At 62.8% G+C, this 111894-nt stretch carries 110 protein-coding genes and 1 other RNA gene (2 of these 111 cut by a window edge); 70 read left to right on the top strand and 41 right to left on the bottom strand.

Annotated features, from left to right (window positions below; genetic code table 11):
• Both IFU31_RS18295 and IFU31_RS18290 read left to right on the top strand, forming a co-directional pair.
• Nucleotides 1-295 carry the end of a superoxide dismutase gene (locus tag IFU31_RS18295; RefSeq protein WP_192053586.1) on the top strand. Its footprint begins 317 nt before the window's first position, so 295 of the gene's 612 nt are visible here — the last part of the coding sequence; its start codon lies beyond the left edge, outside the window; it ends in the stop codon at nt 293-295.
• Nucleotides 296-305: 10 nt separating this feature from the next.
• Nucleotides 306-1199 (top strand): ZIP family metal transporter, encoded by an 894-nt coding sequence (locus IFU31_RS18290; RefSeq protein ID WP_122479505.1) that lies wholly within the window; start codon nt 306-308, stop codon nt 1197-1199.
• Nucleotides 1200-1276: 77 nt separating this feature from the next.
• On the opposite strand, the gene IFU31_RS18285 is transcribed toward IFU31_RS18290, so the two are convergent.
• The 10 genes from IFU31_RS18285 to IFU31_RS18240 all read right to left on the bottom strand — a co-directional run bounded on the left by IFU31_RS18285 (nt 1277) and on the right by IFU31_RS18240 (nt 8331).
• The gene (locus IFU31_RS18285) at nt 1277-1549 is read right to left on the bottom strand and encodes an HPr family phosphocarrier protein (protein WP_122479504.1); all 273 of its coding nucleotides are present in this window, start codon (nt 1547-1549) and stop codon (nt 1277-1279) included.
• Nucleotides 1550-1565: 16 nt separating this feature from the next.
• Nucleotides 1566-2423 carry an RNase adapter RapZ gene (gene rapZ, locus IFU31_RS18280; RefSeq protein WP_122479503.1) on the bottom strand — a complete coding sequence of 286 codons (858 nt, stop codon included), beginning with the start codon at nt 2421-2423 and terminating at the stop codon, nt 1566-1568.
• 2 nt (nt 2424-2425) lie between these two features.
• Nucleotides 2426-2890, bottom strand: a complete 465-nt coding sequence (gene ptsN / locus IFU31_RS18275) for a PTS IIA-like nitrogen regulatory protein PtsN (RefSeq protein WP_122479502.1) — start codon at nt 2888-2890, stop codon at nt 2426-2428.
• 12 nt (nt 2891-2902) lie between these two features.
• Nucleotides 2903-3211, bottom strand: coding sequence for a ribosome hibernation-promoting factor, HPF/YfiA family (hpf, locus tag IFU31_RS18270; RefSeq protein WP_049860579.1), 309 nt, complete (start codon nt 3209-3211; stop codon nt 2903-2905).
• A gap of 78 nt (nt 3212-3289) precedes the next feature.
• Nucleotides 3290-4783, bottom strand: a complete 1494-nt coding sequence (locus IFU31_RS18265) for an RNA polymerase factor sigma-54 (protein WP_192053588.1) — start codon at nt 4781-4783, stop codon at nt 3290-3292.
• A gap of 163 nt (nt 4784-4946) precedes the next feature.
• Nucleotides 4947-5672: an LPS export ABC transporter ATP-binding protein gene (gene lptB / locus IFU31_RS18260; RefSeq protein ID WP_192104046.1), complete on the bottom strand. Its 726-nt coding sequence runs from the start codon at nt 5670-5672 to the stop codon at nt 4947-4949.
• Nucleotides 5672-6217 carry a lipopolysaccharide transport periplasmic protein LptA gene (lptA, locus tag IFU31_RS18255; RefSeq protein WP_043186718.1) on the bottom strand — a complete coding sequence of 182 codons (546 nt, stop codon included), beginning with the start codon at nt 6215-6217 and terminating at the stop codon, nt 5672-5674. Before lptA ends, lptB begins: the two co-directional genes overlap by 1 nt.
• Nucleotides 6204-6776, bottom strand: a complete 573-nt coding sequence (gene lptC, locus IFU31_RS18250) for an LPS export ABC transporter periplasmic protein LptC (RefSeq protein ID WP_122479500.1) — start codon at nt 6774-6776, stop codon at nt 6204-6206. Before lptC ends, lptA begins: the two co-directional genes overlap by 14 nt.
• Nucleotides 6777-6784: 8 nt before the next feature.
• On the bottom strand, nt 6785-7321 hold the full coding sequence (locus IFU31_RS18245; RefSeq protein WP_122479735.1) for a KdsC family phosphatase: 537 nt from the start codon (nt 7319-7321) through the stop codon (nt 6785-6787).
• A 35-nt stretch (nt 7322-7356) separates the two neighbouring features.
• The gene (locus IFU31_RS18240) at nt 7357-8331 is read right to left on the bottom strand and encodes a KpsF/GutQ family sugar-phosphate isomerase (protein WP_122479499.1); all 975 of its coding nucleotides are present in this window, start codon (nt 8329-8331) and stop codon (nt 7357-7359) included.
• 234 nt (nt 8332-8565) lie between these two features.
• Here IFU31_RS18240 and IFU31_RS18235 point away from each other — a divergent pair, with 234 nt between their 5' ends.
• From IFU31_RS18235 to hisC, 10 genes are all read left to right on the top strand, one after another.
• The gene (locus IFU31_RS18235) at nt 8566-9375 is read left to right on the top strand and encodes an ATP-binding cassette domain-containing protein (protein ID WP_122479498.1); all 810 of its coding nucleotides are present in this window, start codon (nt 8566-8568) and stop codon (nt 9373-9375) included.
• The gene (mlaE, locus tag IFU31_RS18230; RefSeq protein WP_043186730.1) at nt 9375-10172 is read left to right on the top strand and encodes a lipid asymmetry maintenance ABC transporter permease subunit MlaE; all 798 of its coding nucleotides are present in this window, start codon (nt 9375-9377) and stop codon (nt 10170-10172) included. Before IFU31_RS18235 ends, mlaE begins: the two co-directional genes overlap by 1 nt.
• The gene (mlaD, locus tag IFU31_RS18225) at nt 10172-10639 is read left to right on the top strand and encodes an outer membrane lipid asymmetry maintenance protein MlaD (RefSeq protein ID WP_043186734.1); all 468 of its coding nucleotides are present in this window, start codon (nt 10172-10174) and stop codon (nt 10637-10639) included. The genes mlaE and mlaD overlap by 1 nt, the downstream gene beginning before the upstream one ends.
• A 10-nt stretch (nt 10640-10649) precedes the next feature.
• Nucleotides 10650-11303 (top strand): MlaC/ttg2D family ABC transporter substrate-binding protein, encoded by a 654-nt coding sequence (locus IFU31_RS18220; RefSeq protein ID WP_122479497.1) that lies wholly within the window; start codon nt 10650-10652, stop codon nt 11301-11303.
• On the top strand, nt 11303-11605 hold the full coding sequence (locus tag IFU31_RS18215) for an STAS domain-containing protein (RefSeq protein WP_122713625.1): 303 nt from the start codon (nt 11303-11305) through the stop codon (nt 11603-11605). The genes IFU31_RS18220 and IFU31_RS18215 overlap by 1 nt, the downstream gene beginning before the upstream one ends.
• 113 nt (nt 11606-11718) lie before the next feature.
• Complete coding sequence (locus IFU31_RS18210) at nt 11719-11958, top strand: BolA family protein (protein ID WP_043186744.1); 240 nt, start codon at nt 11719-11721, stop codon at nt 11956-11958.
• A 22-nt stretch (nt 11959-11980) separates the two neighbouring features.
• Nucleotides 11981-13246, top strand: coding sequence for a UDP-N-acetylglucosamine 1-carboxyvinyltransferase (gene murA / locus IFU31_RS18205; RefSeq protein ID WP_122479496.1), 1266 nt, complete (start codon nt 11981-11983; stop codon nt 13244-13246).
• 69 nt (nt 13247-13315) lie between these two features.
• Nucleotides 13316-13951 (top strand): ATP phosphoribosyltransferase, encoded by a 636-nt coding sequence (gene hisG / locus IFU31_RS18200; RefSeq protein WP_185794044.1) that lies wholly within the window; start codon nt 13316-13318, stop codon nt 13949-13951.
• Between the two features lie 125 nt (nt 13952-14076).
• On the top strand, nt 14077-15405 hold the full coding sequence (hisD, locus tag IFU31_RS18195; protein WP_122479494.1) for a histidinol dehydrogenase: 1329 nt from the start codon (nt 14077-14079) through the stop codon (nt 15403-15405).
• Nucleotides 15406-15407: 2 nt separating this feature from the next.
• Nucleotides 15408-16451: a histidinol-phosphate transaminase gene (gene hisC / locus IFU31_RS18190; protein ID WP_192057677.1), complete on the top strand. Its 1044-nt coding sequence runs from the start codon at nt 15408-15410 to the stop codon at nt 16449-16451.
• 158 nt (nt 16452-16609) lie between these two features.
• Here hisC and IFU31_RS18185 read toward each other — a convergent pair whose 3' ends face one another.
• Together IFU31_RS18185 and algW are read right to left on the bottom strand one after the other, a co-directional pair.
• Nucleotides 16610-17434 carry a hypothetical protein gene (locus tag IFU31_RS18185; RefSeq protein WP_192057676.1) on the bottom strand — a complete coding sequence of 275 codons (825 nt, stop codon included), beginning with the start codon at nt 17432-17434 and terminating at the stop codon, nt 16610-16612.
• 301 nt (nt 17435-17735) lie between these two features.
• On the bottom strand, nt 17736-18899 hold the full coding sequence (algW, locus tag IFU31_RS18180) for a Do family serine endopeptidase AlgW (protein ID WP_122479491.1): 1164 nt from the start codon (nt 18897-18899) through the stop codon (nt 17736-17738).
• A 114-nt stretch (nt 18900-19013) separates the two neighbouring features.
• Here algW and IFU31_RS18175 point away from each other — a divergent pair, with 114 nt between their 5' ends.
• The 4 genes from IFU31_RS18175 (at nt 19014) to IFU31_RS18160 (ending at nt 27633) form a co-directional block, all read left to right on the top strand.
• Nucleotides 19014-19772, top strand: coding sequence for a Nif3-like dinuclear metal center hexameric protein (locus IFU31_RS18175; protein ID WP_192104044.1), 759 nt, complete (start codon nt 19014-19016; stop codon nt 19770-19772).
• Nucleotides 19773-20032: 260 nt separating this feature from the next.
• Nucleotides 20033-20950, top strand: coding sequence for a sulfate adenylyltransferase subunit CysD (gene cysD / locus IFU31_RS18170; protein WP_122479489.1), 918 nt, complete (start codon nt 20033-20035; stop codon nt 20948-20950).
• A 14-nt stretch (nt 20951-20964) separates the two neighbouring features.
• Complete coding sequence (cysN, locus tag IFU31_RS18165) at nt 20965-22863, top strand: sulfate adenylyltransferase subunit CysN (protein WP_192104042.1); 1899 nt, start codon at nt 20965-20967, stop codon at nt 22861-22863.
• A 147-nt stretch (nt 22864-23010) separates the two neighbouring features.
• Entirely contained in the window at nt 23011-27633 is a 4623-nt protein-coding gene (locus IFU31_RS18160) for a hypothetical protein (protein ID WP_192104040.1), read from the top strand.
• A 79-nt stretch (nt 27634-27712) separates the two neighbouring features.
• Here IFU31_RS18160 and IFU31_RS18155 read toward each other — a convergent pair whose 3' ends face one another.
• Complete coding sequence (locus IFU31_RS18155) at nt 27713-28150, bottom strand: YhcB family protein (RefSeq protein WP_049860598.1); 438 nt, start codon at nt 28148-28150, stop codon at nt 27713-27715.
• A 140-nt stretch (nt 28151-28290) separates the two neighbouring features.
• Here IFU31_RS18155 and IFU31_RS18150 point away from each other — a divergent pair, with 140 nt between their 5' ends.
• The 3 genes from IFU31_RS18150 (at nt 28291) to zapE (ending at nt 31484) form a co-directional block, all read left to right on the top strand.
• Nucleotides 28291-28920 carry an alpha/beta hydrolase gene (locus IFU31_RS18150; protein ID WP_122479486.1) on the top strand — a complete coding sequence of 210 codons (630 nt, stop codon included), beginning with the start codon at nt 28291-28293 and terminating at the stop codon, nt 28918-28920.
• A 34-nt stretch (nt 28921-28954) separates the two neighbouring features.
• Nucleotides 28955-30304: a tryptophan--tRNA ligase gene (locus tag IFU31_RS18145; RefSeq protein WP_192057673.1), complete on the top strand. Its 1350-nt coding sequence runs from the start codon at nt 28955-28957 to the stop codon at nt 30302-30304.
• 85 nt (nt 30305-30389) lie between these two features.
• Nucleotides 30390-31484, top strand: coding sequence for a cell division protein ZapE (zapE, locus tag IFU31_RS18140; protein WP_122479484.1), 1095 nt, complete (start codon nt 30390-30392; stop codon nt 31482-31484).
• A 165-nt stretch (nt 31485-31649) separates the two neighbouring features.
• On the opposite strand, the gene IFU31_RS18135 is transcribed toward zapE, so the two are convergent.
• Both IFU31_RS18135 and IFU31_RS18130 read right to left on the bottom strand, forming a co-directional pair.
• Nucleotides 31650-32546 (bottom strand): helix-turn-helix domain-containing protein, encoded by an 897-nt coding sequence (locus IFU31_RS18135; RefSeq protein ID WP_185794209.1) that lies wholly within the window; start codon nt 32544-32546, stop codon nt 31650-31652.
• Nucleotides 32547-32833: 287 nt separating this feature from the next.
• A complete protein-coding gene (locus tag IFU31_RS18130) occupies nt 32834-33874 on the bottom strand; it encodes an NADP(H)-dependent aldo-keto reductase (RefSeq protein WP_192053598.1) in 1041 nt (346 codons plus the stop codon).
• A 251-nt stretch (nt 33875-34125) separates the two neighbouring features.
• Between IFU31_RS18130 and rplM the strand changes: the two genes are divergently transcribed.
• From rplM to IFU31_RS18095, 7 genes are all read left to right on the top strand, one after another.
• A complete protein-coding gene (gene rplM, locus IFU31_RS18125; RefSeq protein WP_043186791.1) occupies nt 34126-34554 on the top strand; it encodes a 50S ribosomal protein L13 in 429 nt (142 codons plus the stop codon).
• A gap of 14 nt (nt 34555-34568) precedes the next feature.
• Nucleotides 34569-34961 carry a 30S ribosomal protein S9 gene (rpsI, locus tag IFU31_RS18120; protein WP_122479481.1) on the top strand — a complete coding sequence of 131 codons (393 nt, stop codon included), beginning with the start codon at nt 34569-34571 and terminating at the stop codon, nt 34959-34961.
• Between the two features lie 132 nt (nt 34962-35093).
• On the top strand, nt 35094-35702 hold the full coding sequence (gene petA / locus IFU31_RS18115) for a ubiquinol-cytochrome c reductase iron-sulfur subunit (protein ID WP_185794208.1): 609 nt from the start codon (nt 35094-35096) through the stop codon (nt 35700-35702).
• Nucleotides 35702-36916 carry a cytochrome b gene (locus tag IFU31_RS18110; RefSeq protein WP_240998813.1) on the top strand — a complete coding sequence of 405 codons (1215 nt, stop codon included), beginning with the start codon at nt 35702-35704 and terminating at the stop codon, nt 36914-36916. Before petA ends, IFU31_RS18110 begins: the two co-directional genes overlap by 1 nt.
• Nucleotides 36913-37635 carry a cytochrome c1 gene (locus tag IFU31_RS18105; protein ID WP_122479480.1) on the top strand — a complete coding sequence of 241 codons (723 nt, stop codon included), beginning with the start codon at nt 36913-36915 and terminating at the stop codon, nt 37633-37635. The genes IFU31_RS18110 and IFU31_RS18105 overlap by 4 nt, the downstream gene beginning before the upstream one ends.
• A gap of 84 nt (nt 37636-37719) precedes the next feature.
• A complete protein-coding gene (locus tag IFU31_RS18100; RefSeq protein WP_049860608.1) occupies nt 37720-38337 on the top strand; it encodes a glutathione S-transferase N-terminal domain-containing protein in 618 nt (205 codons plus the stop codon).
• A gap of 17 nt (nt 38338-38354) precedes the next feature.
• Nucleotides 38355-38786 (top strand): ClpXP protease specificity-enhancing factor, encoded by a 432-nt coding sequence (locus IFU31_RS18095; RefSeq protein ID WP_122479479.1) that lies wholly within the window; start codon nt 38355-38357, stop codon nt 38784-38786.
• Between the two features lie 52 nt (nt 38787-38838).
• Here the strand turns inward: IFU31_RS18095 and IFU31_RS18090 are convergent, their stop codons facing one another.
• From IFU31_RS18090 to IFU31_RS18075, 4 genes are all read right to left on the bottom strand, one after another.
• Nucleotides 38839-39417, bottom strand: coding sequence for a BON domain-containing protein (locus tag IFU31_RS18090; protein WP_122479478.1), 579 nt, complete (start codon nt 39415-39417; stop codon nt 38839-38841).
• Nucleotides 39414-40007, bottom strand: a complete 594-nt coding sequence (locus IFU31_RS18085) for a phosphoheptose isomerase (protein ID WP_122479477.1) — start codon at nt 40005-40007, stop codon at nt 39414-39416. The genes IFU31_RS18090 and IFU31_RS18085 overlap by 4 nt, the downstream gene beginning before the upstream one ends.
• Before the next feature lie 120 nt (nt 40008-40127).
• Entirely contained in the window at nt 40128-40499 is a 372-nt protein-coding gene (locus IFU31_RS18080) for a YraN family protein (protein WP_122479476.1), read from the bottom strand.
• The gene (locus IFU31_RS18075; protein WP_122479475.1) at nt 40499-42292 is read right to left on the bottom strand and encodes a penicillin-binding protein activator; all 1794 of its coding nucleotides are present in this window, start codon (nt 42290-42292) and stop codon (nt 40499-40501) included. Before IFU31_RS18075 ends, IFU31_RS18080 begins: the two co-directional genes overlap by 1 nt.
• A gap of 164 nt (nt 42293-42456) precedes the next feature.
• On the opposite strand from IFU31_RS18075, the gene rsmI reads away from it, so the two are divergent.
• The 18 genes from rsmI (at nt 42457) to lpxC (ending at nt 61929) form a co-directional block, all read left to right on the top strand.
• Entirely contained in the window at nt 42457-43359 is a 903-nt protein-coding gene (rsmI, locus tag IFU31_RS18070; protein WP_192104038.1) for a 16S rRNA (cytidine(1402)-2'-O)-methyltransferase, read from the top strand.
• 76 nt (nt 43360-43435) lie between these two features.
• Nucleotides 43436-43811: RNase P RNA component class A (rnpB, locus tag IFU31_RS18065), an RNA gene on the top strand.
• Nucleotides 43812-44151: 340 nt separating this feature from the next.
• Complete coding sequence (gene mraZ, locus IFU31_RS18060; RefSeq protein WP_192104036.1) at nt 44152-44607, top strand: division/cell wall cluster transcriptional repressor MraZ; 456 nt, start codon at nt 44152-44154, stop codon at nt 44605-44607.
• Nucleotides 44604-45551, top strand: a complete 948-nt coding sequence (rsmH, locus tag IFU31_RS18055) for a 16S rRNA (cytosine(1402)-N(4))-methyltransferase RsmH (protein ID WP_163007610.1) — start codon at nt 44604-44606, stop codon at nt 45549-45551. Before mraZ ends, rsmH begins: the two co-directional genes overlap by 4 nt.
• Entirely contained in the window at nt 45548-45841 is a 294-nt protein-coding gene (gene ftsL / locus IFU31_RS18050; RefSeq protein WP_122479472.1) for a cell division protein FtsL, read from the top strand. Before rsmH ends, ftsL begins: the two co-directional genes overlap by 4 nt.
• Complete coding sequence (locus IFU31_RS18045) at nt 45841-47586, top strand: peptidoglycan D,D-transpeptidase FtsI family protein (protein WP_163007622.1); 1746 nt, start codon at nt 45841-45843, stop codon at nt 47584-47586. Before ftsL ends, IFU31_RS18045 begins: the two co-directional genes overlap by 1 nt.
• The gene (locus IFU31_RS18040) at nt 47586-49049 is read left to right on the top strand and encodes a UDP-N-acetylmuramoyl-L-alanyl-D-glutamate--2,6-diaminopimelate ligase (RefSeq protein WP_192104034.1); all 1464 of its coding nucleotides are present in this window, start codon (nt 47586-47588) and stop codon (nt 49047-49049) included. The genes IFU31_RS18045 and IFU31_RS18040 overlap by 1 nt, the downstream gene beginning before the upstream one ends.
• Nucleotides 49042-50409, top strand: a complete 1368-nt coding sequence (locus IFU31_RS18035; RefSeq protein ID WP_192104032.1) for a UDP-N-acetylmuramoyl-tripeptide--D-alanyl-D-alanine ligase — start codon at nt 49042-49044, stop codon at nt 50407-50409. The genes IFU31_RS18040 and IFU31_RS18035 overlap by 8 nt, the downstream gene beginning before the upstream one ends.
• Nucleotides 50409-51491 carry a phospho-N-acetylmuramoyl-pentapeptide-transferase gene (gene mraY / locus IFU31_RS18030; protein WP_122479468.1) on the top strand — a complete coding sequence of 361 codons (1083 nt, stop codon included), beginning with the start codon at nt 50409-50411 and terminating at the stop codon, nt 51489-51491. The genes IFU31_RS18035 and mraY overlap by 1 nt, the downstream gene beginning before the upstream one ends.
• Before the next feature lie 5 nt (nt 51492-51496).
• Nucleotides 51497-52843 carry a UDP-N-acetylmuramoyl-L-alanine--D-glutamate ligase gene (gene murD, locus IFU31_RS18025; RefSeq protein WP_192104030.1) on the top strand — a complete coding sequence of 449 codons (1347 nt, stop codon included), beginning with the start codon at nt 51497-51499 and terminating at the stop codon, nt 52841-52843.
• A complete protein-coding gene (gene ftsW, locus IFU31_RS18020) occupies nt 52840-54054 on the top strand; it encodes a putative lipid II flippase FtsW (protein WP_122479466.1) in 1215 nt (404 codons plus the stop codon). Before murD ends, ftsW begins: the two co-directional genes overlap by 4 nt.
• Nucleotides 54044-55120 carry an undecaprenyldiphospho-muramoylpentapeptide beta-N-acetylglucosaminyltransferase gene (gene murG / locus IFU31_RS18015; protein ID WP_192104028.1) on the top strand — a complete coding sequence of 359 codons (1077 nt, stop codon included), beginning with the start codon at nt 54044-54046 and terminating at the stop codon, nt 55118-55120. The genes ftsW and murG overlap by 11 nt, the downstream gene beginning before the upstream one ends.
• On the top strand, nt 55113-56558 hold the full coding sequence (gene murC / locus IFU31_RS18010) for a UDP-N-acetylmuramate--L-alanine ligase (protein WP_122713415.1): 1446 nt from the start codon (nt 55113-55115) through the stop codon (nt 56556-56558). The genes murG and murC overlap by 8 nt, the downstream gene beginning before the upstream one ends.
• Nucleotides 56555-57514 carry a D-alanine--D-alanine ligase gene (locus IFU31_RS18005; RefSeq protein WP_192053610.1) on the top strand — a complete coding sequence of 320 codons (960 nt, stop codon included), beginning with the start codon at nt 56555-56557 and terminating at the stop codon, nt 57512-57514. Before murC ends, IFU31_RS18005 begins: the two co-directional genes overlap by 4 nt.
• A 4-nt stretch (nt 57515-57518) precedes the next feature.
• A complete protein-coding gene (locus tag IFU31_RS18000) occupies nt 57519-58388 on the top strand; it encodes a cell division protein FtsQ/DivIB (RefSeq protein ID WP_122479462.1) in 870 nt (289 codons plus the stop codon).
• A gap of 14 nt (nt 58389-58402) precedes the next feature.
• On the top strand, nt 58403-59659 hold the full coding sequence (gene ftsA / locus IFU31_RS17995; RefSeq protein WP_122479461.1) for a cell division protein FtsA: 1257 nt from the start codon (nt 58403-58405) through the stop codon (nt 59657-59659).
• A 52-nt stretch (nt 59660-59711) separates the two neighbouring features.
• Nucleotides 59712-60905 carry a cell division protein FtsZ gene (gene ftsZ / locus IFU31_RS17990; protein ID WP_049860625.1) on the top strand — a complete coding sequence of 398 codons (1194 nt, stop codon included), beginning with the start codon at nt 59712-59714 and terminating at the stop codon, nt 60903-60905.
• 112 nt (nt 60906-61017) lie between these two features.
• Nucleotides 61018-61929, top strand: coding sequence for a UDP-3-O-acyl-N-acetylglucosamine deacetylase (lpxC, locus tag IFU31_RS17985; protein WP_043186858.1), 912 nt, complete (start codon nt 61018-61020; stop codon nt 61927-61929).
• A 96-nt stretch (nt 61930-62025) separates the two neighbouring features.
• On the opposite strand, the gene IFU31_RS17980 is transcribed toward lpxC, so the two are convergent.
• Complete coding sequence (locus IFU31_RS17980; protein ID WP_122479460.1) at nt 62026-62481, bottom strand: DUF721 domain-containing protein; 456 nt, start codon at nt 62479-62481, stop codon at nt 62026-62028.
• Between the two features lie 308 nt (nt 62482-62789).
• On the opposite strand from IFU31_RS17980, the gene secA reads away from it, so the two are divergent.
• From secA to IFU31_RS17965, 3 genes are all read left to right on the top strand, one after another.
• On the top strand, nt 62790-65531 hold the full coding sequence (gene secA / locus IFU31_RS17975) for a preprotein translocase subunit SecA (RefSeq protein ID WP_192104027.1): 2742 nt from the start codon (nt 62790-62792) through the stop codon (nt 65529-65531).
• A 226-nt stretch (nt 65532-65757) separates the two neighbouring features.
• Nucleotides 65758-66975, top strand: coding sequence for a bifunctional glutamate N-acetyltransferase/amino-acid acetyltransferase ArgJ (gene argJ, locus IFU31_RS17970; protein WP_185794028.1), 1218 nt, complete (start codon nt 65758-65760; stop codon nt 66973-66975).
• Between the two features lie 67 nt (nt 66976-67042).
• On the top strand, nt 67043-67987 hold the full coding sequence (locus IFU31_RS17965) for a Nudix family hydrolase (RefSeq protein WP_192104025.1): 945 nt from the start codon (nt 67043-67045) through the stop codon (nt 67985-67987).
• Nucleotides 67988-68084: 97 nt separating this feature from the next.
• Here the strand turns inward: IFU31_RS17965 and IFU31_RS17960 are convergent, their stop codons facing one another.
• From IFU31_RS17960 to IFU31_RS17950, 3 genes are all read right to left on the bottom strand, one after another.
• Nucleotides 68085-68645 carry a cob(I)yrinic acid a,c-diamide adenosyltransferase gene (locus IFU31_RS17960; protein WP_192104022.1) on the bottom strand — a complete coding sequence of 187 codons (561 nt, stop codon included), beginning with the start codon at nt 68643-68645 and terminating at the stop codon, nt 68085-68087.
• Nucleotides 68646-68647: 2 nt separating this feature from the next.
• Complete coding sequence (locus IFU31_RS17955) at nt 68648-70663, bottom strand: ATP-binding protein (RefSeq protein WP_192104020.1); 2016 nt, start codon at nt 70661-70663, stop codon at nt 68648-68650.
• A gap of 278 nt (nt 70664-70941) precedes the next feature.
• Nucleotides 70942-71919 (bottom strand): putative 2-dehydropantoate 2-reductase, encoded by a 978-nt coding sequence (locus tag IFU31_RS17950; RefSeq protein ID WP_192104018.1) that lies wholly within the window; start codon nt 71917-71919, stop codon nt 70942-70944.
• 157 nt (nt 71920-72076) lie between these two features.
• Between IFU31_RS17950 and IFU31_RS17945 the strand changes: the two genes are divergently transcribed.
• Both IFU31_RS17945 and IFU31_RS17940 read left to right on the top strand, forming a co-directional pair.
• A complete protein-coding gene (locus tag IFU31_RS17945; protein WP_192057661.1) occupies nt 72077-72556 on the top strand; it encodes a YajQ family cyclic di-GMP-binding protein in 480 nt (159 codons plus the stop codon).
• 199 nt (nt 72557-72755) lie between these two features.
• Nucleotides 72756-73598, top strand: a complete 843-nt coding sequence (locus IFU31_RS17940) for a mechanosensitive ion channel family protein (RefSeq protein WP_122479452.1) — start codon at nt 72756-72758, stop codon at nt 73596-73598.
• Between the two features lie 54 nt (nt 73599-73652).
• Here IFU31_RS17940 and IFU31_RS17935 read toward each other — a convergent pair whose 3' ends face one another.
• Both IFU31_RS17935 and IFU31_RS17930 read right to left on the bottom strand, forming a co-directional pair.
• On the bottom strand, nt 73653-75191 hold the full coding sequence (locus tag IFU31_RS17935; protein WP_122479451.1) for an AmpG family muropeptide MFS transporter: 1539 nt from the start codon (nt 75189-75191) through the stop codon (nt 73653-73655).
• 41 nt (nt 75192-75232) lie between these two features.
• Nucleotides 75233-75601 (bottom strand): MGMT family protein, encoded by a 369-nt coding sequence (locus IFU31_RS17930; protein WP_122479450.1) that lies wholly within the window; start codon nt 75599-75601, stop codon nt 75233-75235.
• An 81-nt stretch (nt 75602-75682) separates the two neighbouring features.
• Here IFU31_RS17930 and IFU31_RS17925 point away from each other — a divergent pair, with 81 nt between their 5' ends.
• The 9 genes from IFU31_RS17925 (at nt 75683) to IFU31_RS17885 (ending at nt 83441) form a co-directional block, all read left to right on the top strand.
• Nucleotides 75683-76690, top strand: coding sequence for a DUF481 domain-containing protein (locus IFU31_RS17925; RefSeq protein WP_185794023.1), 1008 nt, complete (start codon nt 75683-75685; stop codon nt 76688-76690).
• 155 nt (nt 76691-76845) lie between these two features.
• Nucleotides 76846-77337 (top strand): FxsA family protein, encoded by a 492-nt coding sequence (locus IFU31_RS17920; protein WP_122479448.1) that lies wholly within the window; start codon nt 76846-76848, stop codon nt 77335-77337.
• 248 nt (nt 77338-77585) lie between these two features.
• Entirely contained in the window at nt 77586-77879 is a 294-nt protein-coding gene (locus tag IFU31_RS17915; RefSeq protein WP_122479447.1) for a co-chaperone GroES, read from the top strand.
• Nucleotides 77880-77924: 45 nt separating this feature from the next.
• A complete protein-coding gene (gene groL, locus IFU31_RS17910) occupies nt 77925-79571 on the top strand; it encodes a chaperonin GroEL (protein ID WP_122479446.1) in 1647 nt (548 codons plus the stop codon).
• A gap of 133 nt (nt 79572-79704) precedes the next feature.
• The gene (gene colR, locus IFU31_RS17905) at nt 79705-80388 is read left to right on the top strand and encodes a two-component system response regulator ColR (protein ID WP_122479445.1); all 684 of its coding nucleotides are present in this window, start codon (nt 79705-79707) and stop codon (nt 80386-80388) included.
• Complete coding sequence (locus tag IFU31_RS17900; protein ID WP_192104016.1) at nt 80378-81667, top strand: sensor histidine kinase; 1290 nt, start codon at nt 80378-80380, stop codon at nt 81665-81667. Before colR ends, IFU31_RS17900 begins: the two co-directional genes overlap by 11 nt.
• Nucleotides 81668-81811: 144 nt before the next feature.
• Nucleotides 81812-82492, top strand: coding sequence for a class I SAM-dependent methyltransferase (locus IFU31_RS17895; protein ID WP_122479443.1), 681 nt, complete (start codon nt 81812-81814; stop codon nt 82490-82492).
• A gap of 5 nt (nt 82493-82497) precedes the next feature.
• A complete protein-coding gene (locus IFU31_RS17890; protein ID WP_192104014.1) occupies nt 82498-83214 on the top strand; it encodes a lipopolysaccharide kinase InaA family protein in 717 nt (238 codons plus the stop codon).
• Complete coding sequence (locus IFU31_RS17885; RefSeq protein WP_122479441.1) at nt 83214-83441, top strand: hypothetical protein; 228 nt, start codon at nt 83214-83216, stop codon at nt 83439-83441. The genes IFU31_RS17890 and IFU31_RS17885 overlap by 1 nt, the downstream gene beginning before the upstream one ends.
• A 37-nt stretch (nt 83442-83478) precedes the next feature.
• Here IFU31_RS17885 and IFU31_RS17880 read toward each other — a convergent pair whose 3' ends face one another.
• From IFU31_RS17880 to IFU31_RS17850, 7 genes are all read right to left on the bottom strand, one after another.
• On the bottom strand, nt 83479-84576 hold the full coding sequence (locus tag IFU31_RS17880; RefSeq protein WP_192104012.1) for a DUF1513 domain-containing protein: 1098 nt from the start codon (nt 84574-84576) through the stop codon (nt 83479-83481).
• 2 nt (nt 84577-84578) lie between these two features.
• Nucleotides 84579-85643: an imelysin family protein gene (locus tag IFU31_RS17875; RefSeq protein WP_122479439.1), complete on the bottom strand. Its 1065-nt coding sequence runs from the start codon at nt 85641-85643 to the stop codon at nt 84579-84581.
• 25 nt (nt 85644-85668) lie between these two features.
• On the bottom strand, nt 85669-87096 hold the full coding sequence (locus tag IFU31_RS17870; protein WP_192104010.1) for a di-heme oxidoreductase family protein: 1428 nt from the start codon (nt 87094-87096) through the stop codon (nt 85669-85671).
• A 98-nt stretch (nt 87097-87194) separates the two neighbouring features.
• Nucleotides 87195-88547, bottom strand: coding sequence for an imelysin family protein (locus IFU31_RS17865; RefSeq protein WP_192104008.1), 1353 nt, complete (start codon nt 88545-88547; stop codon nt 87195-87197).
• 129 nt (nt 88548-88676) lie between these two features.
• A complete protein-coding gene (locus IFU31_RS17860) occupies nt 88677-90746 on the bottom strand; it encodes a putative bifunctional diguanylate cyclase/phosphodiesterase (RefSeq protein WP_122479437.1) in 2070 nt (689 codons plus the stop codon).
• A 257-nt stretch (nt 90747-91003) separates the two neighbouring features.
• On the bottom strand, nt 91004-91600 hold the full coding sequence (locus IFU31_RS17855) for a superoxide dismutase (RefSeq protein WP_122479436.1): 597 nt from the start codon (nt 91598-91600) through the stop codon (nt 91004-91006).
• 186 nt (nt 91601-91786) lie between these two features.
• Nucleotides 91787-92386, bottom strand: a complete 600-nt coding sequence (locus tag IFU31_RS17850; protein ID WP_122479435.1) for a LysE/ArgO family amino acid transporter — start codon at nt 92384-92386, stop codon at nt 91787-91789.
• Nucleotides 92387-92475: 89 nt separating this feature from the next.
• Between IFU31_RS17850 and IFU31_RS17845 the strand changes: the two genes are divergently transcribed.
• From IFU31_RS17845 to IFU31_RS17835, 3 genes are all read left to right on the top strand, one after another.
• A complete protein-coding gene (locus IFU31_RS17845; protein WP_192104006.1) occupies nt 92476-93366 on the top strand; it encodes a LysR family transcriptional regulator ArgP in 891 nt (296 codons plus the stop codon).
• A 139-nt stretch (nt 93367-93505) separates the two neighbouring features.
• Nucleotides 93506-94504: an NAD-dependent epimerase/dehydratase family protein gene (locus IFU31_RS17840; protein ID WP_122479433.1), complete on the top strand. Its 999-nt coding sequence runs from the start codon at nt 93506-93508 to the stop codon at nt 94502-94504.
• Between the two features lie 90 nt (nt 94505-94594).
• Entirely contained in the window at nt 94595-95434 is an 840-nt protein-coding gene (locus IFU31_RS17835) for an ATPase (RefSeq protein ID WP_185794013.1), read from the top strand.
• A 37-nt stretch (nt 95435-95471) separates the two neighbouring features.
• Here the strand turns inward: IFU31_RS17835 and IFU31_RS17830 are convergent, their stop codons facing one another.
• The 3 genes from IFU31_RS17830 to IFU31_RS17820 are packed head-to-tail and all read right to left on the bottom strand — an operon-like array spanning nt 95472 to nt 98019.
• Nucleotides 95472-96521 carry an alkene reductase gene (locus tag IFU31_RS17830; RefSeq protein ID WP_122479431.1) on the bottom strand — a complete coding sequence of 350 codons (1050 nt, stop codon included), beginning with the start codon at nt 96519-96521 and terminating at the stop codon, nt 95472-95474.
• Between the two features lie 15 nt (nt 96522-96536).
• Nucleotides 96537-97703 carry an MFS transporter gene (locus IFU31_RS17825; RefSeq protein ID WP_122479430.1) on the bottom strand — a complete coding sequence of 389 codons (1167 nt, stop codon included), beginning with the start codon at nt 97701-97703 and terminating at the stop codon, nt 96537-96539.
• A gap of 13 nt (nt 97704-97716) precedes the next feature.
• Nucleotides 97717-98019 carry an ArsR/SmtB family transcription factor gene (locus IFU31_RS17820; protein WP_043186925.1) on the bottom strand — a complete coding sequence of 101 codons (303 nt, stop codon included), beginning with the start codon at nt 98017-98019 and terminating at the stop codon, nt 97717-97719.
• A gap of 141 nt (nt 98020-98160) precedes the next feature.
• On the opposite strand from IFU31_RS17820, the gene IFU31_RS17815 reads away from it, so the two are divergent.
• A complete protein-coding gene (locus IFU31_RS17815; protein WP_192053630.1) occupies nt 98161-98733 on the top strand; it encodes an acyl carrier protein phosphodiesterase in 573 nt (190 codons plus the stop codon).
• A gap of 66 nt (nt 98734-98799) precedes the next feature.
• On the opposite strand, the gene IFU31_RS17810 is transcribed toward IFU31_RS17815, so the two are convergent.
• The gene (locus IFU31_RS17810; protein ID WP_192104005.1) at nt 98800-99570 is read right to left on the bottom strand and encodes a lysophospholipid acyltransferase family protein; all 771 of its coding nucleotides are present in this window, start codon (nt 99568-99570) and stop codon (nt 98800-98802) included.
• On the bottom strand, nt 99570-100325 hold the full coding sequence (gene olsB, locus IFU31_RS17805) for an L-ornithine N(alpha)-acyltransferase (RefSeq protein ID WP_192104004.1): 756 nt from the start codon (nt 100323-100325) through the stop codon (nt 99570-99572). Before olsB ends, IFU31_RS17810 begins: the two co-directional genes overlap by 1 nt.
• A gap of 209 nt (nt 100326-100534) precedes the next feature.
• On the opposite strand from olsB, the gene IFU31_RS17800 reads away from it, so the two are divergent.
• The 4 genes from IFU31_RS17800 (at nt 100535) to sbcB (ending at nt 104734) form a co-directional block, all read left to right on the top strand.
• Nucleotides 100535-101614, top strand: a complete 1080-nt coding sequence (locus IFU31_RS17800) for a serine hydrolase domain-containing protein (RefSeq protein WP_192104002.1) — start codon at nt 100535-100537, stop codon at nt 101612-101614.
• Complete coding sequence (locus IFU31_RS17795) at nt 101611-101940, top strand: amidase (RefSeq protein ID WP_122479425.1); 330 nt, start codon at nt 101611-101613, stop codon at nt 101938-101940. The genes IFU31_RS17800 and IFU31_RS17795 overlap by 4 nt, the downstream gene beginning before the upstream one ends.
• A gap of 123 nt (nt 101941-102063) precedes the next feature.
• On the top strand, nt 102064-103221 hold the full coding sequence (locus IFU31_RS17790; RefSeq protein ID WP_192104000.1) for a phospholipase D-like domain-containing protein: 1158 nt from the start codon (nt 102064-102066) through the stop codon (nt 103219-103221).
• A gap of 73 nt (nt 103222-103294) precedes the next feature.
• Nucleotides 103295-104734: an exodeoxyribonuclease I gene (gene sbcB / locus IFU31_RS17785; RefSeq protein ID WP_192103998.1), complete on the top strand. Its 1440-nt coding sequence runs from the start codon at nt 103295-103297 to the stop codon at nt 104732-104734.
• A 96-nt stretch (nt 104735-104830) separates the two neighbouring features.
• Here the strand turns inward: sbcB and mvaT are convergent, their stop codons facing one another.
• A complete protein-coding gene (gene mvaT / locus IFU31_RS17780; protein WP_122713621.1) occupies nt 104831-105211 on the bottom strand; it encodes a histone-like nucleoid-structuring protein MvaT in 381 nt (126 codons plus the stop codon).
• A 314-nt stretch (nt 105212-105525) separates the two neighbouring features.
• Between mvaT and purU the strand changes: the two genes are divergently transcribed.
• Nucleotides 105526-106377: a formyltetrahydrofolate deformylase gene (gene purU, locus IFU31_RS17775; RefSeq protein WP_192103996.1), complete on the top strand. Its 852-nt coding sequence runs from the start codon at nt 105526-105528 to the stop codon at nt 106375-106377.
• A gap of 2 nt (nt 106378-106379) precedes the next feature.
• Nucleotides 106380-106607 carry a hypothetical protein gene (locus IFU31_RS17770; RefSeq protein WP_192103994.1) on the top strand — a complete coding sequence of 76 codons (228 nt, stop codon included), beginning with the start codon at nt 106380-106382 and terminating at the stop codon, nt 106605-106607.
• Here IFU31_RS17770 and IFU31_RS17765 read toward each other — a convergent pair.
• Nucleotides 106576-107571, bottom strand: coding sequence for a lysylphosphatidylglycerol synthase transmembrane domain-containing protein (locus IFU31_RS17765; protein WP_192057645.1), 996 nt, complete (start codon nt 107569-107571; stop codon nt 106576-106578). The two genes, IFU31_RS17770 and IFU31_RS17765, sit on opposite strands and share 32 nt — an antisense overlap.
• Nucleotides 107572-107787: 216 nt before the next feature.
• Here IFU31_RS17765 and IFU31_RS17760 point away from each other — a divergent pair, with 216 nt between their 5' ends.
• Nucleotides 107788-109260, top strand: coding sequence for a helicase HerA-like domain-containing protein (locus IFU31_RS17760; protein ID WP_192057644.1), 1473 nt, complete (start codon nt 107788-107790; stop codon nt 109258-109260).
• 69 nt (nt 109261-109329) lie between these two features.
• Here the strand turns inward: IFU31_RS17760 and IFU31_RS17755 are convergent, their stop codons facing one another.
• On the bottom strand, nt 109330-110802 hold the full coding sequence (locus tag IFU31_RS17755) for an inorganic phosphate transporter (protein ID WP_122479418.1): 1473 nt from the start codon (nt 110800-110802) through the stop codon (nt 109330-109332).
• 297 nt (nt 110803-111099) lie between these two features.
• The gene (locus IFU31_RS17750; RefSeq protein ID WP_122479727.1) at nt 111100-111300 is read right to left on the bottom strand and encodes a hypothetical protein; all 201 of its coding nucleotides are present in this window, start codon (nt 111298-111300) and stop codon (nt 111100-111102) included.
• Nucleotides 111301-111575: 275 nt separating this feature from the next.
• On the opposite strand from IFU31_RS17750, the gene pcaR reads away from it, so the two are divergent.
• A protein-coding gene (gene pcaR / locus IFU31_RS17745; protein ID WP_185794003.1) for a pca regulon transcriptional regulator PcaR crosses the window boundary here: on the top strand, nt 111576-111894 show its beginning. Its footprint extends 551 nt past the window's final position; the window shows 319 of its 870 coding nt (coding positions 1-319); it begins with the start codon at nt 111576-111578; the stop codon falls past the right edge of the window.

Here is a 111894-nt window from a genome sequence, read left to right as displayed (position 1 = left end):
CGAGCTGGGTGGGTTCGATGCCTTCAAGGAAGCGTTCACCAAAGCCGCGCTGAGCCGCTTCGGCAGTGGCTGGGCCTGGCTCAGCGTCACCCCGGAAAAGAAGCTGGTGGTGGAGAGCAGCGGCAACCAGGACAGCCCATTGATGAATGGCAACACGCCGATTCTGGGCCTGGACGTCTGGGAGCACGCCTACTACCTCAAGTACCAGAACCGTCGGCCTGAATACATCAACGCGTTCTACAACGTGGTCGACTGGGCCAACGTCGAGAAGCGCTACCAAGCCGCCGTGAACTGAGCCCCGCGCCATGGGATCGCAGGCCTTCGCGCTGGTCAGTGTTCGTCGCTTTCGCCTGGCGCTGGGCACGTTGCTGTTATTGGCAGGCGCGGCCCTGCTGGTAGGCGAGCTGCTGGCCTGGCTCGACCTCGAGCCGCGCATCCTGCGCGCGCTCGAAGGCGGGGCCATCTGCGCCCTGGGCACGGCTCTGGGCGCGGTTCCCGTACTGGTCATCCGCAGCATGCCAGTCGCCGTGGCTGATACATTGCTGGGCTTCGGCGCGGGCGTGATGCTGGCGGCCACTGCGTTCTCGCTGATCATTCCCGGCCTGGATGCGGCAGCGGCCATCGGTTTCTCACGCTGGGGCGCTGGTGGCCTGATGAGCCTGGGCATCATGTCCGGAGCGTTCTGCCTGTATCTGGTGGACCGGAGGGTTTCCGGAGTCACACCGGACTATCTGGTGGGCAGCACGCAGCAGCCTGTGATCCCTGCACGTATCTGGATCTTCGTGATCGCCATCATCGCTCACAACATCCCGGAGGGCATGGCCATCGGCGTGTCGGCTGGCGGCGGCATGCACGATGCCGACAGCCTGGCGATGGGCATTGCCCTGCAGGACGTCCCCGAGGGCCTGGTGATTGCGCTGGTACTGGCAGGTGCCGGAATGGCGCGCTACAAAGCTTTCCTGATTGGCGCCGCGTCTGGCCTGGTCGAGCCGGTATTCGCCGTGCTCTGTGCCTGGTTGGTGCGCATGGGCGAGCTGTTGCTGCCCTTGGGCCTGGCCTTCGCGGCCGGCGCGATGCTGCTGGTAGTGACCCACGAGATCATTCCCGAGTCACGCAGCAATGGTCATCACAAGTTGGCGAGCCTGGGCCTGTGTGTAGGGTTCTGCCTGATGATGGTCATGGACACTGCGCTGTCTTGACCCCTGAACCCAGAACCTGACGTAGCGCAGTACTCGACTGCCGCTACCGGGTTCTGCTTCTCGGCCGCTGGCTGGCTTTACTCGCCTTCGTCGAACTTGTCGTTGATCAGTTTGACGATGGCATCGAGCGCCTGCTGATCCTGCTCGCCTTCGGTGTGCAGGTGGATGGTGGTGCCTTTTCCGGCTGCCAACATCATTACACCCATGATGCTCTTGCCGTCGACCAAAGCTTCCGGCGTACGGCCAACACGTACCTGGCAGGGAAAGCGTCCCGCCACGCCGACGAATTTGGCTGCGGCGCGGGCGTGCAGGCCGAGCTTGTTGATGATTTCTACTTGGAGGGCGGGCATTGCGCGGGGGATCCTTTCAGCTGAGGTCGCGATGGCGAACCTGGACGTTCTTGAGCGACTGCTGCAGCAATCGGCCCAGGCGCTCGGTCAAGTATACCGAGCGATGATGCCCGCCTGTACAGCCGATGGCGATGGTGACATAGGCACGGCTGCTGGCAGCGAAGCGCGGCAGCCATTTGAGCAGGTAGGAGGAGATGTCCTGATACATCTCTTCGACGTCCGGCTGGGCCGCCAGGTATTCGGCGACCGGGGCGTCGAGCCCGGACTGTTCTCGCAGCTCCGGCTTCCAGTAGGGGTTGGGCAGGCAGCGCACGTCGAACACAAGGTCGGCGTCTATGGGCATGCCGCGCTTGAACCCGAATGACTCCACCAGAAAGGCCGTACCAGGCTCTGGCTTGTTCAGCAGCCGGACCTTGATGGCATCGCGCAGCTGATAGAGGTTCAGGTTGGTCGTGTTGATCTTGAGGTCGGCCAGATCGACGATGGGCCCGAGCAGGTCGCTCTCGACGCGAATGGCCTCGGCCAGCGAGCGGCTCTCGTTGCTCAGTGGGTGGCGGCGACGGGTCTCGGAAAAACGCTTGAGCAGTGTTTCTTCGTCGGCGTCCAGGTACAGAACATCGCAGTTGATGTGCTTGGCCCGTACTTCGGCCAGCAGTTGGGGAAAACGTGATAAATGGCTGGGCAGGTTGCGCGCATCGATCGACACCGCTACCTGCGGCTGTGCCAGCTCGGTGTGGATCAGGGCACGCTCTGCCAGTTCGGGCAGCAAGCCGGCCGGCAGGTTGTCGATGCAATAGAAACCGTTGTCTTCGAGAACATCCAGGGCAGTGCTCTTGCCTGAGCCTGAGCGGCCACTGACGATGATCAAACGCATGGTTAATGACCGCTCTGTTCGTCCAGTACCACTTGGTACAAGGCTTGATTGCTGGGTGCCGAACGCAGTTTCTCACGCACTTCCTTGCGATCGAGCATGCTGGCGATCTGGCGGAGCAACTCCAGGTGGGCATCGGTGGCCGCTTCGGGTACCAGAAGCACGAACAGCAGGTCCACGGGAGCACCGTCGATGGCGTCGTAGTCGATTGGGGCGCTGAGGTGGATGAGGGCGCTGACGGGTGTATCGCACCCCTTCAGCCGACAATGCGGGATGGCAATGCCGTTGCCGAATCCGGTCGAGCCCAGTTTTTCACGGGCAACGAGCGCTTCGAATACCGTTTGGGTATCCAGCGTGGGCACTTCGCGACCGATCAGCTCGGCGATGTTTTCGAGTGCTTTCTTCTTGCTGCCGCCCGGCACGTTCACGCATGAACGGCCGGGGGTCAGGATGGTTTCTAGTCGGATCATGAGTGGGGAGTGTCAGCGAGCAGTCGCGCCTTGCAGCAGACTTTGCTGTTTTTCCTTATGCTTTTTGAGTTGGCGATCCAGCTTGTCGGTAAGCAGGTCGATGGCCGCGTACATGTCGTCATGTTCGGCGTTGGCAACCACCTCACCACCGGGTATGCGCAGGGTGGCTTCGATTTTCTGTTTGAGCTTCTCGACCTCCATGATCACCTGAACGTTGGTGATCTTGTCGAAATGACGTTCGAGCCGCTCGAGTTTTTCCCCGATGTAGGTTCGCAGGGGTTCGGTCACATCCAGTTGGTGTCCACTGATGTTGACTTGCATACCGCTTCTCCTTATTGCCATTGCATAAAGAAGCAGGCTTGGGTGCCTGCCACTGGAACGCTGTGGCACATCGCAGGGCTACATCAACCGCTTGCGTTCGCTGGACGGCGCAATCCCGAGGGATTCGCGATACTTGGCGACCGTTCGGCGGGCTACCTGGATGCCTTGTGCCTCCAGTAAACCAGCGATCTTGCTGTCACTCAACGGCTTTTTCTGATTTTCGGCCGCGACCAGTTTCTTGATGATCGCGCGGATCGCCGTGGAGGAGCATTCGCCACCCTCCGAGGTACTGACATGGCTCGAGAAAAAGTATTTCAGCTCGTATATGCCACGGGGTGTATGCATGTATTTCTGCGTGGTGACCCGTGAAATGGTCGATTCGTGCATGCCCACCGCCTCGGCGATGTCGTGCAGCACCAGAGGCTTCATGGCCTCGTCGCCATAGTCGAGGAAGCCGCGCTGGTGCTCGACGATCTGCGTCGCCACCTTCATCAGGGTCTCGTTGCGGCTCTGCAGGCTCTTGATGAACCAGCGCGCTTCCTGCAGCTGGTTGCGCATGAAGGTGTTGTCGGCGCTGGTATCGGCGCGCCGCACGAAACCGGCGTACTGCGGATTGACTCGCAGGCGTGGCACGGACTCCTGATTGAGCTCGACCAGCCAGCGGTCGCTGTCCTTGCGCACGATGACATCGGGCACGACGTATTCCGGCTCGCTGGATTCGATCTGCGAGCCGGGCCGCGGATTGAGGCTCTGCACCAGCTCGATGACCTGGCGCAGCTCGTCTTCCTTGAGCTTCATGCGGCGCATCAGCTGGCTGTAGTCGCGCGAGCCGAGCATGTCGATGAAGTCGCTGACCAGGCGCTGGGCTTCGGCCAGCCAACGGGTCTTGGGCGGCAGCTGGCGCAGCTGCAGCATCAGGCATTCGCTCAGGTTGCGGGCGCCAATGCCAGCGGGCTCGAACTGCTGGATGCGGTGCAGCACCGCTTCGATTTCATCCAGCTCGATGTCCAGTTCAGGATCGAAAGACTCGCAGATTTCCTGCAGCGTCTCGTCCAGGTAACCCTGGTTGTTGATGCAGTCGATGATGGTCACGGCGATCAGCCGATCGGTGTCGGACATGGGCGCCAGGTTCAGCTGCCACAACAGATGCGTCTGCAGGCTTTCGCCGACCGATGTGCGCGTGGTGAAGTCCCACTCGTCGTCATCGTTGCTCGGCAGGCTACTGGCGCTGGTCTGGTAGATGTCTTCCCAGGCGGTGTCCACAGGCAGTTCGCTGGGGATGCGTTCGTTCCAGTCGCCTTCCTCGAGGTTGTCGACCGTAGGCGCGGATTCCTGGAAGCTCGGCTCCTGGATTTCCTGGGGCGGTGTCTGCTCGACCTTGTCGGCCAGCGGGTCGCTGTTGTCGAAGTCGTCGCCTTCTTCCTGGCGTTCGAGCATGGGATTGGATTCCAGCGCTTCCTGAATCTCCTGTTGGAGGTCCAGAGTCGATAGCTGGAGAAGGCGGATGGCCTGTTGCAACTGCGGTGTCATCGTCAGTTGCTGGCCCATACGTAGGACGAGCGATGGTTTCATGGCAGGAACTTAACACCTTGGTCGCCGGCGCGAAGCGCCTTCTACTACGGGTACCGAAGCACCCGGCTTATGTCGTAAGCAAATTATATGCCTGAAACCTGAGTGTTTGCCTAGGGCGCCATGAAAATTAATGCCCGTGGGAGGGCGCTGGCGCCCTCGGGCCTTACAAGCGGAACTCGTGGCCCAGGTAGACTTCGCGTACCAGATCGTTGGCCAGAATGGTCTGGGCATCGCCTTCGGCAATCAGCTGGCCGTCGTTGACGATGTAGGCCGTTTCGCAGATATCCAGGGTCTCGCGGACGTTGTGGTCGGTGATCAATACGCCGATGCCCTTGGTCTTGAGGTGGTGGATGATCTGCTTGATGTCGCCGACCGAAATCGGATCGACACCGGCGAAGGGTTCGTCGAGCAGGATGAACTTGGGTGCGGTGGCCAGGGCGCGGGCGATCTCCACGCGGCGACGTTCACCCCCCGAAAGACTCATGCCCAGATTGTCGCGGATGTGCGTGATGTGGAATTCCTGCAGCAGGCCTTCGAGCTCTGCCAGCCGAGCCGTGGCATCGAGTTCCTTGCGGGTTTCCAGAATGGCCATGATGTTGTCGGCCACCGACAGCTTGCGGAAGATCGAGGCCTCCTGCGGCAGGTAACCGATGCCGGAGCGGGCGCGGCCATGCATCGGCTGGTGACTGACGTCCAGCTCGTCGATGAGCACGCGGCCCTGATCGGCCTGCACCAGGCCGACGATCATGTAGAAACAGGTGGTCTTGCCGGCCCCGTTGGGGCCCAGCAGGCCGACGATCTGCCCGCTTTCGATGGACAGGCTGACGTCGCGTACGACTTGCCGGCTCTTGTAGCTCTTGGCCAGGTGCTGCGCTTTCAGAACTGCCATTACTGGGCCTTCTGCGGTGCGTCGGATTTCTTCTTCGGCTGGATCACCATGTCGATGCGCGGACGAGGCGTGGTGACCTTGCTGCCCGTGGCACGGCCGGCGTTGACCACCTGGCGCACGGTGTCGTAGACGATCTTCTCGCCTTCGGACGTGTTGCCGTCGTTGATGACCTTGGCCTTGTCGATCAGCACGATGCGGTTCTGCGCCGCGAAGTACTGGATGGTCATGCCGTAGGCCTGCACGATGGGCTTGTCGGCGGCGGGTTTCTGCTCGTAGTAGGCCAGGTTGCCGACAGCAGTGAACACGTCCACGTCGCCCGTGGCATTGCGGGTGATGGTCACGGTATTGCCGGTGATCTTCATCGACCCTTGGGTAATGATCACATTGCCCTTGTAGGTCGCCACACCCTGTTTGTCGTCGAGCTGGGCATCGTCGGACTGGATATGAATGGGCTGATCGCGGTCAGTGGGCAGTGCCCAGGCGCTCGCGCTTCCCAGTGCTGCGCTCAGGCTGAGCAAAAAGGGGAGGGTTTTAACGAGCCTCATACTGTCCTCTTACGTTGGACAGCAAGTTGATCTTGCTGTCATTCAGATACGCTTTCATGCCCTTGGCCGTCGACACGCCACCGGCGCCGTCGATTCTAACGTCTTGGTCGGTCTGCGCATATTGCTTCTGTGGGAAAACGGTCATGCGCGAGCTGGTGATCAGCGTAGCGCGGCTTTTCTGATCGGTACGCGCGATGCGCACCGAATCGATCAGCTCGACTTCGCTGCCATCGGGATTCACTTCGCCGCGATCGCTCGTCACGTGCCACGGATAGACGGTTCCGCGGTACAGCTGCATGTCGGGCTTGGTCAGCAAGGTGACCTGCGACGTCTTCACGTGCTCGACCTTGTCGGCAGTCATGTCGTACTGCACGCCGCCATCGGGCAGGTATTGCCGAGCCTTCGCGTTGATGGCGTAGTAATCGATCTGGCTTTCGTCGACGGCTGCCGTGGGCTGGTCGAGGAAGCGCTCCGGGCTGATGTCCCAGTAGCCGATGGCGGCGAACAGCAGCCCCAGCACACCCAGGATGACGATATTGCGGATTTTCTTGTTCAGCATGTCAGGCCCTACAGGTAGGCGGCGCGGGCCGCTTCGAGATTGCCTTGGGCATCGAGGATCAGCTCGCAGAACTCGCGTGCCGCCCCGAAGCCGCCACTGGCCTGGGTCACACCGTCGGCATGCTGGCGCACGAAGGCATTGGCATTGGCCACTGCCATGCCCAGGCCCACCCGGCGAATCACCGGCAGGTCGGGCAGGTCGTCGCCCAGGTAAGCCACTTGTTCATAGCTCAGGCCGAGTTCGGCGAGCAGTCCGTCGAGCACCACGAGTTTGTCTTCACGGCCCTGAAAGAGGTGGGCGATGCCCAGGTTTTTGGCACGCCGCTCCACCACCGGGCTTTTGCGACCGGTGATGATGGCCGTGGTCACGCCACTGTTGATGAGCATCTTGATGCCCTGACCATCCAGCGTGCTGAAGCTTTTGAACTCGCTGCCGTCTTCGAGGAAATACAGGCGGCCATCGGTCAGTACGCCGTCGACGTCGAATACGGCCAGCTTGATGGCCTTGCCTCGCTGCAGGAGGTCGTTGCTGCCAGTCTCGGGCATTGCACCATTCTCGGTCATTACATGACTCCCGGTCATTACATGACTCCCGCGCGCAGCAGATCGCCAAGGTTGAAGGCGCCTACCGGACAGTCTTGATCGTCAACCACGATCAGTGAGTTGATCTTGTTGTCTTCCATGATCTTCAGCGCCTCGGCAGCCAGCATGTCGGCGCGAGCCGTCTTGCCGTGGGAAGTCATGACGTCTTCGATTCGAGTGCTGTGGACATCGATGGTGCGATCCAATGTGCGCCGCAGATCGCCGTCGGTGAAGATCCCGGCGAGGCGGCCATCGGCTTCCAGGATGGCGGTCATGCCCAGGCCCTTGCGGGTCATTTCCATCAGGGCATCGCGCAGCAGCGTACCGCGCGCCACCTGTGGCAGCGCAGTGCCGGTGTGCATCACGTGCTCAACCTTGAGCAGCAGGCGTCGGCCCAGCGCTCCGCCGGGATGGGAGAAGGCGAAGTCTTCGGCCGTGAAGCCGCGCGCCTCGAGCAGGGCAATGGCCAGCGCATCGCCCAGCACCAGGGTAGCGGTGGTGGAGGAGGTCGGCGCCAGGTTCAGCGGGCAGGCCTCCTGGGCGACGCGCGCGTCGAGATTGACCTCGGCAGCCTGGGCCAGGGGTGAGTCGGGGTTGCCGGTCATGCTGATCAGCGGAATGCCCATGCGTTTTATCAAAGGCAGCAAAGTGACGATCTCCGCTGTCGAACCGGAGTTGGACAGGGCCAGGATGATGTCCTGGCGAGTGATCATGCCCATGTCGCCATGGCTGGCCTCGGCAGGATGCACGAAAAACGCCGGGGTGCCGGTGCTGGCCAGGGTCGCGGCGATCTTGTTGCCGATATGGCCGGACTTGCCCATGCCCAGCACGATCACGCGGCCGTTGCTTTCGAGGATCAATTCGCAGGCGCGCACGAAATCGGCGTCGATGTGGGCAAGCAGGCCCTCTACCGCTTCGATTTCGAGACGTATGGTGCGGTGCGCGGATTGGATCAGGTCGCTGGTCTGGCTCATGGCGAAAATCGGTAGGCCCGGTGAAAAGGCGGCGATTATAGCGGGAATGGACGTGCGACTCACCTGCCTATTTCGCGGCCCCGGTAAATCGATGGTACGTTTCGCCAATGGATCAATCTTGGGCGGCACGTGTCTGCAATGCTATAGTTCGCCGCTTGTTCGGCCTGTCCGCGCCAAGTGTCTTCGGTCAGAAGATGAGCGTCCGAGGGTAAGGTTGCACTGCAAGGAGTTTAAATGAGTGCCGATAGCGCCTACGCGGTCGAGCTGAAAGGGGTTTCCTTCAAGCGCGGTGCGCGGAGCATTTTCAACGACGTCGATATCCGCATTCCTCGCGGCAAGGTCACCGGTATCATGGGGCCTTCAGGTAGCGGCAAGACCACGCTCCTGCGTTTGATGGGCGCGCAACTGCGGCCCAGCGGCGGCGAAGTGTGGGTCAATGGCCAGAACCTGCCCAAACTCTCGCGCAGCGATCTGTTCGATGCGCGCAAGCACATGGGCGTGCTGTTCCAGAGCGGCGCGCTGTTCACCGACCTGGACGTGTTCGAAAACGTGGCCTTCCCGCTGCGCGTGCACACCGACCTGCCCGAAGACATGATCCGCGACATCGTTCTGATGAAGTTGCAGGCCGTTGGCCTGCGCGGTGCCATCGAACTGATGCCGGACGAACTGTCCGGCGGCATGAAGCGCCGGGTCGCGCTGGCCCGCGCCATCGCCATGGACCCGCAGATATTGATGTACGACGAGCCGTTCGTCGGTCAGGACCCGATCGCCATGGGCGTACTGGTGCGGCTGATCCGCCTGCTCAACGACGCCCTGGGTATCACCAGCATCGTGGTGTCCCACGACCTGGCGGAAACCGCGAGCATCGCCGACTACATCTATGTCGTAGGTGATGGCCAGGTGCTTGGTCATGGCACGCCAGAAGCCTTGATGGGGTCGGACAATCCGCGCGTCCGCCAATTCATGAAGGGCGATCCCGACGGCCCCGTGCCTTTTCATTTTTCCGCGCCCGACTACCGCGCCGATCTGCTGGGGAAGCGTTGATGCGCAAGAAATCAATCATGGAGCGCGTGCGCCTGTTTGGCCGCTCGGCCATCGACATGGTCGGCATCCTGGGTCGTTCCGGGCTGTTCCTCGGCCACGCGCTGGTGGGCCGCGGCGGCATCGGTGGCGGCTTCCAGCTGCTGATCAAGCAATTGTATTCAGTGGGCGTCATGTCCCTGCTGATCATCGTCGTGTCCGGCGTGTTCATCGGCATGGTGCTGGCGCTGCAGGGCTTCAGCATTCTGGCCAAGTACGGGTCGGAGCAGGCGGTCGGGCAAATGGTCGCGCTGACATTGCTGCGTGAACTCGGACCTGTGGTCACCGCTCTATTGTTCGCCGGTCGTGCAGGTTCTGCATTGACGGCCGAGATCGGCAACATGAAGTCGACCGAGCAGTTGTCGAGCCTGGAGATGATCGGCGTCGACCCGCTCAAGTACATCGTTGCGCCAAGGCTGTGGGCCGGTTTCATTTCCCTGCCGTTGCTGGCGATGATTTTCAGCGTCGTCGGTATCTGGGGTGGATCCTGGGTCGCCGTCGATTGGCTGGGCGTCTATGAAGGATCGTTCTGGGCCAACATGCAGAACAGCGTGAGCTTCACCGATGACGTGCTCAACGGTGTGATCAAGAGCCTGGTATTCGCTTTCGTCGTCACCTGGATCGCCGTGTTCCAGGGTTATGACTGTGAACCCACGTCCGAGGGCATCAGTCGCGCTACCACCAAGACCGTGGTCTACGCGTCGCTGGCCGTTCTGGGCCTGGACTTTATTCTGACCGCCCTGATGTTTGGAGATTTCTGATGCAAAACCGATCAATGGAAGTCGGAGTCGGCCTGTTCCTTCTGGCCGGCATCCTGGCTTTGCTGCTGTTGGCCTTGCGTGTCAGTGGTCTGTCCACCAGCGCGAACACCGAGAGCTACAAACTTTATGCCTATTTCGACAATATCGCCGGTTTGACTGTCAGAGCGAAGGTGACCATGGCCGGTGTGACCATCGGCAAGGTCACGGCTATCGATCTGGATCGCGACACCTTCACTGGCCGGGTGACCCTGCAGTTGGACAAGAAAGTGGACAATCTGCCCACTGACTCCACTGCTTCCATCCTGACCGCGGGCCTGCTGGGCGAGAAGTACATTGGTATCAGCGTGGGTGGCGAGGAAGCCTTGCTCACCGACGGCGGTACCATCCACGACACCCAGTCGTCCCTGGTGCTCGAAGACCTGATCGGCAAGTTCCTGCTCAACACAGTCAGCAAAGATGCCAAATAAGGAGTTATCCATGTTTTCGATCATGCGACGCAGCCTGCTGGTTCTGGTGGCTCTGCTACCGATGTGGGCCAACGCAGCCCCTGCGGTATCCGCACATCAGGTGGTACAGGGCGTCACCGACCGGCTGCTGTCGGATCTGGAAAAGAACCGCGAAACCTACCGCAGCAACCCTCAGGCTTTCTACGACGCGTTGAATTCCATCGTCGGTCCAGTCGTCGATGCCGAAGGCATATCGCGCAGCATCATGACCGTGAAGTACGCGAACCGGGCAACACCGGCGCAGAAAACGCGTTTCCAGGAAAATTTCAAGCGCAGCCTGATGCAGTTCTATGGCAACGCGTTGCTCGAATACAACAACCAGGGCATCACCGTTGGCCCGGCCAAGGATGAAAGTGGCACTCGTACCAGCGTCGACATGCAGGTCAAGGGCACTGGCGGAGCGGTGTATCCGGTTTCCTACACCCTGGAAAACCTGAACAACGAGTGGAAGGTGCGTAACGTCATCATCAATGGCATCAACATCGGCAAGCTGTTCCGCGACCAGTTCGCCGACAGCATGCAGCGCAACGGCAACGACCTGGACAAGACCATCGACGGTTGGGCGGGCGAAGTCGCCAAGGCCAAGGAAGTCACCGACAAAGCTGCCCCGACGAGCGCCCAGTGATGGATCAGGCTCGCGTCGAACTGGCCGGCGATCAGCTCAGTCTGGCCGGCGTGCTGGACTACCGCTCCGGCGCCGCCCTGCGCAAGCAGGGGCAGGCATTGATCCAGTCCAGCCCGGCCACGGCGCTGGTCATTGACTGCACTGCGGTCGAGAAATCCAGCAGCGTCGGCTTGTCCCTGCTGCTGGGCTTCATGCGCGATGCCGAGGCGGCCGGCAAGACCGTGCGGGTCCAGGCACTGCCCCACGATATGCGTCAGATCGCTCAGGTCACCGGCATGAGCGAATTCTTTTCACAGATTTGAGCGGCCCTCATCGAGGTCCTCTGGCCTGATCCCGTCGATACGGGGTTCGCAGTCGGGGGGCTTTTTTGTATGATGGCCGACCCGCGCGCACAGGGCGCCGATCGAGGTTGAGCATGCAGGCTGTAGAAGTGAAGGGTTTCCTTGAATCCAAGCTGCCGGGAGTGCAGGTGGAAGTCGAGGGCGAAGGCTGCAATTTCCAGCTGAACGTGATCAGTGACGAGCTGACCGCGCTTAGCCCGGTCAAGCGCCAGCAACAGATCTATGCTCATTTGAACCCATGGATCGCCGATGGCAGCATCCATGCGATCACCATGAAATTCTTCAGCAGCGCAGCCTGGGCTGAGCGTTCCTGAGCCATTCCGCGTCGAGACTCCAATGGACAAACTGATTATTACTGGCGGCGTTCGCCTTGATGGCGAAATTCGCATTTCCGGAGCGAAAAACTCCGCTCTGCCGATTCTGGCTGCCACCCTGCTGGCCGATGGGCCGGTAACGGTTGCCAACCTGCCGCACCTGCACGACATCACCACCATGATCGAGCTGTTCGGTCGCATGGGCATCGAGCCGGTGATCGACGAGAAGCTGGCGGTCGAGATCGATCCGCGCACCATCAAGACACTGGTTGCACCGTACGAGCTGGTCAAGACCATGCGCGCCTCGATCCTGGTGCTGGGCCCGATGGTCGCTCGCTTCGGCGAAGCGGAAGTGGCGCTGCCCGGTGGTTGCGCGATCGGCTCGCGTCCGGTCGACCTGCACATCCGCGGCCTCGAAGCCATGGGTGCGGTCATCGACGTGGAAGCCGGCTACATCAAGGCCAAGGCGCCGGAAGGTGGCCTGCGCGGCGCCAACTTCTTCTTCGACACGGTCAGTGTGACCGGTACCGAGAACATCATGATGGCCGCAGCCTTGGCCAATGGCCGCAGCGTCCTGCAGAACGCCGCGCGCGAGCCGGAAGTGGTCGATCTGGCCAACTTCATCAATGCCATGGGCGGCAACGTCCAAGGCGCCGGCACCGACACCATCACCATCGATGGTGTGAAGCGCCTGCACTCGGCGACCTACAAGGTCATGCCCGATCGCATCGAGACCGGTACCTACCTGGTGGCCGCCGCCTGCACAGGCGGCCGGGTCAAGGTCAAGGACACCGATCCGACCATTCTCGAAGCCGTGCTGGAAAAGCTTCGCGAGGCGGGCGCCGAGATCACCACCGGCGCCGACTGGATCGAACTGAACATGCATGGCAAGCGGCCCAAGGCGGTCAACGTGCGGACCGCGCCGTACCCGGCGTTCCCCACCGACATGCAGGCGCAGTTCATTTCGCTCAATGCCATTGCCGAAGGCACTGGCGCGGTCATCGAGACGATCTTCGAAAACCGTTTCATGCACGTCTACGAGATGCATCGCATGGGCGCGCAGATTCAGGTCGAGGGCAACACGGCCATCGTCACCGGCACCGAGAAGCTCAAGGGCGCACCGGTCATGGCGACCGACCTGCGGGCGTCGGCGAGCCTGGTGATTTCGGCGCTTACCGCCGAAGGCGACACCTTGATCGACCGCATCTACCACATCGACCGTGGCTACGAGTGCATCGAAGAAAAACTGCAGATGCTGGGCGCCAAGATCCGTCGCGTACCGGGCTGATGTGCGTGCAGGGCGCAGGGATGCGCCCGGTCGTTGCCAGAAACTTTCCTGTAAGGACTGACGTTTCCCATGTTGACCATTGCGCTGTCCAAAGGCCGCATTCTTGACGATACATTGCCGCTCCTGGCCGAGGCGGGCATCGTGCCCACCGAGAACCCGGACAAGAGCCGCAAGCTGATCATTCCCACGACCCAGGACGATGTACGCCTGCTGATCGTGCGCGCCACCGACGTGCCGACCTACGTCGAGCATGGTGCCGCCGACCTGGGTGTCGCCGGCAAGGACGTCCTGCTCGAATACAGCGGCCAGGGCCTGTACGAGCCCCTCGATCTGCAGATCGCCCAGTGCAAGCTCATGACGGCCGGCGCCATCGGCGCGGCCGAGCCAACCGGTCGGCTGCGTGTGGCCACCAAGTTCGTCAACGTTGCCAAGCGCTACTATGCCGAGCAGGGCCGCCAGGTCGATATCATCAAGCTCTACGGTTCCATGGAACTGGCGCCACTGGTGGGCCTGGCCGACAAGATCATCGACGTGGTCGACACCGGCAATACCCTGCGTGCCAACGGCCTGGAGCCCCAGGAACTGATCGCCCACATCAGCTCCCGGCTGGTGGTGAACAAAGCCTCCATGAAGATGCAGCACGCCCGCATCCAGGCGTTGATCGACACCCTGCGCAAGGCAGTGGAGTCGCGACACCGCGACTGATGCACCTGCGCAGGTCTGCAACCTGCGCCCGTCTATCCGCATCATAGCCAAATAACTCAAGTGCCCATGTGGATCGATTGGTAATCTATCGGCGCTTGAGCAATTGCCATTATTTGAGGCCCGCCATGACCGTTTCCACTGCTATTCGCCGACTCGATGCCACTGATCCGGACTTCGCCCGCCATCTGGACCATCTGTTGAGCTGGGAAAGTGTGTCAGATGACTCGGTCAATCAGCGCGTGCTGGACATCATCAAGGCCGTGCGCGAGCGGGGCGACGCCGCGCTGGTCGAATTCACCGAGCGCTTCGATGGCCTGCAGGTCGCCTCGATGGCCGACCTGATCCTGCCGCGCGAGCGTCTCGAACTGGCCCTCACACGCATTACCGATGTGCAGCGCAACGCTCTGGAAACCGCCGCCGAGCGGGTGCGTCTCTACCATGAGAAGCAGAAGCAGGATTCCTGGAGCTACACCGAAGCCGACGGCACGGTGCTCGGCCAGAAGGTCACACCACTGGACCGCGCCGGCCTGTACGTGCCCGGCGGCAAGGCCTCCTACCCGTCATCGGTATTGATGAACGCCATTCCGGCAAAAGTGGCGGGCGTTACCGAGGTGGTCATGGTCGTGCCCACGCCCCGAGGCGAGGTCAACGAGCTGGTGTTGGCAGCGGCCTGCATTGCCGGCGTCGACCGAGTGTTCACTATCGGCGGCGCCCAGGCCGTTGCGGCCCTGGCCTATGGCACCGAAAGCGTGCCGCGCGTGGACAAGGTCGTGGGCCCCGGCAATATCTACGTGGCGACTGCCAAGCGCCATGTGTTCGGCCAGGTCGGTATCGACATGATCGCTGGCCCCTCGGAAATTCTGGTGGTCTGCGACGGCGGCACCGATCCGGACTGGATCGCCATGGACTTGTTCTCCCAGGCCGAACATGACGAAGACGCCCAGGCCATTCTGGTCAGCCCCGATGCCGAGTTCCTCGACAAGGTCGCGGCCAGTATCGACAAGTTGCTACCGACCATGGAACGCGCCGAGATCATCAATACCTCGATCAATGGCCGGGGCGCGCTGATCAAGGTCCGGGACATGCAGCAGGCGATCGAGGTGGCCAACCGAATTGCCCCGGAACACCTGGAGTTGTCGGTCGAAGACCCGCAGGCCTGGCTGCCGCAGATCCGCCATGCGGGTGCCATCTTCATGGGGCGTCACACCAGCGAAGCGCTGGGCGACTACTGCGCCGGCCCCAACCACGTGCTGCCGACTTCGGGCACCGCGCGTTTTTCGTCGCCTTTGGGTGTCTACGATTTCCAGAAGCGTTCGTCGATCATCTTCTGCTCGGAGCAGGGCGCTTCCGAGCTGGGCAAGACCGCTTCCGTGCTGGCTCGCGGCGAGTCCCTGAGCGCACACGCCCGCAGCGCCGAATACCGTATCCAACCCGATCTGGCAAAAGGGGAATGAGCATGAGCAGATTCTGGAGTCCCTTCGTCAAGAACCTGGTGCCCTATGTGCCCGGCGAGCAGCCCAAGGTTGCCAACCTGGTCAAGCTCAACACCAACGAGAACCCCTACGGCCCATCGCCCAAGGCGATCGAGGCCATGCGCGCCGAGCTGGGTGACGCCCTGCGTTTGTACCCGGATCCCAACAGCGACCTGCTCAAGCAAGCCGTGGCGGACTATTACGGGGTGCAAACCAACCAGGTGTTCCTGGGCAACGGCTCGGACGAAGTGCTGGCGCACATCTTCCACGGCCTGTTCCAGCATGACCAGCCGCTGTTGTTCCCGGACATCAGCTACAGCTTCTATCCGGTCTATTGCGGCTTGTACGGTATTGCCTTCGAGGCGGTGCCGCTGGACGAGCAATTCCAGATCCGGCCACAAGACTACGCCAGGCCCAACGCCGGGATCATCTTCCCCAACCCGAACGCACCCACTGGCTGCCTGTTGCCGCTCGACGCGGTCGAGCAGATTGTTCAGGCCAGCCCGGACTCGGTGGTGGTGGTGGATGAAGCCTACGTCGATTTCGGCGGTGAAACCGCGATCACCCTGGTCGATCGCTATCCGAACCTGCTCGTCACCCAGACTGTCTCCAAATCCCGTTCGCTGGCCGGCCTGCGGGTAGGGCTCGCGGTCGGCCACCCGGACCTGATCGAAGCGTTGGAGCGCATCAAGAACAGCTTCAACTCCTATCCGATCGACCGAGTGGCGGTCGCCGGCGCCGCCGCAGCGTTTGCCGACAAGGCCTACTTCGAAGACACCTGCGCCAAGGTGATCGCCAGTCGCGAAAAACTGGTGCAAGGGCTGAATGAACATGGATTCGAGGTACTGCCCTCGGCAGCCAACTTCATCTTCGCCCGCCACCCCGAACAGGACGCTGCAGCCATTGCCGCCCGCTTGCGCGAAAAGGGCGTGATCGTGCGCCATTTCAAGCAGGAACGCATCGCGCAATTCCTGCGCATCAGCATCGGTACTTCGGAACAGAACCAGGCGTTGCTGGATGCCCTGTGAGCAAGAAGATAAAAGCGGCTGGGCTGAACAAGCCGCTTGACCGGCAGACTTCCCTGGTCGGTTAGACTGCCGGTATAGGGCGCGGGACAGCAGGATAAGTTGTCAGCCGGCTAATGCTTCGCACAAGACCTGAGTGCTGCCGGCAGTGTGTTCATCGCCTAGCGTTTTTTCAAGGAGAATGACCCGAAACGGATACGAGGCCCCGTAAGTGTGATTGACAAGGTGTTCTGAGTAGCCGTGAAGGGTATTGGCGCTATCGACTCACTGGACGTGATATCTGTGTTGGGGACCCCACCACTGCCCGATATCGCGCCGAAGGCGAAGTTTTCCTCCTCGCCTATAGGATTGATGAAGGGCATCACCGTATAGGTAATCACGTAATGACTGCCAGGTTCGATGCGAGTGACCAACTGGCTGACGCGTTGGCCGTTGGCCAGTTGCACGCCGCCGTGCTGCCACTCGCCCCCTCCTCTCCAGTCCGTATTCGGACGCTCGAAGTGGCTATCCTTGATGAGTTCGTCGGGATTGGGAAAGTCATCGACGAGGCTGGGACTCCAGAACTGTACAGGGGTGCTTGCTTCAGAGCTGATTACGACTTCCAGATGAGTCGTCGCCGGTTGGGTTACATGTTCGAGCTCGTATACGAACGCGCCTGTCCTCAGGTAGAAGCTTGCCACCTCTATATCGTTTTCCTTGATGACGACACGGCCGACTTCAGCCACTGCTTGGGTAGCCTTTGATGAGCTATTTAACGCCAAGGCAATCATTCTGAACGTGTACTGTTTGGCTCTCGCTTCTATGGTCACTCCCTGCCTGATGCTGGCCTGATTGACCAGAATCGCGCCAGGCGGTGAAGAGGTGCAGTTGGCGGGGTCCCCTTTGTCGTCCGTGATCCAGTGGGTGAAACCTTGTTCGAACTCTGCGTTCTGTAACAGATTTCCTGGCAGCGCCAGAGGTGTGGTCGTAGGCGTTATGTTAGTCATGATCCATTTTCTCCGTGTGTGTGGCAAGAAAACAGGCTAGCTACGATTGTATGTTCCTGGGTAACTATCTTTTTACAAGCAAAACAGGAGTGATCTTGTATTTTCAGACCGCAGTGGGCTTTTCGCTAAACGCCGGGCGGCCAAGATAATTATCAGGTGAGCGTAATAATCATGAGTATGACGTTCGATACTTCTGCGCGAATAAAAACTTCGAGCGTGTATAGGTGTGTTACATCTGATAGAAATGACGTGACCGAGCTTGCATGCGATAGCCAACCGCCATCCGTTTTTCACTGCATCCCTACTTCTCCTCCTTCTTCACCGCCGCCGGCGCTGGTGGGGGGCGCAGGCCCACTTCGGCGTTGAGGGTGAGTTCCTTGCCCTTGCGCATCACCTGGATGGCGATCCGGTCGCCGGGCTTGGTGCGGGCGACCTGGTTCATCGAGCGGCGACCATCGCCGGCCGGCTCGCCATTGATGCTGAGGATGACATCGCCCAACTGCAGGCCGGCCTTGTGGGCCGGGCCGCCTTGAAACACTCCGGCGACGACGATGCCTGGCCGATCCTTGATGCCGAACGACTCCGCCAGCTCCTCGGTCATCGGTTGTACTTCGATGCCCAACCAGCCGCGGATCACCTGGCCATGTTCGATGATCGACTTCATCACCTCCAGCGCCAGCTTGGTCGGGATTGCGAAGCCGATGCCTTGCGAGCCGCCGGACTTGGAGAAGATGGCCGTGTTGATACCGGTCAGGTTGCCGTTGGCATCCACCAGCGCGCCGCCGGAGTTGCCGGGGTTGATCGCCGCATCGGTCTGGATGAAGTCTTCGTAGGTATTGAGGCCCAGCTGGTTGCGGCCGGTGGCACTGATGATGCCCATGGTCACGGTCTGGCCGACGCCGAACGGGTTACCGATGGCCAGCGCGACGTCGCCGATACGGATGCCGTCGGAGCGGCCGATGGTGATTGCTGGAACGTTCTTCAGATCGATCTTGAGCACCGCCAGGTCGGTCTCCGGATCGCTGCCGATTACCCGAGCCAGGGTCTCCCGGCCGTCTTTCAGGGCCACCACGATCTGGTCGGCGCCAGCTGTCACATGGTTGTTGGTGAGCAGGTAGCCTTCGGGGCTCATGATCACCGCCGAGCCCAGACTCGACTCCCAGCGCCGCTGCTTGGGCAGGTTGTCGCCGAAGAAACGCCGGAACTGTGGATCTTCGAACAGCGGGTGGGCACCTTTGTTGACCGCCTTGGTGGTGTACAGGTTGGCCACGGCGGGCGCTGCGATGGCTACGGCGTCGGCGTAGGACACCGGACCCTGGATGACGCTGGCGCTTTGCGGCGCCTGCTGCAGGTTGACGTCCTGGCTGGGCAGGCCGACCCATTGCGGAAAGCGCAGGATCACCAGCAGGGCGATCAATATGCCGGTCAACAGTGGCCAACCGAAGAAGCGCAAGGCCTTGAACATGGGAACGATCCTGAAGGGTAGCGGGGGGCTGTTTCTTAGGCGCGCAGGGGCGCCATAATGGCCGGCATTATACGGGCGCTCGCGCCGCGCTGAACTGCCTTTGTGGAGACTTTCATGGCTGTGGCACTGAACACGTTGGTCGAAGAAGCCGACCGTTACCTGAGCAGCACGAAGATCCAGGATTACTGCCCCAATGGCTTGCAGGTGGAAGGTCGCCCGCAGGTCATGCGCATCGTCAGTGGCGTGACGGCAAGCCAGGCGTTGCTCGATGCCGCGGTGGACGCCAGGGCCGATCTGGTGCTGGTGCACCATGGTTATTTCTGGAAGGGCGAGAACCCCTGCGTGATCGGCATGAAACGGCGGCGCCTGAAGACCTTGCTCAAACACGATATCAGCTTGCTGGCTTACCACCTGCCGCTGGATCTGCACGCCGAAGTGGGCAACAACGTGCAGCTGGCGCGGCAGTTGGGAATCACCGTGGAAGGGCCCCTGGATCCGGCGGACAGCCGGGTCGTGGGGCTGATCGGTTCATTGCCCGAGCCCATGCATCCGCGCGACTTCGCCCGTCGCGTGCAGGAAGTGCTGGGCCGCGAACCGTTGCTGATCGAAGGCAGCGAAAAGATTCGCCGCGTCGGCTGGTGCACCGGCGGCGGCCAGGGTTACATCGACCGGGCGATCGCGGCCGGTGTGGACCTGTTCATCAGCGGCGAGGCTTCCGAACAGACCGTTCACAGTGCCCGCGAGAACGACATCAGCTTCATCGCCGCCGGCCATCACGCCACCGAACGCTACGGTGTGCAGGCGCTGGGTGAGTACCTGGCGCGGCGCTTCGCGCTCGAGCATGTGTTCATCGACTGCCCCAATCCTGTCTGATCGTTGGACGGTGGTGCCTGATTCGCGGGCAGAGCCTGCTCCCACGGTGATCCGAGTGATCTCGTGGGAGCAGTGCCTGTGAGATCGAGGCGGCCGGCGAGCCTGTGCCCGCCAAACACGAAACCCTCCAAACCACGAGGTATATTGATATACCCCTTCGATCTAACCACCCCCGATGACCAAACCGGACGCCGTGTTAAAGTGCCCGGCTCGAACACGGCCCGCAGGCCGTCCATAAAGACTGTATTCCGTGAGTAGCCATGGTCGACAAACTGACGCATCTGAAACAGCTGGAGGCGGAAAGCATCCACATCATTCGTGAGGTGGCCGCTGAGTTCGATAACCCGGTGATGTTGTATTCCATCGGCAAGGACTCGGCCGTGATGCTGCATCTGGCGCGCAAGGCCTTCTTCCCCGGCAAGCTGCCGTTCCCGGTGATGCACGTCGACACCCAGTGGAAGTTCCAGGAGATGTACAAGTTCCGCGACCGCATGGTCGAGGAGCTGGGCCTGGACCTGCTGGTACACGTCAATCCCGAAGGCGTGGCGCAGGGCATCAATCCCTTCACCCACGGCAGTTCCAAGCACACCGACATCATGAAGACCCAGGGCCTCAAGCAGGCGCTGGACAAGTATGGCTTCGACGCCGCCTTCGGCGGTGCGCGCCGTGACGAAGAGAAGTCGCGGGCCAAGGAGCGGGTCTACTCGTTCCGTGACAGCAAGCATCGCTGGGACCCGAAGAACCAGCGTCCGGAGTTGTGGAACGTCTACAACGGCAAGGTCAACAAGGGCGAATCGATCCGCGTATTCCCCTTGTCGAACTGGACCGAGCTCGACATCTGGCAGTACATCTACCTGGAAGGCATCCCGATCGTGCCGCTGTACTTCGCCGCCGAACGCGAAGTGATCGAGAAGAACGGCACGCTGATCATGATCGACGACGAGCGCATTCTCGAGCACCTCAGCGAGGAAGAGAAGGCCAGCATCGTCAAGAAGAAAGTGCGTTTCCGTACCCTTGGCTGCTACCCGTTGACGGGCGCGGTGGAGTCCGAGGCGCAGAGCCTCACCGACATCATTCAGGAAATGCTCCTGACGCGAACGTCCGAGCGCCAGGGCCGTGTCATCGATCATGATGGCGCCGGTTCCATGGAAGACAAGAAACGTCAGGGCTATTTCTAGAGCAGGGTCAGAACATGTCGCACCAATCCGAATTGATCAGCGAGGACATCCTCGCCTACCTTGCTCAGCACGAACGCAAGGAACTGCTGCGCTTCCTTACCTGCGGCAACGTCGACGACGGCAAGAGCACCCTGATCGGGCGCCTGCTGCACGACTCCAAGATGATCTACGAAGATCATCTGGAAGCCATCACCCGCGACTCGAAGAAATCCGGCACCACGGGTGAAGAAGTCGACCTGGCGTTGCTGGTCGACGGCCTGCAGGCCGAGCGCGAGCAGGGCATCACCATCGATGTCGCCTACCGTTACTTTTCCACGGCCAAGCGCAAGTTCATCATTGCCGACACCCCGGGCCACGAGCAGTACACGCGCAACATGGCCACCGGCGCGTCCACCTGCGACCTGGCGATCATCCTGGTCGATGCCCGCTACGGTGTGCAGACCCAGACCCGTCGACACAGCTACATCGCGTCCCTGCTGGGCATCAAGCACATCGTCGTGGCCATCAACAAGATGGACCTAAAGGGCTTCGATGAGGGCGTGTTCGAGCAGATCAAGGCCGACTACCTGAAGTTCGCCGAGGCCATCAGCCTGCAGCCAACCACATTGGCCTTCGTGCCGATGTCGGCGCTCAAGGGCGACAACGTGGTCAACCGCAGCGAGCAGTCGCCGTGGTATACCGGCCAGACGCTGATGGAAATCCTCGAAACCGTGGAAGTCGCGGCCGATCGCAACTTCGACGACCTGCGCTTCCCGGTGCAGTACGTCAACCGGCCGAACCTGAACTTCCGCGGCTTCGCCGGTACCCTGGCCAGCGGTATCGTGCACAAGGGCGATGAAGTGGTCGTCCTGCCGTCGGGCAAAAGCAGCCGGGTGAAGTCCATCGTCACCTTCGAAGGTGAGCTGGAACACGCCGGCCCTGGCCAGGCGGTCACCCTGACCATGGAAGACGAGATCGACATCTCTCGCGGCGATCTGCTGGTGCATGCCGCCAATGTGCCGACCGTCTCCGACAGCTTCGAGGCCATGCTGGTATGGATGGCCGAAGAACCGATGTTGCCCGGCAAGAAATACGACATCAAGCGGGCCACCAGCTACGTGCCGGGCTCGATCGCCAGCATCGTCCACAAGGTCGACGTGAACACCCTGGCCGAAGGGCCGGGCAGCGCGCTGCAGCTCAACGAAATCGGCAAGGTGAAGGTGTCGCTGGACAGCGCCATCGCTCTGGACGGTTACGACAGCAACCGCACCACCGGTGCGTTCATCATCATCGACCGTCTCACCAACGGCACCGTCGGCGCCGGCATGATCATCGCGCCGGCCGCCGTCAGCCAGGGTGGCAAGGTTCATGGTCGCTCCGCCCATGTGACCACCGACGAGCGCGCCCAGCGCTTCGGCCAGCAACCGGCGACCGTGCTGTTCAGCGGTCTTTCGGGTGCGGGCAAGAGCACCTTGGCCTACGCCGTGGAACGCAGACTGTTCGACATGGGCCGTGCGGTATTCGTGCTCGATGGGCAGAACCTGCGACATGACCTGAACAAGGGCCTGCCACAGGACCGCGCCGGGCGCACCGAGAACTGGCGCCGTGCCGCTCACGTGGCGCGGCAGTTCAACGAAGCGGGCCTGGTGACTCTGGCCGCCTTCGTTGCGCCGGACGCCGCCGGCCGCGAGCAGGCACGCGACCTGATCGGTGCCGATCGGCTGGTGACCGTCTACGTCCAGGCCTCGCCTCTGGTCTGCCGCGAACGCGATCCACAGGGCCTGTACGCCGCCGACCAGGACAACATCCCCGGCGAGTCCTTCCCGTATGACGTGCCGCTGAATGCCGATCTGGTGATCGACACCCAGGCCTCGTCGGTGGATGAAGGGGTCAAGCAGGTGCTGGAGCTGCTGCGCAGCCGCGGCGCGATCTAAGCCCTCGGCCTTCTGGAACCGCAGGAGCGGACAGCGTCCGCTCCTGCATCCGGGTTCCGGTCTTTTCAGCCTGCCTTATCTGTCTACCACCCTTCGAGGCCAAGGGTAGCGCCTGCTAGGCGCTCATTTGTCTCGAAGGACCGACCCATGCTTGAACTCCTTTCCCTGAGTGGCGAAGTGGCCAAGGCTGCGCCACTGGCCAGCAGCGTGAGCAAACATTTCTGCTCTCGGCCCACCCTGCGCCAGGTCGCCAGCAATATCCTCGCCAGCGAGCTGTCGGCGCGATACCCCGACCTGGCACTGGACGTCGACCGCCTGCAGCTGCTCGAACCGCTGGCCACCCAGGCCAGGCCCAATGCCCCCGCTGTGCATGAGGCCCAGCGCTACCGTCGGCTGGCGCTGATTGATGTGCTGATCGACCGTTACATCCATACCCAGCAGCTCCGGCTGATTCAAGGCTATCACCTGCTCGCACATGAGCCGCTGGGCTCGCCCCCGTCGGCCCTGCCGGTGGCCCTGGTGCAGGTGCAGGGCATCGTCAACGAGTGGGGCCCGCAGATCATTACCACCTACAGCCAGGCACTGTGCGATTACTGGGACCAGGTCCAGGCAGACGGCAGCGATCGCTGGCATTGGCTGGCCTTGGCGCTGCAGTCGCGTCTGAAGGCCAGTATCGAGCGGGACAAAGCTGCCGGACGCCTGGACAGCGAGCAACTGGCGGCGGCCTCGTTGCTGGCGGCGATGCCCACCGCCAGCCTGCGCGCCAGGCATGAAGGTGACCCGATTCAGGCCAGCCTGATCCGCGTGCATGCGACGGGTGCCGGCCTGCAGCGGGAAGCCGAGCTGACCCACGCGCTGGTCATCCGCCGTCGCCTCGGCCTGCAGGGGCGCGAGGTCGTGCTGCTCTACACCCCCGTCAATGGCTTGGAGGGCTTTGCCAACCTGCAGGCGCTGGCGGATGCCTTCGCGGGTCACATGGGCCGCGAATTCACCGGCTCGGCTTTGGAATTGGCCCTGTATACACCTGATGGCGATATCTTCGAAGCGCAGGCACAGGCGATTCTCGAGCAGCAACTCAATGCCTTGCAGACCCTGGGCGTCTATTGCCAGCAACAACGCCTGGGCACTCGAGCGCTGACGGAGGGCTGCGAAAGCATCACCAGCCTGTTCGAGCTCGACACAGCCCAGGAACGCGCCCGGCTCCAGGCGCTTCACAGTGCACTGCCGCAGTGGCTCCGAGCTGCCAGTCTGACCCAGCGTCGCGCGTTCTCCCTGTACCTAGCGGCGTTGGCGATGGTGCGCGATGAGCAGAAAGGCGCATCGTTCCTCGATGCCATACCCACGCTTGAATCCTTTGCCCGGACGACCCTGGTCGAACAGATGGAAGCCGACCATCCCGGCCAGCCGCTGGCCGACCTCGACGACGTTCAAGTGCACATTCTCACCGTGCCCAATGCGCAATTGAGTCTGGTCAATGCCGGCGACATGGCCCTGGAAGATCAACAGATCAGCCTCGCCGAACTGGCTCTGTTCAACCTGTCGGGCCGCCCCCGCGGGCACCTGCTGATCAAGCCGCGCGCGGGTGCGTTGCTGCCGGACTGGGTCGATACCGCCACCATCGAAGCCCTGGTAACCCGCGCCGATGTGGGCGGGCGTTACCTGAAGCTGCTGAATCGGCAACTGCTCGAAGACCCCGTGCAGGCCCCACGTCGCCAGGAGCTGTTCACCCGGCAACTGGCCTATCAGTTGCCGTTGCTGGCGTTGGAGAACACCATCCGCGGTCAGCACGGCTTTACCGAACGTGGATGGCTGTATGTCGAACAGGTCATGAATGGCTTGGGTGACCTGGATGTCGACGGGCATCGTATCGGCCTTCGCAGCCTGGGTTTCCTGCCGGCACCGGGCATGAACGTCGATGTCGTGTGCAACATGTATGTATTCGGCGCATTGGACGGCAGCGGGGTGCAGGTGCTCTACCGACCCTTGTTCAAACCTTGCTTGAGCCAATACACCAGCGCTGCCGCGCTCATGGCCGCGATCAGCGAACCGGGCGATCTGCAGCGCAGCGTACTGGACTGGTTGGGCGAGGGCGCTCGTGCGCGCTATGCCAGCGGCGGCTTTCGCGAGCCGCATCTGCTGCGTTTCGCGCAGGGTTCGGATTTCGCCCCGATCAGCACGCCGGCCCCTGCAGCGCTGCAACTCACAGACATCGCCCCACCGTTGCTCGAGCACCTGTACCGCAGCAACGTACAGGCTTTGATCAACGTCGCGGACCGTCGATCGGTGTCCAGCGAGGAAAGTCGCTGGATCGGGTTTCAGGCGCTCGGCTGGACGCTGTTCAACGCCTTGTTGCCGGTCCTCCCCGGACCGCTGGCCACGGCGGGCTGGCTGGTGCAGGCGATGGCCGCGACGAACGTCACGCTGATTGCGCAGGCTGCGGGGGATTCTGCCGCGGTCGATGATCAGATGTTCGACCTGCTGTTCAACATCGCCCTGGTCCTGCTGGCCCATGACGCTGGCCAGACGCCGACCGGTCGAGGTTTCGGCCAGCCTGCGGCAGGCCGGCAGAACACTGCGCCGGTCCGCAGTACCTGGGCGGCACCGCGCGATGCCATCGCCCACTCCGAAGGCACGCTGAGCTTTTCCTGGACGAGTGCGCAACATCGGCTCGGCACTGATCAGATCAAGGCTCTGGCGGCCTATCGCACCACACCGGGGCCAAGCATGACGCCGCCATTGGCGCACGGTCGCTATCAAGGCCTGCAGTTGGACGGCGAGCGTTGGTTGCTGGCCCTGGACGGCCACTTCTATGAGGTGGCTGCCGACGAAGACCAGTTGCGCATAGTCGACGGCAAACGCCCGCAGCGCCCGGGGCCCTGGCTGGCGCGAGACGAAGTGGGACGCTGGCGCCTGGACCTGCGCTTGCGTTTGCGCGGCGGCGGGCCCAAGCGTCGCATCGCGGCCTTGCGTGCCAGCAACCAGGCGCTGATGGTGTCCTACAACGCTGAAGTCGTGGCTTTCAACCAGCAGCGTGCAGGCTTGCACCAACGTGTCGACCGGGTGCTCGGCAAGCTTGGACGTGCCATGCAGGCCGGGGACAGCGAACGTCTGACCGGTCTGCGCGAGGCCCTGAGCGAGGCCACCGAAAGCTACCTCGGGGCCTTGCGCACGGTGCTGCGTGCCAGCAAGAAACTCAGTGAACTGGACCCCTATGCCGATCGTTCGAAGGAGCAGGCCGGGGCGCTGTTCCAACTGTGTGAACTGGCCCAGGAGGAGATCGTCAATCTGCGCTACAAGAGCATCGCGTATCGGGACCAGGCCGACCGGCTGCCGGCGACACTCGACGCCTCGGATCTCGATACCGTACAGTCCGCCGCGTTCTTCGACTTCGTGGCCGACAGCACCGAGGTGATGGATAAACAGATACAGCTGAGCAAGGAGCTGGCCGATTGGAAACGCCAGCTTCAGCGTATGCCCCTCGAAGGCGAGGCCGCCCTGAAAAAGCTCAAGGTGGACTGGATACAGGAGTTGTCGATACAGCGCTGGATCGGTCTGCTGGTCGACGGTCTGGCACTGACCTGCATCCGCAAGATCCCTGCGTTGCAGGAAGCCGAGCGGATCATGGAGTCGGTGGCCGGGCCCGTGCGGTTGGCCGCGCAAACCCATGCAGCCCTCGAGGAGAGCGCCAGCTACAACCTCAATGACCGCGTCGAAGTGCTCAACAGCCTGGACTTGCAGTATGAAGCGGCCCAGCAGGCACTGACCCTGCATGGCGAGCTGCTGGGAGAGCAGTTGCATCGTCCGGCGTTCGACCGCCTGGCCGCGCTGATCGCCGAGCTGCGCGACGATGCGCAGGCGTCGCTGGTGCCATTGGTTCGCGAGCAGCTCAGGATGACCCGCAAGCAGCGCCAGCAGGTGCGCCACAAAAACCTGTACATGACCCACCGTCGAGGCTTGGTGGTCGGCCAGCGACGGCCCAAGCTCAAACCCTCGGACAGCGACATCATCGATGTCATCGATCCGATCGAGAAAAAGGTCGTCGCCTCCTTCGGCAAGGATCTGGCCGAAGGCAACTGGCGTCAGCTTGATGTGGCGCCTGCGCCCCGGCCACGTGCAGTGGCGACGTCGGTCAATGCCGCGGTTCGTCGCGGCAACCGGTTGCTGCAGGGCGCCGACAGTGCGCTGAAGCAAGCCTGGAAACAGGCCGAAAAAGACTACCTGCCGGGCGAGGTCGAAGATCAACTCACCCTCTATGCTCGCCAGCTTGACGACAGCGCCGACGCCGTCGAGCAGCAGCTCACCCGGCACAATGCGGTAGACCAGGCCACCAGCCAGCACGCGTCGGCCCATGGCCGCGCCCAGTTGTTCCGCGACAAGGCCGGGCAACTCGTCAAGGACGGCAGGCTGATTCGTATCCACATGATCAAGCGCCAGGCGCCCACGGCTGCGCGGGTCGACTACCTCTACCGCGAGCAGGCCGTGCGCATCAGCCGCGTGGGCGGGCGCAGCAAGCTCAAGCGCTCGTCGGGTTTCCTCGAGGAATACCTGATTGCCGACACCACGGGAACGCCGTTGTGGTACGCGCATTTTCACTACCGAGAGCTCCGCACGCCCCGCGATCAATACACCACTGCGCATCTGAAAACCGTGGAGCAGCGCTTCGATGGCGTGGAACGGCAGAAGGCCGATGAAGCTGCCGGACGCGAGGTGATCGGCATTCTGCGTCGGGAGATCAAGGCGCCTTGCGACGAGGTGTACCTGAGCCTGTAGGAGCACGAGGCCCTGCAGCAGGCATAAAAAAAGCGGGACCTGAAAACAGGGCCCGCTTCTTGATAGGCGCCAGTGAAACCTACTTGCGCTTCAACCCATACTGCTCGTCCAGCATGCCAGGCGAGTTCGCTGCCTTGGGTGCGTAGTCGCGAGGCGGCTCGGCGTCGCGTGGTGGCGTGAGGCGCTCGCGGTGAGGCTGCGGGGCGTCCGAGTGCAGGGCGGCCAGCAGGCGCTGACGGGTAAGCTCGTCCAGGGCCAGACGGTCGGCGCCTTCGGCCAGGTGATCCTGCACTTCCTGATAGCTCTGGGTCAGTTTCTTGACCAGGATCGCGGTGCTGTTGAAGTGGGTGACCACTTCGTTCTGATAGGTGTCGAAACGTTCCTGGATGTCATCGAGCTGACGCTGCGTGCCATTGGGTACGGCGCGAGGCGCCAGGCGTGCGACGGCAAAACCGATGACCACACCGACCACCAGGGCCAGGGTCGGCAACAACCAAACTAAGAGCGAGAGTTCCACGAGTCCTTCCTCTATAAACGGCTTTGCTTTACGTTAACGGCTCGGACCTGCGCTGTATACCGCGCGCTTGCGCAAATTCGCAGGACGCAATCTTTCCAGCTAGACGAGTCGACCCTTCTTGAGGTCACGGAGTTCATCACTTGCTCATCCGCGAAACCGCAGTTTTCATCGACGGCCCCTCGGGCTCACTCGAAGCGTTGTACCTCGACACCGCCGATGCCACCGGCATCGCGTTGATCTGCCATCCCAATCCGGTACAGGGCGGGACCATGCTCAACAAGGTGGTGTCCACCTTGCAACGCACCGCGCGCGACGTCGGCCTGTCGACCCTGCGCTTCAACTACCGAGGCGTGGGCGCCAGCGCAGGCAGCCATGACATGGGCACGGGGGAGGTCGACGATGCCCAGGCCGTGGCTGCCTGGCTGCGAGCGAAACACCCCGAGCTGCCGCTGACGATTCTGGGCTTTTCATTTGGCGGTTTCGTTGCAGCCACCCTGGCAGGTCGTCTGGAAGCCCAGGGCGAGGCGGTGAAGCATCTGTTCATGGTCGCTCCTGCGGTGATGCGGATGACTGAAAGCCTGCCGCAACAGGCCACGTTGACCGTGATCCAGCCGGACGCCGACGAAGTGGTCGATCCGCAGCTGGTCTACGACTGGTCCGACAACCTCGATCGCCCCCATGAGCTGCTGAAAGTGGCAGAATGCGGGCACTTTTTTCACGGCAAGCTGACCGACCTCAAGGATCTGCTGCTGCCGCGCCTTTCGAACTGATGCCTGTCCACGGCCCCTGAACAAGAACCGACCCATGACCACTCGTATCCTGACCGGTATCACCACCACTGGCACGCCTCACCTGGGCAACTACGCCGGGGCCATTCGCCCGGCGATCGTTGCCAGTCGGCAGAGTGACGCCGACTCGTTCTATTTCCTGGCCGACTACCACGCCCTGATCAAATGCGATGACCCGCTGCGCATTCAGCGTTCGCGTCTGGAAATCGCCGCCACCTGGCTGGCGTCGGGCCTGGACGTGGAACGAGTGACCTTCTACCGGCAGTCCGATATTCCGGAAATCCCCGAGCTGACCTGGTTGTTGACCTGCGTTGCTGCCAAGGGCCTGCTCAACCGTGCCCACGCCTACAAGGCCTCGGTCGACCACAACGTCGCCGCCGGGGAAGACCCGGATGCCGGCATTTCCATGGGTTTGTACAGCTATCCGGTGCTGATGGCCGCCGACATCCTGATGTTCAACGCGCACAAGGTGCCGGTCGGTCGCGACCAGATCCAGCACGTGGAAATGGCCCGCGACATCGGCCAGCGCTTCAACCATTTGTTCGGCAAGGGCCGCGAGTTCTTCGTCATGCCCCAGGCCTTGATCGAGGAAAGCGTCGCCACCTTGCCGGGCCTGGACGGGCGCAAGATGTCCAAGAGCTACGACAACACCATTCCGTTGTTCACCAGCGCCAGGGACATGAAGGATGCGATCTCGCGCATCGTCACCGACTCGCGCGCCCCAGGCGAGGCGAAGGATCCGGACAACTCGCACCTGTTTACTCTGTTTCAGGCGTTCGCCACGCCCGAGCAGAGCGCCGAGTTCCATGCCGCGCTGCGTGAAGGGCTGGGCTGGGGCGAAGCCAAGGCGCGTCTGTTCAGCCTGCTCGATGCCGAGCTGGGCGAAGCGCGCGAACGCTATCACCACTTCATCGAACGCCCGGCCGAACTGGAGGACATTCTCCTGGCGGGCGCTGCGAAAGCGCGTGCCGTCGCCACGCCGTTCCTGGGTGAGCTGCGTGAAGCGGTGGGGCTGCGCTCTTTCCGCGAGCAGGTCCAGGTAACCACGGCTGGCAAGAAAAAAGCCGCCAAGACCGCACGTTTCGTCAGCTTTCGTGACGACGATGGCAGCTTCCGCTTCCGCCTGCTCGATGCCGGCGGCGAACAACTGCTGCTGTCGCGCAGCTTCCCCGACGGCAAGGCAGCCGGTCAGGTCAGCAAGCAACTGCAACAGGGTAATGAACTGGACATCCGCAGCGATGCCGAAAGCTTCACGCTGTGGCTGGACGACACCTGCGTGGCCGACGGCCCGTCGTTCACCACGGCAGAAGCGCGCGATACCGCCGTCCAGGCGTTGCGCCAGGCGCTGCAACCTCAAGGGGAGTGATGCGACACGCTGTCGCAAAGCTCATTGCCATTATCCTGGGCCGTCGCTACAGTGACGGCCCGTTTTTGTTGCCTTGCTAACGAATATGACGCCCCTAGAACGATACCAAGCCGATCTCAAACGTCCCGAATTCTTCCACGACGCCGCCCAGGAAAATGCCGTCCGCCACCTGCAGCGTCTGTACGACGATCTGGTCGCTGCCGGCACCAGCAAGCCAGGCGTGTTCGGCAAGCTGTTCGGCAAGAAGGAACCCAAGCTGGTCAAGGGGATTTACTTCTGGGGCGGCGTTGGCCGTGGCAAGACCTACCTGGTCGACACCTTCTTCGATGCCTTGCCGTTCGAGCAGAAGGTGCGCACGCACTTTCACCGTTTCATGAAGCGCGTGCACGAGGAACTGAAAACCCTCAAGGACGTGAAAAACCCGCTGACGGTCATCGCCAAGCGCTTCTCCGACGAGGCGCGGGTGATCTGCTTCGATGAATTCTTCGTTTCCGACATCACCGATGCAATGATTCTCGGCACCCTGATGGAAGAGCTGTTCAAGAACGGCGTGACGCTGGTGGCGACTTCCAACATCGTGCCCGATGGCTTGTACAAGGATGGCCTGCAGCGAGCGCGTTTCCTGCCGGCGATCGCGCTGATCAAGGAGCATACCGAGATCGTCAACGTCGACAGCGGCGTCGACTATCGCCTGCGCCACCTGGAACAGGCCGAGCTGTTCCATTCGCCGCTCGATGAGGCCGCTCAGGCCAGCATGCGCGAAAGCTTCAAGGCGCTGACGCACAACAGCACCAAGGTGGTCGAGAACGATCCCTTGATGATCGAGAACCGCGAGATCCGTGCGCTGCGCACCTGCGATGACGTGGCCTGGTTCGAATTCCGCGAGCTGTGCGATGGCCCGCGTAGCCAGAACGACTACATCGAGTTGGGCAAGATCTTCAACGCCGTGCTGCTCAGCGGTGTCGAGCAGATGAGCGTGACCACCGACGATATCGCTCGCCGCTTCATCAACATGGTCGACGAGTTCTACGATCGCAACGTGAAGCTGATCATCTCGGCCGAAGTGGAACTCAAGGACCTGTACACCGGTGGGCGTTTGAACTTCGAGTTCCAGCGCACCTTGAGCCGACTGTTGGAGATGCAGTCCCACGAGTTCCTGTCGCGCGCGCACAAGCCCTGACATACCGCAGCGTCTGGTTCGCGGCCGCTGACCGCTCCTACAAAATTCCTGCTTGGCACGGACTTGTGTGGGAGCGGTCCGATGTTGCGCCCTTCGCGGCCGCTGACCGCTCCAACAATTCCCGGTAGGAGCGGTCAGCGGCCGCGAAGGGCACGGCGCTGTCGTTCAGGCCTCCTGCATGAACTGCTGGCGATAGCCGTTGGGCGACAGTTCGGTGTGCTGGCGGAACAGCCTGGCGAAGAAACTGGCATCGTCGTAGCCCACCTCGTAGCTGATGGTCTTGACGCTCTTGCGGGTACCCGACAACAGCCCCTTGGCGGTTTCGATGCGCAATCGCTGCAGGTAGTGCAGCGGCTTGTCACCGGTGGCGGCATGGAAGCGACGCATGAAGTTGCGAATGCTCATGCCGCGTTCGCGTGCGACATCTTCGAAGCGGAATTTCTCGGCGAAATGCTCTTCCAGCCATTGCTGTATATGCAGGATCGGCACGTCGCGATGCAGCTTCTGCCCGCCGAAGCCGATGCGTCCAGGTGTATAGCTGCGCTGCACCTCGTACAGGGTATCGCGCGAGACCGCCTGAGCCACGTGGGCGCCACAGAACCGCTCGATCAGGTGAATGTACAGGTCACAGGCCGATACCGGTCCGCCGGCGCAGAACAGGTTGTCGGCGTCGGTCAGGTGCTTGTCCTGATTGAGCCGAACGCTTGGAAAGCGCTGTCTGAATTCCTCGAAGAAACGCCAGTAGGTGGTTGCCTCCTTGCCGTCCAGCAAGCCACTGGCGGCCAGCCAGAACACGCCGCTCGCCTCACCGCACAGCACAGCGCCGCGCGCGTGTTGAGCGCATAGCCAGGGCAGCACTTGGGGGTAGCGCGCGGCAGCGCTGTCGAAGTCGCCCCAGCAGGCAGGCAGGATGATCAGGTCGGCATCTTCGAGGCCACCGTCCACGGGCAGCATGACGTCACTGAAACTGCGCACCGGTAGCGCATCCGGGCTGACCAGGCGTGTCTCGAAGAGGGCGTGGCGTTCCAGGCCCATCTGCTTGCCATAACGCAGGCTGGCCATGTGGAAGAAGTCCTTGGCCTGCATCAGGGTCGAGGCCATGACCTGGTCGGTGGCCAGAATGCAGACGCGCCGCAGCGCGGGCGTGTGGGGCGTGAAGATCATGATTTTATTCTTGTGGGGTGAAAGCGGTCAGGATATGGCCGAAGCGTCGTTGGGTTCAAGCGAGGTCGAGAATGGGGAGGTTGATTGCTTCGCGGCCGCTGACCGCTCCTGCGAAAGATCCATACGATCCGGTAGGAGCGGCCAGTGGCCGCGAAGAGGTCATCACGAACGGCAACGATCGAACATCAGGGCGCCGGATTCGGCTGCGCCTTATGGATCGCCTCGATACCCGCCAGCACGTCTTCGGACAGCACCAAATCAATGCTCGCCAGGTTGCTGTCCAATTGCTCCAGCGAGGTCGCGCCAATGATGTTGCTGGTCACGAACGGCTGCGCGGTGACGAAGGCCAGAGCCATCTGCGCCGGGTCCAGGCCATGTTCGCGGGCCAGGTCCACGTAGCGGCTGGTGGCAGCGACCGCCTGCTCATTGGCATAGCGGGTAAAGCGGCTGAACAGCGCCAGACGACTGCCAGCCGGCCGCGCGCCGTTCTCGAACTTGCCCGAGAGCATGCCAAACGCCAGGGGCGAGTAGGCCAGCAGCCCGCACTGCTCGCGGATCGCCACTTCGGCCAGGCCTACTTCGAACGTGCGGTTGAGCAGGTTGTAGGGGTTCTGGATGGACACCGGGCGGGGCAGGTTGCCGCTGTCGGCCAGGCCCAGGAACTTCATCGTGCCCCATGGGGTTTCGTTGGACAGCCCGACATGCCTGATCTTGCCGGCCTTGACCTGCTCGTCGAGCACCTGCAGGGTTTCCTGCAGCGGGGTATCGAGCTGATCCTGGGTGTGCTGGTAGCCCAGCTTGCCGAAGAAATTGGTGCTGCGCTCCGGCCAGTGCAACTGATAGAGATCGATCCAGTCGGTCTGCAACCGCTGCAGGCTGGCGTCCAGCGCCGCAACGATATGCGCGCGGTCGAACTTCAGCTGGCCATCGCGGATGTGGCTGATGCCATTGCCGGGGCCTGCGATCTTGCTGGCCAGGATCCAGTCGGCGCGGTCGCCCTGGCGCTTGAACCAGTTGCCGATCACCCGCTCGGTGGCGGCATAGGTTTCCGGGCGCGGGGGCACCGGGTACATTTCTGCGGTGTCGATGAAATTGATGCCGGCCGCCTTGGCCCTTTCTATCTGCGCGAAGCCTTGCTCCTCGGTGTTCTGCTCGCCCCAGGTCATGGTGCCCAGGCACAGCGCGCTCACGTTCAGATCGGTACGTCCCAGCTGGCGATAGTGCATCGGTGACTCCTCTTGGCAAAGGAATCATAAAAGCAGGTTGATATTTTTTTCGCAATCTGGATAATTCGGCCCCTCTCTGCGAAGTGGAAGTGATGCCCCGCCTCCCGGAAGAATTTTGCCGTGTATGTGACGCGAAGACCCGAGCCCCCCAAAAGTGTCCCGTGCCCGGCTGCCTTTGACTTGTCAAAGTAAGCACTATTCAGTAAGATCCGCCGTCTCTTTTTGCTGGGCGGCCCCTGAGGCTATAAAGAATGAAAACTTTTACTGCTAAACCGGAAACAGTAAAGCGCGACTGGTTCGTCGTTGATGCTGCTGGTCAGACCCTGGGTCGTCTGGCTACAGAAATCGCGAGCCGTCTGCGTGGCAAGCACAAGCCTGAGTACACTCCTCACGTTGACACCGGCGACTATATCGTCGTCATCAACGCCGAGCAGGTGCGTGTCACTGGTGCCAAGACCACTGACAAGATCTACTACTCCCACTCCGGTTTCCCGGGCGGTATCAAGTCGATCAACTTTGAAAAGCTGATCGCCAAGGCGCCTGAGCGCGTGCTCGAGACCGCGGTCAAGGGCATGCTGCCCAAGAACCCGCTGGGTCGCGACATGTACCGTAAGCTGAAAGTCTATGCGGGCGCTGCTCACCCTCATACTGCTCAGCAGCCCCAAGAACTGAAGTTTTAACGGAATAGTTCATTATGTCGGCGACTCAAAATTACGGCACTGGCCGTCGCAAGACCGCAACCGCTCGCGTTTTCCTGCGTCCGGGCACCGGTAAGATCTCCATCAACAATCGCACTCTGGAAACCTTCTTCGGTCGCGAAACTGCCCGCATGGTAGTTCGTCAACCGCTGGAGCTGACCGAGAACACCGAGAAGTTCGACATCTACGTCACCGTTATCGGTGGTGGTGTCAGCGGTCAGGCCGGTGCGATCCGTCACGGTATCACTCGTGCACTGATGGACTACGACGAAGCACTGCGTCCGGCCCTGCGTAAAGCAGGCTTCGTGACTCGCGATGCTCGTGAAGTTGAACGTAAGAAAGTCGGTCTGCGTAAAGCGCGTAAGCGTCCGCAGTACTCGAAGCGTTAATTCGCGTCTTCGTTCCAGAAAAAACCCGGTTCTCGCGAGCCGGGTTTTTTTTCGCCCGTCAATCCTTGGGAGGCGCTGGTACACTGCGCGCAAGACAATGCAGGCGCCTGCAGCAGCAGGCTAAGGTAAATGATGGCAGATGAGCAGGGCGGCGCGTGTGACATCGACCAGGGTCGCCGACGCTTTCTGGTCGGCACCACGACGCTGGTAGGCGCTGCCGGCGCAGTGGCTGCAGCAGTGCCCTTCGTGGCGTCATGGCAGCCCAGTGCGAAAGCCCGCGCAGCAGCCGCGCCGGTGAAGGTGAACATCGCCAAGATCGAGCCGGGGCAGCAGATGGTTGTCCAGTGGCGCGGCCAACCCGTTTTCATCTGCCGACGCACGCCGCAGATCCTCGAACGCCTGGCCCAGAACACCGAGCATCTGGCCGATCCCCAATCGCGCGATTCCGATCAGCCAGGCTATGTCGACCCAGCCCTGCGAGCCATCAAGCCCGAAGTGCTGGTGGTGGTGGGTATCTGTACGCACCTGGGGTGCTCGCCGACCTTTCGTCCCGAGGTCGCCGCCGCCGACCTCGGGCCGGACTGGCAGGGCGGGTATTTCTGCCCGTGTCACGGCTCGCACTACGATCTTGCCGGACGGGTCTTCAAGGCACAGCCCGCGCCGTTGAACCTGGCCGTGCCCGCGCATCACTACGAAAGTGCCGAGGTACTGGTGCTGGGTGTCGACGGGGAGGGCGCCTGATGCGTGGCCTGCTGCAGTGGATCGAGGCGCGTCTGCCGGTGGGCAGGGTATGGCGTGATCATCTGAGCCATTACTACGTCCCCAAGAACCTGAATTTTTTCTATATCTTCGGCTCGCTGGCGCTGTTGATGCTGCTCAACCAGTTGCTTACCGGCATCTGGTTGACCATGAACTACACAGCCACCGCCGAAGGCGCCTTCGCCTCCATCGAATACATCATGCGCGACGTCGAATATGGCTGGCTCCTGCGCTACCTGCATTCGACCGGTGCGTCGGCATTTTTCATCGTGATCTACCTGCACATGTTCCGCGGGCTGCTGTATGGCTCCTATCAAAAGCCGCGCGAGCTGGTGTGGGTCTTCGGCATGTCGCTCTACCTGCTGCTGATGGCGGAAGCGTTCATGGGCTACCTGCTGCCGTGGGGGCAGATGTCGTATTGGGGCGCGCAGGTGATCATTTCCCTGTTCGGAGCGATTCCGATCGTGGGCGCTGACCTGGCTCAGTGGATCCGCGGTGACTATCTGGTTTCGGGTATCACCTTGAACCGTTTCTTCGCGTTGCACGTGGTGGCATTACCGCTGCTGATCGTGGGGCTGGTGGTGCTGCACATTCTCGCGTTGCACGAAGTAGGCTCGAACAACCCCGACGGCATCGATATCAAGCAGCTTCGGGATGCCGATGGCAAGCCGCTGGATGGCATTGCCTTCCATCCGTACTACACGGTCAAGGACCTGCTCGGGGTGGCGATCTTTCTCTTTGTGTTCAGCGCGGTGGTGTTCTTCTTTCCGCAGATGGGCGGCTATTTCCTGGAGCCGGCCAACTTCGAGCCTGCAAACGTGCTCAAGACGCCCGAACATATCGCGCCGGTCTGGTACTTCACCCCGTTCTACGCCATCTTGCGCGCCGTTCCCGACAAGCTCATGGGGGTGCTGGCCATGGCTTTCGCGATTGCCATCCTGTTCGTGCTGCCATGGCTGGACCGCAGTCCCGTCAAGTCGATGCGCTACAAAGGTTGGTTCAGTCGCACGGCGCTGGCGCTGTTCTGCGTGGCGTTCGTGACGCTGGGCTACGTCGGCATGCAACCGGCCACGGTCATCACCACCTGGATAGCGCGGGGGGGCGTGGTGCTGTACTTCGGCTATTTCCTGGCCATGCCGCTGTACACGCGACGGGAGATCACCCGGCCGGTACCCGATCGGATCCCTCGCCGATGAAATTCATGATTGCCGTCTTGCTGTTGCTGGCCCTGCCGCGGGCCTGGGCGGACCCGGTGGCGCCGCTGGTGCGCCCGGTGGCGATCGAGGTGACCGACAAGGCGGCCTTGCGAGACGGTGCAAGCACCTTCGTCGGCTATTGCATGGGCTGCCACGGGGCCAGGTTTCAGCGTTACCAGACAGTGGCCGACGACTTGGGCATACCCTATGAGCAAATGCTGCAGACCTTGGCCCCAGCCGGCGCAGCCATTGCCGATCACATGCAGACGCGCCTGCAGCCGGCCGATGCCAAAGCCTGGTTCGGCGCCGAGGTGCCCGACCTGACCCTGGTGGCTCGTGTGCGCGGCACGGACTGGCTGCACGCCTACCTGCTCGGCTTTCACGCCGACCCCCAGCGCCCCTGGGGTGTGAACAATGTCGTCTACCCCAACGTAGGCATGCCCAACGTGCTGGAAAGCCTGCAGGGCCGCCAGGTGCTCGACTGCCCCGAACCCACGGGCCAGCCGTGTACGCAGCTGCGGGTGATACCCGGTACCGGCAGCCTCGATGCGCAGCAATTCGACGCCAAGGTACGGAATCTGGTGGCCTTCCTGGCGTACTCGGCCGATCCGGCAAAGGCACAGAGCCGGCAGATCGGTATGTACGTGCTGCTGTACCTGGCGCTACTCATCATCCTTGCTTACTTGCTGAAACGCGAATACTGGAAGGACGTGCGTTGAAAGTGCGGTAAACTGCGCGGCTTGCTTGCGCCCCCTGCCGGTGGCGCTCGTTTTTGCATTCATACATTCGCGAGGAGGACCGCCATGGGCGTGACCAATCGGTTGGCCTGTTACTCCGACCCCGCCGACCACTATTCTCATCGGGTGCGTATTGTTCTCGCCGAGAAAGGCGTCAGCGCAGAGATCATCAACGTGGAGGGCGGTCGCCTGCCACCCAGGCTGATCGAAGTGAACCCCTACGGCAGCACGCCGACACTGGTCGATCGCGATCTGGCCCTGTTCGAATCGACCGTGGTGATGGAATACCTCGACGAACGCTATCCGCATCCGCCACTGCTGCCGGTGTACCCGGTGGCACGTGCCAACAGCCGGTTGCTGATCCATCGTATCCAGCGCGACTGGTGCGGCCTGGCGGACCTGATCCTGGACCCGCGCAGCAAGGAAGCCGCCCGCGTGCAGGCGCGCAAGGAATTGCGCGAAAGCCTGACCGGTGTTTCGGCCTTGTTCGCCGACAAGCCCTGCTTTCTCAGCGATGAGCAAAGTCTGGTCGACTGCTGTCTACTGCCGATACTCTGGCGCTTGCCGATCATGGGTATCGAACTGCCGCGGCCTGCCAAGCCGCTGCTCGACTATATGGAACGTCAGTTCGCGCGGGAGGCCTTCAAGGCCAGCCTGTCCGCGGCTGAACGTGAAATGCGCTAGGTTTTGAGGAGCCGTTGATGAACTCCAGTCGTCCCTATTTGATCCGCGCGCTATACGAGTGGATCGTTGACAATGACTGCACCCCGCACATGCTGGTCAATGCCGAGTATCCCTCGGTCCAGGTGCCGCAAGGTTTCGCCAGCGATGGCCAGATCGTGCTGAACGTGTCACCCAGCGCTGTGCGCAATCTGCACATGGACAACGAAGCGGTCAGCTTCGACGGTCGCTTCGGTGGCGTGTCGCACACGCTGTTCGTGCCTTCGGGTGCCATCCTCGGTATCTACGCCCGGGAGAATGGCCAAGGCATGGTCTTCGACCTGGAGTCGCCCGAGCTGGACGAGGAAGAAGCCGAGTTCGAAGACATCGTCGAATCCGATGACGACGTTCCACCGCCAGGCAACCCGCCGCCGCGCCCAACCGGGCGGCCGAGTCTGAAAGTGGTGAAATGAAAAAAGGCGATCCGCAAGGATCGCCTTTTTTCATGGTGGTGAACGGCTGTGGTCAGTCGATGTACTCGAACAGCTTGACGATCTTCTGCACACCGGAGACGCCTTGCACCAGGTTGGTGGCGCGGGTGGCCTCGGCCTGGGTCAGCAGGCCCAACAGGTAAACGATGCCGTTCTCGGTCACGACTTTGATGCGCGAACCGGGGATGGCGCTGTCGGCCAGCATCTGGGTCTTGATCTTGGTGGTCAGCCAGGCGTCGTTGTTGCGCGCCAGCAACGAGGAAGGCGCCAGCACCTGGATCTCGTTGTGGACCTTCTTGACTCGCTGCACTTCGCTGGCGGCCTGCTCGGCCAGGGCCTTGAGGTCGGCGCGCGGCGTCTGCCCGGCGAGCAGGACCACACCGTTGTAGCTGGTCACGACGACATGGGAGTTCTTGTCCAGGTCGATGTTGGCCTTGGCAATGTTCACCGATACCTTGGTTTCGATCAGCGAATCGTCGATCTTGCTGCCCAGGGTGCGGGTACCGCGATCATCGTCGATCGGGTTGTCGCGGGTGGCGGTCAGGACCGAGCTGCAGCCGGTGACGCTCAAGGCCAGGCTCAGGGCCACTAGGGCAAGGCGGTTACGCTTCATTCTTCACTCCCGAACAGTTGGCTGTCGATCAAGTCGCAGAGACAGTGGATCGCCAGCAGGTGAACTTCCTGGATGCGTGCCGTGACGTTGGCTGGCACGCGGATCTCGACGTCTTCGGGCAACAACAGGGAGGCCATGCCGCCCCCGTCGCGGCCGGTCAGAGCCACCACGACCATGTCGCGGTCGTGGGCGGCCTGGATCGCCTGGATGATGTTGGCCGAGTTGCCGCTGGTGGAGATGGCCAGCAACACGTCGCCCGGCTGGCCCAGCGCGCGGATCTGCTTGGAGAATACCTCGTTGAAGCTGTAGTCGTTGGCGATCGAGGTAATCGTCGAGCTGTCGGTGGTCAGGGCGATGGCAGGCAGGCTGGGGCGTTCGCGTTCGAAGCGATTGAGCAGTTCGGACGAGAAGTGCTGGGCATCGCCGGCCGAGCCGCCATTGCCGCAGGAAAGCATCTTGCCATCGCTGAGCAAGGCACCCACCATGACCTGGCTGGCTTGTTCGATGTACGGTGCAAGGACTTCCATCGCCTGTTGCTTGGTATCGATACTGGCCTGGAAAAGCTGGCGAATTCGGGATTGCATGTCCATCAAGGTGACCTTAAGTAGGGCGGCTGGTCGGGCAAGACCGCAACGCGGCGGTGGTTCCCGGCACAAGAATGTGCAGCCCGCAAAGCAAAGAGCAAAAACCGGTGGCAAGGGTGTCGAGTGTCAGCTGTCGAAGGCATTGCGGATCCAGTTCAGGCGCGTGGCCCGAGTGCCGGTGCCTTCCAGGGCGATCACGTCGAAACGGCATGGATGCTGGGCCCAGCGCGCTTCCTTGATGAGGAAATATTGCGCGGCCAGCACCAGCTTTTGGCGTTTGCGGGCGTCGATACTGGCCAACGCTCCACCCCATTGTGCATGCAGGCGATAGCGGACCTCGACGAATACTACTGTATCGCCATCTAGCATGACCAGATCAAGCTCGCCTCGTTTGCACAGCCAGTTCTGCGCCAGCAGCGTCAAGCCCTGTGCGCACAAGTGCTCCAGGGCTTGCTGCTCGGCCTCGCGACCCGCCTGCTGGCGGGGGCTCAGCGACATTACGGCGTGGTGTTGGGCAGGCGCTGGACCTGGCCACCGGCGAACTGCGCCCACGGCAATTGGCGCTCGATGCGTTGGCTGGCGCTCATGCCAAGGTTGCCGGACAGGCCTTCGATGCGGCTGTCGGGCAGGGCCTTGAGCTGGCCCAGGCGTGCGGCCAGGGTGTAGGCGTCAACGCCCATGGCATACAGTCGGCCCATGCTGCCGTTGGCCTGCGGCCACTGGCGGGTAACCTGCTGGCGCAACGGGTTGCTGGTGTCGAGCAACCACGGCGTCTCGCAGAAGCGGATGCCGGTCATGTCGTTGTACTGGGCCTGATCGCCGCTGGCGCTGAACACGTGCGAAGTGGCATAGACCGGCAGGTCGCCGGCGTACTGGAAGTTCAAGGTCGGCTTGATCTGCTGGGCCTGCTGCGGTGTGGCAGCGAGGAAGATGAAGTCGATGTCCTGGCGACGCGATCCCTGTGTCCCGGTGCTGCTCTGCAGGCCGCTGCCGGCGTTGCGCACGTTGAGCATGTCGGCGATCTGTTGGGCCAGTTGGACCGGCTGGTCGACGCGTTCGGCTGCAACCAGCGTGCCGCCGTTGGCTTCCCAGTCCTGGCGGAAGGCATTGAGCACACGGTCGCCCCACTCACCCTTGGGGATCATTGCCGCAGCGCTGTGCAAGCCGTCGGCACGTGCGCGACGGGACACTTCGCGCGCTTCGTCTTCGGCGGCCAGGCCGAATTGGAACAGCTGGGGTGGACCGAGCTGGTTGTTGTCGCTGTAGTTCAATGCCAGGGTTGGCAGGGGCAGCTGGGTGCGTGCCGCCAGTTGCTTGACCAGATTTTTCTCCAGCGGGCCGATCACCAGTTGCACGCCTTGCGCCTGCGCCTGGCGGTAGAAGTCGTCGAGCGAGCTGAGGCGCGAGCTGTCGATCACGTCGATGACCGGCGGCGTTTGCCCGGCTTGCTGGGCTTGGTAGTACGCCGCCATGAAGCCTTCGCGCAAGGCGCGGGCCACGCCGGCCAACTGGCCTTCCTGTGGCAGCAGCAGGGCGATTCGGGTCAGCGGCTGGCTGGCCAGGGCCTTGAGTTTGACCAAGGGGGTCGGCAGCTGTCTGGCGGCAGGGTGAGCCGCGTGCTGGGCCACCCAGGTATCGATGGCGGCCTGCTGCTGTTCCAGGGTGCCTGCCGATTTGACGGCCAGGGCCAGGCTCAGCCAGCCGGCGAAGTCGTCGGTGCCCTGGTTTTGCAACTGCTCCACCGGCAGCGAACCCACCAGTGCCCAGATGGCTTCGTGATTCTGGCCGGCGACCTCGCCACTGAGCAGGGGTGCCACGAATACGCGCTCACGCGCCGCAGCCAGGATCTGCCCGTCGGCTTCCAGGGCCCGGGCGCGCACCAGATGCGCGCGTACCTGCTGGTCTGCGGGCAGCTCGCCCAGGCGCTGCAGACTCGGATGATCGAGGGCGGCAAGCGCGGCCTTGGCATCGTTGCGGGTCAGTGCGAGCTCTGCGCCCAGGGTGCTGGCCAATATCTGCAGGCCTGGCTTGAGCAGTTCGATTCGCACTTGCTGCAGGATCTGCGCGGCGCGGGTTGGATCACCCTGGCGAGCGGCCTGGTCTGCCGCGCTCAGGCGCAAGGCTGCCGCTTCTTCCGGCGACTTGCTGGCGGTGGCGCGTTCGAGCAGCTGCTCGACGGTCGCGTCCGGCGTGCGCGGCAGCTCACCGAGATTGGATGAAGGCGAACTGGCGCACGCGGCCAGCAAGGCGGCGAGGCATAGGGCAGATAGAAGCCGCAGGCAGGCTGTCATGGGTATCTTCCTGATTTACTCGATCAATAGACGGGCAAGTGTACCCAAGCATCGGCCGGGGTGCGACGAGGATGGCAAGCCTGTCCTTATATAGGACAAGCAAATGTTTCACCTCGGCCGTGCCGGATCGCTGGGCGAGCACTGGCTGGCCTGGAGCCTGTACAATGCGGGTTTGGCCGAACGACAAGGTGTGTGCTGTGACTGCTTCAAGCGCTTCTAATTCCACCCCAGGCACACTTTATGTAGTGGCTACGCCCATCGGCAATCTGGACGACATGAGCGCGCGCGCGTTGAAGATCCTGGGCGAAGTAGCGTTGATCGCGGCCGAGGATACCCGCCATTCGGTGCGTCTGATGCAGCACTTCGGTTTGAATACGCCGCTGGCGGCCTGCCACGAGCACAACGAGCGGGACGAAGGCAGCCGTTTCATCCAGCGGCTGCTGGCGGGTGATGACATCGCGCTGATTTCCGATGCGGGTACACCGCTGATCTCCGACCCCGGTTATCACCTGGTGCGTCAGGCGCGTGCGGCGGGCGTGCAGGTAGTGCCGGTCCCCGGTCCCTGTGCCTTGATCGCGGCGCTGTCGGCGGCTGGCCTGCCGTCGGACCGTTTCATCTTCGAAGGTTTCCTGCCGGCCAAGACCGCCGGTCGCTGTGCGCGCCTGGAGCAGGTCAGGGAAGAACCGCGCACCTTGATCTTCTACGAGGCGCCGCATCGCATACTCGAATGCCTGCAGGACATGGAGAAAGTCTTCGGCGGTGAACGTTCTGCACTGCTGGCGCGCGAATTGACGAAAACCTTTGAAACCCTCAAAGGCCTGCCGCTGTCCGAGTTGCGTGCATTCGTGGAAGCCGACAGCAATCAGCAGCGCGGCGAGTGCGTGGTACTGGTGGCGGGATGGACTGCGCCGGTCAGCGACGAGGCCGTCAGCACCGAAGTCATGCGCATTCTGGACCTGCTGCTGGCAGAGATGCCGCTCAAGCGCGCTGCCGCGGTGGCGGCCGAGATCACCGGCGTGCGCAAGAATCTGCTCTACCAGGTGGCCCTGGAAAAGCAGAAGGCGTGAGATTGATTCGGCTCCAGGTCGATGGGAGCGATAAAAGCTTGTCCTGGCCGGTGCATGTCGTTAACCTGCGCGCCGGAGAGTCGATCGGACAGTCGCTGCCTGTTTTTGTTCCGCAACCCAGGTTGCTGGGCAGAGCGGGGGGAGGAAAGTCCGGGCTCCATAGGGCAGAGTGCCAGGTAATGCCTGGGAGGCGCGAGCCTACGGAAAGTGCCACAGAAAATAACCGCCTAAGCGCGCAAGCGCCGGTAAGGGTGAAAAGGTGCGGTAAGAGCGCACCGCACGTCTGGCAACAGTTCGTGGCTAGGTAAACCCCACTCGGAGCAAGACCAAATAGGGTTCCATATGGCGCGGCCCGCGTTGGAACCGGGTAGGTTGCTAGAGGTGTCCAGCGATGGCCATCGTAGAGGAATGACTGTCCTCGACAAAACCCGGCTTACAGATCGACTCTCCACCTTTTTCCTTCGCGTCGCTTCGTTGTCCCTTGCGCTGTTTCGCAGAAAAAAAACGGCTACCAAACCCCCTTTGGTAATGTCGAAAAAATCTTAGTCTTGAGACTCTACTTTAAGTTCCAGACGCAGATGCTTGAACTCAAACGGCTTTGTTCCTCCCCGACGCGTCTCAAATACCGTCTTCCCTTCATTTTGCGTTCTAAATCTCCGATCTATAAGGCTTTTCCCTACAGACGCGCCTTGACGGTGTGGTGGGGGGGTTCCTATAGTGTGCGCGAGTGGCGGGAAGTGGCGAAAAGTGGGTTTTTCGAGTGTAAAAGTCTGAGTTCAGGGGAAGCGCGACGTGTTTCGTGGAGCAAATCCGATCAACCTCGATGCCAAGGGACGGCTCGCAATGCCGAGTCGGTATCGTGACGAGTTGGATTCCAAATGCGCCGGCCAGCTGATCATCACGGTCGATACCATCGACCCCTGCCTGTGTGTCTACCCGCTGGATGAATGGGAACTCATCGAGGCCAAGCTTCGCGCCCTGCCATCGCTGGTGGAAAGCAACCGGCGCCTGCAGCGCCTGCTGATCGGCAATGCCGTCGACCTCGAGCTCGACGGCAGCGGACGTTTCCTGGTGCCTTCACGCCTGCGCGAGTACGCCCGGCTGGACAAGCACGCGATGCTGGTTGGCCAGCTGAACAAGTTTCAATTGTGGGACGAGGGTGCGTGGAATGCCGTCAGTGCGGCAGACCTTGCAGCTATACAACAACCGGGCGCCATGCCCGAAGAATTGCGTGATTTGATCTTGTGACTATTGATAGCGGCTTCAACCACATCACCGTGCTGCTCGACGAGGCCGTCGAGGCTCTGGCCGTGCGCGACGATGGTTGCTATCTGGACGGCACCTTCGGCCGTGGCGGCCATAGCCGCCTGATCCTGCGCCACCTGGGGCCCGACGGCCGCCTGTTGGGGTTCGACAAGGACCCTCAAGCGATTGCCACCGGGCAAGCGCTGGCGGCCGAAGACGGCCGCTTTGTCATTGTACAGCGCAGCTTTGCCGAACTTGGCGCCGAAGTGCGCGAGCGCGGCATGCATGGCAAGGTCAGCGGCATCCTCCTCGACCTGGGTGTATCATCGCCACAGCTCGACGATGCCGAGCGCGGCTTCAGCTTCCTGCATGACGGCCCGCTGGACATGCGCATGGACCCTTCGCGCGGCATGAGCGCGGCCCAGTTCATCGCAACCGCTGCCGAGGAAGAAATCGCCCGCGTCTTCAAGGAATACGGCGAAGAGCGCTTCGCCCGGCGCATGGCACGTGCGGTGGTGCAGCGTCGCGAAGTGCAGCCGTTCGAGCGCACCGCCGACCTGGCCGAGGTGCTCAAGGTCGCCAACCCGGCGTGGGAGAAGGGCAAGAACCCGGCAACCCGCGCCTTCCAGGGCCTGCGCATTCACGTCAACAATGAACTGGCCGACCTCGAGGCAGGCCTCGAGGCTGCCCTCGATGCGCTGGAAATCGGCGGCCGTCTGGTAGTGATCAGCTTTCATTCCCTGGAAGACCGCATCGTCAAACTGTTCATGCGCAAACTGACCAAGGGCGAAGCGGACAACCTGCCGCGCAATCTGCCGGTGCGTTTCGAAGCCTTCGTGCCCAAAGCCAAGCTGCACGGCAAGGCGCAATTCGCCTCCGAAACCGAGCTCAGGGCCAACCCGCGTTCGCGCAGCGCCGTCATGCGTGTCGCGGAGAAGCTGCGATGAGCAAGCTCCTCAACAAGCCGCTGCCAGGCGGCAGTTTTCTCATGCTGCTGCTGTTCATCGCCGTGCTGGTTTCGGCCATCGGCGTTTCCTACAGTGCGCACATCAATCGGCAGTTGCTCAATACGCTGTACGGCGAGCTCAGCGATCGCGACAAGGCGCAGGCCGAGTGGGGGCGCCTGATCCTGGAGCAAAGCACCTGGACCGCGCACAGCCGTATCGAAACCCTGGCCGCCGAACAACTGAAAATGCGCATCCCGGATGCTGCTGAAATTCGCATGGTGTCGCCATGATGAAGCTCGACGGGGCCTTGTTCCCGTGGCGGTTCCGCCTGATGGTCGGCCTGCTGTTGCTGCTGGTCGCCGGTATCGTTGCGCAGATCGTCTACCTGCAGGTCATCAACCGTGACTTCCTGATCGGTCAGGGCGATGCGCGCAGCATGCGCCACATCCCCATTCCTGCGCACCGTGGTTTGATCACCGACCGCAACGGCGAGCCTCTGGCCGTGAGCACGCCGGTGACCACCCTGTGGGCCAATCCCAAGGAAATGCAGCTGTCCAAGGACAAGTGGCCCGAACTGGCGCGCGCGCTTGGGCAGGAGCCCAAGGCTTTGGCCGCCCGTCTCGAGGCGCAGGCGAGCAAGGAATTCATCTATCTGGTACGTGGCCTGACGCCTGAGCAAGGCGCCTCGGTGCTCGACCTGAAAACCCCGGGTGTCTACGGCATCGAGGAATTCCGCCGGTTCTATCCGGCCGGCGATGTCACTGCGCACATGGTCGGTTTCACCGACCTCGACGATCACGGCCGTGAAGGCGTCGAGCTGGCCTATGACGAGTGGCTGGCCGGCGTGCCCGGCAAGCGTCAGGTCATCAAGGACCGGCGCGGCCGGCTGATCAAGGACGTCCAGGTGACCAAGAATGCCAAGGCCGGAAAGACCTTGGCATTGTCCATTGACTTGCGCCTGCAATACCTGGCCAGCCGCGAGCTGCGCAACGCCATCAACGAGAACGAAGCCAAGGCCGGCAGCATGGTCATCATGGACGTGAAGACCGGCGAAGTGCTGGCCATGGTCAACCAGCCTACCTACAACCCCAACAACCGCCGCACCATGTTGCCGGCGGCGATGCGCAACCGGGCGATCATCGACGTGTTCGAGCCGGGCTCGACCATGAAGCCGATCTCGATGAGTGCAGCGCTGGAAACCGGCCGCTGGAAACCCACCGACAAGGTGGACGTCTACCCCGGTACCTTGCAGATCGGCCGCTACACCATCAAGGACGTGACCAAGACCGAAGGCCCGGTGCTCGACCTGACCGGCATCCTGATCAACTCCAGTAACGTGGGCATGAGCAAGGTCGCCTTCGACATCGGCGGTGAAAGCATCTACCGGGTGATGTCGGCGGTTGGCCTGGGCCAGTACACCGGCCTTGGCTTCCCGGGCGAGCGCGTCGGCAACCTGCCCAACCATCGCGAATGGCGCAAGGCCGAGACCGCGACGCTGTCCTACGGCTACGGCCTGTCGGTGACGGCGCTGCAGCTGGTGCACGCCTATGCGGCGATCGCCAACAACGGCCGCATCGTGCCGCTGACCATTCTCAAGAGCGACCAGCCGCCGACCGCGGCGCAGGTCATTCCCGAGAAGGTCGCCAAGACCGTGCAGGGCATGCTTCAGCAAGTCATCGAAGACACCCGCGGCGTGTATCGCGCACGGGTGCCTTCGTATCACGTGGCGGGCAAGTCGGGTACCGCGCGCAAGGCCACCATCGGCTCGCGTGGGTATACCGAGAACGCCTATCGCTCGCTGTTCGCAGGCTTCGGTCCGATGAGCGACCCGCGCTACGCCATCGTGGTGGTGATCGACGAACCCAGCAAGGGTGGCTATTACGGTGGTCTGGTCAGCGCGCCAGTGTTCAGCAAGGTGATGTCCGGCACGTTGCGCCTGATGAACGTGCAGCCTGACAACCTGCCGCCGCCTGTACCACAGCAGCAAGTGAACGCCGCACCGGCGACTCCATTGATAAAAGGAGGGCGCGGCTGATGACCATGCCCCTGAGCAAGCTTTTTCCCGAAGCCAGCCGCGATCCGCTGATTCGCGAGTTGACCCTGGACAGCCGCAACGTTCGCCCCGGCGACCTGTTCCTGGCCGTGCCTGGAAGCAAAGTCGATGGCCGTGCGCACATCGCCGACGCCCTCAAGCTGGGTGCCGCCGCCGTGGCCTACGAAGTGGATGGCAGCACCGTGCTGCCGCTCACCGATGTACCACTGATTCCCGTGAAAGGCTTGATCGCGCAGCTGTCGAGCATTGCCGGGCGTTTCTACGGCGAGCCGAGTCGGCTGGTCAATCTGGTCGGCGTGACCGGTACCAACGGCAAGACCAGCATCACCCAACTGGTCGCCCAGGCACTCGATGCGCTGGGCGAGCACTGCGGCCTGATCGGCACCCTGGGCACCGGTTTCTACGGCGCCCTGCAGAGCGGCCGACTGACGACCCCCGACCCGATCGCCGTGCAGTCCACCTTGTATGACCTGAAAAAGGGCGGTGCCCATGCCGTGGCCATGGAAGTGTCGTCGCACGCGCTCGATCAAGGCCGCGTGGCCGCGCTGGATTTCGACATCGCGGTGCTGAGCAACCTGTCTCGCGACCATCTGGACTACCACGGCAGCATGCAGGCCTATGCAGCGGCCAAGGCGCGGCTGTTCGCCTGGCCGGGGCTCAAGTGCCGCGTGCTCAATCTGGACGACGAATTCGGTCGGCAGTTGGCCGAGCAGGAACAGGACTCACGCTTGATCACCTACAGCCTCGCCGACAGCGCCGCGACGCTGTTCTGCCGCGACACCCGCTTCGACGACCACGGCGTACGCGCCACCCTGGTCACCGCGCACGGGGAATACAGCCTGAGCAGCCGCCTGCTCGGGCGCTTCAACTTGAGCAACGTACTGGCGGCGGTAGGGGTGCTGATGGGCATGGCCTATCCGCTCGACGACATCCTCAAGGTCATACGCAACGTCGAAGGCCCTGTTGGCCGCATGCAGCGCCTGGGTGGCGCAAGCAAGCCGCTGGTAGTGGTCGACTATGCCCATACGCCCGATGCTCTGGACCAGGTGCTGCAAGCCTTGCGCCCCCATGCCAAGGGCCGGTTGCTGTGCCTGTTCGGCTGCGGCGGTGATCGCGACAGCGGCAAGCGTCCATTGATGGCCGAGGTGGCCGAGCGTCTCGCCGACCGTGTGCTGGTGACCGACGACAACCCTCGCAGCGAAGATCCGCTGCGCATCTTCGACGACATTCGCGCCGGCTTCTCCAGTGCCGCCAACGCAACGTTCGTGGCTGGCCGTGGCGCGGCCATCGCCCAGCTGATCGGTGCTGCCTCGGTCGATGACGTGATCGTGTTGGCCGGCAAGGGGCACGAAGACTATCAAGAGATCAATGGTGAGCGTCAGCCGTTCTCCGACCTGCAGCAGGCCGAACAGGCCCTGGCCGCATGGGGGAACGTCGATGCTTGACGCCATGACCCTCAGCCAGTTGGCCGACGCCTTGCAAGGCCACGTGCGTGGCGGCGATGCGCGCTTCGACGGCGTCAGCATCGACAGCCGTGCCATCGTTGCCGGCGATCTGTTCGTCGCGCTGGCCGGTCCTCGCTTCGATGGCCACGACTATCTCGACGAGGTGGCTGCCAAGGGAGCAGTAGCCGCGTTGGTGCAGCGCGAAGTTGCTGGCACAACGCTGCCCCAGCTGGTGGTGGCCGATACGCGCCTGGCGCTGGGTCAGCTCGGTGCGCTGAACCGCGCTGCGTTCAGCCGTCCGGTGGCGGCCATCACCGGCTCCAGCGGCAAGACCACGGTCAAGGAAATGCTCGCCAGCATCCTGCGTACACAAGGTGCGGTGCTCGCCACCCGTGGCAACCTGAACAATGACCTGGGCGCGCCGCTGACGCTGCTCGAGCTGGCGCCACAGCACACGGCAGCGGTGATCGAGCTGGGCGCGTCGCGCCTGGGCGAAATCGCCTACACCGTGGGCCTCACGCGTCCACAGGTAGCACTGATCACCAATGCGGGCACCGCTCACGTCGGCGAATTCGGCGGCCCGGAAAAGATCGTCGAAGCCAAGGGCGAGATTCTCGAGGGCCTGGGCGAGGGCGGTACGGCCGTTCTCAATCTCGACGACAAGGCTTTTGCAATCTGGCAGGCGCGTGCCGGCCAGCATGCCGTGCTGACCTTCTCGCTGGACAACGCCAAGGCTGACTTTTATTCCAGTGCCCGCCACAGCGATGCGCGCGGCTGCCCGTCCTTCACCCTGCATGGGCCTGACGGCGAGGTGCCAGTCCAGCTCAACCTGCTCGGTACCCACAACGTGCTCAATGCCCTGGCAGCCGCTGCCGCAGCCCATGCCCTGGGTGTGACGCTGGCCGGCATCCAGGCAGGCCTCAACGCAGTGCAGCCGGTCAAGGGCCGCACCGTGGCGCAGCTCGCGGTCAACGGTGCGCGGGTGATCGACGACACCTACAACGCCAACCCCACCTCGATGTGTGCGGCAATCGATATACTCGCCGGCTTTTCCGGGCGCACCGTCCTGGTTCTCGGCGATATCGGCGAACTGGGCGCCTGGGCCGAAGCGGGCCATCGCCAGGTCGGTGAATACGCGGTCGGCAGAATCGACGCGCTGTACGCGGTGGGCCCATTGATGAGCCACGCAGTCGCTGCGTTCGGTGCTCAGGGCCGACACTTCGCCAACCAGGCAGACCTGATTGCGGCGCTGGGCGCCGAGCAGGGTTCCACTACCACTATTTTGATCAAGGGATCACGCAGCGCGGCGATGGAAAACATCGTGGCGGCACTGTGCGGTCCTGGCGGGGAGAAACACTGATGCTGCTGCTGCTGGCGGAATTTCTGCAACAGTTCTACAAAGGCTTCGCGGTCTTTCAGTACCTGACCCTTCGCGGGATTCTGGGCGTACTGACCGCGCTGTCGCTGGCCCTCTGGTTGGGCCCCTGGATGATCCGCACCCTGCAGATTCGTCAGATTGGCCAAGCGGTGCGCAACGATGGCCCACAATCGCACCTGTCCAAATCCGGCACGCCGACCATGGGCGGCGCCCTCATTCTGTCGGCCATCGCCATCAGCACGCTGCTATGGGCCGACCTGTCCAATCGCTACGTCTGGGTCGTACTGGTCGTCACCCTGTTGTTCGGTGGCATCGGCTGGGTGGACGACTATCGCAAGGTGATCGAGAAAAACTCGCGCGGCCTGCCCAGCCGCTGGAAATACTTCTGGCAATCGGTGTTCGGCCTGGGTGCGGCGGTGTTCCTGTTCATGACCGCGAACAGCCCGGTGGAAACCACCCTGATCATCCCGATGCTCAAGGACGCCAGTATCCCATTGGGTGCCGGCTTCATCGTGCTGACCTACTTCGTCATCGTCGGCTCCAGCAATGCGGTCAACCTCACCGATGGCCTCGACGGCCTGGCGATTCTGCCGACGGTGATGGTGGGCGGCGCGCTGGGGATTTTCTGCTATCTGTCGGGCAACATTAAGTTCGCCGAATACCTGCTGATTCCCTATGTGCCGGGCGCGGGTGAGTTGATCGTCTTCTGCGGCGCGCTGATCGGCGCCGGGCTGGGCTTCCTGTGGTTCAACACCTATCCGGCCCAGGTGTTCATGGGCGACGTCGGCGCGCTGGCGCTGGGCGCCGCGCTGGGCACCATCGCGGTGATCGTGCGTCAGGAGATCGTCCTGTTCATCATGGGCGGCATCTTCGTCGTCGAGACGCTGTCGGTGGTGATCCAGGTCGCCTCGTTCAAGCTGACCGGTCGCCGCGTATTCCGCATGGCACCGATCCATCACCATTTCGAACTCAAGGGCTGGCCCGAACCTCGGGTCATCGTGCGTTTCTGGATCATCACCGTGATTCTGGTGTTGATCGGCCTTGCCACCCTGAAGCTGAGGTAGAACGAGTGTCTCTGATCGCTTCTTCCCACTTCCGCATCGTTGTCGGCCTCGGCAAGAGCGGCATGTCGCTGGTGCGCTTCCTGGCGCGCCAGGGCGTGGCGTTTGCCGTGGCCGACACGCGAGCAGCGCCGCCGGAACTGGCGACGCTACAGCGTGACTATCCCCAGGTGGAAGTGCGTTGCGGCGAGCTGGACGTGGAGTTCCTGTGCCGCGCCGACGAGCTCTACGTGAGCCCCGGCCTGGCGCTGGCGACCCCCGCCCTGCAACAGGCGGCGGCGCGCGGCGTGCACCTGTCCGGCGACATCGACCTGTTCGCCCGGCATGCCAAGGCGCCGATCGTGGCGATCACCGGCTCCAATGCCAAGAGCACCGTGACCACCCTGGTTGGCGAGATGGCGGTTGCGGCTGGCAAGCGCGTGGCCGTGGGCGGCAACCTCGGCGAGCCGGCGCTCGATCTGCTCGCTGACGACGTCGAGTTGTACGTGCTGGAGTTGTCGAGCTTCCAGCTGGAAACCACCCATCAGCTCAATGCCGAAGTGGCCACAGTGCTCAACGTCAGTGAAGACCACATGGATCGCTACAGCGGCCTGCCGTCCTATCACCTGGCCAAGCACCGGATTTTCCGTGGCGCGCGCAAGTTCGTCTTCAATCGTCAGGACGCCATGAGCCGGCCGCTGATCGGCGAAGGCATGCCGTGCTGGACCTTCGGCTTGAACAAGCCGGACTTCAAGGCCTTCGGCCTGCGCGAGGAAGACGGGCAGAAGTACCTGGCCTACGAGTTCGAGAACCTGATGCCGGTCAGCGCGCTCAAGGTGCGTGGCGCGCACAACCAGGCCAATGCCCTGGCCGCGCTCGCTCTGGGACACGCGGCAGGTCTGCCGTTCGACGCCATGCTGGCCAGCCTGCGTGAATTCACCGGGCTGACGCACCGTTGCCAGTGGCTGCGCGAGCGCGATGGCGTGGCCTGGTACGACGACTCCAAGGCCACCAACGTCGGCGCTGCCATTGCCGCCATCGAAGGCCTGGGCGCCGATATCGACGGCCAGTTGGTGCTGATCGCCGGTGGCGACGGCAAGGGCGCCGATTTCACCGCGCTGGGCAAGCCCATCCAGCGTCACTGCCGGGCACTGGTGCTGTTGGGCCGCGATGCCCCGCGCATCGCCGCCGTGGCCGGGCCGGGCGTTCCACAAGTTACCGTTGCCTCGATCGAGGAAGCGGTTCAGCAGTGTGCCGAACTGGCGCAGCCCGGCGATGCCGTGTTGCTGTCACCGGCCTGCGCGAGTCTGGACATGTTCAAGAATTACGAAGAACGCGGGCGGCGGTTCGCCCAGGCAGTGGAGGGCCTGTCATGATCTTTGGTGTCATCAAGCCATTTCCCTCGCCGCTGATCAGTGGCCGCGGGATCGACATCGACTTCGCCATGCTCGCGGGCTGCCTGGCATTGCTCGGCCTGGGCCTGGTGATGATCACCTCGGCCTCTTCGGAAGTAGCTGCGGTCAACTCGGGCAATTCGCTGTCGATGATGATCCGGCATCTGGTCTACCTGGTGATCGGTATCGGTACCTGCATCGTCACCATGATGGTGCCCATCGCCACCTGGCAGCGCCTGGGCGGTACGCTGCTGATCGCCGCCTTCGGCTTGCTGGTGATGGTGCTGTTGCCCGGCATTGGCCGCGAAGTGAACGGTTCGATGCGCTGGATCGGCTTCGGCATGTTCAACGTGCAGCCTTCGGAAATCGCCAAGGTGTTCGTGGTGATCTTCCTGGCGGGCTATCTGGTGCGTCGCCAGCAGGAAGTCCGCGACAGCTGGATGGGCTTCTTCAAGCCGTTCTTCGTTTTGTTGCCGATGGCCGGGCTGCTGCTGATGGAGCCGGACTTCGGCGCCACGGTGGTGATGATGGGCGCAGCGGCGGCGATGCTGTTCCTCGGTGGGGTGGGCCTGTTCCGCTTCGCCTTGATGGTGGCTCTGGCGGTCGGTGCGGTGTTCGTGCTGGTCCAGGCGCAGCCGTACCGCATGGCGCGGCTGATCACCTTCACCGACCCGTGGAGCGACCAGTTCGGCTCGGGCTATCAATTGACCCAGGCACTGATCGCCTTTGGCCGTGGCCAGTGGTTCGGTGTCGGCCTGGGCAACAGCGTGCAGAAGCAGTTCTACCTGCCCGAAGCGCACACCGACTTCGTGTTCTCGGTACTGGCCGAGGAGCTGGGGGTGATCGGTTCACTGTGCACCGTGGCCTTGTTCGTGTTCGTCTGTATCCGCGGCATGTACATCGGTTACTGGGCCGAGCGGGCCAAACAGTATTTCGCCGCGTACGTGGCCTATGGGCTGTCGTTCCTGTGGATCGGCCAGTTCCTGATCAACATTGGCGTGAACGTCGGCCTGCTGCCGACCAAGGGTCTGACCTTGCCGTTTCTCAGCTACGGCGGCAGTTCGCTGGTGATCTGCTGCGCCTGTCTGGGGCTGCTGCTGCGCATCGAATGGGAAAGCCGTTCGCACCTGGGCAGCGAAGAGGTGGAATTCAGCGAGAGCGATTTCGCCGAGGAGACGCCCCATGGCCGGTAAAGGCAATGTGCTGATCATGGCGGGCGGTACCGGGGGCCATGTGTTCCCGGCGCTGGCCTGCGCACGGGAATTCCAGGCGCGCGGTTTCAGCGTGCACTGGCTGGGCACGCCGCGCGGGATCGAGAACGAGCTGGTGCCTGCCAATGGCCTGCCACTGCACCTGATCGATGTCAGCGGTGTGCGCGGCAAGAGCCGGCTGGCTCTGCTCAAGGCGCCGTTCGCCATTTGCAAGGCCGTGTTCCAGGCGCGCCGCATCATCGCCCGGCTGCAGCCGGTGTGCGTGGTCGGCTTCGGTGGTTACCTGACCGGGCCCGGTGGCGTCGCCGCGCGGCTGGCCGGCGTGCCGGTGATCGTGCACGAGCAGAATGCCGTGGCCGGTACCGCCAATCGCCTATTGGTGCCTTTCGCCAGTCGGGTCTGCGAAGCTTTCCCCGACACCTTCGCCGCCTCGGCCAAGCGTCGTACCACCGGCAACCCGGTGCGTACCGAGCTGTTCATGGAAACCCCGCGTCAGGCACTCATCGGTCGCCAACCGCGTCTGCTGGTACTGGGTGGCAGCCTGGGCGCCGAGCCGCTGAACAAGCTGCTGCCCGAAGCCCTGGCTCAGGTGCCTGCGCGCTACCGCCCCGAGGTGTTCCACCAGGCCGGCAAGCAACACGATGAAATCACCGCCGAGCGTTATCGCACCGCCGGTGTCGAGGCGCAGGTCGCGCCGTTCATCAAGGACATGGCCCAGGCGTATGGCTGGGCCGACCTGGTGGTGTGTCGCGCGGGTGCGTTGACCATCAGCGAATTGGCGGCCGCCGGCCTGCCGTCGTTGCTGGTGCCGTTGCCCCACGCGATCGACGACCACCAGACTCGCAATGCCGATTATCTGGCTCGCGAAGGCGCTGCCTTCCTGATGCCACAAGCGACAACCGGCGCGGCACAGCTTGCCGAGCGCCTGAAAGAGGTTTTGATGCAACCCGAAAAACTCCTGAGCATGGCGAGCACTGCCCGCCGCCTGGCCAAACCCGATGCCACGCGCAATGTGGTCGACGTCTGCCTGGAGGTGGCCCATGGTTGAGAACCAGAGAGCCATTCCGCAACCGGAAATGCGCCGTATCCGTCGTATCCACTTCGTCGGTATCGGTGGTGTGGGCATGTGCGGCATCGCCGAGGTGCTGTTGAACCTGGGCTACGATGTGTCCGGTTCCGACCTCAAGGCTTCGCCGGTGACCGAGCGACTGACGTCGTTCGGCGCGCAGATTTTCATCGGCCACCGTGCCGAGAACGCCGCCAGCGCCGACGTGCTGGTGGTGTCGAGTGCGGTCAACACCAGCAACCCGGAAGTCGCCACCGCGCTGGAGCGGCGGATTCCAGTGGTGCCGCGTGCCGAGATGCTGGCCGAGCTGATGCGCTACCGGCATGGCATTGCCGTGGCCGGCACCCATGGCAAGACCACCACCACCAGCCTGATCGCCTCGGTGTTCGCGGCCGGTGGCCTGGACCCGACATTCGTCATCGGCGGCCGGCTCAACGCGGCCGGCACCAATGCCCAGTTGGGCACCAGCCGCTACCTGATCGCCGAGGCCGACGAGTCGGACGCCAGCTTCCTGCACCTGCAGCCGCTGGTGGCCGTCGTCACCAACATCGACGCCGATCACATGGCGACCTACGGCAACGACTTCAACGTTCTGAAGAAGACCTTCGTCGAGTTCCTGCACAACCTGCCGTTCTACGGATTGGCCGTGGTGTGCCTGGATGACCCGGTCGTGCGCGAGATCCTCCCGCAGATCGCGCGGCCGACCTTGACCTACGGCATCAGCGAAGAGGCCGACGTGCGTGCCATCAACGTGCGCCAGCAGGGCATGCTGACCCACTTCACGGTGCTGCGCCGCGACCGCGAGCCGCTCAACGTGTCGGTCAACATGCCGGGCAACCACAACGTGCTCAACGCCCTGGCGACGATTGCCATTGCCACCGATGAAGGCATCAGCGACAGCGCCATCGTCCAGGGCCTCTCCGGCTTCCAGGGCGTGGGTCGACGTTTCCAGGTGTATGGCGAATTGCCGGTCGAAGGCGGCAGCGTGATGCTGGTCGACGACTACGGTCATCACCCCCGCGAAGTGGCGGCAGTGATCAGTGCCGTGCGCGGTGGCTGGCCCGATAAACGTCTGGTGATGGTATATCAGCCGCACCGTTTCAGCCGCACGCGTGACCTGTACGACGATTTCGTACAGGTGCTTGCCGACGCCAATGTGCTGCTGCTGATGGAGGTCTACCCGGCCGGCGAAGAACCCATCCCCGGCGCCGACAGCCGTCAGCTGTGCCACAGCATCCGCCAGCGCGGCCAGTTGGACCCTATCTACATCGAACGCGGCGTCGAGCTGGCGCCACTGGTCAAGCCGCTGCTGCGCGCAGGCGACATCCTGCTGTGCCAGGGTGCCGGTGACATCGGCGGGCTTGCCCCGCAGTTGCTCAAAAGCCCGCTGTTCGCGCAGGCCTCGGAGAAATCGCAATGAACATTCTGGATTCCAACACCCTGCGCTCGCAGATCATGCCCAGTGACTTCGGTCGCGTGGCCGTGCTCTACGGCGGCAAGAGCGCCGAGCGCGAGGTGTCGCTGAAGTCGGGCGCCGCGTGCCTGCAGGCCTTGCAGAGCGCCGGGGTAGACGCGTTCGGCATCGACGTTGGCGACGATCTGCTGGCCCGCCTGCAGGCGGAGAAGATCGACCGTGCGTTCATCATCCTCCATGGCCGCGGCGGCGAAGACGGCAGCATGCAAGGGTTGCTCGAGTGCTTGGGCATCCCCTACACCGGCAGCGGCATCCTTGCCAGCGCCTTGGCGATGGACAAATTGCGCACCAAGCAGGTGTGGCAGAGCCTCGGCCTGCCGACCCCGTCGCACGCCGTGCTGGCCAGCGAGCAGGATTGTATTTTTGCCGCTGGGGAACTGGGCTTCCCTTTGATCGTCAAACCCGCCCATGAAGGTTCAAGCATCGGGATGGCCAAGGTGAACAGCGTCGACGAACTGGTCGTCGCCTGGAAAGCCGCCAGCACCTACGATTCGCAAGTGCTGGTCGAACAATGGGTCCACGGCCCCGAGTTCACCGTCGCGACGCTGCGTGGCCAGATGCTGCCTGCGATTGCGCTGGGCACGCCCCACACGTTCTACGACTACGACGCCAAGTACGTCGCCAACGATACCCAGTACCGCATCCCCTGCGGCCTTGCTCCCGCCAAGGAACAGGAACTCACCGAACTCTGCGCCCGCGCCTGCGATGCCATCGGCATCCAGGGTTGGGGGCGTGTGGATGTGATGCAGGACCAGCAGGGCCGTTTCTGGCTGCTGGAAGTCAACACCGCTCCAGGCATGACCGATCACAGCCTGGTGCCCATGGCGGCGAACGCGGCTGGCCTGGATTTCCAGCAGTTGGTGCTGGCGATTCTGGCCGCCAGTTGCAAGGCGCGAGGTTAAGACCATGCACGGCCCAATGATTCGCCATCAGTCACCCGCCATCGGCCGCAACAAGCCGGTGCCGCGTGGCGCCAGCCGTATGGTGGCCAAGGAGCCACTGTCGGTGCGCCTGCCCAAGGCCAATTTCAGCATCTTCAGGAAGCTGATGTGGCCGGTGCTGTTGGTGGGTCTGGGCTTTGGCACCTACGAGGGTGCCCAGTACCTGATGCCCTACGCCGATCGCCCGATCACCAAGGTGTCGGTACAAGGCGACCTGGCCTACATCAACCAGCAGTCGGTGCAGGAGCGCATCCAGCCTTATGTCGGCATGACGTTCTTCAGCATCGACCTGACCCGCATGCGCACCGAGCTGGAAACCATGCCCTGGATCGCCCATGCCGAAGTGCGTCGGGTCTGGCCTGACCAGGTGGTGATCCGCCTGGAAGAGCAACTGCCGGTCGCGCGCTGGGGCAACGAGTCGCTGCTCAACAATCAGGGCCAGGCGTTCGCGCCTCGCGAACTGGGCAACTACGAACACTTGCCGCAGTTGTTCGGCCCGGTACGGGCCCAACAGCAGGTGATGCAGCAATACCAGGTGCTGAGTCAGATGTTGCGTCCACTGGGCTATTCGGTTGCCCGGCTGGAACTGACCGAACGCGGCAGCTGGTTTCTCACCACAGGCGCAGGAAGCGCCGGCCCGGGCATCGAGTTGTTGCTGGGACGTGACCACTTGCTGGAAAAAATGCGCCGCTTTATCGCCATTTACGACAAGACACTCAAAGACCAGATCACGAATATCGCGCGTATCGACCTGCGCTATGCCAACGGCCTGGCCGTGGGCTGGCGTGAACCGAGCGCCCCGACTGCGGACAAGCCCGCCGTCGCGAAGAATTGACAAGAGGCAGGACCATGGCAAACGTTCAAAGCGGCAAAATGATCGTCGGGCTGGACATCGGCACCTCCAAGGTGGTGGCGCTGGTGGGCGAGGTGGCAGCCGACGGTACGCTGGACATCGTCGGGATCGGTACCCACCCCTCGCGCGGCCTGAAGAAGGGCGTGGTGGTGAACATCGAGTCGACCGTGGCGTCGATCCAGCGCGCGGTCGAGGAAGCCCAGCTGATGGCCGGTTGCCGCATTCACTCGGCGTTCGTCGGCGTCGCCGGTAACCACATCCGCAGCCTGAACTCCCATGGTATCGTGGCCATTCGCGACCGCGAGGTCAGCACCGCTGACCTGGAGCGGGTTCTGGACGCGGCCCAGGCCGTGGCGATTCCCGCCGACCAGCGCGTATTGCACACCCTGCCGCAGGACTATGTGATCGACAACCAGGAAGGCGTGCGCGAGCCTCTGGGCATGTCCGGCGTGCGTCTGGAAGCCAAGGTCCATGTGGTCACCTGCGCCGTCAACGCTGCGCAGAACATCGAGAAGTGCGTGCGCCGCTGCGGCCTGGAAATCGACGACATCATTCTCGAGCAGCTGGCATCGGCCTATTCGGTGCTGACCGATGACGAGAAAGAGCTGGGTGTCTGCCTGGTCGACATCGGCGGCGGCACCACTGATATCGCCATCTTCACCGAAGGCGCCATTCGCCACACCGCGGTCATTCCCATCGCGGGCGATCAGGTCACCAACGACATCGCCATGGCCCTGCGCACACCGACGCAGTACGCCGAAGAAATCAAGATCCGTTACGCCTGCGCCCTGGCCAAGCTGGCCGGCGCCGGCGAAACCATCAAGGTACCCAGTGTCGGCGACCGTCCTCCGCGCGAGCTGTCGCGCCAGGCGCTGGCCGAAGTCGTCGAGCCACGCTACGACGAGCTGTTCACCCTGATTCAGGCCGAGCTGCGTCGCAGCGGCTACGAAGACCTCATCCCGGCCGGCATCGTGCTGACCGGTGGTACGGCAAAAATGGAAGGCGCGGTCGAGCTGGCCGAAGAAATCTTCCACATGCCGGTGCGCCTGGGCGTACCGCATAGCGTGCGGGGGCTGAGCGACGTCATCAGCAACCCGATCTATTCCACCGGCGTGGGCTTGCTGATGTATGGCCTGCAGAAACAGTCCGATGGCTTGAACCTGTCAGGTATCAGCAACAGCGGCAATTACAGCGATGACACCAAGGCTCCGGTGCTGGAACGGCTGAAGCGTTGGGTGCAAGGCAATTTCTGATTCAAAACGGCAGTAGCGGTAGGCGCACACAAATAGAGAAAGGAGAGGGCACATGTTCGAACTCGTAGACAACATCCCGCAAAGCCCGGTAATCAAGGTTATCGGTGTCGGCGGTGGCGGCGGCAACGCCGTCAACCACATGGTCAAGAGCAACATCGAAGGCGTTGAATTTATCTGCGCCAACACCGATGCTCAGGCACTCAAGAACATCGGCGCGCGCACCATCCTGCAGCTGGGCACGGGCGTGACCAAGGGCCTGGGCGCAGGCGCCAACCCTGAAGTCGGCCGTCAGGCCGCGATGGAAGACCGCGAGCGTATCGCCGAAGTGCTGCAAGGCACCAACATGGTCTTCATCACCACCGGCATGGGCGGCGGTACCGGTACCGGTGCTGCGCCGATCATCGCCGAAGTGGCCAAGGAAATGGGCATCCTGACCGTTGCGGTCGTGACCCGTCCGTTCCCGTTCGAAGGCCGCAAGCGCATGCAGATCGCCGACGAAGGCATTCGCATGCTGTCCGAAAGCGTCGACTCGTTGATCACCATTCCCAACGAGAAGCTGCTGACCATCCTGGGCAAGGACGCCAGCCTGCTGTCGGCGTTCGCCAAGGCCGACGACGTGCTGGCCGGTGCTGTTCGCGGTATTTCCGACATCATCAAGCGTCCGGGCATGATCAACGTCGACTTCGCCGACGTGCGTACCGTGATGAGCGAAATGGGCATGGCGATGATGGGTACTGGTTGCGCCAGTGGTCCCAACCGCGCACGCGAGGCCACCGAAGCGGCCATTCGCAACCCGCTGCTCGAAGACGTCAACCTGCAGGGCGCTCGCGGCATTCTGGTCAACATCACCGCGGGTCCCGATCTGTCGCTGGGTGAATACTCCGACGTGGGTAGCATCATCGAAGCGTTCGCCTCCGACCACGCGATGGTCAAGGTCGGCACCGTCATCGACCCGGACATGCGCGACGAACTGCACGTGACCGTCGTGGCCACCGGCCTGGGCGCGAAGATCGAGAAGCCTGTGAAGGTCATCGACAACACCATGCAGACCGCAGCGCAGACGCCTCCACCGTCGCAGCAGCCGGCTCGCCAGGACGCACCGTCGGTGAACTACCGCGATCTGGATCGTCCGACCGTGATGCGCAACCAGGCCCACGCCGGTGCTGCCGCCGCGGCCAAGCTGAACCCACAGGATGACCTGGATTATCTGGACATCCCGGCCTTCCTGCGTCGTCAGGCCGATTGATGCAATTTATCAGGGGTATTAGGGTGATTGGTGTTCAGCAAAGGTTGGGTCTGCTATCATCGCCAGCCTTTGTTGATACCAGTTCGCAATTTGCGCTGAAGCGGCCAATGCCATGATTAAACAACGCACCCTGAAGAATATTATCCGTGCCACAGGCGTCGGTCTGCACTCCGGTGAGAAGGTCTACCTGACTTTGAAGCCTGCGCCCGTGGATACCGGCATCGTGTTCTGCCGTGTCGACCTTGACCCGGTCGTGCAGATTCCTGCACGCGCCCACAATGTCGGCGCCACCACGATGTCCACCACTTTGGTCAATGGCGATGTCAAGGTCGATACCGTAGAGCATCTACTGTCGGCCATGGCGGGCCTGGGAATCGATAACGCCTACGTCGAGCTCTCCGCGTCCGAAGTGCCGATCATGGATGGCAGCGCCGGACCCTTCGTATTCCTGATTCAATCGGCTGGCCTGGAAGAACAGGACGCGCCGAAGAAATTCATCCGCATCCTGCGTGAAGTGACAGTGACGGAGGGCGACAAGCGCGCCACTTTCCTGCCTTTCGAAGGTTTCAAGGTGAGCTTCGAGATAGATTTCGATCATCCTGTCTTCAAGGACCGCACCCAGAGTGCCAGTGTCGACTTCTCCAGCACGTCCTTCGTGAAGGAAGTCAGTCGCGCCCGCACCTTTGGTTTCATGAGCGACCTTGAGTACCTGCGCAAGCACAATCGTGCACTGGGCGGCAGCGTCGAGAACGCTATCGTGGTGGACGAGGCAGGCGTCATGAACGAGGACGGTCTTCGCTACGAAGACGAGTTCGTCAAGCACAAGATCCTCGATGCAATCGGCGATCTCTATCAGCTGGGTAACAGCCTGATTGGCGAATTCCGTGGCTACAAGTCGGGCCACGCACTGAACAACCAGCTTCTGCGTCGTCTGCTCGAGCAGGACGATGCGTGGGAAGTGGTCACGTTCGAAGATGCCAGTACGGTACCGATCTCCTACATGCGGCCAGCTGCGTTGGGTTGATACAACCTCTCTTTTCTGGTTACACATTTATAGGCCACCCATTGGGTGGCTTTTTTTTGCGTGGCGTTCAGGGTACCCAGGGCATTGCCGGTGGGTTCAGCGCACGCGTTTGGCGTGGGCTGCCAGGCGCTCAAGCGCGGCGCGCAGATTCGGATCGCTGATGCCGTCGGCGGTGGCCTGAATGTTCTCGCCCGCGCCGATGGACAGATCGATGCTGCGCTCTCCGGCCTTGCTCTGCACCGTGGGCGGCTGCACCTTGAACAGGATACGGGTCAGGCTGCCGAATTCCTCCAGGGCCTGCAGGTCGCGCTGCAGTCGCTTTTGCTGATAGCGCAGGCGCGTGGCCCAGTGGCCGTCGGTGACGATCAGCAACAGGCTGCCTTCGCGCCACGAGGCAACGTAGCAATGCTCGCGCGCCGCAGGCTGCAGCTGGCTCTCGAGCAGGCGCTGCAGGTGCGACAGGCGCTGGGCATGGCTGAACAAGGCCTTGAGCGGCTTGGCTTCGCGCAGCAGCACCGCTGGAGCCCGGGCGGGCAGGGGCCGAAAGACCATGGAGATACACCTGAGGTTACAGAGTCGGCATGTTAACAGAATCCCTTGTCGTCACCGTTTTACGTGGGTACACCGGCGGGCCTGTGAACGTTCGAATAGATGACATCTGCACCCTGCGGGTTGAAGTTGTCGAAAAAGCCCTTATTGTAAAACCGCCCCGTCACAACGCTGTGCCAGCATCGTGGACATCGCGCCACTTTCCTCTCCATCGTTTCCGGGTAGAATGCTCGTTCGCATGCGGCCATGAGGGCTGCACGGGCGACTCACGGGGCCGCCCTCCATCCCTATGTGTGGAAGATCCTGCCAATATGTTTGCGCCTTTGTTAAAGAAACTTTTTGGAAGCAAGAACGAGCGTGAAGTACGACGCATGCTCAAGACGGTACAAGCCGTCAATGCCTTCGAAGAGCAGATGGTGGCCCTTTCGGACGAGCAGCTGCGCGCCAAGACCGCAGAGTTCAAGGCCCGCCTGGCAAAAGGCGAGACCCTCGACCAGCTGCTGCCCGAAGCCTTCGCCGTGTGCCGCGAAGCCGGCAAGCGCGTCATGGGCATGCGGCACTTCGATGTCCAGCTGATCGGCGGCCTCACCCTGCACGAAGGCATGATCGCCGAAATGCGTACGGGTGAAGGCAAGACCCTGGTGGCAACCCTGGGTGTGTACCTCAATGCGCTGTCCGGCAAGGGCGTGCATGTGGTCACGGTCAACGACTACCTGGCCCGTCGCGACGCCAACTGGATGCGTCCGCTGTACGAGTACCTGGGCCTGACCGTGGGCGTGGTCACGCCGTTCGCGCCGCCGGACGAGAAGCGTCTGGCCTACGCCGCCGACATCACCTACGGCACCAACAACGAATTCGGTTTCGACTATCTGCGCGACAACATGGCGTTCAGCATGGAAGAGAAATTCCAGCGTGAGCTGAATTTCGCCGTGATCGACGAAGTCGACTCCATCCTCATCGACGAAGCCCGCACGCCGCTGATCATTTCCGGTCAGGCCGAGGACAGCTCCAAGCTGTACACCGAAATCAACCGCCTGATTCCGCAACTCGAGCAGCACATCGAGGAAGTGGAAGGCCAGGTCACCAAGGAAGGCCACTACAGCATCGACGAGAAGACCCGCCAGGTCGAACTCAACGAAGCCGGCCACCAGTACATCGAGGAAATGCTCACCCGCGCCGGTCTGCTGGCCGAGGGCGAGAGCCTTTATTCGGCGCACAACCTGGGCCTGCTGACCCACGTGTATGCCGGCCTGCGTGCGCACAAGCTGTTCAACCGCAACGTCGAGTACATCGTCCAGGACGGCCAGATCCTGCTGGTCGACGAGCACACCGGTCGTACCATGCCGGGCCGTCGCCTGTCCGAGGGCCTGCACCAGGCCATCGAGGCCAAGGAAAACCTGAACATTCAGGCCGAGAGCCAGACGCTCGCCTCGACCACGTTCCAGAACTACTTCCGCCTGTACAACAAACTGTCGGGCATGACCGGTACGGCCGATACCGAGGCGTTCGAATTCGCCCAGATCTATCAGCTCAACGTGATGGTCATTCCGCCGAACAAGCCGCTCGCGCGCAAGGACTTCAACGACTTGGTGTACCTGACTGCGGACGAGAAATACGCCGCCATCGTCACCGACATCAAGGAAAGCATGGCCCAGGGCCGGCCGGTGCTGGTGGGTACTGCCACCATCGAAACCTCCGAGCACATGTCGCGCCTGCTCAACCAGGAAGGCATCGAGCACAAGGTGCTCAACGCCAAGTTCCACGAGAAGGAAGCCGAGATCATCGCGCAGGCCGGTCGTCCGGGTGCGCTGACCATTGCCACCAACATGGCTGGCCGTGGTACCGACATTCTTCTGGGCGGCAACTGGGAGGTCGAAGTGGCTTCCCTCGAGGACCCGTCGCCGGAGCAGATTGCCCAGATCAAGGCCGACTGGCAGAAGCGTCACCAGCAGGTGCTCGAATCCGGTGGCCTGCATGTGATCGCCTCCGAGCGTCACGAATCACGCCGTATCGACAATCAGTTGCGTGGCCGTGCCGGTCGCCAGGGTGATGCCGGTTCCAGCCGCTTCTACCTGTCGCTGGAAGACAGCCTGATGCGCATCTTCGCGTCCGACCGGGTGAAGAACTTCATGAAGGCGCTGGGCATGCAGTCCGGTGAAGCCATCGAACATCGCATGGTGACCAACGCCATCGAGAAGGCCCAGCGCAAGGTCGAAGGCCGCAACTTCGACATCCGCAAGCAATTGCTCGAATTCGACGATGTCGCCAACGAGCAGCGCAAGGTCATCTACCACATGCGCAACAGTCTGCTGGCGTCCGACAACGTCGGTGACACCATTGCCGACTTCCGCCAGGAAGTGCTGGGCCAGCTGTTCGCCCAGCACATTCCGCCACAGTCGCTGCCCGAGCAGTGGGACGTGGCCGGTCTGGAAGCGGCGCTGCAGGCCGATTTCGGTGTGAGCCTGCCGATCCAGCAGTGGCTGGACGCCGACGACAAGCTCTACGAAGAAACGCTGCGCGAGAAAGTCATGGCCGAGCTGCTGGCGGCCTACACCGAGAAGGAAGACCAGGCCAGCGCCGATGCGTTGCGCACCTTCGAGAAGCAGATCCTGCTGCGCGTGCTCGACGACCTGTGGAAAGATCACCTGTCGACCATGGACCACCTGCGTCACGGTATCCACCTGCGCGGCTACGCCCAGAAGAACCCGAAGCAGGAATACAAGCGCGAGTCGTTCAGCCTGTTCCAGGAGCTGCTGGATTCGATCAAGCGCGACACCATCCGTGTGCTTTCCCACGTTCAGGTGCGCCGCGAAGATCCGGTCGAGGAAGAGGCGCGCCTGCGTCGCGATGCCGAGGAGCTGGCTGCGCGCATGCAGTTCGAACACGCTCCTGCGCCAGGCCTGGATCAGCCTGAAGCCTTGGCGGAGGACGCCGAAGTGATTGCCGCCACAGTGTCGGAGCCGGTGCGCAATGACCAGAAACTGGGCCGCAACGAGCTGTGCTGGTGTGGTTCAGGCAAGAAATTCAAGCATTGCCACGGCAAGATCGACTGATTGCCGCACGTTGCTTCAAGCAATAGCACGCCGCGACTGACGCCGGCTCCCCGTAGGAGCGGTCAGTGGCCGCGAAAAGTACGACACGGTCTGGCAGGTATACCGCGTCGTCTGTTTCGCGGCCGCTGACCGCTCCTGCGGTGGATTTCGGTGATCCGATCGCGGCGTTCGTCCATTCAATGGCGGCGTCGACGCTACGCCGTACAGTCTTCAAAGGAGTGCTCACATGGCTGTTGGTCTTGGTCCACTGCCCACGCTGCATGCGGTTCCCGGTTTCGAGCTGGGCATCTCCAGCGCCGGCATCAAACGCCCCGGCCGCAAGGACGTGGTGGTCATGCGCTGCGCCGAGGGTTCCAGCGTCGCTGGCGTGTTCACCCTGAATGCGTTCTGTGCGGCACCGGTCATCGTCTCCCGGCAGCGCGTGGGCGGCGCTGTGCGTTACCTGCTGACCAACACCGGCAATGCCAACGCCGGTACCGGTGAGCCCGGCCTGGCTGCCGCCGAGCGCACCACGGCGCGGCTCGCCGAATTGGCCGGGGTGGACGCCAGCGCCGTGCTGCCGTTTTCCACCGGAGTGATCGGCGAGCCTCTGCCCGTGGAGAAGATCGAAGGGGCCCTGCAGGCCGCTCTCGACGACCTGTCGGTGGACAACTGGGCCGCCGCGGCCACTGGCATCATGACCACCGATACCCTGCCCAAAGGCGCCAGCCGCCAGTTCCAGCACGACGGCGTGACGGTCACCGTGACCGGGATCAGCAAGGGTGCGGGCATGATCCGGCCAAACATGGCGACCATGCTTGGCTACATTGCCACCGACGCCAAGGTCGCGCCCCACGTACTGCAGGATCTGCTGCGCGACGGCGCCAACAAGTCGTTCAACCGCATCACCATCGACGGCGACACGTCGACCAACGACTGCTGCATGCTGGTGGCTACCGGGCAGGCGGCATTGCCGGAGGTCGGCGAGGCCAGCGGCCCGTTGTTCGCGGCGCTGAAGCAGGCGGTCTTCGAAGTGTGCATGGAAGTGGCCCAGGCCATCGTGCGCGACGGTGAAGGGGCAACCAAGTTCGTCACCGTCCAGGTCAACGGCGGCAGCAACCACCAGGAATGCCTGGATGTGGCCTACACCGTGGCTCACTCGCCGCTGATCAAAACCGCCTTGTTCGCCTCCGATCCGAACTGGGGGCGCATCCTGGCGGCCGTCGGCCGTGCAGGCGTGCCGGAACTGGATGTCAGCAAGATCGATGTGTTCCTGGGCGAGGTGTGCATCGCCAGTCGTGGCGCGCGTGCGGCCACCTATACCGAGGAGCAGGGTTCGGCGGTGATGGCGCAGGCAGAAATCGGCATTCGTATCGAGCTGGGCCGCGGCGATTGCAGCGAGACCATCTGGACCACCGACCTGTCCCATGAATATGTGAAGATCAACGCCGAATACCGTACCTGACGGTCAGGCCCGGGTGTGCTCCATGGTGCACCTGGGCGTTGGTAGCTCAGTGCGGCCTGGAGAATGCGTGAAACGAGTGCATGTAGCCGCCGCGGTGATCCGTGGCGCAGATAACCGTATCTTGATTGCCCGCCGTGCCGATGCCCAGCACCAGGGCGGTTTATGGGAGTTTCCCGGCGGCAAGGTCGAGGCCGGCGAGACGGTGCAGACGGCGCTGGCGCGGGAGCTGCGCGAAGAACTGGGGATCGAGGTCGGCCAGGCGCGGCAATTGATCAAGGTGCATCACGACTATACCGACAAGCAGGTGCTGCTGGATGTCTGGGAAGTGACCGAGTTCACTGGCCAGCCGCACGGCGTCGAAGGTCAACCCGTGGCGTGGGTCAAGGCCCGCGAGTTGCCGGGCTACGAGTTTCCGGCAGCCAATCGTCCCATCGTCGCGGCAGCGAGCCTGCCCGGTGAATATCTCATCACTCCGGATGGGCTCGATAACCCGACCTTGTTGCGCGGGATGCAGAAGGCGATTGCCGGTGGCATCAAGCTGCTGCAACTGCGTGCACCCAATGGCTACGATCCGCAGTACCGCGACCTGGCGGTGGACGCAGTGGGGTTGTGCGCCGGCAAGGCCCAGTTGATGCTCAAGGGGCCGCTGGAATGGCTGGGTGATTTCCCTTCGGCCGGTTGGCACCTGACGTCGGCGCAGTTGCGCAAGTACGCCAGCAAGGGCCGGCCGTTTCCTCAGGAGCGTTGGCTGGCGGCCTCTTGTCACGACGCCGAGGAGCTGGCGCTGGCGCGGCAGATGGGTGTGGATTTCGTCACGCTGTCGCCGGTGCAACCGACCCTTACTCATCCCGATGCCCAGCCGATAGGGTGGGATCGGGCGCGTGGTTTGATCGAGGGCTTCAACCAGCCGGTGTTTCTGCTGGGCGGGCTCGGTCCGCAGGATCAGCCGAAGGCCTGGGAAATTGGCGCGCAGGGCGTTGCAGGCATCCGCGCGTTCTGGCCAACCCTGTAGCCGCCCTTGGCCCCTGTAGCAGCGGCGCAAGCCGCGTCAGCGGTCCCTCAAGATCCATTGCCTGACGCGGTACTGGCAACCTGCGGCCTGCGCCCTCTCACGGCTTGGCAGGCTGCCAAAGAATCTCGGCAATAGCCTGGCGTCGAGCGATGATCCGCGCCGCCACGAACAGCAGGTCCGAAAGCCGATTGATGTACGCCAGGCTCACCGCTGACAAAGGCTCCACGGCATTGAGCTGCTGACAGCGACGCTCGGCACTGCGTGCCAGGCTGCGACAGACATGGGCCTGGGCGATCAGCATCGAACCGCCTGGCAGGATGAAATTCTCCAACGCGCCGACTTCGTCGTTCCAGGTATCGATGGCCGTTTCCAGGCGCTGCACTTCGCCAGCATCGAGTGCCTGGTACGCGGGCATGGCCAACTCACCACCCAGATCGAACAGCCGATGCTGGCAGGGCGCAAGCACCTCGTACACCTCGTTCAAGCGCGGATCTTCCGTCAATCCCGCCAGCAGCACGCCCAACTGGCTGTTCAAGGTGTCCACTTCGCCAATAGCCTCGACTCGCGGATGGTCCTTGGGCACCCGACGTCCATCGCCAAGCCCGGTTTCGCCCTGGTCGCCGGTACGCGTGTAAATCTTCGTCAGGCGAAAGCCCATGCTCATGTCTCCGTGGTGGTGAGGGGCAGCGGATTGCCGGCCAACGGCAGGCGCAGGGTGAAGCAGGTGCCCTGGCCAGGGCTGGATTGCACTTCCATCTGGCCCTTGTGGTTGTTGGTGATGATGAAGTAGGACACCGACAGGCCCAGGCCGGTGCCCTGGCCAATCTCCTTGGTGGTGAAGAAGGGCTCGAACGTACGCTTGCGCACGCTTTCGGGCATGCCCACGCCGTTGTCCTCGACCTGGATTTCCGCCCACGGCGGGCTCAGCCGGGTGCGCAGGATGATGCGACCCGGCTCGTGCTCGTCGTTGCGCTGGTGAATGGCCTGCGCCGCGTTTTTCAGCAGGTTGAGCAGCACTTGCTCCAGCTCGTTGGCCGTGCCCGGTACCGGGCCAAGCGCCGGGTCGAACTGGCGCACGATGTTTTGTCCCTTGAAGTCGAAACCGATCGCCAGATCGAAGTCGTTGCCGGCGATCTCCACCGCCTGGTCGATCAGGGCGGGCAGGTCGCACGGCGCCATTTCCCGCGTGCTGCGGCGGCTGAAGCTGAGCATGTGGGTGACGATCTTGGCCGCCCGTGCACCGGCCTGCTGAATGCCGTCGAGCAGCTGCGGGATTTCGCGCCCTTGCAGGTAGGCGTTCACTGCTGCCAGATCGACACCCGCATCGCTGGCCTGTTCGAGGTTCTTCGGCAGGTCGGCCGAAAGGCGGCGCCTGACGTTCTGCACGTTGTGCAGGATCGCGCCCAGGGGGTTGTTGATTTCGTGGGCCATGCCGGCGGCCAGCCCCCCCACCGAGAGCATCTTTTCCGACTGCACCATCATCTCTTCCAGGGACAGGCGCTGGGTGATGTCGTCGATGCGAATCACCACGCCGCGGCCGGCACCGCCCATCAGCGGATAGAAGGTCAGCGCGTAATGGTGTGGGGTGTCGTCCTTGACCCACGTGACCCGCTCGATCTTGGCCACCGTGTGCTGTTCGACCGTGGTCTTGAGCTGCGGCAGGAACGGTTTGAGCGGGGCGAATGCAAGAAAGATCGGTTGATTGAGCGCCTCGTCCAGCGGAGTTCCGGAAAGTGCGCTGGCTTCCTGATTCCACTGGGTGACGTACAGCTGCTCGTCGAGGGCAATGAGTGCCGAAGGCATGGAGTCGATGATGCTGTTGAGGTAGTTCTGAAAGCCGGTGAGTTTCTTCTCGATCTTGCTGCGCACCTGGACTTCGAGTTCGAGCTTGCGGTTGGTGTGGCGAGCTTCTTCGGCCAGCCCCTGGGCTTGGTCGTAGGCGGCCTGGGACTCGTCGCGGGCACGCTTGAGTTGCTGTTCGCGGGCCTCGATGCGTGAAAGCATGGTGTTGAACGCTTCCGCCAGGCTGCCGATCTCGTCGTGGTTGCCGCGGCCGGCGCGCAAGGCGTAGTTTTCTTCGCGGGTGACCTGGCGCGACAGCTCTTCGAGGCGATAGATGGGTTGGGTGATCAAGCGCTTGATCTGCCGGGCGATGATCATCCACAACAGCACGCTGAACACCAGGATGCCCAGGCTGGCAGTCAGGGTGCCGGTGTAGAACGCCACGGGCAGTTCGCTGCTGGCCACCAGCAGCAGATGGCCGGCACTGGGCAGAGGCACTAACTGGGTGCTGCGGAATTCGGTGGAGCGCCAGGCTTCGATGCTGGCGAAGCGGGCCGGCATCTTCAGCCGGTCGCCGTGCTGCAACTGGGCCAGGCGCTCGCCCTGGGCGTCGTAGATGGCGGCGGCGCGCAACGGGGAATAGCTGTTGAGCTCTTCGAGCAGCGCTTCGGCGTCCTGTGGCGAGCGTACCGCCCGCTGCGCAAGGCCAGGGTTGGCCAGCAGTCGGCCGATGGTCTGCAAGGCCTGGGGCGCCATGCTTTCCTGGGAAATCCAGTAGGCGGCACTGATGAACGTCAGGTTGGCGACCAGCAGGACCGTGGTCAACAGCACCAGCAGGGCAGCCAGCAGTTTCTGGCCAACCGGCAGGTTTTCGAGTCTCTGGCGCAAGGGCATTGGCGGGTCGCTTCCACGGCAGGGCAGAGCGCCAGTGTAGCAAACCTGTTTTGCAAATCCCGCAGTTCGCCTGATACACCGCGGCGCCTGTTTCGCGGCCGATGACCGCTCCTACGCAGATCGTGCGTCCCGCCGTAGGAGCGGCCAGTGGCCGCGAAGAGCGCGCTGCGGTATGCCTGATTCACCGCGCGGCTGTTTCGCGGCCACGGACCGCTCCTACGGAGATCGTGCGTCCCTCCGTAGGAGCGGCCAGTGGCCGCGAAGAGCGCGCTGCGGTCTCAGGTCTTGTTCAAGGCCCGCACCAGCCGCGCCTGCAGCGCTTGCAGATGTGGCACCTCGCAGTGCCGCTCCAGCGCGGCTTTGCAGGCGTAGCCCAGCAGATAGTCGATTTCGGTGCGCCGACCCTGGTCGACGTCCTGGTACATCGAAGAGTAATTGGCAGCGGTCGCCTGGATAACCCGTCGTACTTCCTCGTGCAGCCCCTGGGCCGCGTCCACCTGCCCGCACGCGCCCAGCAGCTGTGCCAGCTCGGCGCAAAGAATGGCCACTTCGTCGTGATGGTCCGCCAACGCGCCATTGCGACAGCCGTACAGCACGGTCAGCGGGTTGATCGCGCAGTTGAGCGCCAGCTTGCGCCACAGGCGCGAATGGATACTGGGTGTCCAGTGATGAGCGATGCCGGCACGCTCCAGGTCGGCCAGCAAGGCTGCAGGGTGGGTGGGGCAGGCCGGGTCGGCATCGCCCAGCCAGGTAAAGCCCTGCCCGGCGAAAACCGCCTGGAAATCGGCGGCACGGTAGGCGCCTTCGGTGGTCGAGGCATAGATACAGCGCGCCTGCGGCAGCATTTCGGCCACCGCCTGCTGACTGCCCATGCCATTCTGCAGAAGGATCACTTCGGCACCGGGTGCCAGCCGCGGGGCGACACTGGCAATGGCCGCTTGCGCATCGTAGGCCTTGCAGGTCAGCAACAGGCGGGTGATCGCGCCCTCGGCGGCCACGTCGGTGGCCGGCAGGCAGTGAACGCTGGCCTCGCCGCTTTCGATCAAGCGCAAGCCACCGGCTGCGCGGTAGGCCTGCAGGCGCGCGGCATTGCGCAATAACAGTTGCACCTGCAAGCCCGCGCGGGCCAGGCGGCACGCCCACAACGTACCCAGGCTGCCTGCGCCCAACACATGCCAGGATCGGGCTGCCGGCGGTTCTGCGACGACCAGCGCTGGTTCGTCGGCGGCCGCATTGCTTGGGGGGAGGTTGCGCATATCAGGCTCGTGTGGAAAGTGATGACCCATGCCTGAATTCAAGCGGTGGGGTGGCATTTCACGATGCCGGCTCCCTTATAATGAGCGGGCATTTCAATCGTCAAGCCAGGCGTGCTCCTTCTTTCAACGAGCCGCCGATCAATTCTGGAGGAAACACATGCCCTCGTTCGACGTAGTGTCCGAGTTGGACAAGCACGAAGTCACCAACGCGGTCGACAACGCCATCAAGGAGCTGGATCGCCGTTACGATCTCAAGGGAAAAGGCAGTTTCGCATTCAAGGAGCTGACGGTCACCCTGACCGCCGAAGCCGAGTACCAGCTGGAAGCCATGATCGAGATTCTCAAGCTGGCACTGGTCAAGCGCAAGATCGACGTGCAATGCCTCGAGGTCAAGGAAGCCTACGCCTCGGGTAAGGAAATGAAGCAGGAAGCGATCCTGCGCGAAGGTATCGAGAAGGAACTGGCGAAGAAGATCGTCGCTCACGTCAAGGACGCCAAGCTCAAGGTGCAGGCTGCCATCCAGGGTGAGCAGGTGCGCATCACCGGCAAGAAACGCGATGACTTGCAGGAGGCAATCGCTGCCCTGCGCGCGAAGGAATTCGGCATGCCGCTGCAGTTCAACAACTTTCGCGATTGATGAAGAACGGCGGGCCGGGCTGAACCTTGCCAGGCGACCGGCGTCGGAGCATCAGTGCGGCCGGAGCCTCTGGCGCCGGGCTTGCCGTGGCCTTTCAGATCGTGGCGCCGGTACGCCCGAGCTGGTCTTTGCCGGTTACCGCACGCTTTTCTTGAACGAAGCTTGAACGAAGCTTGAACGAAGGCGGTAGGAGAACCCCATGGATTTGAACGCGGAAGTCAATCATCTGGTCCAGGCCTCGCAGGCCTGGATTCCGATGGTCATGCAGTACGGCAGCAAGGTGATCCTCGCCTTGGTGGTGCTGTGCGTGGGTTGGTGGTTGATCAACCGAGTCACCGCCAACCTGCAGAAACTGCTGGCCCTGCGTCACATCGATCTGGCGCTGCAGAACTTCATCGGCACGATCGCCAATATCATCCTGAAGATCCTCTTGATGGTCAGCGTGGCCTCGATGATCGGTATCGAGACGACCTCGTTCGTTGCCGCCATCGGTGGTGCGACCCTGGCCATCGGCCTGGCCCTGCAAGGCAGCCTGGCGAACTTCGCCGGCGGCGTGCTGATCCTGCTGTTCCGTCCCTTTCGCATCGGCGACTGGATCGAAGCGCAGGGTGTGAGCGGTACGGTCGACTCCATCCAGATCTTCCATACCGTGTTGCGCACCGGCGATAACCGCACGGTGATCCTGCCCAACGGCAACCTGTCTAACGGCATCATCACCAACACCAACCGTCAGCCCACGCGCAAGATCACCTTCGACATCGGTGTGGACTACGATGCCGACCTGCAGAAAGCTCGCGAGATCCTGCTGGACCTGGCCAAGGACCCACGCGTGTTGCAGACCCCGGCACCCGAGGCCGTCGTGGCGGCCCTGGGCGACAGCTCGATCACCGTGTCCCTGCGGATCTGGGTGAACACTGGCGACTTCGGCGGCGTGACCAATATGCTCAACGGCGAGATTCGCGATCGCCTGCGTGCCGAAGGCATCGACATTCCGTTTCCGCAGCGTGTGATTCGGGTGATGCAGGAAGGAGAAGCCAAGTAGGTTCGCAACGCTTCACGAAAAAGCCCCGGTCATCATGGCCGGGGCTTTTTTTTGTCAGGAGGGTTCTTCGTCAGGCCCGTCGCGCGCGATGCGGGCATTCTCCTGCTTCCAGTGCAGGGCGATCAGCAGCAGGGTCGGCACACCGAGCAGGGCGGTGATGAGGAAGAAATTGTGGTAGCCGAACTTCTCGACCATGACCCCTGAGTAGCCCCCGATCAGGCGCGGCAGGAGGAGCATGATCGAGCTCAGCAGGGCGTATTGGGTCGCCGAGAACTTGAGGTTGGTCAGGCTCGACAGGTAGGCGACGAAGGCCGAAGTGGCGAGCCCGGAGCTGAAGTTGTCCAGCGAGATGGTCAGCACCAGCATCTGCAGATTCGGCCCCATGTCGGCCAGCATCAGGAACAGCAGGTTGGTCCCCGCCGACGTGATGCCACCGATGAACAGAATGGGCAGGATGCCGAAGCGCACGATCAGCAGGCCGCCGAAGCCGGCGCCGAGCAGGGTCATGATCAGGCCGAAGATCTTGCTGACGCTGGCGATCTGGTCCTTGGTGAAGCCTTGGTCGATGTAGAAGACGTTGGCCATGACACCCATCACCGTATCGGACATCCGGTAGGTCGCGATCAGGCCCAGCAGCAGCAATGCCTGCCAGCGGTAGCGCAGGATGAAATCGTTGATCGGTGTGAGCACGGGAGCCAACCCGCGGCGACCGACCGAAGACAGGCACACCGCAGTCAGGATTATGTAGAGCAGCGCACGCAGGAATGCCCGGTCCTCGAGTAGCAGGTCGATCAGGCTCTGGCTGCCGAACAGCACGCTGGCAAAATCGGTGTTGTACAACTGGGTGAACATCGCCGGCACCGACACCAGCAACACGATCAGCACGAACACCGACATCAGTTGGTGGCTGAAGCCGTAGCGCGCTGCGGACAATTGCGTACGCAGGGCTACCGGGGGTTCGCGCATGATCAGGGTAGTGATCAGTGCCGGTACCATCAGCACACCGAACAGCAGGTACGTGTTGGCCCAGGCCTGGTGCAGATAGGCGAAGCCGGTTGAACCGAAACCTTCGGCGAAGTACAGCGCACCGGCGGTGGCCAGCAACGCGGCCACGCGGTAGCCGGCCATGTAGCTGGCGGCGAGGGCGGCCTGGCGCTGGTCTTCGGCGATTTCCAGGCGGTAGGCGTCTACCGCGATGTCCTGGGTGGCCGAGGCGAACGCGACCACCACGGCAATCGCGATCAACCACGACAGATGCTTCTGCGGGTCGCAGAAACTCATGCCCACCAGGCCGAGGATCACCAGAGCCTGGGCCAGAACCAGCCAGGAACGGCGCCGGCCCAGCTTGCCGAGCAGTGGCAGCCGCCACTGGTCGAGCAGCGGTGACCATACCCATTTGAAGGCATAGGCCAGACCGATCAGGCTGGCGTAACCGATGGTTTCACGGGCGACGCCCGCTTCACGCAACCACACCGACAGGGTTGAAAACACCAGCATGTACGGCAGGCCGGCAGCGAAACCGAGCAGCAGAAGCACAACGGTGGAAGGGCTGGCATAAGCGGCGAGCGCGGCGCGCCAGGTTTTACGGGGCATGGGCTGGAATCTGCCTCAGTTTGCGAAACAAAGCGCGCACTCTAACCGCATGCCTGCTCCGGACGCCAGCCATGGCGTGCCATATCCACGCGATTCTTCATGATCAGCACGCCTTCGCCACGCAGGCGTGCGCGTTGTTCGGCCCCGCTGCACGTGCCTGCCGCCAGGCTCAGCCGCCCGCCGGCGGCAACCACACGGTGCCAGGGCAGGCGGGTACCGTCCGGCAGTTGGCTCAGGGTACGTCCGACCCAGCGGGCCGCCCGCCCAAGCATGGCCAGTTCGGCCAACTGTCCATAGGTCACCACTTTGCCCTCCGGTACCTGAGCCAGCACGGTGTACAGCGCAGTGCGGCGAACGGCCGCAGCCTGATCCGGAGTATTTTGCAGTTGAGAATTGAACTCGTCTGTCATCTCGGGGTCTGTCCTTGCTCGGATCTTGTCCTACCGAATAATGCCGCATTTCCTACACTTCAGAGCACCCAGAATCCGCTTATGTTGCCTAGAACCCTGCTGTGCCTTGCCCTGGCTTCCACCTCTTCCGTGACGTTTGCCGATACAGTCTGGTTGAAGAACGGCGACCGTATCTCCGGCAAGATTACCGTGTTCGACGGTGGCAAGCTGATGGTGAAGACTGAATACGGTGGTTCGATTCCTCTGGACTGGAAACAGATCAAGACCATGGAAAGCGACCAGGAACTGCTGGTCAAGCAGGATGACTACATCGGCGAGAAAACCAAGTCGTTCAAGGCCGCCGAAGACGGCAAAGTCATCCTGCAGAACGGTGATGCACCGAAGACCGTCGAGTTGGCCAGCATCCAGCAGATCATCAAGCCCAAGCCGGTGGTCACCGATCTGCAGATCAAGGGCAACGTCGACCTGGGCCTGGACTACAAGCGTGCCGAAACCGATACCGACGACTACAACGTCGCCTTCAAGACTACCGCCAGGCACGGCAAGTGGCGTCATATCGGCTCTGGCGAGTACAACCGCGAGTCCCAGGACAGCATCGTCACGACCGACAATTTCGATCTCGAATACTCCCTTGACCGCTTCCTCACCGATCAGTGGTTCTGGCAGGGCCGGGTTGATTACAAGCGTGACAAGATCGAGGACCTGGAGCGTCAGCGCACCGTGGGTACCGGCCCGGGCTACCAGTTTTGGGACGACGAACTGGGTGCGTTCTCCCTCGGTGGCTTGATCAACCGCACCGACTACCAGTATGCCGACGGCGACAAGGACAACTTCTATTCGCTGGCCATGAAGTGGGACTACAACCGCTACCTGATCGGCAAGACGGTCGAGTTCTTCACCCGCGGCGAACTCGGCAAGCCGATCGGCAACGTCGCCGACTACAGCCTGGATGCCGAAATGGGCCTGCGCTACAAGGTTACCGAATGGGCGTCGTTGAACCTCAAGGCCGAGAAGGACCTGGTCAGCGGCACCAGTGGTGCGGACCTGGACAGTACCCGCTACACCGCCGGTTTCGGTGTCGCCTGGTAACATTGCAATACGCCGACACAAGTTCGCGAGGCCCGGCTGGCGCGGGTTTCGCGGGACTGGCCTAAGCGACTGATGGGTCGCTACCTTGAATTAACGATTTATTGACGTCATCTAGGGTCTACTGGAAGGCATTCTTCCGTAGAGGAAACCATTTGATGCGCGCTTTTCTATTGCTGTTCCTGTTGTTCCCCGTGCTGGAACTGTACGTCTTCTTCAAGGTGAGCACGGCGATCGGGTTCTTTCCCGCGCTGCTGCTCATCATCGCCGGTTCGGCATTGGGTGTGCTGGTCATGCGCGTCGCCGGTCTGGCCACCGTCCTGCGTACCCGAGCCAGCCTGCAGCGCGGCGAGCTGCCTGCCGAGCAGATGTTCAATGGTCTGGTCACCGCCGTCGGCGGCGTACTGCTGATCGTGCCCGGCTTCATCAGCGATCTGCTGGCTGTGCTGTGCCTGCTGCCATTCACCCGGCACTTCCTGATCCGCAAGGTACGCGAGCGTGCCCAGGCGCAAGCCATGCGCCAGCGCGCGTTCGCCGACGACATGCCGCCCCCGGGTGGCCCGGCCCAGGCCTACCGAGCTCACGTCATCGAAGGCGAGGTGATCGAAGGCGAAGTGGTCGGTCGCGACACGTCGCGTCCGGACCGCTGAACACCTGCTGCAACGTGTCAACGGCGCCCTCGGGCGCCGTTTCTTTTGCAGCTTCGCCTGCAAATTTTTTCAGCCCGGCCCTTGTAATCGCTCGCGCCGACCTCATGTATGGGTCACCGCAAGGTTTGTGGCGATTGCGCCACACATGTTCCCGCGTCTTGCGGTGCAAGACGCGACCGGTTACGCCGGAAGATCCACACCGCCGGTACACACCGGCCGATGAAAACCATAATTAGGAGAGATCGACAATGAAGCTTCGTCCTCTGCATGACCGCGTCGTTATCCGTCGCAGCGAAGAAGAGTCCAAAACCGCTGGCGGTATCGTTCTGCCAGGTTCGGCCGCTGAAAAACCCAACCGTGGCGAAATCGTCGCAGTGGGCACCGGCAAGATCCTGGAGAGCGGCGAAGTTCGTGCGCTGGCCGTCAAAGTGGGTGACAAGGTGGTATTCGGCCCTTACTCGGGCAGCAACACCGTCAAGGTCGACGGTGAAGACCTGCTGGTGATGAGCGAGAGCGAGATCCTCGCCGTCGTCGAAGGCTGAAACCACTGAACTCCCGTTACTACCCAGTATTCAAGGAAATCGATCATGGCTGCTAAAGAAGTTAAATTCGGCGACTCCGCCCGCAAGAAAATGCTGACTGGTGTCAACGTCCTGGCTGACGCGGTAAAAGCGACCCTGGGCCCGAAAGGCCGTAACGTGATCATCGAGAAGAGCTTCGGCGCTCCGACCATCACCAAGGACGGCGTTTCCGTTGCCAAGGAAATCGAGCTCGAAGACCGTTTCGAAAACATGGGCGCGCAGCTGGTCAAAGACGTTGCCTCCCGTGCCAACGATGACGCAGGCGACGGCACCACCACCGCTACCGTTCTGGCCCAGGCCATCGTCAACGAGGGCTACAAGGCCGTCGCTGCCGGCATGAACCCGATGGACCTCAAGCGCGGCATCGACAAGGCGACCATCGCCGTTGTTGCCGAGCTGAAAAACCTGTCCAAGCCATGCGCCGATACCAAGGCCATCGCTCAGGTCGGTACCATCTCCGCCAACTCCGACAGCTCCATCGGCGACATCATTGCCGAAGCCATGGAAAAAGTCGGTAAAGAAGGCGTGATCACCGTTGAAGAAGGCAGTGGCCTGGAAAACGAGCTGTCGGTTGTAGAAGGCATGCAGTTCGACCGTGGCTACCTGTCCCCGTACTTCGTCAACAAGCCTGAGACCATGGTCGCCGAGCTGGACAGCCCGCTGATCCTGCTGGTCGACAAGAAAATCTCCAACATCCGTGAAATGCTGCCGGTGCTGGAAGCTGTTGCCAAGGCCGGCCGCCCACTGCTGATCGTTTCCGAAGACGTCGAAGGCGAAGCCCTGGCGACTCTGGTCGTGAACAACATGCGCGGTATCGTCAAAGTCGCTGCCGTCAAGGCGCCGGGCTTCGGCGATCGTCGCAAGTCCATGCTGCAGGACATCGCCGTACTGACCGGCGGTACCGTTATCTCCGAAGAGATCGGCCTGAGCCTGGAAAGTGCCACGCTGGAAAACCTGGGCAGCGCCAAGCGCGTGACCATTTCCAAGGAAAACACCATCATCGTCGACGGTGCTGGCGTTGAAGGCGACATCCAGTCCCGTATCAACCAGATCCGTGCCCAGGTTGCCGAAACTTCCTCGGACTACGACCGTGAAAAACTGCAGGAACGCCTGGCCAAGCTGTCTGGCGGCGTTGCAGTGATCAAGGTTGGCGCTGGCTCCGAAGTTGAAATGAAAGAGAAGAAAGCCCGCGTTGAAGACGCCCTGCACGCAACCCGCGCAGCCGTCGAAGAAGGCGTGGTACCTGGCGGTGGCGTTGCACTGATCCGTGCTCTGGAAGCGCTGACCAACCTGACCGGCGACAACGCTGATCAGAACGTAGGTATAGCTGTACTGCGTCGCGCAGTCGAAGCACCGCTGCGCCAGATCGCTGCCAACTCCGGCGACGAGCCAAGCGTTGTCGTCAACGAAGTCAAGAACGGCAATGGTAACTACGGTTACAACGCTGCAACTGGCGTCTACGGCGACATGATCGAAATGGGCATTCTGGATCCTACCAAGGTGACCCGTTCGGCCTTGCAGGCTGCAGCTTCCATCGGTGGTCTGATCCTGACGACCGAAGCGGCCATTGCCGACAAGCCGAAAGCCGAAGGCTCGGCTGGCGGCGGCATGCCAGACATGGGCGGCATGGGTGGCATGGGCGGCATGATGTAAGCGAGCCCCGCGCTCTACCTGTCCTCAGGTAAGAAAAACCCCGGCCAGCGATGGCCGGGGTTTTTTTATGCCTGCCCAGCCTATAAGCTGCGCGAGCCCCGCCGGGGCGACAGCAGCACTCGGAGACCTGCCCATGCGAATCCTACTGGTTGAAGACAACCGCGACATCCTGGCCAACCTGGCCGATTACCTGGGTATGAAAGGCTACACCGTCGACTGCGCCCAGGACGGCCTGTCCGGATTGCACCTGGCGGCGACCGAGCACTACGACCTCATCGTGCTCGACATCATGCTCCCGGGCATCGATGGCTATACGCTGTGCAAGCGCCTGCGCGAAGATGCCCGGCGCGATACGCCGGTGATCATGCTCACCGCGCGCGACCAGCTGGACGATCGCCTGCAGGGTTTTCGTTCCGGTGCCGACGACTACCTGCTCAAGCCGTTTGCCCTGTCGGAGCTGGCGGCACGCATCGAAGCGGTCCTGCGCCGGGCCCAGGGCGGCGGTCGTCGCTCGCTGCAGGTGGGCGATCTGATCTACGACCTCGACACCCTCGAGGTCACCCGCGAGGGCCGCCTGCTCAAGCTCAACCCGGTGGGCCTCAAGCTGCTCGCCGTGCTGATGCAGAAGAGCCCCCATGTGCTGCGCCGCGAAGTGCTCGAGGAAGCCCTGTGGGGCGATGACTGCCCCGACAGCGACAGCCTGCGCAGCCACGTCCATCAGCTGCGCCAGGTGATCGACAAGCCGTTCGAGAAACCCTTGCTGCACACCGTGCACGGCGTCGGTTACCGTCTTGCCGAAGGCCGTGATGGAGTTTAAGCAGAGCCTCGCGCAACGCATCATCATCGCGTTTGCGTTGATGAGTGCGCTGGTCGCAGGGGCGTTCGCGGTCGGTATCGTGGCTACCGTGCACCTGGTGGAGGAACGGTTGATATCCGCAGGCCTGGGCGGCGACCTGCAGCGCCTGCTGCTGATGGACAACGCGGCCGACTGGAGCCATCGCCCCGAACCCGATCAGTTGTTCTACTACGATAACGGTCCGGGCGATTTCGCGCTCACTGCCGATGTGAGGCATCTGCCACGCGGCTTCCACGAAGTGTTCCGCGGCGACCTGTCCTACCACGCGATGATCGAGGTAGTCGACGGTCGTCGTTACGCCTTGCTGCAGGATCAGAGCGATTTCGAAGAGCGCGAAAGAGTGCTGTTCGCCGTGGTGCTGGTGGGCTTCGTGCTCAGCCTGGCCCTGGCGATCTTTCTTGGCTGGGTCTTGGCACGCAAGGTCATGGCGCCCGTGGTGCGCCTGGCCCGCCAGGTGCGCCATCGTGATCAGATTCTTGGCCTGGCACCGCCATTGGCACCGGACTATACGGCCGACGAAGTCGGCGAGCTGGCCGTGGCCTTCGATGCCACCCTTGGCCGCCTGCGCGATGCCTTGACCCGCGAACGGCTGTTTACCAGCGACGTGAGCCATGAACTGCGCACGCCGTTGATGGTGCTCGCCAGCTCCTGCGAGCTGCTGCTGGAGAATCCGGCGCTGCCGGAGCGCTCCCGTGCGCAGGTGCTGCGCATTGCCCGAGCCTGCGAAGACATGCGTGACCTGGTGCAGACCTTCCTGATGCTGGCGCGGGCCCAGCGCGACGACAGCGGCAGAGCCACGCCGGCCACTCTGGGTCAGGTAGCCGAAGCGCTGCTGACCCAGTGGCGACCAGCCATAGAAAAGAAAGGCCTGGCCCTTGAGTTCGTCGCCGGCGCGCCCTTGGCGCAGACCTACAACGGTGCTTTTCTCCACGCCGTGATGGGCAACCTGCTGCGCAATGCCCTGCACTACACCGATCAGGGTTTCATTCGTCTGACGCTGGGGGCGAGCGGCTTCCATGTGGAAGACAGCGGTGTAGGGATTCCCGAGGCTCAGCGCGAGGCCATGTTCCAACCGTTTGTGCGCGGCCCGGAGAAGCGTGGAGAAGGGCTAGGCCTGGGTCTGTCGTTGGTCCAGCGGATCTGCGAGGACCAGGGCTGGCAAGTCCGTCTGGAGGCCGTCGAGCCTCATGGCTGTCGCTTCAGTGTGGAGCTGGGCCTTGGCAAGCAAGCCCTGGGGTGATGCTTGCTTCGCACCCCAGGTGCAATTATTGTAGGAAATATCCTGTATCAGCTCGGAAACTTCTGACAAATTTTTCACAATGACATGACCTAGCCATGACGGTTGGATGAATAAGGTGTGCGCCACTGTCCTGGAGGCGTGCCCATGTCCGATCCCGTGAAGCTGGAATTTTCCGATAAGTACGATCGCGCTCACGCGCAGAAGTATTTCGACAAACACCGCAACAGTTTTGCTCGACGCATGTCGCACCGACGTGACGAACAGCTGGCCCGCAAAGCCCTGGCCCTGGTCGGCGAGCCTGGATTGGTGCTGGACCTGCCGTGCGGTGCCGGTCGTTTCTGGCCGCTGCTGGCGGAGAAGCAGAACCGAGTGATCATTGGTGCGGACAACTCTGCGGCCATGGTGGAAACCGCCTGCGCTTCACAGCCGGCGCACATTGTTGGCCGGGTGCAGCCGTTGCAGACCTCGGCATTCGATGTGGCCCTGCCGGACAATTCGGTAGACAGCATTTTCTGCATGAGGTTGCTGCACCACATCGGCGAGGCCGAGCACCGCATGACCATTCTCAAGCAGTTTCATCGAGTGACGCGTGACAGTGTGGTGTTATCGTTGTGGGTCGATGGCAACTTCAAGGCCTGGAAGCGTGAGCGGGCCGAGCAGCGTCGACGCCTGCACAACGAGCAGGATGGGTATCAGAACCGCTTCGTGTTGCCGGCGGCAACCGTTGAAGCGGAGTTCATCCAGGCCGGTTTCCGTATCCAGGAACGCCTGGACTTTTTACCGATGTACGCCATGTGGCGAGTATACGTTCTACGTAAGGGGTAAGCAGGATGGCGGTTGAAGGTATGACGGCAGGCACGGCGAGCGGAGATGCCGACTTCGATCACTATTGGCAGCAGCAGGGTGCCTGGGTGGAAGAGCCCAATGTCAGGCGCGGCGGTGAAAGCGGCGTGCAACGCCTGTTCGCTGCCGACGGGCAGATGATCTACGTCAAGCGCCAGGTCGGGCATATCTACCGTAGCTGGCTGCATCCGTTCGGTCGCCCAACGGTGCTGCGCGAACGCGATGCGTTGACCGCGCTCTACCAGCTCGACGTCAATGTACCGAAGATGATCTTCTGCGGTACGCAGCGCGACGAGAACAATCAGTGGCGCGCACTGCTGGTGACGCGTTCCCTGGACGGTTTCGAGGAGTATGAGCACTGGCTGCAGGGCGGGGGCCGCGAACGCCACGGCGAAGCGGTCCACGAGCAGATTCTGCAGAGCCTGGCGACCAATCTGGCGCGCATGCACCGCGGCCGCTGGCAGCACAGCTGCATCTATATCAAGCATGTGTTCGTGCGCGTGACAGGCGAGGGCAGCAATGCACGCGGTGAGGTAGCGCTGCTGGACCTGGAGAAGTGCCGTCAGCGCATGACCGCGCAGCAAGCTGCCTCCCACGACATGAAGCAGCTGCGTCGCCATTCGTCGTTCAGTGCACCCGACTGGCAGAAGTTGATCTACCTTTATGAAGCGGCATTCGGCAGCTCCATCAAAGGTTTAGCGTGATGAAACTAGAAATGGCACGAGGTTTGTTTCTGGTGGCAGCCCTGGGGGTGGCCACTGCGGCGGCAGCGGCGTGGGAACAACCCCGCTCGGCCATTGTCAGTGCGGCCCACGGTGAGGGCAATTGCCCATTGCCCCGGTCGCAGAAGGCGCACATCGCAGTGACCCCGGACAAGGATTTCATCCTGTTCATGCTGGGCCTGAGCCAAGGCGTGCGCACCCAGGGTTGAATTCCCGAGCCAGTTCGCTGGCTCACGTTGCACTGGCTCAAGCCAGGTACAGGTGGTTGTCCCAAAGCCCCGATGGCAATTGCAGCGGCATGCCCACCAGCTGCGCTGCTCGGCAGTCATAATGGCGGCAGCGGCCTTGCCCCGAAGTCACCACGAAACCGTCTTCCACAGCCCCCACGCCTGCGCAGTCGGGCAAGGTGCCGTCATGTTTGACCGCACCGCTGTCCATGTCCCAGATGAAGAAGCGGTTGGCCCTCGGCGCCGTCAGCGCCACCAGGCGCAACTCGCTGTGCACCGCAACGCTGGCGGTGTAGTGCCCCATGGATTGCAATTGCGTCAGCGAAACGGGAAAGGCTTCGAAAGGCTGACCGGGACGCTTGACCGCCAACAGCGGCGCGCTTTCATGGGCAGGCCCCATGAATTGCTGGCAGGCGAAGACGGTAGCGTCGCTGCCGATTGCCAGGTGCCGCACGCTGTTCATCGGCTGTTCCAGGCACTCTTTGCTCAGCAGGGTGCCATCGCGCTGCATCATCACCAGGCTCGGCTGCATGGCATCCAGATTCATCTCGATCCGGCTTTCGGCCTCGGTCCGAATACCGCCATTGGCCACCACCAGGGTTTCGCCGTCCGGCATCCACGATACCTGATGAGGGCCGATGCCATGGGTGGACAGTTCGCCGCTGTGCACCAGGCGTCCGTCGACGAAGCGGTAGACCCCCAGAACGCCACGGCCTGGCTCGGTGGTGTCGTTCTCGGTGGCGTACAGCCACTCGCCATCCTTGTGCACTACTGCGTGGCCATAGAAGTGCCGATCTGCCTGGGATGCCAGGGTCTGCAGCAACACGCCGTCGCGCAGATCGATCAAGTAGCTTTCGGTGCCGGGACGGCGAGCCACGAACAGCGCCACGGGCAGCGTCGGGTGCGTGACGATGTCATGGCAGCGTTGGCCTACCTGCGTGGCGAACACCTCGCGGCCGTCCAGCCGATAACCCACGGCGTAGTGCCCGCCATCGGCATCATCGCGCGCAGACAACAGCAGCGGTTCGCGCTGCGGATGCCGGGCCAGCGTCCAGTTGCCCAGGGTCAGTGCCTTGAGCAGTACGTGGGTCAGCTTCTGCGCCGAGCGTACAATCATCGTCAGTCACCGTCGTTGGCATTGAAGCCCAGCTGGATGTTCAGGGCGCGGGCCAGTTCGCCTTCGTGCAGACGGTGGACCACGTTGAGGCTGTCGTAGAGGGTGTTGAGGAACTGTTTGCCGGCATCGTCGCCGAGCAGTTCACCGAGGTTGCGGGTATTGCCGTCGAGCAGCTTCATGGACGCGGCGTAGGCGGCGTCGATCTTGTCGGCCAGGGGTTTCTGCTCGGTGGGCAACAGGCCGCGCAGCCCCTTGCCGTCGACGCCGACCCAGACGGTCTGGGCGGCCGCCAGGCTCGCCCGCACGCTGTGCATCGACTGCGCGCTACGCCAGGCCTCGGCCTGGTAGGGCTGGGCGATACCCTTGCTGAGGCGGCCCATGGGCGCGCCGAGCTTTTTCTTCAAGGTGTCGAGTGCGGTGACCTGCGCACGCAGCACATCGGCGATGGCTTCGTGGGAGTCGGCGTAGCGCTGGTTGGGAAACTTGGTCATCTGCGCGAGCATGCCGTCGGCACTGTTCCAGCTGGCGAGGATTTCTTCGGCCAGCGCTTTCTGCCTCTCGCCAATGGCGCTGAGCAGTGGACAGTAGCGCGCTTTCTGCGCGGCATCGGCAATTTCCGGCTTGCTGTCGAACAGGATGTACTCATAGGCCGACAGCCCCTGCACGACCACGCTGGCCTTGGCCAAACCCTGTGCGTCGATGGGTTGCTCGGCGTTGGCCAGTTGCTCGACCTGACGGCCGACGAGGTTTTTCTTGTCCGGCCAGAACTGCACCGACCAGGCTTTGTTGCCCTCGGCCAGCGGCCCGATCAGCAGCGGTTGCAGCTCGGCCCAGGCTCTTTGCGCCTTGAGGAAATCGGCACGCGCCGCATCCAGTGGCTGCGTACCCTGGCAGAACGCCAGGGCGCTGGCAGCCAGTTGCCGATCGGCCTCCACCCAGCGGCTATAGGTCGGCAGGATGACCTGCTTGGCTATGGCCGCACTGGTAACGGCTTGCCGATCTTGCGGCGAGCAGGCACCCAGTGCCAGGGCGGCGAGGCCGGTGAAGAGCAGCTTGGGACGGAACATGTAGGCTCCTGAAACGTGTGTTCATCTAGAGAGAGTTCAAGAACGCCAGCAGCGCAGCGCGCTGCTGGGCGTCGAATTGCAATACCTGTTGCCTGGCCGCTTCGGCTTCACCGCCGTGCCACAGCACGGCTTCGAGCAGGTTGCGCGCGCGACCGTCGTGGAGAAACTGGCTATGCCCGCTGACCGTTTCGCTAAGGCCGATGCCCCACAGCGGCGGCGTGCGCCAGTCCTGTGCGCCGGCCTTGAACTCGCTGCGCCCGTCGGCCAGGCCGGGGCCCATGTCGTGCAGCAGCAGGTCGGTGTAGGGGCGAATCGTCTGGCTGCGCAGCTCGGGCTCCGCCGCGTCGCTGGCCGTGGTGTATTGCGCCACGTGGCAACCCTGGCAGCCGGCCTGATAGAACAGATTCTTGCCGGCCAGGACCTGCGGCGAGTCGACGTCGCGGCGCGCAGGCACACCCAGGTTGCGGGTGTAGAACAACACCAGACGCAGAATGTTATCACTGACTTCGGGTTCCCCGCCCGGGCCATTGCCGTTGACCGCCTGGCGACAATCGGTTTGCGCCGCCGTACAGTCATCGAAGGGTCGCAGCGTGGTGGTCAGCCCCATGTCGCCGGAAAAGGCATGGACATTCTGCTGGTTCAGATTTGGCTGTCCGGCTTTCCAGCCGAAGCGGCCCGGCACGCTGCGGCTTTGGCTGTCGTCCCATACCTGATTGGGCCGACCCTTGATCGGCCCGGCGCTATCGGCCTGGTTGCGGGCATTGGCCAGGATATCCGCTTCGCTGATTGCTTCGAGCAGGCCCAGGCCGATCATCGGTGGTGCGACCCGCGCAGAGAAGCGTGTGTCGGGATGCAGTGCGCCGTAGCCCAATTGGCTGATCTGCAACTGCGGCTGGCGCAGCTCGACCAGAGTGCCGTCCTTGAAGCGCACCGGCACGCTTTGATAGGTGACCCTCACCTTGCCTTCGGGCACATGGCCAGGGATGGCCATATCTTGCAGCTGTGTGCCGTAGACCGGCTCGGGCACCACGCCCAGGCGTTCGATCTCGTGCAGGTAATGCGGGCTGTCGGGCAGCGACAAGCGGACCAGCATGGAGACGGCGCTGAGCGCGTTGTCTTCGGGCGGATGGCCGCGGCCATCCTTGATGTGGCAGTTCTGGCAGGCATTGGTATTGAACAGGGGCCCCAGGCCGTCACGCGCGGTGGTGGTAGACGGCGCGATGACCCAGGGGCTGCGGAAGAAGCTGTTGCCCACGCTGAAATCCAGGCGGCGGACCGGCGAAAGATTGGCCGAGGGCATGGAGTAGGCGTTGACATCGAATTTGCGCACGGTGGCCTGCCCCGCGCTCTGTGCTTCGCCCGGCTCTGCCTGGGTGAAACGCGGGGCGTCGTCACACCCGACCAGGCCGCAGGCCAGGAGCAGGAAGACGACACGGGGCAGGGATGGGCGCATGAATGGAAAGCTGTGGTGAAGGAAGCGGATGTTCGGCCGACGCATGGGGGCTGCAACTGGCGTCGGCGTAGCCTTCTCCAGTGCAGCCCCCGGTTGAATCAGAACTCGTGATCGGCGGTGTCCGGGTTCAGATCGGTGATGCCCAGTTTGCCGGCGGCCTGTTCGATTGCGCCGGTCTGCTTGACCAGGGCGGCGATGGCATCGCGTACCACCTGCTGGCCGGCGGCGTTGTCGGCGCTGATCAACTGGTCGAAGTGCTCGCCCTTGTTGGCGCGGTCGACGATGGCCTGCATCTTCGCTTCGGTGTCGGCCAGATCGGCCTTGAGTGCGGTATCGGCAGCCGGGTCGGCCTTGGCCACCAGTGAGGACAGGCTGGCGCCGGTCAGCTTGGTGCCGTCGGTACGGGTGTACTCGCCCAGGTACACGTTGCGGATGCCCTTGGCATTGTAGAAGGCGGAATTGTGCGTGTTGTCGCTGAAGCAGTCGTGCTCGTCTTCCGGCGAGTTGGCTTCGAGCGCGACCTTCATGCGTTCGCCGGCCAGTTCGCCGAGCGACAGGCTGCCCATGCCGAAAAGCATTTTGCGCAGGCCGCTGTCGACCGGTTCGCCGACCAGCGTGGCGCGGTAGTTGTCGGCCACGTTGGGCTTCCAGTTGGCGAGCATCTCTTCGAGGTCGCTGACCAGCAGATCGGTGACGGCCTTGAGGTAGGCGCGACGGCGATCGTTGTGGCCGCCGGTGGCGCCCGCGCCGTCCATGTAGTCGGAGGCAGGGCGGTTGCCGGCGCCAGGGCCGGTACCGTTGAGGTCCTGGCCCCAGAGCAGGAATTCGATGGCGTGGTAGCCGGTGGCGACGTTGGCCTCCGAACCGCCCAGCTCGTTCAGGCTGGCAAGCTTCTCGGGAGTGATCTCGCTGACGTCGACCTTGTCTTCACCGACCTGGATTTCCTTGTTGGCGATGATGTTGGCGGTCGCGCCCGGGTTGCCCAGAGCGTGCTCGTAGCTCTTGTCGGTGTAGTCGATCAGGCCTTCGTCCAGCGGCCAGGCATTGACCTGGCCTTCCCAATCGTCGATCAGGGTGTTGCCGAAGCGAAAGGTTTCGGTCTGCAGGTAGGCAGGGCGCGAGGCTACCCAGGCGTCGCGTGCGGCCTTCAGGGTGGCGTCGCTGGGTGCGGCAAGGAAGGCGTCCACGGCTTTCTGCAGCGTCTGGGCAGTGCTCAGCGCGTCTTCGAAGGTGGCGTGCACGATGTCGGCGTAATGGGCAACCACGGCCTTGGCGGCCGCCTCGTCCAGAGTCCCGGAGGCCGTGGGCACCGCAGCCGGGGCCGCCGGGGCGGATGCAGCCGGGGCTGGGGCCTGGGCAGCGGTGGTGGTTTGCTTGTCCTTGCTGTCGCAGCCGGCAAGAGCGATGGCGATGGCCAGCAGACTGGCGGTGGCCAGGGGCGTACGAATCATGGCGAAATCCTGCGTCAAGAGTGGCGAGCGGGCGCGCCTGTGGCGCGCAAAACTGCGCCATAATGCGAAAGATTTGCATTTTCTGTAAAGGGTTAATGTGAAAAAACCTTCAGGCTGGCATGTCTGCCGCTAGGTTTGCGACGGAGTCCGCGCCAGGCTGGTACGGCTGCGCTCGGATTGCTTGAGCAGGGCGGTCAGTTCGCGAGCGGCCAGGGGTTTGCTGTAGAGGTAGCCCTGGCCCTCATGACAGCCCTGGGCGACGATGTACGCTTCCTGCTCCAGCGTTTCCACGCCTTCGGCGATCACCTGCATGTTCAGGCTCTTGCCCAGCTGGATGATCGCCCGGACGATGGTCGCGTCGTCCTCGTCGTTGAGCACGTCCTGAACGAAACTCTTGTCGATCTTGATCTTGTCCAGTGGCAGTGACTTCAGGTAGCTGAGCGAAGAATAGCCCGTGCCGAAGTCGTCGATGGCGATCAGCGCACCCGAGCGTCGCAGACTCAGCAGGTGCTGCGCGGCGGTGCTGATGTCTTCCATCAGGCCGGTTTCGGTGACTTCCAGTTCGAGGCTGCGCGGCGGCAGGCGGTACATTTGCAGGATGTTGCTGACCACCCGCGGCAGTTCGTTGTGATGCAACTGCACGGTCGACAGATTGACCGCCATGCGCAAGCCGCTGAAACCCTGATCGTGCCACTCGCGCAGTTGGCTGCAGGCCTCGTTCAGCACCCACTCGCCGATGGCAATGATGCTGCGGTTCTGCTCGGCCAGCGGAATGAACTGATCGGGTGGCACCAGGCCGTGCTCGGGATGCTGCCACCTCAGCAGTGCCTCGACGCCGACGATCCGGTGGTCGCGGTAGCTGATCTGTGGCTGGTACACCAGATGCAGTTGATTGCGTGCCAGTGCCTCGCGCAGGTCTTTTTCCAGCTCGCGGCGCCGGCGCATCTCGGTGTCGACGCTGGCAATGTAGAACTGGTAGCGGTTGCGCGAGCGGACCTTGGCCAGGGTCATGGTCTGCTCGGCTTTCTGCAGCAGGTTTTCGGTGCTGTCGCCGTCTTCGGGAAACAAGGTGATGCCGATGGTTGCGCGCAGGCGAATGGAGTGCGGGTCGAGCGGGAAGGCGGCATCGAGGTCGTCGAGAATGCGCTGGGCCAGTTCTGCCGCTTCGTAAGGTTGTTCGATGTCGGCCTGGACCAGTGCGAACTGATCGCCGCCCAGGCGGGCCAGGGTGCCGAACCTACCACTGTGGGCCCGCAGGCGATCGGCCAGCGCGCGCAGCAACTGGTCACCGGTCTGGTAGCCAAACTGTTCGTTGATGCCCTTGAAGTCGTCGAGGCCGACGCACAGCACCGCCACCCGCCGCTGCAGGCGATGGGCGTCGAGCAGCACCTTGTCAAGTTGCTGCTGCAATTGCACGCGATTGGCCAGGCCGGTCAGGAAGTCATGCTGGGCCATGTGCAGCATGCTGTCTTCGGCTTCGTGGCGCAGTTGGGTGTTGCGCTCGATGGAGGCCAGGAGTTGATTGGCGGTATTCACCCATAGGCCCAGCTCGTTGTGTTCATGGCCGCGCGGCAACGGCAATTGGTACTCGCCGGGGCGGTCGGGGTTGATCTGCAGCAAGTGTTTGATGATCCGCGACAACGGCTTGGTCAGCAGCCAGTGATAGATCAGGTACAGCAACAGGCCCAGGGCGAGCGCGCGCAAGGTGCCGGAGATGAAGATGATCACCGAGCTGACGATGAAATCCTCGCCATAGGTGGCGGTGTCCAGGGTGATGTGCAGGTCGCCGTAGTATTCGCTGTAGGGCCCGCGGCCGATCAGGCGTGTACTGAAGCTGCGCTCCTGGCCGAGGATGCGATCGGTCAGCCAGCGGCTGGTCAGGCTCTGTAGCGGACGCGAACGTTCGGCGAGCATGGGTTCGTCGGGATGGCCGATGGAAGCCTGGCGCACGGCATCGTCCTGGAACAACCCTTCGATGACCTGCATGCCCATTTCCCGGTCCAGGCTATAGACCGCCTGGGTCGACGGATCGCGGAACATGGCGAGGATCCGCTCGGCGTCGGCGGAGATGGCCTGGCGGGTCTTGTAGCCATCGAAGACGATTTGCGCACAACTGAGCACCATGCCCACGACCAGTGCCGACATCAGTACCACGCGAAGCAACTTGACGGACAAGCTGTTCCTGACTTCCAGCTTCAATGGCAATTCCTTGTTTCGAACGCTTGGCATCAAGATGCCATGAGTATTGGCAACTTACCGTAAGCCGTAAAGCCACAAATGTGCGCGAGCCGTACCGATGGTCTTGAATACCGGAGGACGCGCCAGTGTGTCGGCCGACCCGGACGTATTCTTGAGCGGCCATGTAGCAACAAGGTAAACGAAGCGTGCCTTCGGCGTATGCAGGCAGGCACAAAAAAGCCCGGCACGAAGGCCGGGCTTTTCAACAGTGCAGCAGGTCAGGCGGTGAACGCCTGGCCTTCGTACTGCTGGGCAACGAAGTCCCAGTTCACCAGGTTCCAGAACGCCTCGACGTACTTGGGGCGGACGTTGCGGTAGTCGATGTAATAGGCGTGTTCCCAGACGTCGCAGGTCAGCAGCGGGGTATCGCCGTTGGTCAGCGGGTTGCCGGCACCAATGGTGCTGGCCAGGGCCAGGGAACCGTCGGCTTTCTTCACCAGCCAGCCCCAGCCGGAACCGAAGGTGCCGACCGACGTCTTGGTGAATTCTTCCTTGAAGGTGTCGAACGAGCCGAACGCGGTGTTGATGGCTTCGGCCAGGGCACCGGTAGGCTGGCCGCCGGCGTTTGGCGCCAGGCAGTTCCAATAGAAGGTGTGGTTCCAGACCTGGGCGGCGTTGTTGAAGATGCCACCGGAAGACGACTTGACGATCTCTTCGAGGGTCTTGCCTTCGAACTCGGTGCCAGGCACCAGGTTGTTCAGGTTCACGACATAGGTGTTGTGGTGCTTGTCGTGGTGATACTCCAGGGTTTCCTTGGAGATGTGCGGCTGCAGGGCATCGTGGGCGTAGGGCAGCGGCGGCAATTCGAAAGCCATGGTGATTCTCCTAATCAGGTCTGTTGCGGTTTGCGCAAGGCCGATCACGGGCGGCCTGGAAAACGTCGGCGAGTTTTTACTCTTTGCGACGCAGTGCCGGATCATAGCATCGGCATAGTGGCTTAACCACGCAACAACTGTGTGGAATAGAGGTTCCAGAGCCTTTGCGTGGCCAGACTGACGGTTTCAGGCGAATACCAGTTGCGCGGCTACGGCGAACATCATCACCGCCACCATCAGATCGAGCAGGCGCCAGGTGTTGGGCCGCGCCAGCCAGGGCGCCAGCCACGCCGCAGCCAGGGCCAGGCCGAAGAACCACAGCAGTGATGCGCTGGTGGCGCCGGCGACATAGGCGGCAGGCACGCTTTGCTGGGCGCCGAGCGAGCCGATCAGCAGGACCGTGTCCAGATACACGTGGGGGTTGAGCAGGGTCACCGCCAGCGCGCTGAGCAGCACCGCCCTGCGCGAGCGCAATCCGGCGGTGCCGGCCTGTTCCAGGCTTTGCCGCGAGCAGGCACGGCGCAGGGCCTTGACGCCGTACCAGAGCAGAAACAACGCACCGCCCCAGCGTGCCACCGCCAGCAAGGTCGGATTGTGCGCCAGTACCGTGGCCAGGCCGAACACACCCGCAGCCACCAGCAGCGCATCGCATACCACGCACAGCAGCGCCACGGGCAGGTGATGCTCACGGCGCAGGCTCTGCGCCAGAACGAAAGCGTTCTGCGTGCCGATCGCCATGATCAGGCCGAACGCGACCAGCAAACCGTTCAAGTAACTCTGCCACATCGCTGTATCTCCCATTTGATGCTGGCCATTGTGAGGGGTGGCGCGGTATAAGAAAAAGCAATAGTGCTGATCACTCATTAGGAAATCTGATGTTCGATTACAAGCTGCTCGCCGCGCTGGCCGCTGTGGTGGAGCAAACGGGCTTCGAACGCGCTGCGCAGGTGCTGGGCCTGTCGCAATCGGCCGTGTCGCAGCGGATCAAGCTGCTCGAGGCGCGGGTGGGTCAGCCCGTGCTGATTCGCGTCACGCCGCCGGCACCCACCGATATCGGCCGCCGCCTGCTCAACCATGTGCAGCAGGTACGCTTGCTCGAGCGTGACCTGCAGGGGCAGGTGCCGGCGCTGGATGAACAGGGCATGCCCGAGCGCCTGCGGATTGCCTTGAACGCGGACAGCCTGGGCACTTGGTGGGCCGGCGCGGTCGCGGATTTCTGCATTCGCGAGCAATTGCTGCTGGACCACGTGGTGGAGGATCAGGACGTCGGGCTCAAGCGTATGCGCGCCGGTGAAGTGGCCGCCTGCCTGTGTGCCAGCGAGCGGCCCCTGGCCGGGGCGCGCAGCCTGTTGCTGGGGGCCATGCGCTATCGCGCGCTGGCCAGCCCCGAGTTCATGGCTCGGCATTTTCCCGCGGGCTTCGAACCGGCCCATCTGCCCCGCACGCCCGCGCTGGTGTTCGGCCCCGACGATTATCTGCAACATCGTTTTCTGGCGTCGCTGGGGCTGGCGGAAGGTTTTCTCCATCACCTGTGCCCGTCGTCGGAAGGGTTCAACCGGTTGGCCAAGGCCGGGATGGGCTGGGGCATGGTCCCCGAGCTGCAGGTCGAGGATGCACTGGCTGACGGCAGCCTGATCGAGATCGTTGCCGGGCATCCTGTGGACGTGCCGTTGTTCTGGCACCACTGGCGCAACGGCGGGCAATTGCTCGAGCGCCTCACCCGGCATCTGCACGAGGGCGCCGCAAGCTGGTTGGTGCCGCTGTGAGCCCTGCGTGCGTCTACCGCTAGCGGCCCGGTCGCCCACAGCCAGGGTGCCGAGCAGAGAGTGACCTCGAAGAACGCTGCAGGACCTTCCCGAGGTCGTGCTGCGGCAACACATTGAACGATGCACAGCGGAGCAATTCATGAAGATTCTGGTTACCGGCGCAAGCGGCTTCATCGGCGGGCGCTTCACGCGCCTGGCGTTGGAGCAGGGGCTTGAAGTGCGCATCAACGGTCGCCGGGCCGAAGGGGTCGAGCATCTGGTACGACGCGGCGCACAGTTCATGCAGGGCGACCTGCTCGACCCCGACCTGGCCAAGCGCCTGTGCATCGGCGTCGACGCCGTGGTCCATTGCGCCGGTGCCGCAGGTACCTGGGGCCGCGCCCAGATGTTCCAGCAGGCCAATGTCGAGGTCACCGAGAACGTCGTCGAGGCCTGCCTCAAGGAGCACGTGCAGCGGCTGGTGTATCTGTCTTCGGCAGCGGTCTGTTTCGACGGTCGCAGCCATCTGGCCATCAAGGAAGAGCAGGTGCCGGGACGTCTGCGCGGGCATGCCGCGCGCAGCAAATGGCTGGCCGAGCGCAAGGTGCTCGGCGCTGCCGAGTTCGGCCTGGAAACCGTTGTGCTGCGAGCACATCGGGTGACCGGTGCGGGCGACGGGCAGCAGTTCGCGCGGTTGATCGAGATGCAGCGCAAGAATCGCCTGCGGATTATCGGCGACGGCTTGAACAAAGTCGATTTCACTAGCGTGCAGAACCTCAATCAGGCACTGCTGGGCGCTCTGACGGCAGGCGATACCGCGCTCAACCAGGTCTACAACATCAGCAATGGCGCGCCGATACCGCTGTGGGACGTGATCAACTACGTGATGCGTCAGCTGGAGTTGCCCCAGGTACGTCGCTACCGCGACTTCGGCCTGGCCCACGTCAGTGCTGCGGTCTGCGAGTCGGCGTGCCTGCTCTGGCCCGGCCAACCCCGACCGCGCTTGTCGCGTTTTGAAGTCCAGGCCTTGCACGAGCATTTCACCCTGGATATCAATCGCGCCCGGCATTACCTGGGCTACGAGCCACGCACGTCCGTGTGGGCATCGCTGGATGAATTCTGTGGCTGGTGGCGTGCCCAGGGCACGCCCGGCGGTTGAGCCAATCGCCCGGGTGGTCGGCCAGTGCCCGCCGTTGCAAGGGTATACTCGCGGTCCTGGCCATTACCCCGTGACACAAAGGTTTCTCACATGCGCAAAGATGCTCCCGACGACTTCGACGACAATCTGCCCAGTTTGCGTGGTGATACCCGCGACGACCACGAGTTTGCCCCAGTGGGCGGCGGGCGCGATCGCGACGCGTTGTACTCGCGCAACACGCCGGTGGTGCGCGTCAAGGCGCCCAGCACGGGTGCGCTGTGGGCGCTGATCGGCGCGTTGTTCATCGCCCTGGGCGGCCTGGGCTGGTGGAGTTTCCAGCAGATCAACCTGATGGAGCAGCAACTGGTAGCGACTCAGGAGAGTTTTGCGCGCATCAGCGAAGAAGCGGCGGGGCGCCTGCAGGACATCAGCGGCAAAGTAGCCAACACCCAGTCCACTGCCGTATCCGGTAGCGAAGCGCTGCGGGCCGAAATCAAGCAGTTGCAGGACCAGCTGGCGCAACAGACTCAGCAACAGAGTGGCGTGGCCGGCCAGCAGAGCACCTTGCAGACCCGTCTGGAACAGGCCGCGTCTCAGGTGGCTGCGCAGCAGACGCTCAACGAGCAATTGCAGACGCAGTTGAAGGCGCTGGCGACCGAGCTTGCGACGTTGAAGCAGGCACAGCCGGACACCGGCAAGTTGCAGGCACGTCTGGACAGCGTGGACGGCGAGCTTGCCGCGTTGAAGAAGAGCAATCCGGGCGCGCAGCTCGAACGCCTGGAGCAGGATCTCATCGTGCTCAAGAGCGAGCAGGACAATCGACCGGCGGCCACCAGTGGCCCCAGCATCAGCGAGTTCGATGCGTTCCGCGGACAGGCCACGCGCAGCTTGAACACGCTGCAGAGTCAGGTGCAGAACCTGCAGCAGCAGATCAGCCAGCTGCGACGCTGAACGGCCGGGCACGCCTGGCGGCGGCCCGGCCTGCCGCTTACATGCGCGGGTAGTCCAGGTAGCCTGCGGCGCCCTTGGCGTAGAACGTTTCGGGGTGTGGCTCGTTCAATGGCGCGTCGGCCTGCAGGCGTTCCGGCAGGTCGGGGTTGGCGATGTACGGAACGCCGAAGGCCACGGCGTCGGCAATGCCATTGGCCAGGGCGGCGTTGGCCGACGCCTTGTCGAAACGCTCGTTGACGATGTACGGACCGCCAAACGCATCACGCAGTTGCGCGGCCAGGCTGTCCTCGCCTTCCTTCTCGCGGGCACAGATGAACGCGATGCCGCGCTTGCCCAGTTCGCGGGCAACATAGGTGAAGGTTTCGGCACGGTTGCCGTCGCCCATGTCGTGCAGGTCGGCACGTGGCGAGAGGTGCATGCCGACACGGTCGGCGCCCCAGACGTCGATGGCCGCATCGGTCACTTCCAGCAGCAGCCGTGCACGGTTTTCCAGGGAGCCGCCATAGGCGTCGGTGCGCTGGTTGGTGCTGCTCTGCAGGAACTGGTCGAGCAGGTAACCGTTGGCGCCGTGGATTTCCACGCCATCGAAGCCCGCAGCCTTGGCGTTTTCCGCGCCCACTCGATAGGCCTCGACGATGTCGGCGATTTCAGCGGTTTCCAGTGCCCGTGGGGTTTCGAAACCGGTGATCGGACGCACCAGGCTGACGTGGCCGTCGGCGGCGATTGCGCTGGGGGCCACCGGCAGCTCGCCGTTCAGGTATTGCGAATGCGAGATCCGGCCCACGTGCCACAGCTGCAGCATGATCCGGCCACCGGCGGCGTGCACGGCCTGGGTGACGTTGGCCCAGCCGCGAACCTGGTCGTTGGACCAGATGCCAGGGGTGTCCGGGTAGCCGACGCCCATGGGCGTCACCGAGGTCGCTTCGCTGAGGATCAGCCCGGCGCTGGCGCGTTGCACGTAGTAGTCGGCCATCATCTGGTTGGGCACGCGGCCCTCGTCGGCGCGGCAACGGGTCAGCGGTGCCATGATGATGCGGTTCGGCAGTTCCAGTGCGCCGAGCTTGATCGGGTCGAAAAGTGTGGTCATGAAGAACAGCCTCTATCAGTGAGTGACGGGTGCCAGGTCCGGCGTCCGGGTCTGGCGAAAAGTGATCAGGGTGACGATCAGGGCAAGCACGGCCAGTGCGGCGGCGGCCAGCGGCACGCTGGTCAGGCCCAGGCCACCGGCGATGACGGCGCCGCCGATCCAGGCGCCCAGGGCGTTACCGACGTTGAAGGCACTGATGTTCAGGGTCGACACCAGGTTGGGCGCCGACTTGCCGAAGGTCACCACGTTGATCTGCAGCGCAGGCACGGCGGCGAACGCCGCGGCGGCCCAGAGGAATAACGTGATTTCGGTCGGGATGACGGCCACTGCGGTCCAGCTCAGCGCGGTGGACACCACGGCCATGGCCGCGAAGACCCCGATCAGGGTGGCACCCAGGCGTCGATCGGCCAGCTTGCCGCCGATGATATTGCCCACGGTCAGGCCCAGGCCGATCAGCAGCAGGGTGTAGGTGACCCCGCGCGGTGATATGCCGGTGACATCACCCAGCAGCGGCGCGATGTAGGTGAACAGGGTGAACATGGACGCGGCGAACAGCGCTGTCATGCTCAGCGACAGCCAGATGCCGGCGCCCTTGAGCGCCGACAGTTCGGCGACCATGTCCAGCTTGGCTTCTTCGCGATTGCCTGGCAGAAAACGCAGCAGACCGATCAGCGCGATCACGCCGATCAGGGTGACCACCCAGAACGTCGAGCGCCAGCCCGCCGCCTGGCCCAGCGCAGTGCCCAATGGCACGCCCAGCACGTTGGCCAGGGTCAGGCCAGTGAACATCAAGGCCACCGCCGAGGCACGCTTGTTGGGTGCCACCAGCCCTGCAGCCACCACCGAGCCGATGCCGAAAAAGGCACCGTGGGACAGCGCGGTGACCACCCGAGCGAACATCAGCACGTTGTAGTCGCTGGCGATGGCGCAGAGCAGGTTGCCGACGATGAAGATGCCCATCAGCACCACCAGCGCCGCTTTTCGCGGCAGGCGCGCGGTGGCCAGGGCCATGAACGGCGCGCCGATGGCCACGCCCAGGGCGTAGCCGGTGACCAGCCAGCCGGCGCTGGGAATGCTGACGCCGAGGTCGCCTGCCACATCGGGCAACAGGCCCATGATGACGAACTCGGTGGTGCCGATGGCGAAGGAGCTCAGCGCCAGGATCAGCAGGGATAAAGGCATGAAAAAATCCTTGTCAGAGCTGTGCGCTCATTTGCGCGAGAAACGCCTGGATGACGTCCTCGTTGCGTTTGAAGAAGTGCCACTGGCCAACCTTCTTGCTGCTGATCAGGCCGGCCCGTTGCAGGGTGGCCAGATGCGCCGAGACGGTTGACTGCGAGAGGCCGCAGCGTTGGTCGATCTGCCCGGCACATACACCGTTTTCGGTGCTGTGGTGCTGATCGGGAAACTGCCCTTGGGGATCCTTGAGCCACGCCAGGATTTCCCTGCGCACGGGGTGGGAGAGGGCTTTTATTATTTCGTCGAGATCGAGGGACATGACGTACTCGGCTTATATCGGGACGAGGCGAAATATATATCTGTATTTCGCGATATACAAATATGAATGTGTGCTAACGACGGGTCATTCGGCTATATCGGGTTATAACGATACAGTCGCAATGGTGCTAAGCTGCGCGGCATGAACTACCTGGCACACCTTCATCTCGGCGGTCCTGCACCTGAGCAACTGCTCGGCAGCCTCTATGGCGATTTCGTCAAAGGCCCGCTGGCAGGGCGCTTCAGCGCACCCATGGAGGCCGGCATTCGCCTGCATCGGCAGATCGATGCATTCACCGACAGTCACCCGCTGGTGCTGCGCGCCATCGGCCGCTTCCCGGCCGAACGGCGCCGCTATGCCGGGATCATCGTCGATGTGTTTTTCGATCATTGCCTGGCGCTGCACTGGGCGGACTATTCCCGGCAGCCGCTGACGGCGTTCACCGACCATGTCTATCGGGTGCTGGCAGCCGAAGCCGAGCTGCCGGGGCGGCTGGCGGCCATGGCGCCGCACATGATCGCCGAGGATTGGTTGGGGTCGTACCGGGATTTCCAGATCATCGAGCGGGTGCTGCAGGGGATCTCACGGCGGTTGTCCAAGCCCGAAGGGCTGGCTGGAGGGTTCGAGGAAGTACGAGCCCTGTACGCGCCACTGACCGAAGATTTCCGCGCGTTCTATCCGGTGGTGCAGGGGTTCGCGCGGGAGAGGCGGTGACTGTACTGACGTATTCGCGGGCAGAGGGCTCGCCGCCCGCGAATGACGCAACTCGGAACACCAGACTCACGCCGCCTGCCGCAGCTCCTCAACCTCCCCGAACAACGCGAAGCGCACTGCCTCCTGAGCCTCATAGGCCAGTGCCGCGCGTTCCTTGCCCAGGCTGGCGATCGGCGCCAGCACCTGGATCAACACCTGCCCGCGGGGCTGAGCAAAGATGCGCAGCAAGTGCGACAGCAGATCATCATCGCCCACAAACGGCGCGATCGGATCCAGCTCGCCGTCACGCTGATAGCGGATCGCGATCGGCTGCACCGGCACGCCGGCGTCTATGGCGCTGGACATCAGCCGCCCATGGAACGTACGCAGGCTGTGACCATCGGTGGTGGTGCCCTCGGGGAAGATCATCAGGTCCAGATCGTTGCGCAAGTGCTGGGTCATCTGCCGCCGGATCAACTGGCTGTCGCCCGCGCCGCGACGAATGAACAACGTGCCGGCCTTGAGCGCCAGCCAGCCGGCCACTGGCCAGGTACGCACTTCGGCCTTGGACAGGAACGAAAGCGGCGCCAGCATGCCGAGCAGAGGGATGTCGGTCCAGGAGACATGGTTGCCGACCCACAGCATGGGCTTGTGCGGCAACTCGCCCTGCACGGTCACCTCGAACGGCAGCGCGTTGCTCAGGCGCACCATGAACCAGCGCGACCAGCGCTGACGGCGGCCCATGCAGTCGGGCAGGCGCATCCGCTCCAGCAGGCTGAACATCGCGGCCAGCGCCAGGCCCAGGCCGATCACCCAGAGCAGGCGCAGGATGCGCGCGTACACGCGCCAGCGCGGCATCACACGGCCGCCTTGAAGTGGCGAGCGTAGCGCGGGCAGAGATCGTCGCGCTTGAGCAGGATGAACACGTCGGCAACCTGGAAATCCGGGTCCCAGCACGGCTCGCCACAGATCTTCGCGCCCAGGCGCATGTAGGCCTTGAGCAGCGGCGGCAGTTCGGCAATGACGTTGCCTGGAATGTCCAGGCTGGGCAGGGGCATCTTCGGCTCGGCGCGCAAGTGCTCGGTGCACAGGTAGCGCTCGCGCAGACGCTGCATGATCGCCTGGACCTGGATGCCGCCATCCTGCATCGGGATGCTGGCGCAGCCCATCAGGTAATCGTAGCCACCTTCGTTCAGCACCTCCGCCAGCTCGCCCCAGAGCACCGCGATGGTGCCGCCGTTGCGGTAGGCGGGGGCCACGCAGGTGCGCCCGATTTCCAGGATCGAGCCTTGCAGGTGGCGCAGGCCGTGCAGGCTGAATTCTTCTTCGCTGTAGAAGCGCCCCAGCCGGTCGGCAGCGCGGTGGTCGAGCAGGCGTGTGGTTGCTACCAGTCGCCCGGTGGCCAGGTCGCGCACCCCGATGTGCTGGCAATGGGCATCGTAGTCGTCGATATCCAGACCTTGCTCGGCGCTCTTGAGTTTGGCGTTGAGCTCGGTGCTGAACACGGCGAAGCGCAGGGCCTGGGCCTCGTGCAGAGCTTGCGGGCCGACAAGTCGTTCGGCGTGCAGACGGCGTTCGGTACGGGTGTCGCCAGAGCGTGCGATCTGAGTCATTGCAAGTCTCCAAAAGCCGGCCGGTGAGTGCGGCAGGTCGATTTTGCTAGGCATGGCCAGCCTAGGAAGACCCGGTGTCATCACCATGAAGCTTTGGTGATGCTTGCGTGACAGCCCTCGACCGCCATACGCCACACAACTCTTGCAGCGAACGGCTGTCATACCCGCACTGCACACTCGCTCCAACCTCGATCACGAGCCTTCCCCGCATGCCGCGTCTGCTTATCCTGTCGATCTCTCTGCTGTGCGCGTTACCGGTGGGTGCGCAGAATTGGCCATCCGAACGATGGAACCAGGCACCGGCACCGGCGTCGCCGGCCATTGCCGCCCTGGAGCAATACGCGTTCGTCGCCCGCGATGACGCCGTGCGCGAAGGCGTGCGCACCGATGCGCTGCTGGTGGTCCGCGACGGCGAGATCGTCTACGAGCGCTACGCCGGCCCCGGTGCTGCCGACCGGGTGCATGCCACCTGGTCGATCAGCAAGAGCCTGCTGGCCACGGTGATGGGCGTGGCCTATGGCGAAGGGCGTTTTGCCCTGCAGGATGCCGCCGCCGACTATTTCCAGCCCCTTGCCCAGCACCGCGATATACGCGTGCAGGACCTGTTTCACTGGGCGTCGGGGCTGGACTGGCAGGAAGACTACGAATATGCACCGCTCAATTCCTCGGTGGTGGCGATGCTCTACACCCGTGGTCATCACGACATGGCCAGCTATGCGGCGAGCCACCGGCGTGCCTACGTGCCCGGCGAACATTTCCGCTACTCCAGTGGCGACAGCAATCTGCTTGCCGCAGCGCTGCGCAACATGGTCGGCCTGCACGAGTACCCGGACTATCCCTGGCAGGCGTTATTCACGCCTCTGGGTATCGACCAGGCGGTGTGGGAAACCGATGCCAGCGGCACATTCGTCGCCTCGTCCTATGCCTACCTGACCGCGCGCGATCTGGCCCGGGTGGGCCTGCTGATGCAGCGCGATGGTCAATGGCGTGGCCGGCAATTGCTGCCGCAGGCGTGGGTGGCCTTCAACCGCAAGCCGTTCGCCCCGAGTGAGCACGTTGCGGGAGAGCCCGCAGCAGGCGCGCACTGGTGGCTCAACAGCAATATGGCCTGGCCGCATGCTCCGCGCAGCACCATGGCGGCACTGGGGCATTGGGGACAGGCGCTGTACGTGCTGCCCGAGCAACGCCTGGTGGTGGTGCGCTATGCCGACGACCGCGATGGCAGCTTCAGCCACGATGCGCTGTTGCAGCGGATCGTGGCCGCCTTCGCCGCACCGGGTGGCCAATGAGCACTGGCAAGCGCGCCTGGGCGGCGCTCGGCCTGCTGCTGTCGCTGGCGGCGGCCACTTGGCTGTGGCACGAACGCACGCAGTTGCTGGCCTTTCCCGACATTCTCAGCGCCTTTTCAGCGAAGGAATACTGTTCGTGCCGCTATGTGCTGCAAAACAGTGCCGACTACTGTCAGAGCTACATCAAGCAGTATCTGCCGCTCAGCAGCCTGAGCGAGGACGCTGGCCAGCGGCGGGTTCTGGCCAGCGGCCTGGGGCGCAGCAATACGGCGGCCTGGGTTGGGCCCCGGCAAGGCTGCCGATTGATTCCCGGGAGCGACGGATGAACCGGCCCGAACCTGGTCTGCCTGCACCCGCCACCGATGTCTCCATCCATCTGGTTACAGGACTGCCCATGCGTGAATCGAACGGCTTGCAAGCGACCCTATCTGTCATGCAGGGGCACTGACATGGGCGGGCCGGTGTTTCCGTGGCGCGAGAGCAGTGAATTCGAGTTGCTGATCGACGGGCCGCAGTTCTTTCCGCGCATGCTCGAGCGCATCGGCGAGGCCGAGCACGCGATCGATCTGGAACTGTACCTGGTGGAGGCCGGCGCCTGTGCCCAGGCCGTGGTCCAGGCACTGCACGCGGCGGCCGCACGGGGCGTGCATGTACGCTGCCTGTTCGACCACTACGGCTCGCTGGCCTTCACCGCAGAACTGCGCGCGCAGTTGACCGACGTCGGGGTGGAGCTGCGTTTCTACAACCCGATCAGTTGGCGCCGGGGCGTGCGCAACCTCTACCGCGACCATCGCAAACTGTTGCTGGTGGACCAGCAATGGGCGATGGTCGGCGGCACTGGTGTCACCGACGAGTTCTGGCAGCCAAATGAAAGTGTCAGCGAATGGCATGAGGTGATGGTGGCCATGACGGGCACCTTGGTCGCTGACTGGCAGATGCTGTTCGACCGCCAATGGCGCGCCAACCTGCGGCGCACCGCCTGGCGTCCGCCTACCCATTTCGGCTTGGCGCGCGTGCCACCCATGCCCGACGGCGGCCAGGGGCTGGGGCGGGTCGCCTACGCCGATGCCCGGCAACATCGCGACATTCTGCAGTCACTGGTGCGCGCACTGAACAGCGGACAGCGCCGCATCTGGCTGGCGACACCTTATTTTCTGCCGACCTGGAAGGTCCGCCGCTCGCTGCGTCGCGCCGCCAGCCGCGGCATCGACGTCAGGCTGTTGCTCACCGGTCCGCGCACCGACCACCCATCGGTACGCTATGCCGGCCATAACTATTACCCGAAGTTGCTCAAGGCCGGGGTCAAGATCTATGAATACCAACCCTGTTTCCTGCACTTGAAAATGGTATTGATCGACGACTGGGTCAGTGTCGGTTCGTGCAACTTCGATCATTGGAACCTGCGCTTCAATCTGGAAGCCAACCTCGAAGCGCTGGACCCCAGCCTGACCGAGGCGGTGCAGCGCAGCTTCATCACCGACTTCGCCGCCAGCCATGAAGTCAGCCTGGCCGATTGGCGCCGTCGGCCGTTCTGGGGGCGGGTTCAGCAACGCATTTTCGGCTGGATGGATCGCCTGAGCGTGGCGGTGTTTCGGCGCCGGGGCTGAGGCCGCCCGACAACCGTGGCCTCATGCGGGGCAGGGCTCTACACTGTCGCGCAACTGCGCACAGGACACCTCAGTGACTTCCAGCATTTTCTGGTACGACTACGAAACCACCGGTATCAATCCGCGCTGCGATCGGCCCTTGCAGGTCGCCGGCATCCGCACCGATGCAGACCTCAACGAGATCGCCGCGCCGGTCAACCTGTACTGCCAGCCCAGCGACGATATTCTGCCGCATCCGGCAGCCTGCATGATCACCGGCATCACTCCGCAGCGCCTGGCCGATCACGGCCTGAGCGAGGCCGACTTCATGACCCGGGTCCACGCCCAGCTGGCGATGCCCGGTACCTGCGGGGCCGGCTACAACACCTTGCGCTTCGACGATGAAATGACCCGCTACAGCCTCTATCGCAACTTCTTCGACCCTTACGGGCGCGAGTGGCAAGGTGGCAACAGCCGTTGGGATTTGATCGACGTGGTCCGCGCTGCCTATGCGCTGCGCCCCGAGGGCATCCACTGGCCGCAGGTAGACGGACGGGCGAGCATGCGCCTGGAGTTGCTCACGGCCGCCAACGGCATTGACCATGGCCAGGCGCATGACGCCTTGTCCGACGTTCGTGCCACCATTGCCCTGGCACGCTTGATCCGTCAGCGCCAACCCCGGCTCTACGACTGGCTGTTCCAATTGCGTGGCAAACAACGGGTGCAGGAAAACATCCAGTTGTTGCAGCCTCTGGTACATGTTTCCGGGCAATTCGGCGCAGCGCGACGCTATGCCGCAGTGGTGATGCCGTTGGCTTGGCATCCAAAGAATCGCAATGCCTTGATTGTCTACGACTTGGCTCACGATCCGCAGCCGTTGATCGAGCAAAGTATCGAAATATTGCAAGAGCGTCTCTACAAACGCCGGCAGGACCTGGCTGAAGGCGAGGCGCCATTGCCTTTGAAACTTCTGCACATCAATCGCTGCCCGGTAATAGCCCCGCTCGGCGTATTGCGTGAGGAGGATTGGCAACGCCTGAATCTCGACAAGCCGCTCTATCAAGCTCGGGCAATGCGCTTGTGCGATGCTCAACCGCAATGGCAATACAAATTGCCGCCGTTGTATCAAGCGCAAGCGTTTTCCGAGAGTGTCGATCCAGAACAACAGTTGTATGACGGGTTCATCGGTGACCGTGACCGGTTATTGTGCGAACGGATTCGTACATTGGATCCAGAACAGTTGGCCACTGCGCAATGGATATTCGATGACGAGCGACTGCCTGAACTGTTGTTTCGCTACAGGGCGCGCAACTTTCCGCATACCCTGAATCCTCTTGAAACACAGCGTTGGTTGCAATTCTGTCAACAGCGCTTGAGTGATCCACAATTGGGCGCCCCCAATACTTTGCAAGGCTTCAATGTCGCGCTGGCCGACTGCATGGCCAAGGCCGACCCGCTGCAGATCCAGGTGTTGCGTCACTGGCAGGCCTACGCACAGGCACTGGCGGTGCGCCTGGGCCTACAGCCGACTTGAATTGAAGTCGCGGCCATAAAAAACGCCAGTCACAGGACTGGCGTTTTTTTATCTACAGGCTGTGATCTACAGGCTGCGATGCAAACGATGTAACGATCAGCCGAGGAAACTGGCCCAGCTCTCGACCACATCACCACCCCATTTGGCTTTCCATTCTTTCAGGGTCTTGTGGTTGCCACCCTTGGTTTCGATGACTTCACCGTTGTGCGGGTTCTTGTATTGTTTGACCTTGCGCGCGCGCTTGGTGCCGGTAACTTTGCCAGTGGTGGGGCGCGGTGCCTTGTTCAACTTGGCTTCCGGATCCAGCAGGGCAATGATGTCGCGCAGCGATTTCTGGTATTCGCCCATCAGGGTGCGCAGTTTGCCTTCGAATTCCAGTTCGGTCTGCAATTTGTCGTCTTCGGACAGATTCTTCAAGCGTGCCTGGAGCTCTTTGATGGCTTCTTCGGTCGCGCGATATTCGTTGATCAGGGACATGGTCATACCTCGGTAATGCAAGTGTCAGTGGAAACAGTGTCGTGATAATAAGCATCCACCGAGGCCAAGTAAACATTTAACGGAAACACTGCGTTGATACCGACAGTGCCTGCAACATCGAGGTGAATGATTTTTCATGTCATTACCGGGCAGATCTATTTAATACCTGTGACTCCATCGACAGTGTGCCGGCCGACCCGTTCGGTGGAGCGGGGCGGATGTGCGACACGCTTGAAAGGCTGCAATCAATACTGCAGATTCGGCCGTCAGCCGCTAGAATGGCGCCCTTTGCGAAGTTTCTGGAGTTTGAATACATGCGCACTTTTCGGCTGGTGACCGCTTGCCCGGACCGCGTTGGCATCGTTGCCAAAGTCAGCCATTTCCTGGCGTCCCACAACGGCTGGATCAGCGAATCGAACCACCACTCCGATGACCAGAACGGCTGGTTCTTCATGCGCCACGAAATTCGTGCCGACACCCTGCCGTTCGACATCGACGCCTTCCGCGAAGCCTTCGCGCCCATCGCCGAAGAATTCGCCATGGAATGGCGGGTCACCGACACCGCACAGAAGAAGCGCGTGGTGCTCATGGCCAGCCGCGAATCCCACTGCCTGGCCGACCTGCTGCACCGCTGGCACAGCAACGAGCTGGACTGCGACATCGCCTGCGTGGTGTCCAACCACGACAACCTGCGCAGCATGGTCGAATGGCATGGCATTCCCTACTACCATGTGCCGGTCGACCCTCAGGACAAACTGCCGGCGTTCGCCGAAGTCTCGCGCCTGGTCGATCAGCACCAGGCCGATGTCGTGGTGCTGGCGCGTTACATGCAGATTCTGCCACCGCAGTTGTGCCAGGCCTATGCCGGCAAGATCATCAACATCCACCACAGCTTCCTGCCGTCTTTCGTCGGCGCCAAGCCTTACCACCAGGCCTCGCTGCGCGGCGTGAAACTGATCGGTGCCACCTGTCACTACGTCACCGAGGAGCTGGACGCCGGCCCGATCATCGAGCAGGACGTGGTTCGCGTCAGTCACAGCGACAGCATCGACGACATGGTGCGCTTCGGTCGCGATGTCGAGAAAATGGTCCTGGCCCGTGGTCTGCGCTATCACCTCGAAGACCGCGTGATGGTGCACGGCAACAAGACCGTAGTCTTCAGCTGAGCATGGGCGAGCCGGGCGACAAGGCCAGTGCCAAGCCGTTGCCGGTGCTCGGTGCGGGCTGTGCGAGCCGCTACGATCCCGAGGCGCTGAGCGAGGAGCACGGCACCGATTTTCCGGATGCCGAGGCGTTGTGGGCGCAGCAGCTGCGGGAACAGCAGCAGGGCGAGCCTGCCAGCGACGTCGACACGCCCGCTGCGGTCAAGCCTGGCGGGCCCGCAGCAGCTTGTTGAGCAAGGGCTTGCCCAACAGGGCGACGAACACCGGGCCGCCGGCGATCAGGTAGAAGTAGTAGGTGACCAGCCGCCAGATCAGAATCGCGGCGGCAGCGGTCGACTTGCCCACCATGGGCGCCAGCAGGGCAGCCGAGGCCAGCTCGGCGGCGCCCGCACCGCCGGGCAACAGGCTGAACTGGCCGGCGCTCAGGGCCAGCATCTGAATCAGAAAGCTCCACGCCCAGTCCACCTCGCTGCCCAGCCCCTGCAAAGTGAAATACAGCACGCTGTAGCGCAGCGTCCAGTGCACGCAGGTCAAGGCAAACACCTGGGCAAGCACGCGGCGGGGCAGGCGGAAGTTGTCAGCGAAAGCGTCGAGAAAATGCAGCAGTTTGCGCGCCCAGCGCCGTCGTGTGGCGGGCTTGATGCGCAGCAATTGCAGGAGCCGGCCGTTGATCTTGATCACCGGGCGGTGATAGCGCGCCAGTACCGCACAGGCGATCAACGCGGCCGTCATCAGAACCCCGCTGGCCAGCAGCATGCTTTCCAGTGCCTGGCTGAGGTTGTGAAACAGCGCGTAGACCAGAATGCACAGCAGGGCGAAGAAGAAGAACATCAGGTCGTTGAGCTGGTCCATGGCGAACACGGCGCTGGTCTTGGCCGCGCCGATGCCCTGGCGTCCCAGCAAGGCCAGCAGGGTCAGTGGTGCGCCGCTGCCGCCCGGGGTGGCGCAATAGGCGAACTCTGCCGCCATCACTACCGCAACCGTCTTCAGCCGACCGATGCGTGCGGCCTGCTCGGCCAGCAGCAGCCGCAGGCGCATGGCATTCACCACCCAGCCGACGCAGATCATGCCGAACATGCCCAATAGCAGAAGCAGCGAGAACCCGCGCAGGCGCTGGAGCATTTCGCTGCCGCCCATGACGATGGGAATGAGCACGGCGACGGCGATGATCAGAACCAGCCACAGCATACGACTCATGGTAGGCGAGTCGTCGCGAGGTTCGCGGGAGGGGAAAGGCGAGTGCGCTGCATGGAAGAGTCCGTATGGGCCGGCGTCGGGCCGTCGTGGGCGAGATGATAGCCGCGTCGGCGCGATTCGTCAGCGACTTGGATTCACCCAGGATTTTTTCCTGCACACCGGCCGGTTTGGCATTACGCTGGGTCAGGCTTCATTGAATAACAGCAGAGGTGCAACATGACGGATGCCCGACACGTATTGTTCGGTGCCGACCTGAGCGGCGAGCCAGTGGGTCTGGACCTGCGCCTGGCCAACCGCCACGGTTTGATCGCCGGTGCCACTGGAACCGGCAAGACGGTCACCCTGCAGCGCTTGGCCGAGGCTTTCAGCGAGGCCGGAGTGGCGGTGTTTGCCGCCGATATCAAAGGCGATCTGTGCGGCCTCGGCGCCAGCGGCAATCCGCAGGGCAAGATCGCCGAGCGGATTGCGCAGATGCCATGGCTGGATTACCGCGCTCAGGCCTGTCCGGTCACACTCTGGGACATCCATGGGCAGTCCGGCCATCCGCTGCGCACCACGCTCAGCGAAATGGGGCCGCTGCTGCTGGGCAGCCTGCTGGAACTCACCGACAGCCAGCAATCCGCGCTGTACGCCGCCTTCAAGGTAGCCGACCGCGAAGGCTTGCTGCTGCTCGACCTCAAGGATCTCAAGGCGCTGCTCAACCACCTCCGGGACAACCCAGAGCTGCTCGGTGACGACAGCGCGCTGATGACCACGGGCTCGAGCCAGGCCCTGTTGCGCCGCCTTGCCACACTGGAGCAGCAGGGCGCCGAAGCGCTGTTCGGCGAGCCGGCCCTGCGCCTGGAAGACATTCTGCACCCCGACGCCGATGGCCGCGGCCGCATCCATCTGCTCGACGCCAGCCGCTTGGTGCACGAGGCGCCGAAAGTCTACGCCACCTTCCTGCTGTGGCTGCTGGCTGAGCTGTTCGAGCAATTGCCCGAACGCGGCGACGCCGACAAGCCGTTGCTGGCGCTGTTTTTCGACGAAGCCCACTTGTTGTTCAACGGCACCCCCAAAGCCCTGCAGGATCGCCTGGAGCAAGTGGTGCGGTTGATTCGCTCCAAGGGCGTCGGCGTGTACTTCGTCACCCAGTCCCCCAGCGACCTGCCCGATGCGGTGCTGGCCCAACTGGGCCTGCGCATCCAGCACGGTCTGCGGGCGTTCACCGCCCGAGAGCAGAAAGCGCTCAAGGCGGTTGCCGAAGGTTTCCGCCCCAACCCCGCGTTCGACACCCTGGCGGTGCTGACCGAGCTGGGCACCGGCGAGGCCTTGGTCGGAACGCTGGAGGAGAAAGGCACCCCGGCGATGGTCCGGCGCGTCTCGATCGCGCCGCCGCAGTCGCGTATCGGCCCGCTGACGGACGCCGAGCGTGCCGCCGTGGTCCGCAACTCTGCACTGGCCGGGCGCTACGATCAGCCGGTGGACCGCGAGTCCGCCTATGAACTGCTGACCGCGCGCAAGCTGGCGCCCGCCGCGGACCCTGCACAGCCGCCCGCGCCAAGCCTGGCCGACAAGGCCGGCGAGTTTCTCAGTGGCGCTGCGGGGCAGGCATTGAAGTCAGCGATGCGCCAGGCGGCCAACCAGTTCGGTCGCCAGTTGGTCCGCGGCTTGATGGGGTCTTTGCTGGGCGGCAGCAAGCGCAAGTAGCGTCCAGCGTTTTCCTACCCATGCAAAAAGGCGCCCGCGGGCGCCTTTTCTGCAACTGTCGATCAGTACCTAGCCGACCAGTTGGCTCGCCAACCAGAACAGCCCGGCCGCCAGGCCCATGGAGGCCGGCAGGGTCAACACCCATGCCAGCATGATGGTGCGCACCGTGCCGCCCTGCAGCCCGCTCTTGTTGGCCACCATGGTACCAGCGACCCCCGAGGAGAGGATGTGGGTAGTCGACACCGGCAGGCTGAACACGTTGGCTGCGCCGATGGCGCACGCTGTGACGATCTGCGCCGACATGCCCTGGGCGTAGGTCATGCCCTGCTTGCCGATCTTCTCGCCGATGGTCAGCACCACGCGTTTCCAGCCGACCATGGTGCCGGTGCCCAAGGCCAGCGCCACGGCCAGGATGACCCAGAACGGCGAGTATTCGGTGGTGGCGGTGAGGTCCTTGCGCAGCTTCTCGAGGTCGGATTTCTCACGCGGCTCCAGTGCTGGCAACTTGCCGACCTTCTTCGCCGTGTCATCCAGGCAGAGCAGGTAGCGACGCACTTCGATGCGACGCTCGGCCGCCAGCGAATGGTAGTCGGAGACACCTTCAAGCGTGCTCAACAGCGCTGCGATGGTAGGTTCGGTCTGCTGCGGATTGCAGCTGAACTTCTCTGGCAGATCGCCCTGCTGGGCTTTGCCCAGCGCCAGGAACTCACCCAGGGTGGCCTGGTTGCGCTGGTAGAACTGGCTCAAGTGCTGGGTCGCGTCGCGGGTCCGCTCGATCTGGTAGGTGGTCGAGTTCAGGTCAAGTACGAACTGCTGCGGGACGATACCGATCAATACCAGCATGATCAGGCCGATGCCCTTCTGGCCATCGTTGGAACCGTGCACGAAACTCACGGCCATGGCCGACAACACCAGCACCAGGCGATTCCAGAACGGTGGGTGCTTCTTGTCGTCCAGCTTGCGCCGCTGCTCCGGGGTCTTGTGCATCTTGGACGCCGGACGCCACCATTTCAGGCCGATCAGCACCAGGGCCGCCGCCACGAAGCCGGCGATGGGCGAGAACACCAGCGAGGCGCCGATGTCGATTGCCTTCTGCCAGTTGACGCCGTCGCCCAGGGGGATGTCGTTGATCAAGGCATTGGCCAGGCCCACGCCCAGGATCGAGCCGATCAGGGTGTGCGAGCTCGAGGCCGGAATGCCGAAATACCAGGTGCCCAGGTTCCAGGTAATGGCCGCGGCCAGCAGCGAGAACACCATGGCCAGGCCATGTCCGGTGTTGACGTTGATCAGCAACTCCACCGGCAGCAGGTGGACGATCGCGTAGGCCACGCCAACGCCGCCCAGCAGCACGCCGAGGAAGTTGAAGATACCGGACAGGAATACGGCCAGGTGCGGCGGCATTGCCTTGGTGTAGATGACTGTGGCCACCGCGTTGGCGGTGTCATGAAAGCCGTTGATGAATTCGAAGGTGAGAACAAACGCCAGCGCTAAGAACAGGCTGACCAACACCCACGCATCCAGTGCGCTGAATAATTCGATCATGAAGGTTTTGTGACCGGGCCATTGAGGGGGCGCGATTATGCCAGAAATCGAGGCGTTATGACCCCCCAGGCGCTGACCGGTGGGTCCGCTTTTCCGGCATTCAGCAGGCAGTGGCGAGGGCTGACGCCAATGCAGCAGGCACCTTGGCCCCGAAAATTCGGGCTATCGGTAGCAAGCAACGTCCCGCATACAACCCTAGATAATTCAAACGGGCGTATGAAATCTATCGCCACATGACGCATTTTTGATTGCAATTGACGTGGCAGGGCCGGCGCGGTGCGTCGTGCCACGTCAATATCAGGCGTTAGGCTGTTGCAGGTCTTTTTCGATCTTCTGGATCTCTTCCTGGAATGCCAGATCGACAATGCTGGCGCGTTTGCGCCAAGGTTTGCGTTCGGGTTCCGGCTGAGCAGCGTAGGTGGTGATCTCGCCGCCGTAGACTTCCTTGTAACGTTGTTCCTGGCGCTCCAGTTGCGCGCGCAGTTCGTCTTTCGTCACATTCATTACTCTGATAAATGGAAAGTTGAAACCGGCTGACAAGGTTTCTCCAGCGCCGTGCCAGTTGGCGAACGCATTGTAGCGAGTCGCAGTGTCAACGGGGCACCTGGGTCTGTCATCGAATGTGTGTAGCTCGACTCGATACACACTAGGAAAACGCAAACAGGGATAAGTTTCAGCACCGGCCACGAAACGCCCGCTGCACAGGTTTGCGATTATCGCCCGCTGGTTCGATAATCGCCCTGGGCAGTTCCCAGTATCCAGAGGGCAGTTTGATGAGCGAAGACACTCCACCGGCAGCCTCGACAGTGCCCCAGCGAACTGCGTTCAGCTCCCTGGCTCCGCCGATCGTGGCATCGCCGGCCAAGCGCATCCAGGCGTTTACCGGCGATCCTGACTTCATGACCTCGCTGGCCCGCGGGCTGGCGGTGGTGCAGGCATTCCAGGAGCGCAAGCGACACCTGACCATCGCGCAGATCAGCCACCGCACCGAAATCCCTCGGGCCGCCGTGCGACGTTGCCTGCATACCCTGATCAAGTTGGGCTACGCCACCACCGATGGGCGCACCTACTCGCTGTTGCCCAAGGTCCTGA

It is taken from the genome of Pseudomonas sp. CFBP 13602, from assembly GCF_014842725.1.
Taxonomy (GTDB): domain Bacteria; phylum Pseudomonadota; class Gammaproteobacteria; order Pseudomonadales; family Pseudomonadaceae; genus Aquipseudomonas; species Aquipseudomonas baltica.
Note: the sequence above shows the minus strand (reverse complement) of the source record. Positions and strands in the feature narration are given on the sequence as shown.

Bases quoted from the DNA above. Each gene is read 5' to 3' on its own strand.
- IFU31_RS18290 (WP_122479505.1), top strand. From the start codon at position 306: ATGGGATCGCAGGCCTTCGCGCTGGTCAGTGTTCGTCGCTTTCGCCTG.
- IFU31_RS18285 (WP_122479504.1), bottom strand. From the start codon at position 1,549: ATGCCCGCCCTCCAAGTAGAAATCATCAACAAGCTCGGCCTGCACGCC.
- rapZ (WP_122479503.1), bottom strand. From the start codon at position 2,423: ATGCGTTTGATCATCGTCAGTGGCCGCTCAGGCTCAGGCAAGAGCACT.
- ptsN (WP_122479502.1), bottom strand. From the start codon at position 2,890: ATGATCCGACTAGAAACCATCCTGACCCCCGGCCGTTCATGCGTGAAC.
- hpf (WP_049860579.1), bottom strand. From the start codon at position 3,211: ATGCAAGTCAACATCAGTGGACACCAACTGGATGTGACCGAACCCCTG.
- IFU31_RS18265 (WP_192053588.1), bottom strand. From the start codon at position 4,783: ATGAAACCATCGCTCGTCCTACGTATGGGCCAGCAACTGACGATGACA.
- lptB (WP_192104046.1), bottom strand. From the start codon at position 5,672: ATGGCAGTTCTGAAAGCGCAGCACCTGGCCAAGAGCTACAAGAGCCGG.
- lptA (WP_043186718.1), bottom strand. From the start codon at position 6,217: ATGAGGCTCGTTAAAACCCTCCCCTTTTTGCTCAGCCTGAGCGCAGCA.
- lptC (WP_122479500.1), bottom strand. From the start codon at position 6,776: ATGCTGAACAAGAAAATCCGCAATATCGTCATCCTGGGTGTGCTGGGG.
- IFU31_RS18245 (WP_122479735.1), bottom strand. From the start codon at position 7,321: ATGCCCGAGACTGGCAGCAACGACCTCCTGCAGCGAGGCAAGGCCATC.
- IFU31_RS18240 (WP_122479499.1), bottom strand. From the start codon at position 8,331: ATGAGCCAGACCAGCGACCTGATCCAATCCGCGCACCGCACCATACGT.
- IFU31_RS18235 (WP_122479498.1), top strand. From the start codon at position 8,566: ATGAGTGCCGATAGCGCCTACGCGGTCGAGCTGAAAGGGGTTTCCTTC.
- mlaE (WP_043186730.1), top strand. From the start codon at position 9,375: ATGCGCAAGAAATCAATCATGGAGCGCGTGCGCCTGTTTGGCCGCTCG.
- mlaD (WP_043186734.1), top strand. From the start codon at position 10,172: ATGCAAAACCGATCAATGGAAGTCGGAGTCGGCCTGTTCCTTCTGGCC.
- IFU31_RS18220 (WP_122479497.1), top strand. From the start codon at position 10,650: ATGTTTTCGATCATGCGACGCAGCCTGCTGGTTCTGGTGGCTCTGCTA.
- IFU31_RS18215 (WP_122713625.1), top strand. From the start codon at position 11,303: ATGGATCAGGCTCGCGTCGAACTGGCCGGCGATCAGCTCAGTCTGGCC.
- IFU31_RS18210 (WP_043186744.1), top strand. From the start codon at position 11,719: ATGCAGGCTGTAGAAGTGAAGGGTTTCCTTGAATCCAAGCTGCCGGGA.
- murA (WP_122479496.1), top strand. From the start codon at position 11,981: ATGGACAAACTGATTATTACTGGCGGCGTTCGCCTTGATGGCGAAATT.
- hisG (WP_185794044.1), top strand. From the start codon at position 13,316: ATGTTGACCATTGCGCTGTCCAAAGGCCGCATTCTTGACGATACATTG.
- hisD (WP_122479494.1), top strand. From the start codon at position 14,077: ATGACCGTTTCCACTGCTATTCGCCGACTCGATGCCACTGATCCGGAC.
- hisC (WP_192057677.1), top strand. From the start codon at position 15,408: ATGAGCAGATTCTGGAGTCCCTTCGTCAAGAACCTGGTGCCCTATGTG.
- IFU31_RS18185 (WP_192057676.1), bottom strand. From the start codon at position 17,434: ATGACTAACATAACGCCTACGACCACACCTCTGGCGCTGCCAGGAAAT.
- algW (WP_122479491.1), bottom strand. From the start codon at position 18,899: ATGTTCAAGGCCTTGCGCTTCTTCGGTTGGCCACTGTTGACCGGCATA.
- IFU31_RS18175 (WP_192104044.1), top strand. From the start codon at position 19,014: ATGGCTGTGGCACTGAACACGTTGGTCGAAGAAGCCGACCGTTACCTG.
- cysD (WP_122479489.1), top strand. From the start codon at position 20,033: ATGGTCGACAAACTGACGCATCTGAAACAGCTGGAGGCGGAAAGCATC.
- cysN (WP_192104042.1), top strand. From the start codon at position 20,965: ATGTCGCACCAATCCGAATTGATCAGCGAGGACATCCTCGCCTACCTT.
- IFU31_RS18160 (WP_192104040.1), top strand. From the start codon at position 23,011: ATGCTTGAACTCCTTTCCCTGAGTGGCGAAGTGGCCAAGGCTGCGCCA.
- IFU31_RS18145 (WP_192057673.1), top strand. From the start codon at position 28,955: ATGACCACTCGTATCCTGACCGGTATCACCACCACTGGCACGCCTCAC.
- zapE (WP_122479484.1), top strand. From the start codon at position 30,390: ATGACGCCCCTAGAACGATACCAAGCCGATCTCAAACGTCCCGAATTC.
- IFU31_RS18135 (WP_185794209.1), bottom strand. From the start codon at position 32,546: ATGGCCAGCCTGCGTTATGGCAAGCAGATGGGCCTGGAACGCCACGCC.
- IFU31_RS18130 (WP_192053598.1), bottom strand. From the start codon at position 33,874: ATGCACTATCGCCAGCTGGGACGTACCGATCTGAACGTGAGCGCGCTG.
- rplM (WP_043186791.1), top strand. From the start codon at position 34,126: ATGAAAACTTTTACTGCTAAACCGGAAACAGTAAAGCGCGACTGGTTC.
- rpsI (WP_122479481.1), top strand. From the start codon at position 34,569: ATGTCGGCGACTCAAAATTACGGCACTGGCCGTCGCAAGACCGCAACC.
- petA (WP_185794208.1), top strand. From the start codon at position 35,094: ATGGCAGATGAGCAGGGCGGCGCGTGTGACATCGACCAGGGTCGCCGA.
- IFU31_RS18110 (WP_240998813.1), top strand. From the start codon at position 35,702: ATGCGTGGCCTGCTGCAGTGGATCGAGGCGCGTCTGCCGGTGGGCAGG.
- IFU31_RS18105 (WP_122479480.1), top strand. From the start codon at position 36,913: ATGAAATTCATGATTGCCGTCTTGCTGTTGCTGGCCCTGCCGCGGGCC.
- IFU31_RS18100 (WP_049860608.1), top strand. From the start codon at position 37,720: ATGGGCGTGACCAATCGGTTGGCCTGTTACTCCGACCCCGCCGACCAC.
- IFU31_RS18095 (WP_122479479.1), top strand. From the start codon at position 38,355: ATGAACTCCAGTCGTCCCTATTTGATCCGCGCGCTATACGAGTGGATC.
- IFU31_RS18090 (WP_122479478.1), bottom strand. From the start codon at position 39,417: ATGAAGCGTAACCGCCTTGCCCTAGTGGCCCTGAGCCTGGCCTTGAGC.
- IFU31_RS18085 (WP_122479477.1), bottom strand. From the start codon at position 40,007: ATGGACATGCAATCCCGAATTCGCCAGCTTTTCCAGGCCAGTATCGAT.
- IFU31_RS18080 (WP_122479476.1), bottom strand. From the start codon at position 40,499: ATGTCGCTGAGCCCCCGCCAGCAGGCGGGTCGCGAGGCCGAGCAGCAA.
- IFU31_RS18075 (WP_122479475.1), bottom strand. From the start codon at position 42,292: ATGACAGCCTGCCTGCGGCTTCTATCTGCCCTATGCCTCGCCGCCTTG.
- rsmI (WP_192104038.1), top strand. From the start codon at position 42,457: ATGCGGGTTTGGCCGAACGACAAGGTGTGTGCTGTGACTGCTTCAAGC.
- ftsL (WP_122479472.1), top strand. From the start codon at position 45,548: ATGAGCAAGCTCCTCAACAAGCCGCTGCCAGGCGGCAGTTTTCTCATG.
- IFU31_RS18045 (WP_163007622.1), top strand. From the start codon at position 45,841: ATGAAGCTCGACGGGGCCTTGTTCCCGTGGCGGTTCCGCCTGATGGTC.
- IFU31_RS18040 (WP_192104034.1), top strand. From the start codon at position 47,586: ATGACCATGCCCCTGAGCAAGCTTTTTCCCGAAGCCAGCCGCGATCCG.
- IFU31_RS18035 (WP_192104032.1), top strand. From the start codon at position 49,042: ATGCTTGACGCCATGACCCTCAGCCAGTTGGCCGACGCCTTGCAAGGC.
- mraY (WP_122479468.1), top strand. From the start codon at position 50,409: ATGCTGCTGCTGCTGGCGGAATTTCTGCAACAGTTCTACAAAGGCTTC.
- ftsW (WP_122479466.1), top strand. From the start codon at position 52,840: ATGATCTTTGGTGTCATCAAGCCATTTCCCTCGCCGCTGATCAGTGGC.
- murG (WP_192104028.1), top strand. From the start codon at position 54,044: ATGGCCGGTAAAGGCAATGTGCTGATCATGGCGGGCGGTACCGGGGGC.
- murC (WP_122713415.1), top strand. From the start codon at position 55,113: ATGGTTGAGAACCAGAGAGCCATTCCGCAACCGGAAATGCGCCGTATC.
- IFU31_RS18005 (WP_192053610.1), top strand. From the start codon at position 56,555: ATGAACATTCTGGATTCCAACACCCTGCGCTCGCAGATCATGCCCAGT.
- IFU31_RS18000 (WP_122479462.1), top strand. From the start codon at position 57,519: ATGCACGGCCCAATGATTCGCCATCAGTCACCCGCCATCGGCCGCAAC.
- ftsA (WP_122479461.1), top strand. From the start codon at position 58,403: ATGGCAAACGTTCAAAGCGGCAAAATGATCGTCGGGCTGGACATCGGC.
- ftsZ (WP_049860625.1), top strand. From the start codon at position 59,712: ATGTTCGAACTCGTAGACAACATCCCGCAAAGCCCGGTAATCAAGGTT.
- lpxC (WP_043186858.1), top strand. From the start codon at position 61,018: ATGATTAAACAACGCACCCTGAAGAATATTATCCGTGCCACAGGCGTC.
- IFU31_RS17980 (WP_122479460.1), bottom strand. From the start codon at position 62,481: ATGGTCTTTCGGCCCCTGCCCGCCCGGGCTCCAGCGGTGCTGCTGCGC.
- secA (WP_192104027.1), top strand. From the start codon at position 62,790: ATGTTTGCGCCTTTGTTAAAGAAACTTTTTGGAAGCAAGAACGAGCGT.
- argJ (WP_185794028.1), top strand. From the start codon at position 65,758: ATGGCTGTTGGTCTTGGTCCACTGCCCACGCTGCATGCGGTTCCCGGT.
- IFU31_RS17960 (WP_192104022.1), bottom strand. From the start codon at position 68,645: ATGGGCTTTCGCCTGACGAAGATTTACACGCGTACCGGCGACCAGGGC.
- IFU31_RS17955 (WP_192104020.1), bottom strand. From the start codon at position 70,663: ATGCCCTTGCGCCAGAGACTCGAAAACCTGCCGGTTGGCCAGAAACTG.
- IFU31_RS17950 (WP_192104018.1), bottom strand. From the start codon at position 71,919: ATGCGCAACCTCCCCCCAAGCAATGCGGCCGCCGACGAACCAGCGCTG.
- IFU31_RS17945 (WP_192057661.1), top strand. From the start codon at position 72,077: ATGCCCTCGTTCGACGTAGTGTCCGAGTTGGACAAGCACGAAGTCACC.
- IFU31_RS17940 (WP_122479452.1), top strand. From the start codon at position 72,756: ATGGATTTGAACGCGGAAGTCAATCATCTGGTCCAGGCCTCGCAGGCC.
- IFU31_RS17935 (WP_122479451.1), bottom strand. From the start codon at position 75,191: ATGCCCCGTAAAACCTGGCGCGCCGCGCTCGCCGCTTATGCCAGCCCT.
- IFU31_RS17930 (WP_122479450.1), bottom strand. From the start codon at position 75,601: ATGACAGACGAGTTCAATTCTCAACTGCAAAATACTCCGGATCAGGCT.
- IFU31_RS17925 (WP_185794023.1), top strand. From the start codon at position 75,683: ATGTTGCCTAGAACCCTGCTGTGCCTTGCCCTGGCTTCCACCTCTTCC.
- IFU31_RS17920 (WP_122479448.1), top strand. From the start codon at position 76,846: ATGCGCGCTTTTCTATTGCTGTTCCTGTTGTTCCCCGTGCTGGAACTG.
- IFU31_RS17915 (WP_122479447.1), top strand. From the start codon at position 77,586: ATGAAGCTTCGTCCTCTGCATGACCGCGTCGTTATCCGTCGCAGCGAA.
- groL (WP_122479446.1), top strand. From the start codon at position 77,925: ATGGCTGCTAAAGAAGTTAAATTCGGCGACTCCGCCCGCAAGAAAATG.
- colR (WP_122479445.1), top strand. From the start codon at position 79,705: ATGCGAATCCTACTGGTTGAAGACAACCGCGACATCCTGGCCAACCTG.
- IFU31_RS17900 (WP_192104016.1), top strand. From the start codon at position 80,378: ATGGAGTTTAAGCAGAGCCTCGCGCAACGCATCATCATCGCGTTTGCG.
- IFU31_RS17895 (WP_122479443.1), top strand. From the start codon at position 81,812: ATGTCCGATCCCGTGAAGCTGGAATTTTCCGATAAGTACGATCGCGCT.
- IFU31_RS17890 (WP_192104014.1), top strand. From the start codon at position 82,498: ATGGCGGTTGAAGGTATGACGGCAGGCACGGCGAGCGGAGATGCCGAC.
- IFU31_RS17885 (WP_122479441.1), top strand. From the start codon at position 83,214: ATGAAACTAGAAATGGCACGAGGTTTGTTTCTGGTGGCAGCCCTGGGG.
- IFU31_RS17880 (WP_192104012.1), bottom strand. From the start codon at position 84,576: ATGATTGTACGCTCGGCGCAGAAGCTGACCCACGTACTGCTCAAGGCA.
- IFU31_RS17875 (WP_122479439.1), bottom strand. From the start codon at position 85,643: ATGTTCCGTCCCAAGCTGCTCTTCACCGGCCTCGCCGCCCTGGCACTG.
- IFU31_RS17870 (WP_192104010.1), bottom strand. From the start codon at position 87,096: ATGCGCCCATCCCTGCCCCGTGTCGTCTTCCTGCTCCTGGCCTGCGGC.
- IFU31_RS17865 (WP_192104008.1), bottom strand. From the start codon at position 88,547: ATGATTCGTACGCCCCTGGCCACCGCCAGTCTGCTGGCCATCGCCATC.
- IFU31_RS17855 (WP_122479436.1), bottom strand. From the start codon at position 91,600: ATGGCTTTCGAATTGCCGCCGCTGCCCTACGCCCACGATGCCCTGCAG.
- IFU31_RS17850 (WP_122479435.1), bottom strand. From the start codon at position 92,386: ATGTGGCAGAGTTACTTGAACGGTTTGCTGGTCGCGTTCGGCCTGATC.
- IFU31_RS17845 (WP_192104006.1), top strand. From the start codon at position 92,476: ATGTTCGATTACAAGCTGCTCGCCGCGCTGGCCGCTGTGGTGGAGCAA.
- IFU31_RS17840 (WP_122479433.1), top strand. From the start codon at position 93,506: ATGAAGATTCTGGTTACCGGCGCAAGCGGCTTCATCGGCGGGCGCTTC.
- IFU31_RS17835 (WP_185794013.1), top strand. From the start codon at position 94,595: ATGCGCAAAGATGCTCCCGACGACTTCGACGACAATCTGCCCAGTTTG.
- IFU31_RS17830 (WP_122479431.1), bottom strand. From the start codon at position 96,521: ATGACCACACTTTTCGACCCGATCAAGCTCGGCGCACTGGAACTGCCG.
- IFU31_RS17825 (WP_122479430.1), bottom strand. From the start codon at position 97,703: ATGCCTTTATCCCTGCTGATCCTGGCGCTGAGCTCCTTCGCCATCGGC.
- IFU31_RS17820 (WP_043186925.1), bottom strand. From the start codon at position 98,019: ATGTCCCTCGATCTCGACGAAATAATAAAAGCCCTCTCCCACCCCGTG.
- IFU31_RS17815 (WP_192053630.1), top strand. From the start codon at position 98,161: ATGAACTACCTGGCACACCTTCATCTCGGCGGTCCTGCACCTGAGCAA.
- IFU31_RS17810 (WP_192104005.1), bottom strand. From the start codon at position 99,570: ATGCCGCGCTGGCGCGTGTACGCGCGCATCCTGCGCCTGCTCTGGGTG.
- olsB (WP_192104004.1), bottom strand. From the start codon at position 100,325: ATGACTCAGATCGCACGCTCTGGCGACACCCGTACCGAACGCCGTCTG.
- IFU31_RS17800 (WP_192104002.1), top strand. From the start codon at position 100,535: ATGCCGCGTCTGCTTATCCTGTCGATCTCTCTGCTGTGCGCGTTACCG.
- IFU31_RS17795 (WP_122479425.1), top strand. From the start codon at position 101,611: ATGAGCACTGGCAAGCGCGCCTGGGCGGCGCTCGGCCTGCTGCTGTCG.
- IFU31_RS17790 (WP_192104000.1), top strand. From the start codon at position 102,064: ATGGGCGGGCCGGTGTTTCCGTGGCGCGAGAGCAGTGAATTCGAGTTG.
- mvaT (WP_122713621.1), bottom strand. From the start codon at position 105,211: ATGTCCCTGATCAACGAATATCGCGCGACCGAAGAAGCCATCAAAGAG.
- purU (WP_192103996.1), top strand. From the start codon at position 105,526: ATGCGCACTTTTCGGCTGGTGACCGCTTGCCCGGACCGCGTTGGCATC.
- IFU31_RS17770 (WP_192103994.1), top strand. From the start codon at position 106,380: ATGGGCGAGCCGGGCGACAAGGCCAGTGCCAAGCCGTTGCCGGTGCTC.
- IFU31_RS17765 (WP_192057645.1), bottom strand. From the start codon at position 107,571: ATGAGTCGTATGCTGTGGCTGGTTCTGATCATCGCCGTCGCCGTGCTC.
- IFU31_RS17760 (WP_192057644.1), top strand. From the start codon at position 107,788: ATGACGGATGCCCGACACGTATTGTTCGGTGCCGACCTGAGCGGCGAG.
- IFU31_RS17755 (WP_122479418.1), bottom strand. From the start codon at position 110,802: ATGATCGAATTATTCAGCGCACTGGATGCGTGGGTGTTGGTCAGCCTG.